The organism is Mesorhizobium sp. CAU 1732 (assembly GCF_039888675.1).
GTDB lineage: Bacteria > Pseudomonadota > Alphaproteobacteria > Rhizobiales > Rhizobiaceae > Aerobium.
The window spans coordinates 1,800,695-1,911,147 of sequence record NZ_JBDQQR010000001.1 but is presented as its reverse complement, the minus strand read 5'-3'; the positions used below and the strand labels follow the sequence as shown (position 1 = coordinate 1,911,147).

The following is a 110,453-nucleotide window of genomic DNA, read 5'->3' as shown; positions in this document are numbered from 1 at the left end:
ACATGATGCGCGACGGCATGAACCTCGAGGGTTTTTCCGGCCTCATGCAGGAGCGCGCATCCGCCATGTTCGACACGCTCGATGCGGACGGCAATGGCGAACTGAGCGCCAAGGAATTCGTCGCAAAAGTCCCCGAGCGCGCCGAACGGGTCTTTGCCCGCATGGACCGCAACGAGGACGGCCTCGTCACAAGCGAGGATCGCCCGCGCGGCGGCAAGCATTGGGGCCAGCACGAACGCGGCGGCAAGGACGCCGCGCCACGCGAGTAGCTGTCTCGCCAGAACACACCCCGTCCGGCCTGCCGGGCGGGGTCAGTCAAATTCTCAATGCTTGCGCGCCTGCACCAGATAGGCGTCGATCTCGGTCTCGCCGAGGAAGCGCGCAGCTTCCAGGCGGTGCAGTCCCTCGACCAGCACATAACGCTTGCCGTCGTGGCGCACCTGGATCGGCGTCTTCATGCCGTTCTCAAGAATGTCTTCGGCGAGCAAGCGCGCCGTCTCCGGGTGCAGGGTCTTGCGGCGCTCGGTCGGAATGTAGATCGAGGCGATCGGGATCTTTTCGATACGAAGCAAACGGCCCTCCCCTTGGGTGCATTCGAGCGATGCAGCGTATCGTGGCGCCGCGCCCGTCGATAGATGCGCGCAGGAGTATTCGGCCTCTGTGCGCTAGTTTCGCGCCATCTGCGAGCCCAGCGTGTTGCGCTCGATCCATTTGTGCCACTGAGCCTCGTTGCCGTGGAAGACGTTGAGGTCGATGTTCTCGCCGACGCCCTTCGACAGGCCGGTGCCGGAATACTGCCAGAACACCCAGTCGCGGCCGGGATAGCGCACCGAGGGGTGCGCGGCGACGGAGCGGAGCCAGAACGGGTAATCCTTGAACGCGCCGGTCAGATTGTCCTCATAGAAATCCGGGGCCGTGTAGATGATCGGGCGCTGGCCGTAATGCGCCTCGAGCTTGTCCATGAAGACCTGCATCTTCTGCTGGACCTGGATGCGCGACGGACGCTTCTTGCAGGCCGACTGACCATTCCATTCGACGTCGATCACCGGCGGCAGAGCGCCTGCTTCCTTCGGCACGTTGCGGATGAACCAGTCCGCCTGCTCGCTCGCGACGCGGCACCAGTAGAAGAAGTGATAAGCGCCGCGCCGGATGCCGGCGGCTTCCGCGCCCTTCCAGTTCTTGTGGAACATCGGATCGAGATGGTCGCCGCCATCCGTCGCTTTGATGAACACGAAATTCGCGCCCTGGCTGCGGAGTTTCGGCCAATCGATGTTTCCCTGCCAGCGCGAGACGTCGACGCCGTGGACCGCGTGGTGGGCCGGCGTGACCTTGCCGAACTTCATCGGATGCGCGTCGCGGAAATTCGGGCTGTAGACTGTGCGGCGGGGGCCGGCCTGCGGCTGAACGTTCTGCGGCCTCACCATCGCGACCTGCTCGATCGCGGCTGCCTTGTTCTCCGTCGGCTCGGCCAGCGCCGTCACGGCGGCCGTGCCCGGATAGCCCGCGGCAGACGCACCGACCGCCGCCTTCGGCACGACCGATCTCATGATCGAACTCGTCGTTTCGTTCGATGTCTTGACGCTTTGCAGCACGTCGACGCTCGAGCCGGTCGAGCAGCCGGCGATCGCGACGGATACGAAAAGAGCGAGGGAAGAACGGAGGAGACGCATGGCGACCTGTACACGATACACAACAGATCGAAGGCGAGTTCTCCCCCCGACCAAAACTCAGGCGCGATCCTTCACGAAAAATGACAATAAATGTTGAACGCGATGTTTACCTTGTTCCAGGGGGATGCGGCAGATCGTCCGGAGCGTCGAGGCACGAGAGAGCTGGCAAGGGCGACAGCGCCTCAATAAAAGCGGAGTTACACCGCAGGCCCGGATTGCATGACCCTTCTCGTCGCCTTTTTCGCTCTCATCATCGAACGCGTCGCCGGATATCCGGACCGGCTCTTCCGTCTGATCGGCCATCCCGTGACGTGGATGGGACGCCTTGTCGCGGCTCTCGACCGCACGCTCAATCGCGAGGGTGACGCCGAGATGCGCCGTCGCCGGATGGGCGTCTGCGCGCTGGTGCTTTTGATCGCGGCGGTCGCCGTTCCGGCCTTCGCCTTGCAGGCGCTTCTCGGTGATGGCGTCTGGCTGGTCGTTCTTGCCCTCCTCGCCACGTCGCTGCTCGCGCAGCGCAGCCTGGGCGAGCATGTCGAGGCGGTGGCCGACGCGCTGGAGCAAGGCGGGTTGCCTGCGGGGCGCAGTGCCGTCTCGCAGATCGTCGGGCGCGATCCCGAGACGCTCGATGAGGCAGGCGTCTGCCGCGCCGCGATCGAGAGCCTCGCGGAAAATTTCTCCGACGGCATCGTGGCGCCGGCTTTCTGGTTGGCGGTCGGCGGGTTGCCGGGAGGCGTGGCCTACAAGGCGATCAACACCGCCGACAGCATGATCGGTCACCGCACACCCCGCCATCAGGCATTTGGCTGGGCGTCGGCCCGGCTTGACGACCTCGTGAACCTGCCCGCCTCCCGGCTCACGGCGCTGCTGATCATCGCGGCCGCTGCATTGACAAGAGACGCGTCGCCTCGCGACGCATGGCAGGCGATGCTGCGGGACGCGAAGCACCACAAATCGCCCAATGCGGGATGGCCGGAAGCCGCGATGGCAGGCGCGCTCGGCCTCGCGCTCGCCGGTCCACGTTCCTATGGCGGCGTCCTGGTGGATGACGTCTTCATGGGCCAGGGCGGGCGCCGGGAGGCGACCGCCGCGGACATCCGCCGGGCGCTCGCGCTCTATCGATCGGCCGATGTGCTGCTCATCGCATTGGCCGGCGTATGCGCGGCGATCTACCTGGCGGTGCGTGGCTAGAACTCGATTCCGGCCTGCGCCTTCACGCCGGCGGCGAAATGGTGCTTGACCTCGCCCATCTCTGTGACGACGTCGGCTGCCTCCATCAGTTCCGGCTTTGCGCTGCGGCCCGTCGCGATCACATGAAGGTCCGCGCGCCGGTTTTTCAGCGTTTCCACCACGTCGGCGATGTCGAGATATTTGTAGCGCAGCGCGATGTTGATTTCGTCCAGCACGATCAGCGACAGGGTCTCGTCGCCGAGCATCTGTTTGACGGTGTCCCACGCCCGGCCTGCCGCCGCCACGTCGCGAGCGAGGTCCTGCGTGTCCCAGGTGAAGCCTTCGCCCATCGTGTGCCAGACCACCTGATCGCCGAATGTCTCGAAGGCGGCGCGTTCCCCCGTCTGCCACGTTCCCTTGATGAACTGGACGATGCCCACGCGCTTGCCGTGGCCGAGCGTGCGCAAGGCGAGCCCGAAGGCGGCGGTGGACTTGCCCTTGCCGGGACCCGTGTTGACGATCAACAATCCCTTCTCGACGGTCTTTTCCGCAATCTTGGCGTCCTGCAGCGCCTTGCGCTTTTCCATCTTGAACTTGTGGCGTTCGGCCTGCTTTTCGTCGATCTCGCGCGTCATTTCACCCTCATCGGAAGTCCGGCGACCATGAAGAGCACGCCGTCTGCCCTTGCCGCCACCATCTGGTTCAATCGGCCGGCGGCGTCGCGGAAGCGCCGTGCCAGTGCGTTGTCGGGCACGATGCCCAGTCCCACCTCATTGGCCACGACGAACCATGGCCCGCGCGGCCTGCCGAGACAATCCGCGAGACGTTGCGATTCCGCGTCCACATCGCGCTCGGCCAGCATGATATTGGTGAGCCACAAGGTAAGACAATCGACCAGCACCGGCTGGCCATCGTCGATCGCATCCAGTGCGCCCACGAGATCGAGCGGTGCGTCGACAGTCCGCCAGCCCTCTTCACGGCGGGCGCGGTGATGCGCGATCCGCTCGCGCATCTCGTCATCGAGCGCCTGCGCGGTCGCCACATAGGTCCACGGCGCCGGGTGGGCGGCGATCAAATCTTCGGCGTGGCGGCTCTTGCCGGAGCGGGCACCGCCCAGAATGAAGGTGAGACTATGCGACATGGCGCGCTTGCGAATCCCGGCTGTTCGGCTGGAACCTAGAGCAAACGCGACCCGCCGCAAATGTTTCGCGCGTTGACAGGGTCTCCTGCCCCGACCTAGACCGATGCGCGAACCAACCGCGCACGGAGCATCGATGCAGCACACACGCCTCCCGTCGGCTTCGTCCCTCCTGACCGACATTTCCGCGTGCGTCGGTTTCTACACGCGCCTGCCGGTCAAGGGTGTCGTCCTGTCCGACTTCGCAGCAGCCCAGTGGGCCGCACCGGTGGCGGGCGCGGTCATCGGCCTTTTGGTCGGCATCGCGCTCTGGTTGATCACCTCGCTAGGTGTGCCACCCGGTGTTTCGGCGGCGCTCGCACTCGCCACAGGCATCGCGCTGACCGGCGGGTTGCATGAGGACGGCCTGGCCGACGTCGCAGACGGTTTTGGCGGCGGGCGAACGCAGGACGACAAACTTGCGATCATGACAGACAGCCGGATCGGCACCTACGGCACGCTCGCGCTCGTCCTCTCATTGCTGACCCGCTGGGCCGCGCTCTCCACCCTGGCCGTGGTCAGCCCCGCAGTCGCCATTCCAGCGCTGATTGCCGCGCATACGGCCTCGCGGGCCTTGATGCCCGGTTTCATGGTCAAGGTGGCATCCGCCCGCCCCTATGGATTGTCCGCCGACATCGGCGCTGTCGAAGGCCGAACGGCCCTTATTGCCCTGGGCATCGGTGCTCTGGCGCTTCTTCTCAACGGGCTCGGCTTTGCCATTGTAACAATCGCCCTGCTCGCACTGCTCTTCTTTGCGCTGCGCCGGCTTGCGCTCGCCCAGATCGGTGGGCAGACGGGCGATGTCCTCGGCTCGCTGCAGCAGGGCGGCGAAATCCTCATCCTGTGCGTCTGCGCAACGTTGCTCGCCTGACGGAGACCTCATGACCCCCGATTCCATCGATGCCATTCGCGCGCTGTGCGCGACGCTTCCTTCCGCCGATGACGCTGCCGCGCAGGCCGCGCGCGCACGGCAGGCCGTCCTGACCAAGCCTCCCGGCAGCCTTGGACGGCTGGAGACGCTCGCGATCTTCATGGCCGGCTGGCAAGGCCGCAGCGTTCCGGCGCTCGACAGGATCGACGTGCTCGTCTTCGCCGGCTCGCACGGCGTGACCGCGCGCGGCGTCTCCGCCTTCCCGGCGGAAGTGACCGCGCAGATGGTCGCCAACTTCGCCGCGGGGGGTGCTGCGATCAACCAGCTTGCCCGGCAGATGGGCGCGACCTTGCGGGTCGTGCCGCTCGACATCGACCGCCCGACCGCCGATTTCACGGTCGAGCCGGCCATGGACGAGATCGCGTTTCTGGAGGCAGTGCGTGCGGGCTTCGATGCTGTCGATCCGGCAGCACATCTCATCTGCACCGGCGAAATGGGCATCGGCAACACGACGGCGGCCGCCGCGCTCTCAGCGGCATTGTTCGGCGACGGCGGCGCCGAATGGGTCGGGCGCGGCACGGGTGTCGATGACGCGGGACTGGTGCGCAAGGCTCAAGCCGTCGATGCCGCACTCGCGCTTCATGGCGAGACGTTGCGCGATCCGATCGAGGCGCTGCGGCGCGTGGGCGGCCGCGAACTCGCAGCCATGTTCGGCGCGACGCTGGCAGCACGGCTGCACCGCATTCCGGTGATGCTGGACGGGTTCGTCTCGACGGCGGCGTCCGCCCCTCTCGCGCGCATCACCGACGGCGGGCTCGATCACGCCATCGCCGGCCATGTGTCGGCCGAGGCGCAGCACCGCAAGCTGCTCGACCGGCTATCGCTGGAGCCCCTCCTCGATCTCGGCATGCGGCTTGGCGAAGGATCGGGTGGCTGCGTCGCGATCGGCATCGTGCGCGCCGCCCTGGCGTGCCATGCGGGCATGGCCACCTTTGCGGAAGCGGGTGTGTCGGACGGCTGAAGCCGAGGTCGCACACAAACAGAAGAGCCCGGCGATGCCGGGCTCCTCGATCATTTTCCGAGACGATCAGAACGCCGGTTCGACGCTGTCGACATTTGCCTTGGTCACCACCGTCAGCGGGATCGGCAGGCGGGCATCGACCTCCTTGCCGTCGAGGATTTCGGCCATGGTGTTGATCGCGAGCATGCCGTCCTCGACCGGCGACTGGACGATCGTGGAATACATCTCGCCCGACTTGATCGATTCGAACGCATCCTTCTGGCCGTTGATGCCGACGATGGGCGGCGTCGGCTTGCCGGCGTTCGCTTCCTTCCACGCGTCGATGAAGCCGCGCGCCATCGTGTCGTCATTGGCGTAGACGCCCTTGATCTGGTCGCCGAAGCGGGTGATCAGGTCGCGGCTGGCGACGAGCGCCTTCTGCTGGTCGAAGTCGGCATTAACGGTGTCCAGCACCTCGATCTTGCTGCCGATTTCCTTGAGGCGATCGACGAACCCGCCGACGCGGCCGATGGTCGTGCCGTTGCCGGCCTGCCCCGCGATCACCACGACGGCACCTTCGCCGCCGAGCGCGTCGTTGAGCGAATCCGCAGCCAGCTCGCCTTCCTCATAGACGTCCGGGCCGGTGAACGACTTGATGAACTCGTTGGCCTGCTCGCTCATCGGCGAGTTGATCAGGATCGACGGGATGTTGGCGCCCTGCGCGCGGGCAAGACCGGGGATGTAGGCCTGGGGATCGAGCGGCCACAGGATGATACCGTCCACATTGCGCGCGATGCAGGTGTTGAGCTGCTCCGTGCCGGTCTGGACGTCGAAATTCTGGCTCAGCGTCAGGACCTCGATACCGAGTTCCTTCGCCCGCGCGGCAAGCGCCTCGTTGGCAGGCGTGGCGTAGGCGTGGGCGTCCGCCGCCGTGACGTAGCAGACGGTCTTCGCCTCGGCCAGACCGACCGACGCGAACAGCGCGGCGGCACAGCTCAGCAATGCACTTTTCCTTGTAACCATCATTTCCTCCTTTGAAGTGGCAAGGTTCAGGCCGTGGCGACTGCCGCGGCGTGTTTACGGGGACGCGCCCGGACCGTTCGGTCCAGGACGACAAGCAGGATGAGCATGAGCCCGGCCACGACCTGCTGGACGTAGGCAGGCACGGACTGGAACTCCATCGCGGTGGTGAGCGAGGCCATGGTCAGGACGCCGCCGAGCGTGCCGAGCGCCGAGCCGCGCCCGCCCTCGAGGCGCGTGCCACCCACCACGACAGCGGCGATCACCATCACGGTCAGGTCCGAACCGAAGACCGGAGAGCCGGTGTTGGTGGCAAGGCTCTGCAACACGCCGGCCACGCCAGCCATCGTGCTGGCGAAGACGAAGCCGAGGAACACGGTGCGGCTGGACGAGATGCCGCTTGCCTCGGCGGCGGTCGCGTTCGAGCCCACGGCGAACAGGTTGCGGCCGGAAACGGTGCGCGTCAGCCAGAGATGCAGGAGCAGGATCGCGGCAAGGAAGAGCGCGCTGCGGACCGTGAAGATGTCGAGATAGATCCGCGCCATCGCGACCGAAAACATGATGTCCGTGCCGCCGACCGGCTGGCTGTTGGTCGCCCAATGCGCGATCGAGCGGAAGATCAGCATGGTCGCCAGCGTGGCGACCAGCGCATTGACCTTGAAGCCGACGGACAGGATGCCGTTGAACACCCCGCAGGCCGTGCCAGCGAGGACGCCGACGATCGCGGCCGGCCAGACGCCGAGGCTCGGTTGCAGCGAGATCGCCACGATGCCGGACAGCGCGAAGACCGCGCCGACCGACAGGTCGATCTGGCCGGCGATCAGGAGAACGGTCAGGCCGATCGCGATGATGCCGATCGTCGACGAGCGATCGAGACCGAGGCTGAGCGTCGTCATGCCGAAGAAACCGGGCACCATCAGCGAGGCGATGATGAGCGTCAGGCCGAGAATGAGGCCGACGCGGTAGCGGACGATCTGCGATAGCATGTGCATCACGCCACTCCCCGCTTGCGAAGCGCGACATCCAGCGCCACCGCGCCGGCGATCAGCAGCCCGAGCACGAAACCCTGGACGGGCGTGCGGACGCCCTGAAGCACCATCACATTGGTGAGGATCTGCACGAAGACCAGACCCGCGATGGCACGCGGCACCGACCCGAACCCGCCCATGATCGACACGCCGCCGACGACGACCGCCGTGATCGCGCTGAATTCGTAGCCGGTTCCGACGAGCGGCCGCGCGCTCTGGAGGGTCAGGCCGAGCAGTCCGCCGCTGAGGCCGGAACAGAGGCCGGTGATGACGAATGCGCCGGCCTTCACGGCGCGGACCGGCACCGCGCTCGCTTCGGCAGCGCTGTAATTGCCGCCCGTCGCGAACGTCCAGCGACCCCAGAAGGAGCGCGACAGGACGAAGTTTCCGATGACCGCGATCACCAGGAAGATCAGGACGATTGCCGGGATGCCGAAAATCCGGCTCTTCACCAGCACGGCGGTTGCCGGATCCGTGCCGTAGACGATGACGCCGCCGACCGCCGCCTGGACGATGCCGAGGACGATCGTACCGACGCCCAGCGTCGCGATGATCGGGTTGATGCCGACATAGCCGACGAGAATGCCGCTCACCAGTCCGCAGAAGCCGGCGAGCGAAACGGCGACGATGAAGGCCGGAACCGGCCCGATCATCGGCTGGAGCGCCAGCGAGAGGATCGCGCCGCAGGCGATCGTGGCGGGAACCGAGAGATCCGCCAGCCCGCCCACGACGAGCACGAAGGTCATGCCGACCACGACGATGCCGACGATGGCCATCGAGGTCATGACGTTGACGAAATTGCCGGTGGTGAAGAAGACCGGGCTGCTCAGCGAGCCATAGAGCACGATGGCGAGGATCGCGAGCGCGAGACCCGCCCGCGACAACAGGTCGACAAGGCGGCTGCCGCGATTGAAACGACCGTTCGTGCCTTCGCTCTGGATCGCCGCCGTCGTATTGGTCATGCCGCTTCCTCGCCCGTGGCCAGTGCCATGATCCGCTCCTCCGTCAAGGCATCGCGGTCGATCGGGCTCGACGCGCGGCCATCACGCATGACGACCACGCGGTCGCACACGCCGAGGACCTCCGGCAGTTCGGACGAGATCATCAGGACCGCCATGCCGCCGGCGACGAGTTCGCCGATGATGCGATGGATTTCGGCCTTCGCGCCGACATCGACGCCCCGCGTGGGTTCATCGAGGATCAGGACGGAGGGGTTGGCGGAGAGCCATCGCGAGATGACCACCTTTTGCTGGTTCCCGCCCGAGAGCAGGTTGATGCGGCGTTCCGGGTCGGGCGGGACGATCGAGAATTCTTTGGCGTATCTGGCGGCGAGCTTGCGATCGGCGCTCATGCTCACGCGGCCGAGGCGCGACAGTCGCCGCAGGACCGGCAGGCTGATGTTCTCGCGCACGGTCATCGCGGGAACGATGCCGTCGCCCTTTCGGTCCTCCGGAACATAGGCGATGCCGGCCTTCACCGCCGCCGACGGCGATGTGATCCTGACCGCCTTGCCATGCACCTCGACGGTGCCTTCGGTCACAGTCGAAAGCCCGAAGATCGCCTTCGCCACCTCGGTCCTGCCGGCGCCGACCAGGCCGGTGAGCCCGAGGATTTCCCCCGCCCTCACATCGAAGCTGACACCTGCGAAGCTGAACCCATCGCTCAGGCCGGAGACCCGCAAGACGGTTTCGCCGATCTTCGAGGGAATTTTGGGAAAGACGTTGGTGACCTCGCGGCCGACCATCAGCCGGATCATCTCCGCAGCGGTGATGCCGCTGGCGGGGCGCGTATCGATCATGGCGCCATCGCGCAGGATCGTCACGTCGTCGGCGATTTCCAGAACTTCCTTGAGCCGGTGGCTGATGTAGATGATCGCGATGCCGGCACCCTTCATCTTGCGAAGGATCCTGAACAGCGCCGCCGCCTCGTGCTCGCTCAGGCTCGATGTCGGCTCGTCCAGCACGATGATGCGGGGGTTCGCGGCATAGGCCTTCGCGATCTCCACGAGCTGCTGCTGACTGATCGAGAGATCGCCAAGCCGCGCTGTCGGATCGATGTCGGCCCCGAGTTCCTTGAGGACGGCATCGGCGTTGCGGATCATCGCGGCGCGGTCGGCCATGCCCCATTTGCGCGGCATGCGGCCGAGATAGACGTTTTCGGCGACGGTCAGGTCGGGAACGAGGTTCAGTTCCTGATGGACCATGCGGATGCCGAGCTTCTGCGCATCCGCCGGCTTGCGCATGCGAGCCTCGACGCCTTCGATCTCGGTGGTGCCGCTGGTCGGAAGATAGGTGCCGCTCAGCACCTTCATCAAAGTCGACTTGCCCGCGCCGTTCTCGCCGACGATCGCATGGACCCGGCCGAAATCGACGGAAAAGTTGACGTTGGAAAGCGCCTTCACACCTGGAAAGGTCTTGCTGATCCCCCGCATGCGCAAAGCGCTCGGCGCAGCCGGCATGCTTTCCTCCCACGTCCAAACACTGGCACCGTCTACGCCGGCGCCTCTCCCATTGCCGGTCTATTACACTAATATAATGCTCCATTCAAGCGATGCGTCGGGACTTTTCCGGCTGCCGTCTGGCGGAAATCGGCCATGGCTGAATGTCGGCGCGGGCTGCGCGTGGCGGTGCCCAACGCCACACGCGAAAAAGCCCGGCGATGGGCATCGCCGGGCTGTCTTGCGTCACATGAGAGGTTGCTCAGTAGGTGGCGCGGCCGCCGGAGAGATCGAACACGGACGCGGTCGTGAAGCTGTTTTCGCGGGAGACGAGCCAGGCGACCATGTTCGCGGCTTCATCGACCTCGAGGAAGCGCGCGCGCGGGATGCGCGACAGCATGTAGTCGATATGCTCCTGCTTCATCTGGTCGAAGATCGGGGTGCGCGCCGCGGCCGGCGTGACGCAGTTCACCGCGATGTCGAAACTCGCCAGCTCCTTGCCGAGCGACTTCGTCATGCCGATCACCGCCGCCTTGGAGGCCGAATAGGCCGAGGCATTCGGATTGCCTTCCTTGCCGGCGACCGAGGCGACATTGACGATGCGGCCATAGTTCTGCGCCTTCATCGAGGGCACGACGGCGCGGTTCACATGGAAGGTGCCGTGCAGATTGATGTCGATGACCCGCTTCCAGTCGTCCAACGGATAGGTGTCGAGCGTATGGTTGGGGCCTGCGATGCCGGCCGAATTGACCAGTATGGACACCGGTCCGAGCGCCTTTTCCGTTTCGGCGTGCGCGGCGACGACGGCGTCCGCGTCGGTGATATCGACCACCACGCTTTCGACCGAACCGCCAAGTTCCTTCTTCGCGGCGTCGAGGCGATCGCCATTGACGTCCCAGAGGCTGAGTTTCGCGCCGGAGGCCAGCACGCGCTTTGCAAACGCCAAGCCCAACCCCTGCGCGCCACCCGTTATGACGGCAATCTGGCCATCGAGATCAATCTTGTTCATACTGAGCCTCCTCTCCAGCAGACCCTGCCTCCGGCTGTACAGAGGGTCGGGCAAGCGACAATAGCGCATTGCTCTTCGCATATTACATTAGTATAACGCAAGCGTGCAATCGGCGCGGCGCAAGCGGTTGACTTGTCCTGCGTCGAAGGCCGATGCCCAGACGATGCACACGCGACCGGCGCAGCGAGGAGTGGTCATGGCTTCAAAATCGTTGGATGCGGGCAGCGACGACAAGCTCGCCGAATTCCTGCGCGGCGCTTCGCTGAATCGCTCGATCCCGTTGCGCGACCAGGTCTACGTGCTGGTGCGCAAGGCGATCGTGACCGGCAAGCTCGCGCCCGGCGCGCCGATCAACGAGATCGAGATCGCGTCCCGCCTTGGCATTTCCCGCACGCCCGTCCGCGAGGCCGTCAAGAAGGTCAGCGACGAGGGCCTCGTGGAGGTCTTTGCGCAGAACGGCACCTTCGTCGCCGACATCAGCCGCAAGCAGGTCGAAGAGGCCTACATCATCCGCATCGCGCTGGAGCTCGAAAGCATCAAGCGCGCCGCGTCCACCATCACCACCGAACAAATCCAGGATCTGGAAGACATCATCAACGCGCAGGAGATCGCGGTGAAGCGCGCGCGGTTCGACGAGGCGATTGCGCGCGACGACGACTTCCACCGCTACATCGCCGAGGTCAACGATCTCACCATGCTCTGGAAGGTGGTGGATATCTCCAAGGCGCAGATGGACCGTTGCCGCCTGCTGTCCTTGCCCTCGCCCGGTGCCGGCCATGAAACCATATCGCAGCACCGCGCCATTCTCGACGCCCTGTCGCGACAGGACCAGCAGGGCTCGATGCAGGCGCTCCAGGCGCATCTGGAAACATCGCTGCAGAACACGCTGTCCTATCTGGACGCGGTCAAGGCGTCGGCGCCGGCCGCCTGACGCGCCACGACACCCCCTACCACCGGAGGAACACCATGAAGGTCACCGAACGACGGACGATCAAGCGGGCCGACATAGACCTGACGGTTTTCGGCCTCGGCTGCGCGTCGTTCGGCGGGCTGTACACGCCGGCCGATGCCTCGGACGCGTTCGCCACGATGCAGGCGGCGTGGGACGCGGGCGTCCGGTATTTCGACGCGGCCCCGATGTATGGCCTCGGACGCGCCGAGCACCTGCTGGGGCATTTCCTGCGCGAACAGGCCGGCGATCGCAGCCAGGCCGTCCTGTCCACCAAGGTCGGGCGGCTGATGACGCGCGCCCGTCCGGGCCGCGAGTTGCCTCCCGAAGCGCCGAAGAACCCGCTCGATCCGGGCTGGCAGAACGGCCTCAACTTCCGCGAGGTGTTCGACTACAGCTATGACGGCATCATGCGCAGCTTCGACGACAGCCAGCAGCGCCTGGGCCTGCCGGAGATCGACTTCCTCTACGTTCACGACATCGGCCGCGTCACGCATGCCGATCTGCACGACCATCACTGGACCGCGCTGACGTCGGGCGGTTTCAGGGCTTTGAGCGAATTGCGCGCCGCAGGCCTGATCAAGGGGTTCGGGCTCGGCGTCAACGAGGCCGAGGCCATATCCGACGCCATGAACGAGGTCGACCTCGACTGCTGCCTGCTCGCCGGCCGCTACACGCTTCTGGACCGCGACGCAGCACCCCTTCTGGACAAGGCGCACGCGCAGGATGTGGCGATCGTCATCGGCGGCGTGTTCAATTCGGGCATTCTGGCGGCCGGTGCCAGCAGTTCGCGCAAGTTCGACTACAAGGACGCACCGGACGACATCGTCCGGGAGGTCGAGCGCCTGTCCGCCATCTGCGCGCGGTTCGACGTCCCGCTGGGGGCGGCTGCCGTACAGTTCCCGATGCGCAACAAGGCCGTTTCGTCGGTGCTGGTCGGTGCGAAAAACCCCGGCAACATCACTGCGAGCGTCGCGTGGTTCGAGCGCGATATCCCGAATGAGCTCTGGGACGCGCTCGACGCGGAATAGCGTTGACGCCGGGGGCGGCGCTACATCGTCGCGCCGACCGACCAGGGTACGAACTCGCTGTCGCCATAGCCGAGCTCTTCCGACTTGGTGCGCTCGCCCGAGGCGACGGCGAGGATTTTCCGAAAAATTTCCTCGCCCTTGTCCTGCAGCGTCGCGCCGTCGAGGACGTCGCCGCAATTCAAATCCATGTCCTCCATCATCTTCTCGTAGATGAGCGAGTTGGAGGCGATCTTGATCGACGGCGTGGGCTTGCAGCCGAACGCCGAGCCCCGCCCGGTCGTAAAGCACAGCACGTTCGCGCCGCCGGCAACCTGCCCCGTTGCCGAGACTGGATCGTAGCCGGGCGTGTCCATGAAGACGAGGCCGTTCGCCGTCACCGGCTCGGCGTAGTGGAAGACGCCCGTGAGGTTGGTCGACCCGCCCTTCGCCGCGGCACCGAGCGACTTTTCCAGAATGGTCGTCAGACCGCCGGCCTTGTTGCCGGGAGACGGATTGTTGTTCATCTCCATATTGTGGCGCGCGGTGTAGTCTTCCCACCAGCGAATGCGCTCGGCCAGCTTCTCGCCGATCGCCGCACTCTCGGCGCGGCGCATCAGCAGATGCTCGGCGCCATAGATTTCCGGCGTTTCGGAGAGGATCGCCGTGCCGCCTTCGGCGACCAGCAGGTCGACCGCGACGCCCAGCGCCGGATTGGCGGTGATGCCCGAATAGCCGTCGGAGCCGCCGCATTGCAGCGCCAGCATGAGCTCGGACGCGGGCGCCTCCGTGCGCGTCACGCCGTTGACGGTCGACAGCATCTCGCGGATCGCCTGAACGCCGGCCTCGACCGTCTTGCGCGTGCCGCCGACCTCCTGGATCGTCAGCGTGCGGAAGGTCGTCTGCTCGGTGACGCCGTAGGACTGCATCCAGCGCGGGATCTGGAACGCCTCGCAGCCCAGGCCGACCATCAGGACGCCGCCGATGTTCGGGTTGGTTGCGTAACCCCATTGCGTGCGCTTCAGGAGGTCGTAGGCCTCGCCACGCGTGTCGATCGCGCACCCCGTGCCGTGCACCAGCGAAATGACGCCGTCGATGTTCGGATAGTCGTCCAGCATGCCGGACCGGTTGATCTCACCGGCGATGAAGCGAGCGGCAGTGGCCGAGCAGTTCACCGAGGTCAGGACGGCGATGTAGTTGCGGGTTCCGAATTTTCCGCTGGCGCGCTTGTAGCCCTGGAAGGTCTTGCGCTTGTCCGGCGCGGAATAGCGCGTGGCCTGCGCGTCGGTGCCGAATTTATAGTCGCGGTCGAAGGCGTGCAGGTAGACATTGTGCTCGTGCACCCATGCGCCGGCCGCGATGTCGTCCTGCGCGAAGCCGATGACCTGGCCGTATTTCACGATCGGTGCATCCTTCGCGATCGGCGCCACCGCCATCTTGTGGCCGCGCGGAATGCGCTGCCCGACAGCCACCGCATGCGCCTGATCGCCGGGATTGAGGCCATCGATCGCCAGAACGATGTTGTCCGCGTCGGTGAGTTTGATGTAGCGCGCCATGAAGTCCGTCCGCCCGTGCGAAAAATCACATCCGGCATCTTGCCAATGTGCGTCAGATAAAAATACTAATATAATGCATCGGCGCGGTCAATGTTCGGATGATCCCGCGCGTCCGCAACACGATGGGGATTTGCGTCCCGCAGGAGCATGAAACATGACGCGCATGGGGCTGTGCATCGGGCTGAAACCGGGCGTGGTGGCGCGCTACAAGGAGCTCCACGCCGCCGTGTGGCCGACGGTGCTGGACGCGATCACCGCCGCCAACATCCGCAACTATTCGATCTTCCTGCGCGAGCCGGAAAACCTGCTCTTCGCCTATTGGGAATATGTCGGCGAGGATTTCGAGCGCGACATGCAGATCATGAAGCAAAGCCCTGCCATGCAGGAATGGTGGACGATCTGCGACCCGCTGCAGCAACCTCTGGAAACGCGCGCCGAAGGCGAGTGGTGGGCCGCGATGGAGCCGGTGTTTCATCATCCGTGAGATGCAAGGGCAGAACCGATACAGAAAGTCGAAACTCGGCACGAAACCGAGTTGAAACTTTCCGACAGCGATTTGCTGAAAGCCTTGAAAATAAATGGCGCGAGTGACGGGGCTCGAACCCGCGACCTCCGGCGTGACAGGCCGGCACTCTAACCGACTGAGCTACACCCGCGCATTGACGCGGTCACCGTGGCGGCGCGTCGTGGGGCGTGAATTAGGCGGTTCTCGATTGGGTGTCAAGTGAATGACGGGGCGTTTTTCAACAATCCCGACAAAGGTTTGCGAGACGCAGGGGAAACCACGCGCCACGTCACGACCGGAGGACGCCGCAATGCGTTTTTCCCTTGCTCATGCCGGCCCACATGATCGGTTTTCCGCTTGCGAATGCGGTCCGAAGCGCTTAAACCTCCGCCCCGGAAGGGCGATTAGCTCAGTTGGTAGAGCGCTTCGTTTACACCGAAGATGTCGGCAGTTCGAGCCTGTCATCGCCCACCAGACTTCCGCCACCTCCTGGCCAGCCTGCGAACATACGCAGGATCGGCTTCTGCGCCGTGAAGCGCAAAGCAGGCATCCGTCAGTCGATTCGACGATCATCCCGCCAATTCCGCGCCCGCAACACCGCTCGAGCACGCGCCGCGCCGGCGGCGCAGCGCGATTCGCAGCCTCACAATGGGTACGGCGCGGGGCCCGTCAGATGAGCTTTGCGCCGGCGAGGTCGCGCATGAGATGGCTGGCGGCATAGGTCCAGGGCGGACATTGCGTCGACAGTTGGACGCGGTTGACGAGGTTTCCGAATTTTTCCGAGGAGATGGTGACCATGTCGCCGATGTGGTGGGTAAAGCCCTTGCCCGCCTCGCCGCGATCCTTCGACGGCGCGAACATCGTGCCGAGATAGAGCGCCACGCCGTCGGGATACTGGTGATGGGTGCCCATGGCAGCGGCGACGAGATCCTCGGGAGAGCGGCTGATCTGCGACATGGAGCTCGAACCGTCCAGGACGAAGCCGTCTTCGCCCTCGACCGTGAGCGCGACCGTTGCCGCCTTCACATCGTCGAGGCCGAAGCCGTCGTCGAACAGACGGATGAACGGACCCAGCGCGGCCGACGCGTTGTTGTCCTTGGCCTTGCCCAGCAAAAGCGCAGAGCGGCCCTCGACGTCGCGCAGATTGACGTCGTTGCCCAACGTCGCGCCGACGATGCGGCCGTCTCCCGACGCGATGACTGCGATCTCAGGCTCCGGATTGTTCCAGGTCGAGACGGGATGAAGGCCGACATCGGCGCCAAATCCGACCGACGCAAGCGGCTGACATTTCGTGAAAATCTCGGCGTCCGGCCCGATGCCGACCTCGAGGTACTGCGACCACACGCCGCGCTCGATCAGGCTCGCCTTGATCGCCATGGCTTCCGGCGAACCGGGCTTCAACTGCGACAGATCGTGGCCGATGTGGTTCGCGATATCGGCGCGGATCGCATCCGCGCGGGACGCGTCTCCCCGCGCCTGCTCCTCGATCACGCGCTCCAGCAGGCTGACGACGAAGGTCACGCCAGATGCCTTGACGGCCTGCAGATCGACCGGCGACAGCAAGGCTGGTCCCGCCTTGGCAGTCGAGCCGGCGAAGCTGTTGGCTGCCACAGCATCGAGATCGCCCAGTTCGCGCCCGCTTGCGGAGGCGACATAGGCGGCCGGATCGTCCATGGCGCAGATGTCGCGCGACGTCGGCGCGTCCTTCGACGTGATGTCGAAGACGGTGCCGTTTCGGACGGTCACGACCAGGGGATGCGCGATGCCGGGGGCCTTCGCCCTCCCCAGGAACGTGCCGTCAGCCGGCAGCCCGATCGAATGGTTCATTTTGTCTCCTCCCTGATGGCGCGGCGTTCTCTTGTTTGCCTCGTCGATTGATACCCGATCAAAACTCCAGGCAAAAGAAAAGCCGGGACAAAGCCCGGCTCTTCAGCAGATTGGCACGTTGCCGCTCAGTTCACGGCGTCCTTGAGGCCCTTGCCGGCCGAGAACTTCGGCACGTTGCGAGCCGGGATCTGGACTTCGGCGCCGGTCTGCGGATTGCGGCCGGTGGATGCCTCGCGCTTGGAAACGGTGAAGTTTCCGAAACCGACGAGACGGATGTCGCCGCCGCTCTTCAGCTCTGCGGTGATGGTGGAGAACACGGCATCGACGGCCGACTGGGCATCGCCCTTGGAGAGCTTTGCGGAGTCAGCAACGGCTGCTACGAGTTCGTTCTTGTTCATTAAGAATTCCTTCCCTGTGAAAGGCCGGTCATTCGACTCAACCGGCAGGATGGGCAGTCTAGAAAATCCGACACTCGGGACCAAGCGGGAAAGTGGTGTCGAGGGGCAGTTTTTCCCGGTTTTCTGCGGTTTTGAAGGCAAAGGCCGGGTGCAAAACCCGGCCTTTGTGATTGCAATCGCGGTTGACCGAACGTCAATGGGCGAGCGTGGTCGCTCCCGCATCGACGGCGGTGGCAGCCGGAGGCTGCGGCGGCTCGACCCATTCGATCGGCTCGGGCATCCGAACCAGCGCATGACGAAGCACTTCTCCGACGCGCGAGACCGGGATGATCTCCATGCCGCTCTTCACGTTCTCCGGGATATCCGCCAGATCCTTGGCGTTTTCTTCCGGAATCAGCACCGTCTTGATGCCGCCGCGAAGCGCTGCAAGCAGCTTTTCCTTCAGGCCGCCGATCGGCAGGACCCTGCCGCGCAGCGTGATCTCGCCCGTCATCGCGACGTCCTTGCGGACGGGAATGCCGGTGAGCACGGACACGATGGCCGTTGCCATGCCGACGCCTGCCGAGGGTCCATCCTTCGGCGTCGCGCCTTCCGGCACGTGCACGTGGATGTCGCGGCGGTCGAACAGCGGCGGCTCGATGCCGAAATCGATGGCCCGCGAGCGGACATAGGATGCCGCCGCCGAGATCGATTCCTTCATCACGTCCTTCAGATTGCCGGTCACCGTCATCTTGCCCTTGCCGGGCATCATGACGCCTTCGATCGTCAGAAGCTCGCCGCCGACCTCGGTCCATGCGAGACCCGTGACGACGCCGACCTGGTCCTCGCCTTCGATCTGGCCGTAGCGGAAACGCGGCACGCCCAGATACTCGTCGAGGTTCTTGTCGGTCACCTTCACCGAACTGACCTTGCTGCGCAGGATTTCCGTCACCGCCTTGCGCCCGAGCTTCATCAGCTCGCGCTCGAGATTACGGACACCGGCCTCACGCGTGTAGGTCTGCACGATCAGGCGCAGCGCCTCGTCCGTGATCGAGAACTCCTTGGGCTGGAGCGCATGGTCGCGAGTGGCCTTCGGCAGCAAATGCCGCTTGGCGATCTCGACCTTCTCGTCCTCGGTGTAGCCGGCGATACGGATGATCTCCATGCGGTCCATCAGGGGCGCAGGGATGTTCAGCGTGTTGGCGGTCGTCACGAACATCACGCTCGACAGGTCGTATTCGACCTCGAGATAGTGATCCATGAACGTCATGTTCTGTTCGGGATCGAGCACCTCGAGCAAAGCCGATGACGGATCGCCGCGGAAATCCATGCCCATCTTGTCGATCTCGTCGAGCAGGAAGAGCGGGTTGGACTTCTTCGCCTTCTTCATCGACTGGATGACCTTGCCGGGCATCGAGCCGATATAGGTGCGGCGGTGACCGCGGATTTCGGCCTCGTCACGCACGCCACCCAAGGCCATGCGGACATATTCACGGCCGGTCGCCTTGGCGATCGACTTGGCGAGCGAGGTCTTGCCCACGCCGGGAGGTCCGACGAGGCACAGGATCGGGCCCTTGAGCTTCTTCTGGCGGCTCTGGACGGCGAGGTACTCGACGATGCGGTCCTTGACCTTGTCGAGACCGAAATGGTCCAGGTCGAGCACGTTCTGCGCGAAGTCGAGGTCCTTCTTGACCTTCGAAGGCTTCTGCCACGGGATCGACAGCATCCAGTCGAGATAGTTGCGCACGACGGTCGCTTCCGCCGACATCGGCGACATGGTACGGAGCTTCTTGAGCTCGGCATCCGCCTTCTCGCGGGCTTCCTTCGAGAGCTTCGTCTTCTTGATGCGCTCTTCCAGCTCGGATGCCTCGTCGCGGCCGTCTTCGCCTTCGCCGAGTTCCTTTTGGATCGCCTTCATCTGCTCGTTCAGATAGTACTCGCGCTGGGTCTTCTCCATCTGGCGCTTGACGCGCGAGCGGATGCGCTTCTCGACCTGAAGGACCGAGATTTCGGCTTCCATGAAGCCCATGGCCTTTTCGAGACGCTCCTTGACGGAAAGCGTACCGAGCATTTCCTGCTTCTCGGCGATCTTGATCGCGAGATGCGAGGCGACCGTGTCGGCGAGCTTCGAATAGTCTTCGATCTGGCTCGCGGCGCCGACGACCTCGGGAGAAATCTTCTTGTTGAGCTTCACGTAGTTTTCGAAGTCGGCGACGACCGAACGCGCAAGCGCTTCGACCTCGACGGCTTCCTCGGTCGGCTCGGCCAGCGTTTCGGCGTGCGCCTCGTGGAACTCGTCGCGTTCGGTGAACGTGCTGATCTTCGCACGCGACGTGCCTTCGACCAGTACCTTCACGGTGCCGTCAGGCAGCTTGAGAAGCTGGAGGACGTTGGCCAGCGTACCGACGTCGAAGATGGCGTCGGCTGCGGGATCGTCATCGGCGGCGTTCATCTGGGTCGCAAGCAGAATCTGCTTGTCGGCGCCCATGACGTCTTCGAGAGCGCGGATCGACTTTTCGCGCCCCACGAACAGCGGGACGATCATGTGGGGGAATACGACGATGTCACGCAGCGGGAGAACTGCGTAGACGCCTGCACCGGTCGGGCGGCTCTTCTTGGTGTCGGACATTCACTTTCCTTCCTGGGCCAAGGCCCAATCTGCGACGCTGAGCGGCCCCTTAGGTCGTGCGGCAGCCTGCTTGTGCGTCCATGGGGCTGGGAAGCCCCGTGAGCCTTACTTGGAGAACCGCGAGCGCCATTTCAAGTGAACGCTTTCTCTCGAATCAGGAGCATAGCGCGGCGTCGGGCACTCGCCAATTCACGCATTCCGACGACAGGAGATGGAGCGCGCGGCACGCCACCTCCGGAAGGGGTAGGCGCGCTCACGCCGCATGCCTGTACAGCAAACAACCGCCGGACATGCCGGCGGCCGCTAAGATGGTCTGCCGCGATGGGATCATGCGCTGGCTGCGCTGCCCTTTTCCTTCTCGGCGTAGATGTAGAGCGGGCGGGCATTGCCGGAGACGACCTCGTCGGAGATCACGACTTCCTGCACGCCTTCCAGAGCGGGAAGCTCGAACATCGTGTCGAGAAGGATCGATTCCAGGATCGAACGCAGGCCACGAGCGCCGGTCTTGCGCTCGATCGCCCGCTTGGCGATCGCCAGAAGCGCGCTCTCGTGGAAGGTCAGTTCGACGTTCTCCATCTCGAACAGGCGCTGGTACTGCTTGACCAGTGCGTTCTTCGGCTCGGTCAGGATCTGGATCAGTGCCGGCTCGTCGAGGTCCTCGAGCGTCGCCAGAATGGGCAGACGGCCGACGAACTCGGGGATCAGGCCGAACTTCAGGAGATCCTCCGGTTCAACCTGACGGAACAGATCACCCGTGCGGCGATCCTCCGGCGAGGCGACAGTCGCCGCGAAGCCGATCGAGGTCTTGCGGCCGCGATCCGAGATGATCCGGTCGAGACCGGCAAACGCACCGCCGCAGATGAACAGGATGTTGGCGGTGTCGACCTGCAGGAATTCCTGCTGCGGATGCTTGCGGCCGCCCTGCGGCGGAACCGAAGCGACCGTGCCTTCCATGATCTTCAGAAGCGCCTGCTGCACGCCCTCGCCCGACACGTCGCGGGTGATCGACGGGTTGTCGGACTTGCGCGAAATCTTGTCGATCTCGTCGATGTAGACGATGCCGCGCTGCGCCCGCTCGACATTGTAGTCGGCCGACTGGAGCAGCTTCAGGATGATGTTCTCGACGTCCTCGCCGACATAGCCGGCTTCGGTCAGCGTCGTCGCATCCGCCATCGTGAACGGCACGTCGATGATGCGTGCGAGCGTCTGGGCGAGCAGCGTCTTGCCGCAGCCCGTCGGGCCGATCAGCAGGATGTTCGACTTCGCCAGTTCGACGTCGTTGTTCTTCGAGGCGTGCGCGAGGCGCTTGTAGTGGTTGTGCACCGCTACCGAGAGCACGCGCTTGGCGTAGGGCTGGCCGATCACGTAATCGTCCAGCACCGCCAGAATTTCCTGCGGGGTGGGAACACCCTCGCGCGACTTCACCATCGAGGTTTTGTTTTCCTCGCGGATGATGTCCATGCACAGCTCGACGCATTCATCGCAGATGAACACGGTCGGCCCTGCAATCAGCTTGCGCACTTCATGCTGGCTCTTGCCGCAGAACGAGCAGTACAGCGTGTTCTTCGAATCGCCGCCTGAGTTGCTGATCTTGCTCATGCTATCCAAGTCCTTTCGGCGCTGCCGGCGCACAGCGATGTGCTGTGCGTGGGCACAAATCTATGGCGGGTATGCGTCCCTGCCAATGCCCATGGCTCAATGAACCCGTCTCGGACGGAATACAAACCGAAAACGGCTGCGACAGATCGCGAATCCCCATCAAAAGCTAAGCCGTCGAAACTCAACAGAGGCTTAACGTATGCTGCCGCCTCGACCGAGGGAACAGCAAAATGTGACCGAAATGGCGCAACGCGGGTCAAAAATGCGTCAGCTTCCAGGTCGGCCGTTGGGATCACGATGCCGTCTGACCCTCGATTGCCTCGCGCGACGAGATCACCTTGTCGATCAGACCAAAATCTTTGGCCTCGTCGGCAGTCATGAAATGGTCGCGGTCGAGCGTCTTTTCGATCGTCTCGTACTCTTTTCCGGTGTGCTTGACGTAGACCTCGTTGAGGCGACGCTTCAGCTTGATGATGTCCTGCGCGTGGCGCTCGATGTCGGATGCCTGACCCGAGAAGCCACCCGATGGCTGGTGGACCATGATGCGCGCGTTCGGCGTCGCGAAGCGCATGTCCTTGTGGCCGGCGCAGAGCAGAAGCGAGCCCATCGAGGCCGCCTGGCCGATGCACAGCGTGGACACCGCCGGCTTGATGAACTGCATCGTGTCGTAGATCGCCATGCCGCTCGTCACCACGCCGCCGGGCGAGTTGATGTAGAGCGAGATTTCCTTCTTCGGGTTCTCGGCCTCGAGGAACAGGAGCTGCGCGCAGACCAGCGTGGCCATGCCATCCTCGACCGGACCGGTGATGAAGATGATGCGCTCCTTGAGAAGGCGCGAGAAGATGTCGTAGGCGCGCTCGCCGCGATTGGTCTGTTCGACGACCATCGGCACGAGATTCATGTAGGTTTCGACCGGATTGTTCATGAAGGTCCCTTTCAGGTGGGATTGGCGCGCCGGACGGCCAGAATCGAGGAGTGTTGTCTTCCCATTAAATAGGATGCCGGCTTCGCCTTGTGCAAGGCCGATGGAGGAGCAGAGTAAACGCGGAACGCCGCTGCGCGCATGCCGCAACGTCAGCTTTCCTCCGCGCGCAGCCACGTTGTGAGTGCCGCGACATCGCCGCTTTCCACCGCCTCGGCGACCCGACGCCCGACGGCGGTGCCGAACTTGTAGCCATGGCCCGAACAGGCCGAGACGACGAGGCACGTGCCGCGCTCCTGTGCATAGAAGCGTTCGTCCGGCGTGAAGGTGTAGGCGCAGGTCACGACCTCCTTCACCTGATACTCGTCGAGGCGCGCGATGGGTGGTGAGAAATGGTTGCGGATCGTCTCGCCCTCGCCCTCCACCGGAACGCGGTTGGCATCGGCGTCGGCATTGCGGGTCTTATGGAGGCCGGTGCCGAATTTGAGGCCGCCATCGCCGGAGCGCGGAATGATGTAGCCGTCCGTAGCCCCGCCGACGTCGAGAATCACCGGCGCAGCATCCCACGCGTCCTTCAGATCGGCCGGTGGTTCGAGATAGACGACGGCGGTGCGCTTCGTATCGAGATCGCCCGCGAGGTCCGGGAACAGCTTCGTTACCCATGCGCCCGCCGTGACGATGACGCGATCGGCCTGTATCCGCTCGCCATCTTCAAGCGTCACGGTGCCTGCCTCGCAATCCACGGCGGCGACACGTGCATGTTCGCGCACGTCGGCATCGTTGGCGCGCAGCCATTCCGCCATCGCCACCGCGATCCGCCGGCAATGCAGCGCCCCGCCTTCCGGCGAGTGGAACGCATAGCGGAACGATCCCGCCTCGAGGAACGGCCATCTGGCCACGGCTTCGCCGGGGCCAAGCAGTTCGAACGGCCAGCCTCCCTCTTCCAGCCCCTTCAGGTAGTCTTCCGCCTCGTCGCCATGCTCACGCGACACGCACATGAAGCCGCGCGCATCGTAATGGCTGGTACCGAGGTCCGACCACAGCTCGTCCCACGCATGGTAGGCTTCCGTGATCGCCTTTCCATAGCCGTTCGCCTGACCGTAGGCGCGGCGGATGATGCGGTGATGATCGCCCGATGCGCCAAGCGGATTGGGAATCGCGCCCTGTTCCAGAAGTGTCACCTGATGTCCGCGCTTCGTCAGCGCCCACGCCGTCGACAGGCCGGAAATCCCGGCCCCAACCACGATTGTCTTCATGCGTCTTGCTCAGCCCCTCAGGCAGTTTCTTCCCTTACCGCAAACCATACGGGCTGGAACGTCCTATGCAAGTCGGGCTATGTGCCAGCATGTCGAACACGCCCGCTCCGCCAGAGTACCTCGCCTACGATTCCGCCACGAAACGCGTCCGGCTCGACCCGCACGACCCGGTTTTCGTGCAGAATCCCTATGATGCGTATGCATTTTTCAATGCCGCCTGCCCGCTCTTCTTCTGGGAGGAGTTCGGACTGTGGTGCCATGCCTCCTTCGACGGCGTGAACCGCACCTTCCGCGACCGACGATTCGGGCGGGAGCGTCCCGGCGGCTACATGGCGCATGTGACGGCGGCGGGCGACCGCAGCCATCTTGTCGATTTCGACCGCGCCGAGACAGGCTCCCTGCTGGAGGTCGAACCGCCCACACATACGCGGCTGCGCACGCTCGTGAACCGCGCCTTCGTCTCACGCCAGGTCGAGCGCCTGCGGCCCCGCGCCGAAGCGCTTGCGCATCGCCTCATCGACGGCTTCGAGGCCGACGGCCAGGTCGACCTCATATCGGCCTTCGCAACGCCCATCCCCGCGACGATCATCGCCGAGATGATGGGCGTCCCGGCGGAGACCGGTCCGCAACTCGTCGCGTGGTCCAACGACATGGTCCGCATGTACATCCACAATCCGACCGAGGCCGTGGCACGGCAGGCCAACGCATCCGCCAAGGCGTTTTCGGAATTCATCCGGCATCACGCCGCGCTTCGACGCAACGATCCCGGCGACGACCTTCTCAGCGTGCTGCTCGCCGCGCGGGAAGACGGCGAAAAACTATCCGAGGACGAACTGGTCTCGTCGGCGATCCTGCTCCTCAATGCCGGGCACGAGGCCACCGTTCACCAGACCGGAAATGCGGTGCGCACGATCCTGCGGCTCGGCGGAGACCCGCGGCGGTTCTTCGACACGGCCGCAAACGCCGCCGCCACGGTGGAGGAATGCCTGCGATTCGACGCGCCGCTGCACATGTTCACGCGCTACGCCTATGAGGAGGTCGAACTCGCGCCCGGCGTCGCTCGGATCGGGCGAACAGGTCGGCCTGCTTCTCGGCGCGGCCAACACCGACGCCAACGCGTTCGAGGCACCGCTCGACTTCAATCCCGCCCGAGCGGACCAGAAGACCGTCTCGTTCGGGGCCGGCATCCATTTCTGCATCGGCGCACCACTGGCGCGGCTGGAGTTGCAGGCGGCGCTGAAAGTGCTGTTCGAGCGGCTGCCCGGGCTCAGGCTGGCGGACGAATCGACCTATCGCGACATCTACCATTTCCACGGACTGGAACGGCTGATTTGTCGGTGGAACTAACCGCTCCATGAGAAGAGATACCAGTAGATCAGGCTATCGAGTGACTTGCGCGATCGACGCTACGATATCCTTGGTGGGCAAGATGAGCCGCCGCTCCATCCCCTTGGTCGGCTGAAACTGGTATTTCGTATAGAAGCGCACCGCGTCGTCATCGATGGCATGCACGATCACCCCACGAAAGGCGACGAGTTGTGCTGCCGATACGACACTCATCAGTGCGTTTCGCAGGAGTGCCGGCCCCAATCCCCTGCCCTGATGCTGTTTCGTCACAGCAAGCCGCGCCAGAACCGCGACTGGCAATTCGGGAGGCGCCTTTGAACCCTTCGAGGAGCGGGAAACGTCATTGCGGTGGATCATGCCCGCGCAAACGGAGTGATAGCCGACGACGTTGAAGCTTTCGTCAGCTATCACGAATGTTCGCGTGTAACCCTGCGCCTGATTGTAGAGCGCCATATCCTTCAGCCAGTCGTCTAGCGCTGGCTTGCCGGACTGAAAGTCTGCCACGATATGCTGTTCAGCGATTGGGACAGGCTTCCTGTATCCCATCAATCGATCCAGGTTACTTGGTTCTCGAACAGTTTGACGAGTTGGTCGCGCGCAACTCCCGGTCCAGCCAGTTTTTCGTTCACCGCATCAAAGACGTCGGACGGAACGCCGATGAACCGCTGGTCCAGCAGTTCCTCCTGCGCCGAATACACCGACGCTTCGGTCATGAATGCGGTGATGCTCTTGCCGCAGACCTCAGCGGCCCGGGCGATAAGATCGTGGGTTTCCGGTTCGATCCTGAGATTGACAGTCTTGGTCTTTTTCAACGCGGACATTGCAGACTCCATCCTTTTCCACGAGTCTAACTGATCGAGCTCGGGAGTGGATAAACTCGCCTCCACATAAGGGAGCGTGTGGGCAATGTAAATACAAATCATGTTGCAAATGCGTCAGAGCCAACCGGCAAAGATGATTCAAAGCCGGATCACGTACTCCTTGCGAGTCGTTTCAACGACTTCCCACGATCCCTTGAAGCCGGGTCTGAGGATGAAGCTATCGCCGGCGCGGACCGTGAGCGCCGCGCCATCGTCCTGCGTGATGATCGAGACGCCGTCGAGGATGCGGCAATACTCCCACTCGTCATATTCGATGCGCCATTTGCCGGGCGTCGCTTCCCAGATTCCGGCATAGACGCCGCCATCCGTTTCCTCGACGTTCCAGGTGCGGAATTTCGGCGAGCCGTCGATCAGCCGGTCGGGCGCCGGAGCGCCCTCTTCCGGCTCGACATCGACGGTCGTCATCGGAATCATCAAAACGTCCGTCATGGATGCGCTCCTGTCGCGGCGGCTCACGCCTTGGCCAGCGCCTGGTCCAGATCGGCGATGATGTCCGCGACATCCTCGATGCCGACCGAGAGGCGGATGACGTCGGCACCCGCGCCCGCCGCCGTCTTCTGCTCGTCGGTGAGCTGGCGATGGGTGGTCGAGGCCGGATGGATGATCAGCGACTTCGTGTCGCCGATATTGGCGACGTGGGAGAACAGCTCGACGCCCTCGACGACCTTGAAACCTGCCTCGAAGCCGCCCTTGAGCCCGAAGGTGAAGACCGAGCCGGACCCGAGCGGCGAGTACTTCTTCGCCAGCGCATTGTTCGGATCGTCGGGCAGGCCGGGATAGGACACCCACGCGACTTTCGGATGTTTCTTGAGCCAGCGCGCGACTTCGAGCGCATTGTCGGAATGGCGCTGCATGCGCAGCGGCAGGGTCTCGAGCCCGGTCGCGATCAGGAAGGCGTTGAAGGGCGAGATGGTCGGGCCGAAATCGCGCAGGCCCAAAACGCGGCAGGCAATCGCGAAGGCGAAATTGCCAAACGTCTCGTGCAGCACGATGCCGCCATATTCGGGCCGCGGCTCCGACAGCATCGGATAGTTGCCGGACTTCGACCAGTCGAAGGTGCCGCCATCGACGATGATGCCGCCCATCGAGTTTCCATGGCCGCCGATGAACTTCGTCAGTGAATGGACGACGATGTCCGCGCCGTGCTCGATCGGGCGCAGCAGATACGGGCTCGCCATCGTGTTGTCGACGATCAGCGGCAGGCCGTGCTTGCGGGCGATCTCGGCGATCTTCTCGATATCGACGAACGAGCCACCCGGATTGGCGAGGCTTTCGATGAAGATCGCGCGGGTCTTGTCGTCGATCTGGCTCTCGAAGGTCGAGAGGTCGCCGGTGTCGCCCCAGCGGACCTCCCAGCCGAAATTCTTGAAGGCATGGCCGAACTGGTTGATCGACCCGCCATACAGCTTCTTCGCGGCGACGAAATTGTCGCCCGGCCGCATCAGCGTGTGGAAGATGAGAAGCTGCGCGCCGTGGCCGGACGACGTCGCCACCGCGGCCGTGCCGCCCTCCAGCGCCGCGACGCGCTCTTCCAGCACCGCCTGCGTCGGGTTCATGATGCGCGTGTAGATGTTGCCGAACGCCTTCAGGCCGAAGAGCGACGCCGCGTGGTCGACATCGTCGAACACATAGGAGGTGGTCTGGTAGATCGGCGTGGCGCGCGCGCCCGTTGCCGGATCCGGCTGGGCGCCAGCGTGAATTGCGAGCGTGTTGAAGCCGGGCGTGCGTTGCGACATGATTTCCTCCTGAACGTCTGCTGTGTCAGGGGCATTGTTCGCAAAGCCCCGCCCGAAAGGCAAAGGCGTTTTTTCCACTCTTTCGGGCGCAACACGGCTCCGGCGGCGGCATCGCCTGAAACCGCGCAATTTCATTCTCGTTTTTTACTTCTGGCGGATACCGAAACTCTGGAAGCCCTTGCGCATCAGGGGCTTCTTCGACGAGATCACGCGGCTGTTGACGCCGTTCCAGCCGATCTCGCCGGCGAGCCGCGCATATTCGATCTTCGGGCAGCGGTTCATCACGACTTGCAGGCCGGCTGCCTCGGCCCTGGCCGCCGCCTCGTCATTGCGCACTGTCAACTGCATCCAGATCACCTTGGGCAGCGGGTCGAGCGCCAGCGCATCGTCCACGATCGGTGGAACGGCTGCCGAGGCGCGGAAGATATCGACCATGTCGATCGGCTCCGGAACGTCGGCCAGCCTCGCATATGTCATCCGGCCGAGGATCTCCCTGCCGGCATGGCCGGGATTGATCGGGAAGACGGTAAATCCCTTGTCGATCAGGTATTTGGTGACGAAAAAGGATGGCCGAACGTCGTTTGCAGACGCGCCGACGATGGCGATCGTCTTCACGCTGTTCAGGATGCCGGCGATGTAGGAATTGTCGTAGGAATCGTGGTTCATTCAGGAAGCGATATGCGCCCTTCCGCGTCGATGGGAAAGTCGGGATTGTAGGCGACCTCCCAGAGATTGCCTTCGGTGTCGTAGAAATAGCCCTGGATGCCGCCCCACAACGCCTTGCCGGCCGGCTTCAGCACACGCCCGCCTGCCCGCTCGGCCATCGCGAGAACCTCGGCCACCTCGCCGGGGGTGCGCGTGTTGTAGGCGAGCGCGACGCCGGGAGACGCCCCCTCGATCTCATGCTCCGCGCCGCCGGGCAGTTTGATCGTGGCGCGACCGGCAGCCTGGCGGTAGCGCGGAAGCCCGGCGTCCTGAGCCAGTTCCTCGCGCGGCCAGAGCGCGAGAATCAAGCCGCCCATCTGGAAGAAGGCGACGCCGTCGGTGAACCTTTTGTGGCGCTCGAGACCCATGGCCTCGTAGAACGCATAGGCCCGATCGAGGTCGTCGACGCCCAGCGTGATGATCGACACGCGCGGTTCCATCTTCATTCCCCGGTCCACTCCGGTTTGCGCTTTTCGATGAAGGCGCCGATGCCCTCTTCCGCGTCGCGCGCCAGCATGTTTTCCACCATGACACTCGCCGTATGCGCGTAGGCGCTGGAAAGGCTCATCTCCGCCTGCTCGTAGAAGGCCTCCTTGCCGATCTTCAGCGTCAAAGGCGATTTCGAAGCAATGGTTTGCGCATATTTGGTGACAATCTGATTCAGATATTCGGGCGGAACGACGCGGTTGACCAGACCAAATTCGCGCGCCGTCGTTGCCTCGATCGTTTCGCCGGTCAGCAGCATCTCCATCGCATGCTTGCGCGAGATGTTGCGCGACAGCGCGACCATGGGCGTGGAACAGAACAGCCCGATATTGACGCCGGGCGTGGCGAACGTCGCCTCGCTCGAAGCGATCGCAAGATCGCAGCTTGCGACGAGCTGGCAGCCGGCGGCCGTCGCCACGCCATCGACCTCCGCGATGACCGGCTGAGGCAGTCGCACGATCGACTGCATGAGCCGCGAACAGACATTCATGGTGAGCTTGAAGAACGCCTTTCCGCGATCCTCATCGGCGCGACGGTCGGTCAATTCCTTCAGATCGTGCCCGGCGCAAAACACCTTGCCCGTTGCTGCAATCACGACCACACGCACTGCCGGGTCGTCGCGGGCTGCATCGAGCGCTTCCTGCAACGCCCCCATCATCTCGACGGACAAGGCGTTGGCCGGGGGACTGTCCAGTGTCAGCCGGAGCACGCCGTTGTCGAGCGCAGACACCAACGGCCCGGCGGCCTCACTTTTTCGCAACGCGACGATATCCGCCATTCAAGTCTCCCGGGCAATGCCGCATGCCATCCATACCAAGCGAGGGAAACTAGCACGCGGCGGCTTGATGAAAAGGCGTGAAATGTCCAAACTCGATTGACGTTTACGCAAACGGAAGCTGCCGTCGGGAGCATCCGCAGGAGGTTGGAGGACCCATGAACCCGCATATCCCGGTCATGAGTGCGGACGAGATCAACGTCCTGCTGAAAAAAATCTACCCGCAACTCAACGAGCACTATGCGGATTATCTCGCCACCGACGTGTTCCCCGGCGGCTGCGTGGTGCGCCTGAATGCCGGCGAGCGGCATCTGCGACCGGGAAACACCGTGTCGGGACCATCGCTGTTCACGCTGGCCGATATCGGCGGCTATGTCTGCGTGCTCTCGCATGCCGGGCCCGACGCCCTGTCGGTCACGACCAATTTGAACATCAACTTCATGCGCAAGGCCGAGCCCGGCCCGATCGACGGCCGCTGCCGCATTCTCAAGCTGGGGCGCAGCCTGATGGTGTTCGATATCGAAATGGTGGCCGGCCCCGACAAACACGTCGTGGCGCACGCCAGTGGAACCTATTCGATTCCGCCCAAGCGCGGCTGACCATCACCGGTCGACCTCGTCCTGTGACGGGATATCCTGCGCAGGGGCCTTTCGAGGGCCAGACACCCGCTTGCGCGCCGGACGCGGCTTGCCGGTCGATCTGCTCCCGGACTTTCCGGACGGCGTCTCGATTACCTGGCCGGCTTCGCCGACATTCAGCGTCAGATGAGGATAGGGAACCTTGATGTCCGCAGCATCGAGCCGCTTCTTGACCAAGCCGTTATAGGCGCGCCCAACCGGCCACTGGTAGCCCGGCAGGGTCTTCACGCGAACGCGAACCGTGACACTGGAATCCGCGAATTCGGTGACGCCATGGACTTCGAGCTCATCGATGATGAAAGGCTCCTGATCCGGGTCTTTTCGCAAATCCTCGAAGGCCAGCTTCAGAATTTCGATGACGTCATCGACGTTTTCCCGATAGGCGACGCGGTATTCGCCGACGTGGAAACCAAAGCCGCGCATGAAGTTCGAGACGGTATCGACCGACGAAAACGGGATCAAATGATAGGTGCCGGACAAATCCCGGATGCCCACAGACCGGACCGTCAGTCGCTCCACGACGCCCGTTATCCCGCCGGCCGACACGACGTCGCCGGTGTTCATGGCGTTCTCAAGCTGGATGAAGACGCCTGTGATGACGTCCTGCACAAGCTTCTGCGCGCCGAAACCGATCGCCAGACCCAGAACGCCGGCACCTGCCAGCAAGGGTCCGATATCCAGGCCGAGTTCGGACAGCGTAATCATCGTCACCACCACGACCAGAGCGATCGTGAATGCGTTGCGAAACAGCGACAGGAGCGTCTTTTCGCGCGCGCTTGCGCCGACCGAATTGCCGTCGAGGCCAAGGTTGAGGCGGTGCTCGATCCATGAGGATATCAGGAGCCACACACCCACGGCTCCGGCGATGATCAGGGTGATCGTCGCAAAGGTGCCCAGAACCCGCATCCCGCTTTCCGAACCCGCCCAGGCAAAGACGTCGAAGACCGACCACGCGTCGATGATGATCGCGAGAACGACCACGGTGATCAGGATGCGCACGAATTTCAGCGTGCCCGGAACGAAGGCGTTCAGCCGCTCTTCCAGCATTGGGAACTGCTGCCGTGTCCGCGATTGAAGCCGGATGCCCATCGCGATACCGCGATCGATGAGCGTCGAGACGAGGCTTCCGAGAAGGAGCGCGCCGATCGACTGCACCGTCGCAGCGAGCATGAAGCCAAGTGCGGCACCTGGCCGGACCACCATGAGGACGATGAAGGCGGTCAAATAGGCTATCGCCAGCAGGTGCCAGGTGCGCGCCAGCGTACCCAGCGCCAACCGTATGAAGCCGACATTGCTTCGCTCGGCCATGGACGCCAACCGCGTGCGCACCGCCTGCCGGTTCTGCCTGATGATCGCAATCGCGGCCGCAAGCGCCAGAGCGTACACAGCGCCGGACAAGAGATGCCCCGCAGCGGCGCCCAGATAGGTCGCGGCGATGGGTGCTGCCACCAGGATGCCGTATCCGACGAAGCCCCCCAGCCGCGACAACCATGCATTCCAATAGGCCGCGTCTTCCGCCTTTACGGGGAGAAGGCGCAATCCATCGTAGCGATTTGCAAACAGGAGCCGGATGACCACCCTGAAGGTCTCGACGACGAGAAAGGCATTCAGGAACAGCGATTGCCGCGTATCCATGCGCCCGCCCTCGCCCAGCACGAACAGCGCGGCGGCATAGCCGATGAGCCAGCCGGCAAGAACGATCGCGAAGTCGACGAGGCCGCAGGACAGCGCCGCGCCGCCGCGCCTCAGCCACAACCGTTTGCCGTCGCCGCGTTCCACCCAGGCAGACGATCGCGCATAAAGACGCGCGGCGATGCTGCGAAGCAGCCAGATCGCGGCGGCCACGATCACGATCACCACGATCAGTTCGAGCAGTGCCGATCCGAACTCCGATGCCGCCTGCGCAGACACCGCGCTTCGATCGAAGGCGGCGACCTGATGGTAGATGCCGGCAATCTCGGCGACCACCCTCTCCGCCGCGTAATGGGTCATGCCGGCAAGCCGCCGCGCGAATGAAACGCTCTCCGGCGCAGGTGTCGGCGTCGTCTCGACGCGTTCGCCGGCAAGTCGGCGCAACTCGTCGATCAGTTCGCTTCGCGTGACATCGTTTTCGAGCAGGTCGGCCAGACCGGAATAGCCCGCCGGCTGTTCTTGCGCCGGCTGTTCTTGAGCCGCTTGGCCAAAGGACGCGGAGAGCGGCGCAAACGCGAACAGGGTGACGAGAACGGTGAGCGTCAAATGGCGAAAAGCGAAAGCTGTCATAAGGCTTGGGGCCCTTGTGCATGTCGGAAAATCGAAGGAGATTTGCCCGCAGCATACGGAGACGAAAGCTGAATTCAACCCGTGCGCGCAGCACAAATAGCCACGCGCAACCTGGGGTGCGCTGACGTCAGGGACACACGCAGGTACGTGCTCAAGCCCTGAGGCTGGTCGCAATCGAATTTTGGACGTCTGAGGCGTTCCGCAGGCCTCGCCGCAGTGCTTTTCATTGCGGTAAAATATTACCACATTCCTAAGCCATTGCATTAGAATGATTTTATCGATTAAGCGGCGATTTCGACTGCTTGACTGCTCTGTGCGTCACACATATAAGCCCACCAGAAGCAGCGGCCCTCGAAAGCCGCCGTTTTCTTGTTGGACGGAAGGCCCAGCCATCCTGCCAACACAAGCAACAAGAAACGCCTTGATTTCCAAGGTCCAAACGAAAGCCAGAAACCATGACAACCTTTTCGCAGAAGCCTGCGGACGTGGTGAAGAAGTGGGTGCTGATCGACGCCGAAGGTCTCGTCGTCGGCCGCCTCGCCTCCATCGTCGCCAACATCCTCCGCGGCAAGAACAAGCCGACCTTCACCCCGCATGTCGATGACGGTGACAATGTCATCATCATCAATGCCGGCAAGATCACGCTCACCGGCAAGAAATACACCGACAAGAAGTATTACTGGCACACCGGCCACCCCGGCGGCATCAAGGAGCGCACCGCGCGCGACATCCTGGAAGGCCGTTTTCCGGAGCGCGTGGTCGAGAAGGCCGTCGAACGCATGATCCCGCGCGGCCCGCTCGGCCGTCGCCAGATGAAGAACCTTCGCGTCTATGCCGGCGCGGATCATCCGCACGAAGCGCAGCAGCCCGTCACGCTCGACGTCGGCGCGCTCAACTCCAAGAACAAGAGGGCCGCATAATGGCTGACCTTTCCTCCCTCGCAGAACTCGGTCAGGCGACCGCCGGCGAGCAGCCGGCAGCGCCCGTGCACGTCCAGAAGCTGGACAAGCAGGGCCGCGCCTATGCCACCGGCAAGCGCAAGGACGCGATCGCACGCGTCTGGGTCAAGCCGGGCTCGGGCAAGATCGTCGTCAACGACAAGGAGTACGACAAGTACTTCGCACGCCCGGTTCTGCAGATGATCCTGCAGCAGCCGATCGTCGCAGCCGCCCGCAACGGCCAGTATGACGTCATCGCGACGGTCATCGGCGGCGGTCTCTCCGGCCAGGCCGGTGCTGTCCGTCACGGCATCTCGAAGGCGCTCACCTATTACGAGCCGACGCTGCGCGGCGTGCTCAAGAAGGGCGGCTTCCTGACGCGCGACAGCCGTACCGTCGAGCGTAAGAAGTACGGCAAGGCCAAGGCCCGCCGCTCGTTCCAGTTCTCGAAGCGCTAAGCGCTGCGAATTCGGACAGACGGAAAAGCGGGCCTTCGGGTCCGCTTTTTTGTTGGGTAGCGTCGAACAGTGGAAAACACTATAATACACTTATGAAACCTGCCGGACAAATGACGCTCACGCTTACCGACGAGCTGGAACAGTTCGTTCGAGACGAAGTGAAGCGCGGCGCGTTCGCGTCGAACAGCGAGTATGTGCGGAACCTCGTTCGCGAACGATATCTGCAGGAGCGGAGCCGCGCCGCACGCATGAAAGCTCTGGACGAAGCGCTGTCGCGTGGCATTGCGGACGCTGAAGCAGGGCGTACCATTCCGATTGACGAAGCTTTTAAGACGATGCGCGAAACGCTTCGACGCGAGGCCGGCACCCGGTCATGAGGGTGGTGATCACGGACGCGGCGTGGAACGATACGATCAATATTGCCCGTCACATCGCCAATGACAGCCTCACGCACGCGGAAACCTTCCTGGACAATATCCATGAGCGCTGCATCGCCTTGGGTGACTTCCCCCAGGCGTATCCGTTTCTCAAGGGCTACGAAGCAAAGGGCATCAGACGCAGAGTCTATGGAAACTACCTGATCTTCTACCGTGTCGGGGCCGATTCTGTGGACGTCCTCCATATTTTTCACGGTGCCAGGGAGATCGATCCGGACCTGTTTGATCCCAAGTGACATCTGGCAGTCGCGGGACTTTTGTATTGCTGCTATATGGCACCGCCCAGGTCGGATTGGGCGACACAGGAAAGACACCGCATGCCATCGAACGCCATCGACCGCGCCTTTACCGCCCGCAAGGCAATGGGCAGCGAGAGCGAGCCGACATATGCCGGCGCGCTGTCCTTCATGCGGCGCAAATTCTCGAAGGATGTGAAGGGTGCCGACGCGGTCGTGTGGGGCATCCCGTTCGATGCGGCCGTCTCCAATCGGCCCGGCGCGCGCTTCGGCCCGCAGGCGATCAGGCGTGCGTCGGCGATTTTCGACGTCGATCCGCAATATCCGTTCAATCTCGATCTGTTCGAAGCCATGTCGGTCATCGACTATGGCGACTGCCTGCTCGACTACGGCAACCACCAGAAGACGCCGGCGACGATCGAGCGTGAAGCCGCGAAGATTCTCAAGCAGGCCGATTTCCTGCTGTCTCTGGGGGGCGATCATTTCGTCACGTGGCCGCTTCTGAAGGCGCATGCCGCGAAGCACGGTCCGCTGGCACTCGTGCAGTTCGACGCGCATCAGGACACATGGTTCGACGATGCGAAACGCATCGACCACGGTTCCTTCGTGGCGCGGGCGGCGCGCGAAGGCATCATCGATCCCGAGCGCTCGATCCAGATCGGCATCCGCACCCATGCGCCCGAGGATTTCGGCATCAAGATCATCTACGGCTACGAGCTGGAGGACATGAAGGCGACCGACATCGCCTATGCGATCCATGAGCGGACCGGCGGCAAGAAAACCTACATCACGTTCGATATCGATTGCCTCGATCCGGCCTTCGCGCCGGGAACAGGCACGCCGGTCGCGGGCGGCCCCTCCTCCGCCAAGATGCTCTCCGTGTTGCGGCAGTTGGGCGGGATCGATCTCGCCGGCGCCGACGTGGTCGAAGTCGCACCCGCCTACGACCATGCCGACATCACGGCGATTGCGGGTGCAACGGTCGCGATGCACTATCTCGGCCTGCTGGCCGAGAACCGCGCACGACGATGACACGATGATTCAAGCGCTTGCCGGATTGATTCCGGCGGACGCCGCAACCATCTGTTTTTACGACACGAACGGACGATATCCATGAAACCGAAAATCTTCATCGACGGCGAACACGGCACCACGGGCCTCCAGATCACGCAGCGGCTCGGCGCGCGCAGCGACCTCGACATGCTGTCGATCCCGCAGGCCGAGCGGCGCAATCCCGACATGCGCAGGCAGATGCTGAACGAGGCCGACATCGCGATCCTGTGCCTTCCCGACGACGCGGCGCGCGAATCCGTGTCGATGCTCGACGGCAACAATTCGACGCGGGTGATCGACACTTCAACCGCGAACCGCGTGAACCCGGACTGGGCCTATGGCTTCGCCGAAATGGATGCGCAGCAGGCCGACCGGATCGCCAATGCGCGCTTCGTCGCCAATCCGGGATGCTATCCGACCGGTGCGATCGGCCTGATCCGTCCTCTGGTGCAGGCAGGGCTTCTGCCATCGGACTATCCGATCAGCGTCAACGCGGTGTCCGGCTACACCGGCGGCGGCAAGCAGATGATCGCGCAGATGGAGGATGCATCAGCGCCCGACCACATCGCCGCGCCGCACTTTCTCTACGGCCTGACACTGACGCACAAGCACGTCGCCGAGTTGCAGCTTCACGGCATGCTGTCGCGCCGGCCGATCTTCTCACCCAGCGTCGGCCGCTTTGCGCAAGGCATGATCGTACAGGTGCCGTTGCATCTGTCCGAGCTCAACGGCGATCTTTCGGTCGGCGACCTGCATGCTGCGCTCGACGCGCATTATGCCGGGCAGGACATCGTCGAAGTGGTGCCGCTCGCGGTCAGTGCGAAACTCGGCCGCCTCGATCCGACCGAACTCAACGACACCAACCGTATGAAGCTCTTCGTCTTCGGGGCCAAGGATACCGGGCAGGCGAACCTCGTCGCGCTGCTCGACAATCTCGGCAAGGGCGCGTCGGGTGCCGCGGTCCAGAATATGGATCTGATGCTGGGCAAGGCGGCCTGAGTGCTCCCTGCCCTGCCGCCGAGATGGCAGATATCCGATCCAGACCTTCTCTCCGACGGTATCGGAGGGAAGGTCTGGAAAGTCACGCTTCCTGACGGACGCATGGCGGCGCTCAAGCAGGCGAGCGTGCTGGCGCAGAAGGAAGTGCCCGGCGGCAACGATTTCCTGCGCTGGATCGACGGCGCGGGCGCGATCCGGCTGCTCGATGAAGACGGCGCGTTGTCGCTGCTCGAATGGGCGGGTGAACGCACGCTGCTTACCCACCTCGAAGACCACGGCGACGATGCAGCGACCGAGATCGCGGCCGATGTGGTCAAGCGACTGCATGCGACGCGGGATGCAGCCCCGCCTGCCACGCTGACCAGCCTGACCGAGAACTTCGCCGGTCTGTTCGCAAAGGCGCAAGCCGACCGCATCGCCCGCGAACATTCACAGTTCGTGGATGCGGCTGAAATTGCGGCGAGGCTGCTGGAGAATCAGAAAGACGTGCGCCCGCTGCATGGCGACATCCACCACGAGAACATCCTGTCGGGCGACCGTGGCTGGCTGGCGATCGACGCGAAGGGCGTGTTGGGCGACCCCGCCTTCGACATCGCCAATCTGTTCTACAATCCGGTGGAGTCCGAATTGCGAACCGACCCCGCACGCGCGGTTTCGATGGCGACGATCCTGTCGCGCGAACTCGCCTGCGACATCGAAAAAGTTCTCGACTACGCGTTCGCGTTTTCCGCGCTGTCAGCGTCCTGGCATCTGGAAGACGGCAACACCGAGGAAGCGCAGCGGAGCCTTGCGGTCGGCCGTGCCGTTCGCGCTGCCGCCGATCAGGTCAGGTCCTGATCGCGGTCGGCAGCGGATAGCTGCCCTTCGTGCCGCGCCAATGCGCGGCGGCAAAACCAAGCAGGATGATCGCCAGCGCGTGATGCGTGATCGCCGGGTGAAGCTGCACGACGGTCAAGAGCGTCACGATGCCGATCACCGCCTGCAACGTCACCAGCCCGAACAGCACGATCGCGCGGTACGCATGCGTCGAGCCCGGCGCTTGCCGCCATGTCACGATGGCGTGCCACAGGGCGGCGGCGAAGATCACGTAAGCGCCGAGACGGTGGACGAACTGCACTGTCTTCGGGTTTTCGAAAAAATTGCGCCACATCGGCTCGAGCAGCAGCAACTGGTCCGGCCAGACGCGCCCGTCCATCAGGGGCCAGGTGTTGAACGTCATGCCGGCGTGAAGGCCGGCCACCAGCGCGCCGAGATAAATCTGGATGAGCACCAGAACCACCATCCAGCCGGCAAGGCGGCGCGTGCGTTCCGGCGCCGGGCCGGCCGTATGCGGGGCCAGCCCCCGCGCTATGAGCATCGTGGCGGTGAAGATCAGGCAGGCGAGAACCAGATGCGTCGCGAGTCGGTACTGGCTCACGGACACCCGCTCCGACAGGCCCGAGGCGACCATCCACCAGCCGATGAAGCCTTGAAGGCCACCCAACGCCAGGAGACCGACGAGCTTCGGCTTCAGATGACGCTCAAGCCGCCCGGTCACCCAGAAGAACGCGAGCGGCAGCGCCACGAGAATGCCGACGCCCCGCGCAAGCACACGATGCGCCCATTCCCACCAGAAGATGACCTTGAACTCCTCAAGGGACATGCCCTTGTTGATCTGCTGGTATTGCGGGATCTGGCGGTATTTCTCCAGTTCCTCCTGCCATTGCGCCTCGCCGATGGGCGGAATGACGCCGTGTATCGGTTTCCATTCGGTGATGGAGAGGCCGGAGCCGGTCAGCCGCGTCGCGCCGCCGACGAGGAAAAGCGCCAGAAGCACGACAAGCACGATATAAAGCCACACACGCACATAGAGGCGGTTGCGGCGCTCGCGCTCGATGGCTTTCAATGGATGAGACGGGGACAGCGCCTGGTCGGCCATAAGGCTCGTTCCTGCGAACGGTTTCGTGCCCGTGTCGTGGATCATCGCCGCCCGCAGCGCAAGCGCACGCCACGCGACACGCCGTCGCGCCTGCCGGCAGAGGTGCGGCAAATGGTTTGCCCGTCGCGCCTATTGGCCTTATGAGACGCTCCAAAGGACGCCAATCATGCCCGTACGTCTCAAGAAGCTGATCGGAACCGTGCTGCTGGTGCTGCTGGTCTCGGTCTATGCGATCTTCGCAACGATCATTGCCGTCGCGCAGTTGGCCGAATCCGGCCCGCTGGTTCACCTCGCCTACTTCCTGTTCACGGGCCTGCTGTGGGTGCTTCCCGCGATGCTCATCATCAAATGGATGGTGAAGGAGCCGCGCTCGCGCGCAGGCTGATCTAAATCGTCACGAACCGCTTGCCGCCGTTCGACAGCGGCGTCGTTATCCCGGACAACAACGTGCGGACATAGCCGACGCGCTGAAAACGGCCGTTGACGGAAATGCGCGGCAGGGCATGCGGTTGTTCGGCGTGGCCGGCCTGGAGCACGCCGTGGCGCGTCGTGACTGCCGAGGCAAAGCCCGCCTGGCGGGCCAGCCGGACCTCACGCTCACCGACGGCAGCCTCGTATCCATATGGAAAGGCAAAGTGGCGCGGACGCGTTCCGGTCTCGTCTGCGATGATGGCCGCCGAGCGGATCATCTCCAGCATCGCCATTTCTTCCGGCAACCGCATCAGATTGTAGTGATGAACGGTGTGTGCCCCAATCGTGGCGAGCGGATGCGCCGACAGCCGGCGGATCTCATCCCAATCCATGAAGCGGCGCGGCGTGCCTCCAAGATCCTCGGCTCCGAGATCACGCAGGAATTGCTGCTGCTCGGCCTCGGGGATTTCACCTGCAATGTGTTCCATCAGCCGGCGCGCCGCGTCACGCTTCAGACGCGGCGTCGAGCAGTCGAGCGTCTGTCTTTCGCCGGAGACAGAGAACTCAAGCCGATCGCGCTGGGCCGCCAGTTCTTCCACGACCTCCCACCATGGCAGGACCTTTCCGCTGGTGAGGCCCGGCGCGACATAGACCGTGAAGGGTGCATTGTGCGTTTCAAGAACCGGCAGTGCCTCGCGCAGATTGTCGAGATAGGCGTCGTCGGCGGTGATCGCGACGAGACGACGGCCCCGTCCGCTGCCCAATTCGTCCAGAAGCTCGTCGAGCGAAACGACCGACGCGCCCGACCGCTTCAAATCCGACAGGAGGCCATCGAGAAAATGAGGAGAGATCGCCAGATGGCTGTTCAGGCCGAGCGGCGATCGAGGCGTTTCAGTGACGCGGTGCAGCATCAGAATCGCGCCCGCGCCGGCGAGAAACGGCGCCGCGATCGAGGAGATTCCCGAGTAGTGCGCGGCCCCTAGAATGGATTTGCGGGCAATTTCACGTGCGTCGATCATTGATTCACCAATTCCAGCTAGGCTCCCCGCGCTGACCGAGACGCATCTGCGGATCGATCATATGCAGAATCTACGGGGGAAGGATTGCGTTATGGTTGACGCCGCAAAAATCAGTGCGAGCACGGTCATGCCGGAGCCCACGCTTTCGAGAAGCGGCGCCGATCGTATCTCGGTCACGGTCACCCCCGCTGACGAGGCGGCATTCGCAAGCTATGAGAGCCTGTGCCGCGACGCGGTGCATGGACCTGCGCAGCACCCGGTGTGGATTCGCGCCTGGGTGCAGGCCACGGGCGCGGATGCCGTCATTGCCACGCTTCACGACAGCGAACGCCCGGTCTGCGCGATCGCGCTCGAAGTGGTGCAGCAAGGCCCGTTCCGGCTGGCGCGCTTCGTCGGCGGCAGCCACGCCAATGGCAATGTCGTGCCGGCACAGCGTGGCCGCGAACCGATCACGGAGGCGCAGGCACGCATTCTGACCAAGGCGATCCACGACGCCAGGCCCGACATCGACGCCCTGGTCCTGGAACGCCAGAACCCGTCGCAGGATGGAACCCTCAATCCGCTGACGAACCTCGCGACGCTTGGCAGCCCGAACGTTTCGCTGGCGGTCGATCTCGCCGGCGGCCTCGATGCCATGCTCGAGCGCCGCAACGGCAAGCGCAAGCGCAAGAAGCTGCGGCTGCAGAAGAACAAGTTCGAGGATGAAGGCGGCTACACGCTCGTCGAGGCGAAAACGACCGCGGAGGTGGATCGCCTGATCGATGCCTTCTTCGCCATGAAGGCCGCTCGTTTTGCCAGCAAGGGCATTCCGAACGTCTTCGGCACGGCGGAGGTCCAGGCGTTCTTCCGCAATCTCTTCCGGGACGCGCTTGCCCATGAGCCCGCGCCCTTCGTGCTGCATGGCGTCGAGGTTTCGGGTGAAATCCGCGCGGTCAACGGCGTCAGCGTCACATCCGACAGCTATGTCTGCGAGTTCGGTGGCATCCGCGACGACATTGGCGGCAGTCCAGGTTTCTTCCTGGACTTCACGACGATCCAACAGGCCTGTGAACTGGGGATGCTGCGCTACGATTTCAGCGTGGGGGACGAAGACTACAAGCGAAGCTGGTGCGACCTCGAGACCTGGCAGTTCGACACCGTCCTGCCTCTGAGCGCGAAGGGCCGCGTGCTGTGCAGTTACCGCCTCGCCCGTTCTCATGCGGTGCGCGCGGTGAAGTCGAACGAGGCGCTATGGGCCTTCGTGAAGCTCCTGCGGATGAAGGTTGCTGGCTCGGGGGGCGCGCCGTCGAAGCCTTCAGGCTCCGACTGAGCGTCAGGCGACAGAACGGCCGGCCGGCGCAGGCGGCATCTCCTGGCCGACAGGGGTCACGCGCAGGACGTTCTCATAGCCATTCTCGGACAGGTTGGCGGTGGTCTGGCCGACCGCCTCATCCTCGGGCTCGATCACGCTGACAAAGATCTCGCTGCCCTCGCCGATGACGCGGCTGATGCCGTCGGCATCGGTCGGGCCGCATTCCACGATCACCATGTCGTAGGCAGTGGTCAACGAACTCATGATGATCGGCAGGCGATCCATGGCGCGCATCGCCTTGGCGGTTTCGGCCGTGCCCATCGGTATCACATGGCAGTCCGAATAGAGATCGCCACGGATGATGTCGGCGAACTGGGCTTCGGAGGCCAGAAGATTGGTGATGCCGGGATAGCGCCCGCTTTCCAGCATGGATGCCGACGCCAAGCCCGAGGAGGTCAGGTCGAGGAAGAGCACGCGCAGGCCTGCATCGGAAACGGCTCGTGCGACCATCACCGACGATGCCGCCGCCTCGTCGCCTTCCGGCGAGACGAAGATCGCCCGGATCGCGCCGGTGGCCACGAGACGCTCCGCCGCCGCGCCGATCGAAAGCTCGTTGCGCTCCGCCATCACCGGCGCAGGCGTGGCTTCATCCGCGATCTCGCGCAGGGCGTCGTCACTATCCAGATCTTCGCCATAGGCGACGAGATCGTGGTCGTTGTGTTCATACGGGGCGGAAGCGGCGCGCAGATCGTCTTCCTCGCCATCACCTTCAAGAGCCGTGACGGGCGGCATCACCACCTGCTCGACCGGTATGAAGGCGCCTTCGGCTGGTCGCATGGCGCGGCCGCTGAACAGTTCGCGCAGAAGGATGATGACGGCGGTGACCAGCAACGCAGCTACGAAGGCGGCAATCGCGATCGGCAGAACTTTTGGGAAATAGGCCTCGAAGGGCACGCTCGCGCGGGAGAAGACGCGCGCATCCACCGGCAGATAGGTGCCGTCGGCACGCGATGCGGCTTCGTTATAGCGGGCAAGATAGGATTCGAGCAGCGCACGTTCTGCCGAGGCCTCGCGCTCCAGTGCGCGAAGCTCGACTTCGTCTTCGCCGGCACGCGCCGACTCGACCTTGAGACGGCTGAGGTCCGTAAGCAACTGCTGCTCGCGCGCCTCGGCCGTCGATGCCTCGCTTTCGAAGCTGCGCAGAACCTTGCCCATCTCGGTGCGCAATTGCGATTCGCTCTCGGCAAGCTGCGCGTTGATCGCGCGGATGCGCGGGTGGTTGCCAAGCAGCGACGTCGCCAGATCGGCGCGATCGGACGTCAGTTGGATCTGGCGTTCGCGCAGACGCTGGACCAGCGGAGCATTGAGCACATCGGCGACCGTGTCGATCGCCGCACCCGACTGAAGCGCGGCGCGGATCGCCTCCGCCCTGCCCTCGGCAGCCGAGCGCGTCGCGCGCACCCGCGTCAACTCGCTGGAGAGTTCGGAAAGCTGCTGCGTCGCAAGAACCGAGTTGTTCTGCCCGACGAACAGATCGCTCTGGCCGCGATAGGCGGCAACGCGCGCCTCGGCCTGGCGAACACGCTGGCGAAGATCGTCGATCTCCGGTTGCAGCCACCGCGTTGCATCGGCGTTCGACAGGCGCTTCGCCTGCTCCTGAAATGAGAGATATGCATCTGCGACTGCTTCGGGGACCGCCGCAGCAAGTTGCGGATCGGAGGAGGAGAAACGCACGTCGATGACGCGCGACCGATCCACACGGTAGACGTTCAGGTTTTCGCGGAGCGCTTTGAGGACACGGTCGTCGCGTGATGCGCGGCTGGGATCGTTGCTCAGGCCCGCCATAACGAGGAAACTGCGCAGCGCGGATGGCTCGGCCGAACCTCCGAATTCCTCGTGCTCCGCCAGATTGAGCTTGCGGGCCACCTCGCGCAGGATGTCGGTCGACGCGATGACCTCGACCTGGCTGGTGATGGCCTCTTCGTCCAAGAGCGGGCGATCGGCATCCGATACCGAACTACTCGCCTCGCGACTTTCGATCAGGATGCGCGTCTCGGCGCGGTACATCGGGGTCGCGAGAGACGCAAGCACGACAGCCGCCACCGTGACGACGATGGCGACGAGCAATATCCGGAACCAGTTCCGCAAAAGGCTGCCGAAAAGGCGCCCCAGATCGACGTCGACGTCGCTGACGGCCGGACGTGCACCAGTCATGTGCGTTCACTCCAACAAACACTGGCTGCACCGTAAAGAAGTATGGTAACCGCCACGTTAAGGAGGCGGTAACGCACCGTTTTTCTTTGCTAATCAAAGGTTAAGACGGCAGGCGGTCCACCGACGATTTCCGCGCGTTCTTTACCCGACATTAACCCTAACAGATCGATAACAAGACCGTTGGCTCCGCGAAGGCTACCGCCGCGGACACTGCAGAAGGTCGTCGTTCGGAATGAAAAGCCAGTTCGCAGCCGCACTGATGCTTGCCGCAGCCGCCACCGTGGTTTCCGGATGTTCGGGCTATCGCCCCGCGCCCCCGGCATTCCATGAAGCCATCGACAAGCCCTATGTCCTCGATGCGGGCGATCGCATTCGGGTCACCGTCTTCGAGCAGGAAACGCTCACCAATACCTATGCGATCGACCAGTCGGGCTACCTCGCGTTCCCGCTCGTGGGGTCCATCGCGGCGCGCGGCTATACGGTTCAGCAGATCGAGGAACAGATCGCGAGCAAGCTGCGCAACGGCTATCTGCGCGACCCCGACGTATCCGTGGAGGTCGATCGCTACAGACCCGTTTTCGTGATGGGCGAAGTGGGCGCGGCAGGCCAGTATTCCTACGTGCCGGGCATGACGGTCCAGAAGGCCGTCGCGGCAGCCGGCGGCTACACGCCGCGCGCCAACCAGGCGAGCGTAGACATTACACGCGACATCAACGGAGAAGTCATGACGGGGCGTGTCGCGACATCCGATCCCATGTTGCCGGGCGACACGATCTACGTCCGCGAACGCTTCTTCTAGACCGAGAGTCCGACCGCTCGTGGCCCCTCGCCTGCGCATCGTCCACTGCTTCCGCTCGCCGGTGGGCGGCATTTTCCGCCACGTGCGTGACCTGGTCACTGCACAGGCGGCGGCGGGACACGAGGTCGGCATCATCTGCGATTCATCCACCGGGGGTGAACTCGAAGACCGTTATTTCGACGAAATCCGCGGATCGCTGGCACTCGGCGTCTCGCGGATCACCATCAGACGCCAGATCGGGCCGGGCGACCTCGCCGCCGGCTGGCGAACGTACAAGCTTATCAAGGCATTGCGGCCGGACGTGCTGCACGGGCACGGCGCCAAGGGTGGCGCGCTTGCCCGTCTGTTCGGCTCATTCCTGCGGGTCTCCAGGTATTGCGTAGCCCGCCTCTATTCCCCGCATGGCGGGGTGCTGCACTACGATGCGGCGACCACGAAGGGTCGCGTGCTTTTCTCGGTCGAGCGCTTGCTGGGGCGCTTTACCGACCATGTGCTTTTCGTGTCGGACTATGAGCGCCGCACCTTCGTTCGCAAGGTCGGCGAACCACGTTCGGCTTCGAGCCTCGTCTATAACGGCCTGAAGGCGAGCGAATTCGAGCCCGTGCAAACCGCCAACGACGCGGCCGACCTTCTCTATATCGGCATGATGCGCGACCTGAAGGGGCCGGACATCTTCATCGACGCGCTCGCCGCCGCATCGCCGCAGCTTGGCCGCGAGCTCACCGCCGTCATGGTCGGGGACGGCGACGACCTGCCTCGCTACAAGCAGCAGGCACTCGCGCTCGGCCTGTCCGGCAGGATCACTTTCCTCGCCCCGATGCCGGCGCGCCAGGCCTTCGCGCTCGCGCGCATCGTCGTTGTTCCGTCGCGTGCCGAGGCGATGCCCTACATCGTGCTCGAAGCGCTCGCCGCGCGCAAAACCATGATCGCAAGCGCGGTCGGCGGCATTCCGGAAGTGTTCGAGGCGGGTTCCCCTGCCCTTGTCGAGCCCACCGTCTCAAGCGTGTCTTCGGCGATGGTCGCAGCGCTGAGCAACGAGGCGGCGTTTGCGGCGCACATGCCATCTCCTGAAGATTTGCGGGCCCGTTTCGGCGCCGACGTCATGGCGGCTGATGTAGAACACGCCTATTTCAGCCACTTGCCCAAGACCGGTTGAATGCAACGTCCCGCGTGAAGGTTTCCTTAGCTGCTTTCTGCTAGGAAATTTCGCGTTCCAGGGATGCGTGCCATGAGCAAGATCGACCCCGCCCACAAATTCACCAGCGAAGCCGTTCGCTCCTATTCGGGTGACGTGAAGCCGGTCGTGCCCGGCACCCAGGAACTCAGCCCGATCGCGCTCCAGATAGCCACCCAATACCGCCGCGACACGATGTCTCCGGTCATGGTGAGTGGCATCATGCGCCTGGTGGAATTCGCGCTGCTGCTCGTGTCGGGCATGGCGCTCTATGCAGCCTATATCGGCATCGATACGTTCATGCTGTGGCACTATCCGCTGCTCATCGTCCTGACGTCGGTCGCCGCAGTCATCATCCTCGAAATTACCGACAACTACCAGATTGCCAACCTCAGGCACCCGATGAAGAGCCTCGGCACGATCATCCTGGTGTGGGGCGGGACGCTGGCGCTGATGACCGCTGCCGGCTTCTTCCTGAAGATTTCGGAGGAGTTTTCGCGCCTGTGGCTCGCGGCCTGGTTCGCGACCGGACTCGGCCTGATCCTCGCGCTTCGCTTCGTCATGTCGCGCCTCGTGCGCCGCTGGGCCCGCAACGGTGTCATGGAACGCCGCGCCGTCATCGTCGGCGGCGGCAAGGGCGCGGAAATACTGATCCGCTCGATCGAACAGCAGCCGCACAACGACATCCGCATCTGCGGCATCTTCGACGACCGCGACGACCGGCGTTCGCCGCCCGTCGTGGCGGGCTATCCGAAGCTCGGAAACGTCAGCGAACTGATCGACTTCGCCCGCATCGCGCGGATCGACATGATGATCGTCTCGCTGCCGCTCACGGCGGAATCGCGCGTTCTGGCCATGCTGAAAAAGCTCTGGGTGCTGCCCGTCGACATCCGGTTGTCGGCGCACTCCAACCAGTTGCGCTTCCGCCCGCGCGCCTATTCCTATATCGGCTCGGTGCCGATGCTCGACATCTTCGACAAGCCGATCAACGACTGGGATTCGGTCGCCAAGCGCGCCTTCGACATCGTTTTCAGCCTGCTCGGCATCATCGCGTTCTCGCCGATCATGATCGCGACGGCGATCGCCATCAAGCTCGACAGCAAGGGGCCGGTTTTCTTCAGGCAGAAGCGCCACGGCTTCAACAACGAGGTCATCGACGTCTACAAGTTCCGCTCGATGTACACGGACCAATGCGATCCGACCGCGCGCAAGGCCGTGACCAAGGGAGACCCGCGCGTCACGCGTGTCGGTCGGTTCATCCGCAAGACCTCGATCGACGAGCTGCCGCAGTTCTTCAACGCCCTGATCGGCAATCTGTCGCTGGTCGGACCGCGTCCTCATGCGGTCACCGCGCAGTCGCATCACCGGCTCTACCACGAAGTCGTGGACGGCTATTTCGCGCGCCACCGCGTGAAGCCCGGTGTCACGGGCTGGGCGCAGATCAACGGATGGCGCGGCGAAATCGACCATGACGACAAGATCCGCATGCGCACGGAATTCGATCTCTATTACATCGAGAACTGGTCGCTCTGGTTCGATTTGAAGATCCTGTTCCTGACGCCGATCCGGCTGCTCAATACGGAAAACGCCTATTGAGCGCGGTCGCGCATACGCTTCCCGCGACACTCGTCCAGGCGAAGGCGATCTCCATCGTCGCTTCGGCGGCGGTGATGTTCGGCGTCTTCCTGTCGGGCTTCGTGATCAACGAACCCGCTCCCTACGAACTCTTCATGGCTGGGCTGATCGCGGTCTGGGCGCTGTTCGGGCTCAGGCTTTCACGCCACGCCGCGCTGCTCCTCGCAATTTTCGTGACCTACAATGTCGGCGGCCTGCTCTCCATGAGCACGATGGGCGACCTCTACCAGACGCCGCTCTATCTGGCGGTGACGCTGTTCCTCGCGTTCAGCGCCGTGTTCTTCGTGGCGATCCTGGAAGCGGACCACACGCGCTACAAGCTGATCTTCATCGGCTGGACGGCCGCCGCCGTGCTGACCGGCATGCTAGGAATTGCGGGCTACTTCCGCCTGTTTCCCGGTGCGGAACTCTTCACGCGCTATGACCGCGCCATGGGCGCGTTCGGCGATCCCAACGTCTTCGGCCCCTATCTCGCGCTGCCGGGCGTCTACATGCTCTACCGGCTCCTGACGGGCAATCCGCTCAAGATGCCGCTCTATGTGGTCGTGTTCACGATCATCGTCGCGGCGATCTTCTTTTCGTTCTCGCGCGGCGCGTGGGGGCTGTTCGGCGCGGCGTCCATCATGCTGACGATGGCGCTTTTTCTGCAAAGCAATAGCGGCCTCTTCCGGCTTCGCGTGGCCATGATGAGCGCGCTCGCGGTCACGCTTCTGATCATGGCGATCGTCGTCCTGCTGCAACTGCCGGGCGTCGGCGAATTCTTCGCCATGCGCGCCCGGCTCGTCCAAGATTACGATGCCGGCGAGATGGGGCGTTTCGCACGGTTCGGCATCGGCCTGCAGATGGCGATGGAAAACCCGCTCGGCATTGGCCCGCTGAATTTCGGCCGCATGCTCGGCGAGGATACGCACAACATCTGGCTCAAGGCGCTGATGGACTATGGCTGGACCGGCTTCGCAGCCTTCGTCACGCTGGTGCTCTGGACAATCGCCGGCGGCTTCCGCATCCTGTTCCGCGACCGCCCGTGGCAACCCTACCTTCTCTGCGCCTATGTCGTGTTTCTCGGCCATCTCGTGCTTGGCACGGTCATCGACATGGACCACTGGCGCCATTTCTATCTGCTGATCGGCCTCATCTGGGGCGCGATGGCATTGGAGGCCCGTTACCAGCGCGGACTTGCGCACACGCGGGCGCGCGCCTGACCGAACACGCGCATCCACCGGATTTCGGCATTTTCCCCTTGCGCGCAAACGCACCAGTCTATAGGGGTTTCGGCGGCTCGGAGCGTAGCGCAGCCCGGTAGCGCACTTGACTGGGGGTCAAGGGGTCGTCGGTTCGAATCCGGCCGCTCCGACCATAAATTCCCCTACCGGAACACGAAAAAGGGCCTGCTTGCAGGCCCTTTCGTTTGTGTGGTTCATCGCCAGAGCTCAGGCCGCGACGCCTTTGGCGGATCGGCGGCGCACGAAGCCGTTCAGGGCCTCCAGCGCACGATCCGTGACACCTTCGATTTCGGCGTCCGCACTCAATTGCGGCTCCTGCTGTGCCAGCTTGCGAAGTTGGCTTGCGGCACGGCGCGCCAGGATGGCGTTGACGGGCGAAGCGAGCGCGCTGCGGCTCAGACGGCCAGACCGGCCGTTCGGATCGCCCCTGCCCTTGCTGAGATTGACCCAGAGCTCGAGCATGCTGGACGGCTTCAACTCATGATGACGCACGTCGAGGTTGAGAGCGCCCGACCAATCCGCCCATTTGGCGTGGTGCCCCGGATTGATCGGCAATGCCGCGACCCAGGGCGTGCGCAGCGCGTCGGCGACGATCGCACCGTGCATCGCCTCGGTGATCAGCAGGCGCGTGCCGCGCAGTTTCGAAATGATCGTCTCGACAGGTTCTGTCGGATCGATCAACTCGATGCCGGCAAGTCGGCAGGCTTCCTTCCACAGGCCGCGATCGAGGCTCTCATAGTGGGGCATGAACGCCACGTCGATCGGCGCTCCGGCAGCCGGCAGTTCATGGGCGCGAAGCAGGATCGCCGAATCGCAGATCGCCTTCTCGGGCGGCAGGCCGACTTTCTCGGCCGTGCGCGGGCCGCGCACGAACACGACGTCCCAGGAGCCGTCCGCGATGTCGGGGGCCTTCTTGTAGCCGGCATAGCCGGACCCCATCACGTATTTGCGCGCGGTCTTCGGGTAGTCGTCCCAGAGGATCGATCCGATGCCGATGAAGAGTTCGCTTTCATCCTCGTCGAGGAAGCCGGCCGGCAAAAGCTTGTCCCACATATAGGCGTTGAGTTCGTCGCCGAAATTGGGGACGTGCCCCTGGAAATAGACGAGTTTCATGGCGAGACCGTCCTTCGTTTTGAGATGAGTGCGAATGCCTGCCGCACGCGCCGATAGGCGAATGCGACCAGCGTCGAGATGTAGATGACGCCCCCGCCGCAGACCTGCAGCGCGAGGCTCTCGATAGTATCGAGTTCCGCCGTGGCGGAGCGGATGGCGAAGACGGCGGCCAGCATGGCGAGGCTGGCGACCGCCGGTGCAACGAAGCTGCGAAGATACCGCTCGACACCCGTCTCCAGAAGCCGGATGCTCATATAGACGGTCGCAGGCCACAGCAGAAACGTCTTGGCCGCGTAGGCGTAGGCGACCACGTCGATGCCGTAGGGATAGGCGGCAAGGATCACCACCGCCGTCGAGACCTGCTGCGCGATCTGGTAGTAGAGCCACCAGGACACCTTGCCCTGGCTGTTGATCAGGGATGACTGCAACAGCCCGATGCAGGTGATCAGGCCGATGACGCAGAACGCCTGAAGCGCGGGCACCGCCTCCTGCCAATGCGCGCCAAAAATCAGCGGAACGACCTCGTCGGCGGTAGCAGCCAACCCTACGAAGATCGGGAACGACAGCGCGCAGGACGCGAAGGTGGCGAAGGTGAAAGCCTCGCGCAGCTTTTCCTTTTCGGCCTGCATCGAGGACAGGACACTGAACGATACCATGCGCAGGGCGCCTGACATCAACTCCGAAAGAAGCTGATGAATCCGCCGCGCAAAGCTGAACAGGCCCAGCGAAGCGGTCCCGAGAAGCGCGCCGACCAGCAATTGGTCGAGATTGATCATCTGCATGATCCGGTTGCCGGACGCGAACATGCCGTAGCGCGCGACCTCGCGAAGCGCCTGGCGATCGAACTCGAATGCGGGACGCCAGCGAACCGACAACACCGAACCGATCCACGCCGCAGCCGCACTCGCGACCTGCGAGATCGCAAGCGCCCACAGGCCGTAGCCGAGATAAAGAAGGACGAGACAGACGACCGCCGCCACCAGCGACGCGACGGTCGTGCGGATCGCGAGCTTGTGGAACGACATGGAGCGTGACAGCAGCGCGTTGGGCACGACGGCCCCCATGTCGAAGATCACCCGCGCACCGACCACCGCGATCAGAAGCTGCAATCCGCCTTCGCCGAAGAGCGTCCCCACGAGCGGAGCTGAGAGGACGAGAATGGCGTAGATGAGCACCGCGCCCGACAGGCAAAGCCAGAACACCGCGTTGAGGTGCCGTGTCTTGATATCCTCTCGCTGGATCAGCGCTTCGCCAAAGCCCGCAAAGCCGAACGCGCTGGCGAGCATGGTGATGCTTGTGGCCAGCGCGACGAGACCGAACTCGGACGGCGAGAGATAGCGCGACGTGATCGCGAACACGACGGCGGCGACGGCCGCCGGCGCGAAGCTGTTGAGCGTAGCCCACAGGATGCCGCGCACGGCTGCCCGTGAGCGGCCGGCGCTCAGGTGAGCGAACTCGGCCCCTCCCGTCTTCTCCTCGATTGCCTCCCTGCGTTCAGGGCGATCAAGCAAATGCGTCGCCTTCCTTCATTGCGGGTGCGATCATTGCAGGTTGCACGCGACAGACTCCGGAAACTGGCAGGCTTCGCCCAACTCTGTGAACGAAACGCGCTCGACTTCCATCGTCAACTTCCGACCGGGGTCGGTGAAAGGCCCCATCCAATCGTTCAGCGTATCGGTTCCCCACAGGCTGAAGAAGATCTTCTGCGGATGCGACGGCAGGGTCGGACCCTCAGCCGTATGGACCAGTTCGCCATTGACGAACCAGCGGATGCGCTCCGGCTCCCAGACGATGGCGTAGTCGTTGAAGTCGCCATCCGTCCCGCCCGGCACATCGACCTTGCCGCCATGGTGAGGCTTGCCGTTCACATAGGTGTTCACCTCGATCCGGGACGTATCCTTCGTCAAGGCTTCGAAATCGATCTCGTCATGCGGCTGATCGTTCTGGGGGCCGATATAGGTGAAGAACGCGGCGTTGATGCCCGAGCCTTCGTCGGTCTTGAAACGCGCTTCGTAGATGCCGTGGCTGAAACGTTCCCTGGTCTGGATTTCGCCGCAGGAAAACTGCCGGTCCTTATAGGGCCTGCCCTCGAAGCCGAGCGTCAGCTTGTTGTCCGCAACGGTGATCTGATTGGACGACCAGGTGCAATTTTGGTGGGCGCCATTCGCCCAGCCATCGGAAACGTACCAGCGGTCACGATTGAACGAACTGAAATCGTCCAGGAAGGATTCGGATGCCGCCCCCTGCGCGGCCGCAGGAGCGGCCTGCAAGACCATAACTGCACCGGCCAGCGACAGCCCGGTCGCCAGAGATGCCGCAGCCCGGAATACCGGTTTGCCCTTAGCCTCACCGCTCGTGTGAAAGGGTCTGCGGCGATCGGTATAAGGCATTTCAGTCTCCATGAATGTGCCGGCATCCCCGGCCGGCGTCAGGCCCACCTCGTGTTGGGGCTTACTGCACGGGCACGCCCGTTGCGTCCGGGAGTGCGCGCGTGACCCGGATCACATCCCCGGGAAGCACTCTCGTGGTCTCGTCGGCCTCGATCTCCTCCGTGTTGCCATCCACGTCGCGAACGAGCGTGTAGGTTACGCGCACCGTCGAGTCCGCTGCACTGCCGCCGGCCGAATATGCCAGTGCCTCGGCCATCAGGCCGCGTTGCGTCGCAAGCTTGAGAACGGTCTCGTTGATCAGCGCTTCGGTCTGCTGGCGTTCGATAGCCAATTCGGAACGTTGCGCATTGGTGATCTCGATCGCCTCCTGCGAGGCCTTGCTGATGTCCTGCTTCGCCCGCAGGATCGCGGTCTCGAAATCGAGCAGCTTGCCTTCCATGTCGGCGATCGAACGCTCGGTGCTCAGGATACGCGTGTTGACGACCAGGCCTTCCTGAGCCAGCGAGCCGAGCCCCTTCAGATCTTCCCGCGCGAGTTCGATCTGGCGGTTCTGCGTCGTGACCTTTTGCTCCAGCGATTTGATTTCGCTTTCCAGAAGCGCCTTGAGATCGTCCAAACCTTCGAGACGCAATGTCGTGGAGCGCTTGCGCGTTTCCATGATCGACGCCTCGTCGGCAAGTATCGCATCAAGCTGAGGATGGTTCTCGTAGCCCTCCGGCGCCGGAATCTCGGTCTCGCCCGCCATCTCCGCATCGATGCGGGCGCGCTTCACGAGGCACCGGATGTGGGCATCGGCAAGGACGTCGTAGCTACCCTTGGACGTCAACAATTCGCGGTTCACGCGTGTCGTATCGTCTTCGCGCCGGTCGCCGCCGGCGACGCTGACCGCCTTGAGAACGGTCATGTTGGGGGTAAACGGATATTCTCCGGGCGTGCGTACATCGCCGGTTATGTAAAACGGGCGGAACGCGGTCAGCTCGACCGAGGCTTCGGGACGGTCGGACAGGCCCAACCGCTGCTGAAGCGCAGACGAAATCTCATCGGCCACCTGAGCCGTCGTCTTGCCGCTCGCTTCCATCTCTCCCGCGAGGGGCAGTGAGATCGTGCCGGCCGGGCCGACGGTGTACTCACCCGTCACGGCAGCCCAGTCGCGGAACTCGCCCTCGACGGTCTGCCATTCGACGATACGGATCATCAGGCGATCCTGCGTGCCCAGCAGATACTCGGCGGCGGTTGCGGATATCGTGCCCGCAGCGATCGCAATCGCCGTTCCCGTAACAACCAGGAAACGGCTTCGTAGCAGTTGCCGCATGAAATCGGCTCCTTTGTCGAGCTGGCGACAGCCCGCCCGCTGTAGCGGGCGAGCTTTGTCGCGGTGTCGGTCAATAACTGCCGCGCGACAGGCACACGGCAGGAACCGTCAGGACGATGATCCTGATGTCCTGCGCCAGCGACCAGTTCTCCACGTATTGCGTGTCGAACTTGACGCGGGTGTCATACGAGACGTCGTTGCGTCCGCTGATCTGCCAGAGGCCAGTCAGCCCTGGGCGAGTCCGCAGATAATGATGAGCGGCATTGCCGTAGTTTTCGAGCTCGTCATGCACGACGGGACGCGGGCCGACGAGGCTCATGTCTCCCAGCAGGATGTTGATGATCTGCGGCAGTTCATCGAGACTGAGTTTACGCAGTACGGCACCGACCCGCGTGACGCGCGGATCATGCTTGAGCTTGCGGGTCGCTTCCCACTCCTCGCGGGCTTCGGGATTGTCTCGCAGGTAATTTGCGAGCGCCTTTTCCGAATCGACCGCCATCGTGCGGAATTTGAGGCAATAGAAATGCCTCCCTCCCCTACCAATCCGACGATGTCCGTAAAAGACCGGCCCTCGATCCGAAAACTTGACCAGGCCGGCCAGCAGCAGGAACAGCGGGCTGATGGCCAGGAGACCCAATGCCGCGCATACGATGTCCAACCCGCGTTTGCTGATACCTCCCAAAGCGGGCGGCATTTCATTCTTTGTCGTCGGCCCCCCCATGCCGATCGACTTGGCGGATAGCTTCATTCCGAACTCCAAGCGTTAGCAGAGGCATCCCCACCATACCAAATCGATGGTGCATCGCAACATAGTAATGGCGATACACGCAGAACTTGTATTGCTGAATTTTTGTACGATTAGCCTCTTTAACTGCTCAATTTTTGTCCATTTTGTGACAATTCGCGACTAATCCACGTATAAATACATTGAATGATCGAGCAGCATTAAAACAACAATGAAATTCTCTGAAACAATTCGTGTTACCAGATGCTTAACTGATAAAAATAAACACTTATTCCTGAGCCTAAAGATGTTTTAATCAACCATTAAACTCTATTATCCTTTCACACCAAAAATGACGCCATTTGACATAGAATGTCCGTTTCTTGCGATGCAACAGAGCGGCCCTCAATCGATTCCCGTCAGCATGCTTGCCCCCCTTGCCTCCAATAATGTATTGTCAATTTGGGAATGGCATGTTGGCGGCCCGTGTCGAAGACAAGGGATACGCAACAATAAGTGGGGCACGAACGTCGAAGCCCCCTGGCGGCTAATCTCGAAGTGGATGGAAACGACACCCTCGGCGGGCAGGCAGAGCACATATGACGCTCTATAAGTTCCTAGCGGGAATGGTATTCGTCACGATCTTCGTGGCGACGTGGTCGTATTTCGATGCGGCATCCGGCTGGATAATCCTGCTTCGCGCCGTCATCTGCGCCGTCATCCTGCAGATCGGCTATTTTCTCGCAGTGGTTGCGATGGTTGCGATGAGCCCTTCCCCGTCGAGTCGCGCAGGGGCTGAACCTCGACAAAATCCCGACCTCGCGCCGATTCGAGGCACGCCCGAGGATGTGCCCGCTCGGCGTGCAACGTCCTAGACAATCGCCCTCCACCGACTGCGTCCATCGACAATCTTGGATTCAATTCGCATACCGACTCGGCTAGTGTGTGCATCACCAACGCATGCAGACACAGGAGTGGCGCAGTGGTCTTCGGCATGGGCTTCAGAACCCGCAACCCTGATCGGGACCGTGATACGGACAGGGAGCGCTTCGATCGCATGTTGTCCGCGATCGAAAGCACGCGTGCTGCCATAGTCGCCGAGCGGGATGGATTGCAGCAGCGCTACAAGGCCGTGTCGAGCGATGCCGGTTTTCTCGACGACGCGATCGGCAATGGCGAGACAAGCCCGGCAAACGCCGCGAAGATCGATCAGATGGCGACGACCATGATCAACTATGAACGTCGCGTCGCCGACCTGTCCCGTCAGATCGAGACGCTCGACGCCTTGATCCGGCACACGGATGACGTTACCGGCAGTCATGTTCCGAAGAAGACCGCGAGGTAGCGCCGGCGGGCGCTTCAGCGGCGCGATGCAGTACCACGCCCGTCTCCCTGCACTCGCGACGCGATGAAATCCTTGAAATCATCTGTGGTCCGGCCGGCCATTCCGATCATCAGGCCGCGCAGCGTCAGTTCCATGCGCTCCCGCGCCTGAAGGTTCGCGCCGTAACCATGCCAGGGCAGCGCCTTCGCGACGCCTTTTGCGCGCGCGGTTTCCGGTGCGGCGAACGCCGGATCGCTCATGAAAGCGCGGCGGTCGGAATCCGCGGCATGATTCCAGGCAACGCGCTGGAGCGTCCGCACCGCCTTCTTGAGATCGAGCTCACGGCGGATGTATCCCGAGCGCAATTCTGCATTTCGCGTGGTCTGTTCTGCATTTTCCGCCCAGACGGCAAGTGGGGCCATCGCGACATAGATGGGCTCGCAAATGGAGAAGGTGCGCATGTATTCCTGAAGCGTCGCCGTGCAGGAGTACCGGATTTCCAGCTTGGATTTCGCAGAGCGGGTCCAGAACAGGCCGCCATTCGAGACACCGATACCGATCATCAGCACCATCCGGAATTTTTCCGCGGAATAGACGCCCTCACGGAACAGGTCGTCGAGGATACCGCTCTCGCCCAGACGCGCCTGCGGCGTTCCGCTCTTATACTCGACCACCTGATTGCGCAGCAGGATCTCGACACCGGTCTTGCGCAGAAGACGAATATTGTCCTCGCAGAACGTCTCGAGGATCGCGTTGTCGTCCTCGACGACGCAGAAATAGTCGGCATCGTTTGGGTTCTCGCTGGAAAAACACTGGTCGATGTTCTTCGACGCGAAATTCTGCGGTTTGTTGTGGGTGTAGATGATCCGGCTGTCGGCAAGCTTCGCGCACACGGCTTCGCCGCTCGCGTCGGGATCGTCGTCATAGACGTTGCACACCCAGTTCGCCCATGTCTGGGCCTGCAACGAGCGCAGGCAGCGTTCCAGCGCTTCGGGCCGCCGGTAGGTGGGCGTGCGGATCTGTACCAATCCGCCGTTTCTTTCGCTCATGACGTATGTCCCTGATAGGCTGGGGATTGTGGCTGATAGGCTGGCCGTCCATTGGACCGGCCTGCGAATGACGAAATCCAGGCCTTCCAGGCCGCATCTGCCTGTATCCCGTAGATCAATGCGCAGATGACGAGGATCGACGTGACGCTGAACTGGAAGAAGACTGCCACCTCCACGAAACTCGCGCCCACCACCATGACCATGAACGAGGCGTAGAAACCGTTCGCGGGCGACGGACTGCGGAACGCCCAGACAAGGTTCAACATAAGTGCAGCCAGCAGGATCGCGATCTGCAGCACCAGCCCGATGATGCCGATCTCGACGCCGTTCGAGATATAGGTGTTGTGGAAGTTGAAGCCGCTACGGGCCTGAATGCCGAAGTCGGCCCACAGCGCCTCGGCCGGGTTGAAGCCCTGTACCCAAAACGCCTGGTAACCAACGCCCAACAATGGATTCTGGCTGATCAGGTGTCGGCCATAATCCCACAGATCGGTCCGGCCGGTCAGCGTCGTGTCCTTTCCGGAATAGTCGAGCAATTCCGAAAAGAGCGCGTCGCCATAGACGTTCAGAAAGATTGCGACGAGAGCGCAGGCCAACGCGCCGAAGCAGGCCAGCACGACACGCTGGACGCGTGACACGCGGCGGCTCACGAAGATCAGCACGGCTACAGCCAATGCCACCAGCATGACGATGATGGCGCCGGTCGATTGTGCCAGGACGAGAAGCGGCCCGGATATGACGAGCCCCCCCACCGCCGCAAGTCGCATCAAGCGCGGCGACGATCTGTCGATCAGCACGGCGAACGACGCCAGGATGAACACCGAAATCACCGCCGCAAACGCGTTTTTGCTGCCGAAGATGCCGACCCAGGCACCGATATCGTCGCGAACCCGACCGAAGAGCAGGCTTCCGACGACGCCAATGCCGTATATGCCGAAGAGATAGCGCATCAGCATGACGGGGGAGATGCGGTTTGCGATCACCACCGCGATCGCCATGGTGATCAAGAGTTGGAGACCATGGCGCAACGTGACCGCAGGAAATTGCGACCAGAGCATCGATGCGAGGCAGTAGGCCGGCAGGATCAGGACGTACCAGTATGTCAGCAGATGGTTCAGGCTGGTGCGCGGGCGCAGGCCGATCAGAGCGAGGCCGCACGCCAGAAAGCCCAATGCAGAAAGAGGGCCGAAGATCGGGTTCAGGATCAGCACCGCAAGCGCGCCGAAAATCAGCACGGCTGCGACGTTGATCGTCAGCCCCCGTGGGCGGGCCTGAAGCTCGGCCTGCAGCGCAGTCATCCACCTGCCCTCGCGCGCTCTTCGATGCGGTCGGCCACTGGCTTCCACGTTTCGGGCACGTCATCGGACGGAATGAAGCCTGCCGCATAGAGCCCTGCCGGTCCGTCGACCAGCAAGCGGGTGCCCTTTCGCCGGCCGATGGTGGCGAGCCTTCGCCATAGCTCTCGCTCTACCCCGACCTCATCGTTGACGCTGCCCGGCGGGCTGTAGAGCGGCACCTGCTCCACCCTGATTTCCGAGACCGCATCGGAGGCCGCTGCGCTCGTCAGAGCCTCGACGCGCTCCGATCGCGGATCGAGATCGGTCAGTATGATCGTTACGGATTTTTCGTCGCCGGTATCCGGCGCGCTCACGCGCGAGCGTTCGAAGCGCGATCGAACCGACGTCACTAAGGAGCCCGCCAGACTTGGGCGGCGCGCCAGGAGTGCAACGACGTTTCCAACATTCCTCGCCTTGAGAGCGGCGACCAGTTTCTCATAGTCGAGACCGCGCTCCAGCCCTCTCATACGAGCAGCAAGCGCGCTCTCGATTTCGGGATCGAGCACGCCATGCCGCTCCTGCAGGCTCTTCTGGCAGGCGATCATGTCGGCCACGGTTTCGACCGACAGACGATGCGAGATCGACTTGTCGTGCCGCCGGTAGAGATAGGTCGGCTCAGGCGTCACCTGAAACCGCAAGCCGCGCAATAGCAGCCGCAGCACGAGATCGTAATCCTCGCCGATGCGCAGCGTCTCGTCGTAGCGCGCACCTGCGAGGCTGGCTGAGCGGATCATCGGCTTGAGGTAGCCGAAGTTCGGAATAGTGCTGCCGTGGATATCGCCGCGAACGTAAAGGCTCGGCGTCAGGCGAAACGGGTTTGTGAAATCATCGCCGTCGAGCAGCAGGCTGGCAGGCGCATGACCCGACGATGCGAAGTGCAGCAGGTCGTCGGCCACGGCATCGGCGTCGAAGCGCTCGGCCGTCGCGAGCAGGCGCTCGAAGCGCTCGGGGTGCAGGATGTCGTCGGAGTCCACGATGGCGATCCAGTCGCCCCGCGCGGCGTCCAGCGCCCGGTTTCGGGCTCGCGCCGGGCCACCATTGCCACCGGCGATGACCAGGCGCACGCGCGGGTCGTGGGTCTCGTACCCTTCGACCAGTTCGCGGCTTTCGTCGGTCGATGCGTCGTCCGAAACGATCAATTCCAGGTCGCTCTGCGTTTGCGCGAGAACCGAATCGATGGCCGTGCGCAGGTAGCGCGCGCCATTGTAATTGGCCATGATCACCGAGATCAGCGGACGCGGGGAAGCTGGAACGTCAAGCATGCGCGCCTCCCGCATCCATGCCACGGCGCTTCTGCGTCGCGACGTCACATACACTTCGCGGTTGCGTGGATGGTGCTTTCACCGAACAATGGCCTGAACGCTCTGCGCTGTTGCCGAGCCAACGCCAACCGGATCGCGACTTTTGTTCCTGCCAAGACTGACGACATCCTCCCGCAAGGAGCAGCGCGCGCGCGTGGCGCTCGATCTGGACAACACCGTCGTCTATGCAATCGGGGACGTGCATGGACGGCTCGACCTTCTGCGCGGGCTCGAGGAAAAGATCGTTGCGGACGGCGCCAGCCATGCCGGCGCGAAGCTGCTCATCATGCTGGGCGACTATGTCGACCGCGGACCCGATTCCGCCGGCGTCATTTCGCACCTGATCAAGCCGCCGCCCGCAGGCTTCGAGCGCATATGCCTTGCGGGCAACCACGACGTGGCGATGCTCGACTATCTCGAAGGCCGGCTGCCGCTCGAAGGCTGGCTTGGCATGGGCGCCGCGCAGACGCTCTATTCCTATGGAATCGACCCCGAGCGCTTGTCCGTCCTCTATCGCAAGCCGGCTGAGATCGACGCGCAGGTGAAGGCCGACATTCCGTCCGCGCATGCGGACTTCCTGCGGTCGCTGCCCGTGATGGTGCAATCCCGCCGATGCGTGTTCGTGCATGCCGGTATTCGTCCCGGAGTCGCGCTCGAAGCGCAGACCGACGACGACCTCATGAATATTCGGCAAGGGTTTCTCGATGCTCCAGAGCCGTTCGACCGCTGGATCGTCCACGGCCACACGCGCGTGAAGTTTCCGCGCGCGAAGGGCAGACGCCTCGGCATCGACACCGGCGCGTTCGCGACCGGCCGCCTGACCGCCCTGCGTGTCATGGGCAGGCGCGGCCATTTGATCTTCTCGTAGGGGGAGACCGTACCGGGACACCGCTCAGCTATCCTCCTTCTCGCGCGTCTCGGTCTCGTCGATGTAGTAGCTCGCGTATCGGCGAAGCAGATGCTCGGAACTGCCGAACGCGCCGTAGCGCGGCAGTTCCGCCAGATTGACCTTGTTCAGGACGACGCCGAGCACTTTGTTGGCGATCCGCGGTTCGCCGGCCAAGGTCGAGCGAACCATCGCGCGCGGCGTACGGCCCCATTCCACCACGACGACAAAGCCGTCGACGGACGGTTCGAACGCTTTTGCATCCACGACAGGACCAAGCGGCGGAAGGTCCACGACGATGTGGTCGAAGTGCTCCTTCGCCTGCTCCATCAGCCTGCGCATGCCGGGCGAGGACAGGAGTTCACTCGTGTGCGAAAACTGTCCACGCATCACCGCAGGCAGGATGGCAAGCTTGGTCTGACGGCTATGCTTTAGGTGTGCACGCCAGTTCTGCGGGTCGACCACGGCTTCCATGATGCCGCTGTCCGACCTGATGCCGAGGTTGCGGGTCAATCCGGGATTGCGCAGATCGGCGTCAATAAGGAGCGTTCGCGCACCGCTGGCCGCGAGGAGCTCCGCGAGATTAGCGGCGATGGTCGACTTTCCTTCCGCGGGAAGGACAGACACCACGCCGATGACCCGGCTGTTCGCGCCTTGCAGGACGATATCGCTGGCGATCTTCGCGTTTCTGAGCGTCTCGGCGAACATCGAGCCCGGCGCATCGATGGCCACCCGCATTCGCGCGCGCCGCTGCTGGATCGCCTTCGACTTGGCCGTTGGGTCGCCTGGCGGTTGTTCGACAAGCGGCGCAGTCGCCTTCTTCGCCTCGCCCTTGCCGATCAGCGGCAGATAGCCGAGGAACTTCATGCCGAGCTGGTCGCGCACGTCCTCGCCAGTCCTGAAGAAGCGTTCGTTGAACTCGCTCAGTGCACCGAACGCCGCCCCCAGCATGCTCCCGAGGATCAGGGAAATTCCCAGTACCATCGACGTGCGCGGGCTGGTCGCCGAATTGGGTTCGACGGCGTCCGAGATCAGGCGCACCTTGGCGATCGGGAAGCTCTGCTGCTGCTGGGTTTCCTCGTAGCGCGTGAGGAAGGTCTGGTAGAGCGAGCTCAACGCGGATGCCTGCTGCTCGAGCTCGCGCAATACCACGCCCTGCTGGTTGGCCTCGGCGCTCTCGCCGCGCGCGTCAGCGATCGTACGGCGCAAAGCAGCCTCGCGCGCCTGCGCAACCTCGAAATCGTTGCGGTAGCTCTCCGTCATCTGCTGGATTTCGGCAAAGATCGTGCGGGTGAGTTCACCCTGTTCGCGCCGCAGAGCGACAGCCTGTGGGTGGTCCTCACCGAAGTTCGACGAAATCTCCTGCTCGCGGCGCGTGACGTTCAGATAGCGCTCCTTGAGCGTCGCGATGGTCGATGTCGGAAGCTGGCCGGAGGTGATGGCGGCATTGCCGACCGCCTCGGACGAACCGGCATCGACGATTGCCTTGTACTGCTGATAGAGCGCCGACGACTTCGCCGTGTCGGCCTGTGCGGTGATCAACTGAGCCGTGAGTTCGCTCAACTGTTGCTCGGTGAGGAGTTGGCCTTCCGATCTCACCAAACCATGTTCGGCCCGGTAGCGCTCGACCTCTACGGCCGCGCGCTGTGAACTGGCACGCAACTCGTCGATCCGCGCGCTGAGCCAGACCGTCGCGCGCTCGGACGCTTCGAAGCTCGCATCGAGCTGGTGCGACAGATAGGCGTCCGCGTAGGCGTTGGTGATCTCGGCCGCCAGTGCAGATTCGTGCGAATTGTAGGCAAGCGCGATCACGAATGTGCGACCGATGCGCTGCGCGTCGATGTTCTTTTGCAGAATCCCGATCGCATATTGACGGTCTCCCGCCGCCTGCATCGCCGCCAGCGTCTCAACGTCGTTATCCGCATTCACGGGCGGCGCATCGGACGACCGGAGATAACCGATCATGCCGCGAACGCTGCCCATGGCCCGACCGACGAGCGACGATGGCGGGTTCATGAAGCTCTGGTTCTGCGTCAGCTTCAGCTTGTCCACCACGGTCCCGGCCAGCCGCGCGGACGTCAGGATCTCGATCTGGCTGAGGACCGCGCCATCCGTCTGCATCGTGAGCGGAATCGTGCTCGTTTCCTCGGTGAGCCTTGTCAGCCCCTCATCGATAAGGACACGGGCAACAGCCGTATAGGTCGGCGGCGTCGTCTGGAGATAGAGCACCCCGAGGAGAAGGCCGATGACGGCGCAGGCCGCGACGACGCGCAGTTGGCGCATCGCCATGCGCAGCAGCCGCTCCACATCGATGAGATCGCTGTTCTGGTCGCCGGACGGATTCGGCGGCATCTTTCCCTCGAACGGGAAATTGGCGTAAGTCATCGGCACTCCAACGCTTTTCAGGAATCGGCCGCGTCACCGCGACCGACCGTAATTCGACGTGCGGCTTTGTTCAGGCCGCCACGGATCGTGTTTCGTGATCGCGCAGCAGATTGCCGACGAGGTCGTGGACTGTGTCGCCCAGGTCGCGGCGCGCGAGCGCGAAAGCAACATTGGCTTCGATGAAGCCTTCCTTCGAGCCGCAATCGAACATGCGCCCCGAAAACGGCTTCGCGTAGAACTTCTGTGAGGCAGAAAGACGGACCATCGCATCGGTGAGCTGGATTTCGCCGCCTGCGCCACGCTCCTGCGTCTCCAGCAATGCGAAAATTTCGGGCTGAAGCACGTAGCGGCCGTTGATGTAGAAATTCGACGGTGCCTTCCCGGCGGCGGGCTTCTCGACCATGCCCGTCACCTCGAAGCCGGTTCCTATCTCCGCGCCGCGGCCGACGATGCCGTATTTGTGCGTCTCGGTGAGGTCGCATTCCTCGACCGCTATGACGTTTCCGCCGCTGACATTGTAGACGTCCATGGCCTCGGCGAGGCAGCCGCGCGCGCCATAGGAGACCATGTCGGGCAGGATGAGCGCGAAGGGCTCGTTGCCGATGACATCGCGCGCGCACCAGACGGCATGGCCGAGCCCGAGCGGGGCCTGCTGGCGCGTGAACGTGGTCTGCCCTGCTCCGGGCAGCAGGCGCTCAAGCGTGCCGTGCTGCTCAGCCTTGCCGCCGCCGCGCAGCGTTTCCATCAGTTCAGGAGCAACGTCGAAATAGTCCTCGATCGCCTGCTTGTTGCGGCCGGTGACGAACACGATGTGCTCGATGCCCGCTTCGAACGCCTCATCGACGGCGTATTGCACGACAGGCCGGTCAACGACTGGCAGCATTTCCTTCGGGATGGACTTGGTCGCCGGAAGAAACCGTGTACCCAGCCCAGCCACCGGAATGACCGCTTTTCTGACCTTGTTCATGAACTGACCTCTCGATTGCGCTTTGGAAATGGTGGATGGCCCCCCACCGTTTCAGGCTGCCGGCCGTGTTTGCGTTTCGGATTTCGCGAGCCCGTACTGGCGCAGTTCGCGCAAACCGGTGAGACCGCCGACGACGCCGACATGCATGATGCCGCGCAGAAAGCTGCGATTGCGACGAACCGGCAGCGGCGCGGTCATGGCAGCGCTCGCGAAGCAATACACCGCCTTGGCAGACGCCTTTGCCACCTCTGCCGGAATTCTGATCGGCCTGGACTTCGCCCGCACCAGGTGCCCGTGCGTCTGGCCGAAGCGAAAGCGACGCCGTAAAAGCCAATCGAAGCGCGACCGCGTGGGAGGAACCACCTCCTCGACCCACGCCTGCGGCGCAAACCCGATCGAGCCACCACGGCTGGTCACCGTGTCGAAGAACTCGGTATCCTCGCCGCCGGACTGCCCGCGCTCCAAGCTGAAGCGAATGCCGGAGACAGCCGCCGATGTCGTGCGCATGAGCACGTTGCACGTGTAGCCCGTGCGGATCGTGCCATCGACCCAGACCGGAAAGGTCGAGTGGAAATCGCCGTCCCGCATCCAATCCGGCGCATCCGGACCGTAAAGGGCTCGCACGGGTCCCAGTATGACATCTGCCTGCTCTTGGTGCATCGTCTCAAGCAATTCGACCAGCCAACGCGACGTGGCGGTCTCGTCGTCGTCTATGAAGGCCACGAACTGGGCCATTGAAAGATCGAGGCAACCGTTGCGGGCGACGGAAATGTTGCGCGCCGGGCAATGCTGGTAGCGAACCGGCAATGACAGCTCCGCTGCGACCTCCTCGACGAGCGCATGTGCGCTCGGATGGTCGTCATTGTCCGCGACGATGATGCCGATTTCATGACCCTCCGGCATCTCCATCGCGGAAAGCGAACGCAGCGTGTCGGCAAGCTCGGCTCGGCGGAAGGTGCAGATGCAGATATCGATGGTGGGCTTTTGGTTCGTCATCAAGCAGAGCGCCTCCGCGGTGCGTTGGTGATCATCTGAAGCCAGAAGCCAAACGACCACGCGAGGTGCATGACCATTGCCGAGACCCCGGCCAGCACCAGACCGGGATTGCCCCGCTTCAACGCCATCGCGCCTGCATAGCCCAGACAGGCGAGCGCCCAGATGACAAGCGGCAGCGAAGCCGACCAGTGGACCACTGCAAGGAGCGCGAAAAGCGCCGTGGGGAAGACCAGCAGCGGCAAGGCCTGGCGCAGCTTGGGAACGCTGCGATGCTTCATCATGTTCCGAGCCCGCCCTTGCCCGTAGGACATGTATTGGCGAAACAGGGCTTGGGGCGTGCTGCGCGGATAATAGATCATGTATGTGCCGCCGCTGAGCCAGATGCGAAACCCGGCGGCCCGCAGCCGGTGATCCAGTTCCGCGTCCTCGTTGTGACTGAAGCTCTCGTCGTAGCCGCCGACCTGTCGAAACGCAGCGATGCGCATCAATGCATGGTGGCCATGGTCGACCCACGCGCCATTCGAGGCATGGCGATGCATGGAGCCGCCGGTGCCGAGACGCGAGTTCTGCGCGGCCGCCGTCGCCTGCTGGAAGAGGCTGCGGCCCTCGGTCTTCATCGAAACGACGACGGAATCCGCATTCGTCTTCACGCCGTCGCGGAGCAATTGCACGCAATAATCAGCCGGATAGCGCCCATGCGCATCGATCCGCAGCAGATAGGTGAAGCCGTCGCCATAACGCTCCACCGCGAGGTTGATCGCGGGGCCCTGGATGCGCTTGGGATTGTGCAGAAGGACGACATCGTCGTGCCGGGCAGCGAACTCCTCAACGATCGCAATGGTGCCGTCGGTGCTGCCGCCATCGGCCACGACGATCTTCGCATCGATGCCGTCGAGCCCCTTGCGGATCTTGCCCAGAAGACCGCCGATATGCACCGCCTCGTTGAGGCAGGGGATGACGATCAGGACGGATGGCAGGTCTTCGTCGCGCATCGTTTCGGCTTCTCTCTTCATGACGCGGCCGCCAGCGGTTGACGATGGGGTGATGCGAGCGCGGCAAGCTTGCCCACGAGCGCACGGCAGTCGGCGAGCCCGTAGGACCAGGTCGCCGGACCACCGGCGAGAAGCCGCTGTTTCATCGCGCCGTAGGACGCCGCATCGACGGCCTCCAACGCTTCGGTCATCGCTGCGACGCTGGCGTCTTCGAGTTCCAGTCCGACGCCGCGCTCACGCGCGAGTTTCGATGTTTCGGTTCCGGCCATGGTGATCGGGACAGCGCCGAACCTGCAACCTTCGTAGAGCCGGTTCGGCAAGAGCCATTTGGAGTTCTGCCCTTCCTCGAAGAAATCGATCGCCCAGGCGAAATGCACGTCGCCATAAATCCGGGCGATGTCCTCGGGATTGCGGTATGCCCCCTCAAAGGTCAGATGGGGCTCGGCGTCGACGAAGCCGTGAAAATCCGGGAATTCCGACAGCGCCGGTCGCCCGCGCAGCACGACCTCGTACCGCCCGGCGTGATGCCGGGTGAACGCCGCAAGCAGTTCGAGCGACCTGCGACAGCGCAAGGCGCCAAACCAGCCGATGCGCCAAGGCCCGTCGGCCGGAAGCGGCGCTGCTGCCGTTTGGCCCTTCTCGAGTTCGAGAAAGCGGTTCTCGACCAGTTCGATCGGTGCCGAAACCTGGCCAAATCGCGTGAAGTAATTCGCGACAAAGGCCGGCGAGCTGGTCATCAACAGGCTGACGCCGCGACCCAGTGCGCGTTCGGATGCACGGAGCGTCGTGCCGACGATATCGTTGCGCAGAACGAGGCGGTGGATATCGAGGCACTCGTACACCACCGGCGCAGTCCATCCGAATACCGACTTCGCCCGACGCGCGATCGTCAACATTTCGAGATTGCGGGCAATGATCACGTCGGGTTCGAGAACCGTTCCGAACAGCCGTTTCGCAGCCAGAGAGGCACGCGCCACCGCCAGCAGCCGCTGGTCGAAGCGTCCGTCCTCGGTTACGCCGAGATCGATCGGGACGACCCCTTCGATCGACGTCACCGGCGCTGCCGTCCGCCTGAATCCCGCCAGCGAAACGGTCGCGCCGCCGGCTTTCAGCATCGTCGTTCGACGCCGGACCGCTGGGTCCGACAGGTCGTGTACGACATAAAGTATGTGCAGCATGTCGCCTGCGGCCATCGTTGCACCTCGCACTGGAGTTCGCTTCTTGTGCGCTGCAGCATTGTTTTGTGCACCGTAGCAATTGTCAATTAACCGCTCCGCCCAGACCGTTCACGAAATGAAAAATTTCGTATCGCGGCACATCCATAGCGCGAGCTCATGAGCCATCGTCGCAACCTTCGGGCGCAGCGAAGCTATCGTCATTTTCAAGTGAAGCGTTGTATTTGGCGCGTTAGCCAAGTCGCTGGAAGTAGGCCCCATTAGATTAGGCGCAGCGTGATCTATCGAAACTTGAGGCTCCAAAACCTGTCGCAATTCGTGATCGGAAAAGGTGAAAGAGGGTCGGAGACCACGCCCGGGGCCGGCCCACAGGACACCCGTCACCGCTTACAATGCGACCATTTAGGGGCACATCGGGCACGTTGCGGCAGACGCATCGACCCGGCATCCGTGCGATTCGACGGACGGCAGCGAAGAAGAAGGAAAGAGCAGTCGCTATCGAACCTGATCGAGCAGCCGCTTGCATTCGAGCAGGTCGAACAGAGCCTCCTGGAGAAGCGCGCGGTTGTCACGCGAGAGACGACCATCGCCACTCTGGACCGGACCGTCTTCCTCGCCCTTGCCGAGACCGAAGAAGCGTCGGCCGGGTTTTACGCGCGGCTGGCCGACCAGCATCTCGTCCTCGGCGCGCGGCTGCATGGCCCTCGCCTCGGCTTCGGCTTCCTGCTGCTTGCGCTGGGTGATCGCTTCGACGGCGGCCATGTCGCCAGAGCCGATCGCGACCAGGAACTGATTTCCATTGTCGCGCAGGAGCTTCTGCACACCCTTGATGGTGTAGCCCTGATCGTAGAGCATGTGGCGGATGCCCTTGATGAGCTCCACGTCCTGCGGCCGGTAATAGCGTCGGCCGCCGCCGCGCTTCATCGGCTTGATCTGGTTGAAGCGGGTTTCCCAGAAGCGCAGCACGTGCTGCGGCAAATCCAGTTGCTCCGCAACCTCGCTGATCGTGCGAAAGGCGTCAGGACTCTTGTCCATTGCAGTCACGCGCTCCAGAATTGCGAATCGTCCAGCATTTCAGCGCTTTGGCGCGCTCTATTCAAGCACGCTTCGGAACTGTGCACAGAGATGTCGTCATGCGGCTGTGCGGCGTCTACTTGCGCGCCTTGCTCTTCATGCCCTGATGCGAGCGCAAAATACGCTGCTTGAGCACGTTCGATGCCTTGAAGGTCATCACGCGGCGCGGAAGAATCGGGACTTCCTCACCGGTCTTGGGATTGCGGCCGATGCGTTCGTTCTTGTCGCGGACATGGAAGGTCGCGAAGGAAGAGAGCTTGACAGTCTCTCCGCGAACGATCGCTTCACAGATCTCGTCCAGAACCATCTCGACAAGCTGCGCGGACTCGGTTCGCGAGAGCCCTACCTTCCGGTAAACGGCCTCGGCCAGATCAGCGCGCGTAAGTGTCGTTCCCCCCATCCGGGCCGTCCAACCATGTCGTCGAAAAAACTGAAAACCTCAATATTTCGCGACGTTAAGGAATTGGCCGGGCCAGGTCAAGAAGCGAACTTCGCAACGTGGTTGCGCGCGCGTTTACCAGCGAAGCAGGATCGCGCCCCAGGTGAAGCCACCGCCCATCGCCTCGAGCAGGACGAGATCGCCTTGTTTGATGCGCCCGTCCTTGACGGCAGTACCAAGCGCCAGCGGAACGGAGGCGGCGGAGGTGTTTCCGTGGAGATTGACGGTGATGACCACCTTTTCCTCGGCGATGCCCAGCTTTCTGGCGGACGCATCGATGATGCGCTTGTTCGCCTGATGCGGCACGAACCAGTCGAGATCGTCCGCAGTGATCCCACTTTGGGCGAAGACGTCCTCCACCACATCGGTGATCATGCCGACCGCGTGCTTGAAGACCTCGCGCCCCTCCATCCTGAGGACGCCGACCGTCCCAGTCGTGGAGGGACCGCCATCGACATAGAGCTTGTCGCGGTGGCTGCCGTCGGAGCGCAGGCTGCACGCGATGATGCCGCGATCGGCCGGTGTGCCCTGGTTTTCCTCGATCTCGAGGATCACGGCGCCGGCGCCATCACCGAACAGGACGCTCGTGGTGCGATCGGTCCAGTCGAGAATGCGCGAAAACGTCTCCGATCCGATGACCAGGGCGCGCTTCCCCAACCCTGCACGCAGATGCGCGTCGGCCGTCGTCACCGCGAAGACGAAACCGGAGCACACGGCCTGAAGATCGAAGGCGAAGCCGTGGTGCATGCCCAGACGCTGCTGGATCTCCACCGCAGTCGCTGGGAACGTATTGTTCGGGGTCGAGGTCGCGAGCACGATGATGTCGATATCGTCAGGCGTCAGCCCCGCGTGGTCGAGCGCGGCGCGCGCGGCGGCTTCGCCAAGCGATGCCGTCGTCTCATCGTCGGCAGCGATGTAGCGCTGTTCGATGCCGGTGCGCTGCACGATCCACTCATCGGTCGTATCGACGAGCGTCTCGAACTCGGCATTCTTCATGATGCGGCGCGGGAGAGCAGTGCCCACGCCGCGCACGACTGATCTGATCATGGTGTGTTAGTCCTCACTCGCGGCGGAATCTTCTTCCATCGCAATGCGTTTTTCGGCGATATGGCCATGGAAGGCCTCGATGTCGCGACGGATGCCGTCGATCAACCGGCTGCGGGCCATGTCGTAGCCAAGCTCGACTGCCGCGGCAAAGCCTTCGTCGTCGGTTCCGCCATGGCTTTTCACGACGATCCCGTTCAGGCCGAGGAACACGCCGCCGTTGATCTTGCGCACGTCCATCTTTTCGCGGAGACGGTTGAACGCGTCACGCGCGAACACGGCGCCGATCTTGGACATCAAGGTACGGCTCATCGCCTCGCGAAGATAACCACCGATCTGTCTTGCGGTTCCTTCCGCCGTCTTCAGCGCGATGTTGCCGGCAAAGCCTTCGGTGACGACGACGTCGACCGATCCCTTGCCGATATCGTCGCCCTCGACGAATCCGTGATAATCCATGGATTTGAGGTTCGCCTCGCGCAACAAGCGCCCGGCTTCCTTGACCTCTTCCTGTCCCTTGACCTCCTCGACGCCAACATTGAGCAGGCCGACGGACGGCCGCTCGATGGCGAAGATGGCGCGGGCCATGGCCGAACCGAGAATCGCAAAGTCGATCAATTGGTGCGCATCGGCCCCGATCGTCGCGCCGACGTCGAGCACGACGCTCTCGCCGCGTGATGTCGGCCAGATGGCTGCGATCGCCGGACGCTCGATGCTGACCATCGTGCGCAGGCAGAATTTGGACATCGCCATGAGCGCGCCGGTATTGCCCGCCGACACGCAAACGTCTGCGTCGTTGGTCTTCACCGCCTCGATGGCTTTCCACATCGATGATTTCCACCGGCCCTGACGAAGCGCCTGGCTCGGCTTGTCATCCATGCGGACAGCGACATCGCAATGCGTGAACTCGCTGACCTCCGCCACGCGCGGGAACTTGGCAAGTTGCGGCCGCACGCGTTCGTCGCGGCCGAAGATATGAAAGCGCACGTCCGGGCGGCGCTCGACAACCTTCTGAAGGCCAGCGATGGTGACTTCGGGACCGTGGTCCCCACCCATTGCGTCAATGGCGATGCGTATCAAGCGGCAATCGTCTTTCTCGTCCCCCGAACCGGGACTGATGTCAAAAAGTCTGGGCGAAAATACCGCTTTTGCGCTGCCGCACAACCGCTTTCGGAGCAGCTATGCGTCAATTCAGAGTTTCTTCCTCAGCGCCGCGAGCTTTTCGTAGAGCGGGCCGCGTGGCTCGTCTTCACCGTTGCCCGCGCCTTCAAGAGCGACACCCGCCTTGCGGGGATATGGATCGATCCCCAGCACGAAGTGCTCTTCGGCGAGTTGGCCCACGTCGATCGAGTCGCCCGAGAAGAGTTCCGGACCGTCCTCGCCTTCCGCGTCGAGCAGAATCTCGCCTTCAGCCGAGGTTTTCGGCAATGTGAGCTTGGATCCTTCGGGGACGAAAATGGCGGAAATCTCCTCGTCCACGCTTGCCTCGAGGGGATCGAGCGTGACAATGCAGTCCTGCACGATCGCAGCCCTCACCCGTCCGACGACCTTGACGCCGCCCTTTTTCCAGGAGGTCACCTCCAACTCGGCGCGAAAACGTTCGACGGCGCGAAGGCCATGTTCCGACGCCAGGGCCGCACGCTGATCGACGTCTGCCTCGATCTTCACCAGCATACCCTTGGTCGGCAACCGCGCGATGCTCACCGGGTACGCAATTGGGCTTACTTTCGATTCGCTCATGACTGCACACCCGGAGTTTTGTCGGCATCGGGATAGGAAATCGCGCCCGACATCAACGCGGCGTCGTCCAACCCGGCAAGATGCGCGGTCGCCTCGAACATATAGGCCGCTAGCGGCTTGGCTTCGCTGCGAGGCTCCTCGGTCGGCCAGATGTTGCGCGACAGGGCTGCGGCCAAGGCTGCCTGATCGCCCGCGGCGAGTGCCGCCGAATAGGATTCGGCACGGCCGTAAAACATCTTCGCGAGCTTCTTCATTCGTTTGGGCACGCCCAGATCGCCTATCCCCAACTCGCGCAGCGAATGCTCGACGTCCTTGAAAAACTCGTCGGTAAGCTTCTGGGCGATGCCGGACATGTCCGCGTGGCCGCGCGAGCGCTCGAGAAACAGGAAGACGTGGACGCTGAGCATTTCAAAGCGCCCAAGCGGCGTGTCAGGTACATTCCACTGCGAATAGAACGGTTCCTGCCGCGCCGCCGCCACGATTCGTTCGTACAGCGCGTCGATCACGTCCTTGTTCGGGCTTCGGCCGAAGCTCATGATGGATTTGAACATGCCGAATGCTTTCCGAACGATGGTTTCGATTTGCGCTGCGGTTGCATCGCCTCGCAAGCTGGTTTACCGCTTTTGCCGCCCGGTGCAAGCCACGGGGCTGTTGGGGATATGAGGGAGTTGATGGTGCAAGCGCGGAATTTCAAGTCGGGTAACGCCCGTCCGGCGACCGCCGTTCTCGTGGCGGTGGGAGCGACGCTCCTTCTTGCCGGCTGCAATGCGGCCAATACGCTCACGCCCAGCGAGACGCTGACGCATGGCTACGTCATCGACCAGGAGACCCTGGACATGGCGCCGGTCGGCTCCAGCCGCGAGCAGGTGCTGCTGGCGCTTGGGACGCCGTCGACCAAGGCGACCTTCGACAACGAGGTTTTCTACTACATTTCGCAGACGCGCGTGCGCCCGGTTGCCTTCATGAATCCGCGCGTCGCCGACCAACGCATTCTGGCCGTCTATTTCGGCGCCGATGGCCGCGTGGCCAACATCGCGAATTACGGCATGCAGGACGGACGGGTCTTCGACTTCGTGACGCGCACCACGCCGACCGGCGGCAAGGACCAGAACTTCATCGGCCAGTTGCTGACCGGCGTCGCCGGTACGCCGCAACTTCCAGGCGCCAATAGCGGCTTCTGACGACACAGGCGGCCTGGCCGTCTGACAAGCCTTCGAGAATGCGAAAAAGCCGCGGGATCGCTCCCGCGGCTTTTCATTTGGCGATGGCTGCGGTCAGTGTGCGAGCACTGCGAGCAGCAGGAGCGCCATGATGTTGGTGATCTTGATGGCGGGGTTCACCGCCGGACCGGCCGTGTCCTTGTAGGGATCGCCGACAGTGTCGCCCGTCACCGAAGCCTTGTGGGCTTCCGAGCCCTTCAGGTGCTTCACGCCGTCCTTGTCGGTGAAACCGTCCTCGAACGACTTCTTGGCGTTGTCCCACGCACCGCCGCCCGAGGTCATCGAGATGGCGACAAAGAGGCCATTGACGATCACGCCCAGGAGCGAGGCGCCAAGTGCCGCGAAGGCGGATGCCTTGGAACCGGAAATCAGCAACACGCCGAAATAGACGACGAGCGGCGCCAACACCGGCAGCAGCGACGGGATGATCATCTCCTTGATCGCCGCCTTGGTCAGCAGATCGACCGCACGTGCATAGTTCGGCTTGGACGTGCCGGCCATGATGCCCGGGTCCTCGCGGAACTGCCTGCGCACCTCTTCCACGATCGCGCCCGCGGCGCGGCCGACGGCCGTCATCGCAATGCCGCCGAAGAGATAGGGGATGAGACCGCCGAAGATCAGGCCGGCGACGACATAGGGGTTCGACAGCGAGAACGAGATCTCACCCATATCCGCGAAGTACGGATATTGGTCGCTGTTGGCGGCGAAATATTCCAGATCGTAGGAATAGGCCGCGAACAGCACCAGCGCACCGAGACCGGCCGAGCCGATCGCGTAGCCCTTGGTGACCGCCTTGGTGGTGTTGCCGACCGCGTCGAGCGCGTCGGTCGAATGACGCACCTCCGGCGGAAGGCCGGCCATTTCGGCAATGCCGCCGGCATTGTCGGTGACCGGACCGAACGCGTCGAGCGCGACGATCATGCCGGCGAGACCCAGCATGGTCGTGACCGCGATCGCGGTTCCGAACAGGCCGGCAAGCTGGAAGGTCGACAGGATGCCGCCGATGATGACGATGGCTGGAAGCGCCGTCGATTCGAGCGAAACCGCCAGACCCTGGATGACGTTCGTGCCATGGCCGGTAACCGACGCCTGCGCGATCGAGTTGACCGGGCGCTTGTCCGTGCCGGTGTAGTACTCGGTGATCACGACGATGAGGCCGGTCACGACGAGGCCGATCAGGCCGCAGGTGAAGAGCGCGGAGCCGGTGATCTCGATGCCGCCAACGGTGCCGATCGAGCCCCAGCCGATGGTCAGCGAGGTGGCGCCTGCCACACCGATCACGGTGAGAAGGCCGGTCACGATGAGGCCCTTGTAGAGCGCGCCCATGATGGAACCGTTGGAACCAAGCTTGACGAAGAACGTGCCGATGATCGAGGTGAGAATGCACGCGCCGCAGATGGCGAGCGGATAGATCATCACCGAGCCGAGCACATCGGTGCCGGCAAAGAAGATCGCACCGAGAACCATCGTGGCGACCACGGTCACCGCATAGGTCTCGAACAGATCGGCCGCCATGCCGGCGCAGTCACCGACATTGTCGCCGACGTTATCGGCAATCGTCGCAGGATTGCGCGGGTCGTCCTCCGGAATTCCCGCTTCCACCTTGCCGACGAGGTCGCCGCCGACGTCCGCACCCTTGGTGAAGATGCCGCCGCCCAGACGCGCGAAGATCGAGATCAGCGAAGCGCCGAAACCGAGCGAGACGAGCGCGTCGATCACGGTGCGGTCGGCGGGCGCGAAGCCCATCGGGCCGATCAGGATGAGGTAATAGACGGAAACGCCCAGGAGCGCGAGGCCAGCCACCAGCATGCCGGTGATGGCGCCTGACTTGAACGCGATGTCCAGGCCCGCGGCAAGGCTGTTGGATGCGGCTTGCGCGGTGCGGACGTTGGCGCGCACGGAGACGTGCATGCCGATGAAGCCTGCAGCGCCCGAAAGCACGGCACCGATCAGGAAGCCGATTGCCGCGATGCCCGACAGGAGCCACCAGGCAAGAATGAAGACGACGACGCCCACGATGGCGATTGTTGTGTACTGGCGAGCCAGGTAGGCCTGCGCACCCTCACGGATGGCGCCGGCAATCTCCTGCATGCGTGCATTGCCCTGATCGGCCGCAAGGACCGATTGCGTCGCCCACAAAGCGTAGACGATGGACAGCACGCCGCAGAGAATGACGACATAAAGCATGGTCATTTTGCGGATTTCCTCACTTGATGGCCCGAAAGAACCCCTCCCCGGGCCGGGATGCGAATAGGCCGGAATCGTGCTTCGACGCCGCCCCTTCACGGCGAGGATGCGAAAGGGTCCGGCGAACGTCAAGGATTTGTTGGGTTTCGCCCTGTCGTGGCCCCATAGCCAACCGCGTCAGGCGAGTTCCGGGTCCGGCAGTTTCACGAAGATGAGGACCGCAAGGATCGTCATGTAGAACTTGAAGGCGGCGTCCTGCCCGTTCCACGTGTCCGACTGCCACATCGCGAACCATTCGCCGCCGATGACCATGAAACCCAGGAACCAGACAAGGAAGCCCATCGTCGCGGCAACCACGACCGGGCTCTTGGCGTCGTTGAATGCCGCTGCCGACAGGTTCCTTGCGTTCCAGAGGCGCAGGCTCGCCCAGAGGAAGAGAGCGCATGTCAGCCCCTCGCCGACGATGATCAGCCAGTAGCCCGCGGTCCACAGAGACGGATTGGTGATTGCGCGGTACATCAGCGCGTTGCCGGGAAACGTCGTATCCATGCTCAAAACATGCTGCACGAACGCGTAATTCGATCCGTAGTCGGTTATGTTGCCGAACGTGACGAGAAATGCGAATGCCGCAAGGCACAGGCACATGACGATCTTCGAGAGACGGCTAGCCATGACAAAACCTCCAATTGTGTCCAGCCCGCCGACGATAAATGAGGAATTCGATCGCGGTCGAGCGGCAGAAGCACGCGACCATAGCGCCACGATCGCGCTGACTGCATCCGCCCGGCGCCACGCCGATCGGCATGCACTGGCGGAACACTTTTCAGAGTTGAGGTTGGGAGCCGAGGTGGCGAACGGCGATCTGGTGTCCATCGAGGCGGCCGACACGCGCCACGACTTCGCGGTCATCCGCCGCAGATGGATCGCGAGAGACGGCGCGAGCGTGTTGGAACTGACGCTCGATCACCCGGCGCGGTAGAGCACTCCTACTTCGCGCGAACCTCGACCGTGCTGCCGCCGGCTGTCTTGCGGCGGCGCAGTTCGACAGGTTTCATGCTCTCGACGAGTGAACTCAGCTTCTTGAAGCCGTGGTTGCGCGGATCGAAGTCGGGCAGTCGCTTGTTGAGCATCTGTCCGACCTCGCCCAGATGCGCCCAGCCCTCGTCGCCCGACAGATCGTCGATTGCCGCCAATATGTCATCGACGGGTATGCGCGCCGGACCGGACGGCGCAGCGTCGGTCACAGGGCCAGCGCCCTTCTCCTCGCGCATCAACAAATCGCAATAGAAGAAGCGATCGCAGGAGCGCACATAGGCCATCGAGGCCTTCTGCTCGCCGAATCCATAGACCGAGACGCCATCTTCGCGGATGCGGCTTGCCAGTGTCGTGAAATCGCTGTCGCTCGATGCGATGCAGAAACCTTCGATCTGGCCGCGATGCAAGAGGTCCATCGCCTCGATCGCGAGCTTCATATCGGTGGCGTTCTTACCGGTCGCCGCAGGCGGAATGTGCACCGGCGACAGCGCATATTCATGCACGAGCGGCTGCCAGGCATTCATCGACGAACTGGCGAAATGGCCGTAGACGCGCTTCACGGTCACCGTTCCGAGCGCCGATGCCTCTCGGATGATGATCGGCAGGAAGTTGGCTCGAACATTATCGGCGTCGATCAGCAGGGCCAGTCGTGCGCGCGGCAATGTTGCGGCGGAAACATCGGGCATGGACAAATCCTTTCCAGTCACAGCGTAACGGGATTGCAGGCAAAACGCGAACAGTTCGGCCGGGTCAGATGGCGTGGAGCGCCTTGCGCTGCGCAAGCATGTAGCCACCAAGCGCCACCGCGCACAGAGCCGTAATCGGGAAGATTATCCAGTTCAGCATGTCCCAGCCCCAGGCGTTGTAGACGACGCCCGACAGGAACGACGCGGCGGCGACCGACCCGAACAGGATAAAGTCGTGGAAGCCCTGGACCTTGCCCTTTTCCGACGGACGGTAGGTTTCGGCCACCATCGCGGTCGCTCCGATGAAACCGAAGTTCCAGCCAAGGCCGAGCAGGATCAGCGCCGACCAGAACTGCCAGAGCGCGATGCCGGACAGCGCGACCAGCGCGCAGGCAATCAGGAGCGCGAGGCCGATGGCCACGATCCGCTCGCGCCCGAACCGCGCGATCAGCCGGCCGGTGAAGAAGCTCGGCGCAAACATCGCCATCACATGCCACGAGATGCCGAGCGTGGCTTCGTCGGGCGAGAAACCGCAGCCGACCATGGCAAGCGGCGCACCCGTCATCACGAAGCTCATGAGCGCATAGGTGCCGACCGCACAGGTCAGTCCGACTGCGAAGAGCGGCTGCCTGATGATCTCGCCCAAAGGCCGCGCGGGCTCGCTCGAGGCATGGGAGTTGGACGCGCCGCCGTCACGGACGCGCAGGAATGCGAGGATCGCAGCGCCCACGGCCGCAAGGCCGATGATCGAGACGAAAGAGCCCGCAAACATGACGGGTGCGAGCATTTCGCGCGTGAAGATGACGATTTGCGGTCCGAGTATCGCGGTCACGATGCCGCCGGCAAGCACGAAGGAGATCGCTCGCGCCTTGAAGGCCGGCGGTGCGTTGTCGGCTGCCGCAAAGCGGAACTGTTGTACGAAGGCGCCGCCGAGGCCGATCACCAGCAGTCCGAACCCGAACAGCCAGAACGACATTTCATAGAGGCCGAGCGTTGCGATCGCGCCGCCGAGAGCGGTTACGCCAGTGCCGATCATGAAGCCGGCGCGCTGGCCCGCTTGCTTGATGATGGCTGCCGCAGGGATCGCGCCCACCGCGACGCCAAGCGTGAACCCCGTAACCGGAAGCGTCGCCAGCGACTTGTCCGCGTCAAGCAGATAGTAGCCGGCGAGCCCGCCGATGGAAAACGAAATGGGCGCCGCAGAGCCGACGATTGCCTGGCAGGCCGCGAAGATGATCGCGGTGCGCCTTGCCTGGCTATCGTCTATCTGGGTCACGCGGCGGGGTCCCTGCCCCGTCCCTCGCCCCGCACGCGGCGTGCGACACGATCCAGCACGGCATTGACCAGCTTTGGCTCGTCATCGGCGTAGAACGCCTTGGCGATATCGACATATTCGGAAACGATGACGGCGACCGGTACGTCCCCGCGCTGCATCAATTCGTAGACGCCCGCGCGCATGATCGCGCGCAAGGTGGAATCGAGACGCGACAGGGGCCAGTCTTCCGTCAAGGATTGGCGGATTACCGGATCGACGGTCGTCTGGTTCTCGACCACGCCTGCGAGGATCGCGCGAAACCACTGCGCGTCGGCCTCACGATATTGCGCGCCGTCGACTTCCTTGCCGAGGCGGAACTGTTCGTATTCAGCGGTGATTTCGAGAATGCCGCTTCCGGCGACGTCCATCTGATAGAGCGCCTGAACGGCCGCGAGACGGGCTGCGCCACGCTTGTTCGCCTGACGCGGGCCTGCCGGGTTGTCTGTGTCCGATTTCGACATCCTGGCTATGCTCCGCCGAAGCGCTTGCGCAGGTCGATCATGGTGAGCGCGGCGCGCGCCGCAAAGCCCCCCTTGTCGCCCTCGTCCCGCTTGGCGCGCGCCCATGCCTGCGCTTCGTTCTCGACCGTCAGGATGCCGTTGCCGATGGCCGCCGGCTCACCAATGGACAGGTCCATCAGCGCGCGGCACGATTCGTTCGCAACGATGTCGAAGTGGTAGGTTTCACCGCGGATGACGCAGCCGAGCGCGACGAATCCGTCATACTCAACGCCGCCTTCTTCCGCCGCGACGAGCGCGAAGGAAATCGCTGCGGGAACTTCGAGCGCGCCGGGAACAGTCACAACATCATAGGATGCGCCGGCCTCGTCGAGCGCTGCCTTTGCGCCGCCGAGAAGTGCATCGGACAGTTCGTCATAGAAGCGCGCCTCCACGATAAGAAGGCGGAGGGATGATGTCTTGGCCATGCGTGTCTCCGGGTTGGCGGTGACTTAGGCCGAACGGCGTATCTAGGCAAGCGCTTGTTGGCATGACGACATTGCACGCGACGCAGGGCTTGCGTCACAAACCCTGTTCTGACGCTTCCTTCAGTCGCGCAGCGTAGCGGGCCATGGTGTCGATCTCGAGATTGACATTATCGCCGGACTGCCGTTCGCCCCAGGTCGTCACGCCCAGCGAATGATGGATGAGCAGGACGTCGAAGCGCGTGCGGTCGACATGGTTGACCGTGAGCGACGTGCCATCGAGCGCGACCGAGCCCTTGGGCGCGATGAACTTCGCCAGTTCGGCAGGCGCCTCCAAAGTGAAGCGCACCGCATCGCCCTCTTCCCGGCGCTCGACGATCTGCGCCATGCCGTCGACATGGCCTGAGACGATATGGCCACCCAGTTCGTCGCCGATCTTCAGCGCGCGCTCCAGATTGATCCGCGAGCCCGGTTGCCAGCCGGATGCCGTCGTCAGGCGCAACGCTTCTTCCCAGGCCTCGACCTCGAACCAGCGCTGGTTCGAACCCTGTTCTGGAAGCGTGACGACCGTCAGGCAGACGCCGGCGCATGCGATCGATGCGCCGATCTCGATCGTCGTGGGGTCGTAGGCCGTCTCGATGCGCAGGCGGACGCCTTCGGCAAGCGGCGAAACCGACGTCACGGTTCCAATGTCGGTGACGATTCCGGTGAACATCAGGACTGCCTCACATATTCGAGATAGCGATCATCGGCAAAACGCGCCTCACGCACGAGCGAAAAGCCGGACGGAATGGTGTCGGCGTCGAGCGGCGAGCGAATACCGTCCGCGCCAATGGAAATTGTGCCCGTGAAGAGCGCGATGCGATCGACCAGGTTTTCTTCGAGGAAGTGCTTTGCCGTTTCCGCACCGCCTTCGACCATCACTGTACCCATGCCCTGCGAAGCCAGATCCTCAAGCAATTCGGGCAAAGCGATGCGGTCTCCGAACGTTTCGGTCGCGAGAAAGCCGACGCCGCTGGCGGCGAGCGCATTTCGTCTCGCCTCATCAAAACCGCCTTCGGCGGCGAGCAGCACCGGCGTCTGGCGCGCCGTTTGGGCCAGCTTGGACGAGAGGGGCAGCCGCAACCTCCGGTCCAGAACGATACGCACGGGCGAACGGTCCTCCATGCCCGGAAGGCGGCAGGTCAGGTCCGGGTCGTCGGCGATCGCAGTGCCGATGCCGATCAGGATCGCATCCGCCTCGGCGCGCATCACGTGGACCTGCCGGCGCGCAACCGGACCGGTAATCGCGACCTGCACTTGGCTCGCCCGTCCGATCATTCCGTCAGCGGAAACGGCAAGCTTCAGAGTCACTTCGGGGCGTTTCTTCGACGACCGAATCAAGTAGCCGGCCATCAGGTCGGCCGCCTCGGCGGCTAAAATATCCTCGACCACCTCGATCCCCGCTTCGCGCAGGATCGCGTAGCCCTTGCCGCATACGCGCGGATCGGGATCGCTGGCTGCACCCACGACACGGGTAATCCCGGCCGTCACCAGCGCATCAGCGCAGGGCGGCGTGCGGCCATGATGGGCGCATGGCTCCAGCGTGACGTAGGCGGTCGCGCCGCGAGCACCCTCGCCCGCCTCGGCAAGTGCCTGTGTCTCGGCATGGGGCCTTCCGCCAATGGCGGTCACGCCACGGCCGATGATGAGCCCGTCCCGGACGATGAGCGTTGCGACGGACGGATTGGTGGCCGTCAGGCCGAGATGACGGCGCGAGAGCCGGATGGCGGCAGCCATGAAGCGGCGGTCGATTTCAGCCTGCACCGCCTCGTCGCGCCCCGCCATCGCCTGCTACTCCTGGTCTTCGTCGCCCCGCAATTCGCCGAGCACGTCGTGAAAATCCTTCGCCTCGCGGAAATTGCGATAGACGGAGGCGAACCGCACATAGGCGACGTCGTCTATCGACTTCAAGGCCTCCATGACGAGACGGCCGATCTCGCCGGCCACGATCTCGGTCTCGCCGGAGCTTTCGAGCTGGCGCACGATGCCGGTCACCGCACGCTCGATGCGGTCGGGATCGACATTGCGCTTGCGAACCGCGATCTCCATCGAGCGCAGCAGCTTGTCGCGGTTGAACGGGACCTTGCGGCCCGATTTCTTCACGACGACGAGGTCACGCAACTGCACCCGTTCGAATGTGGTGAAGCGTCCGCCGCAATCAGGACAGACGCGCCGCCTGCGGATCGCGACCCCGTCCTCGGCGGGACGGGAGTCTTTCACCTGCGTGTCTTCGGACTGGCAATAAGGGCAACGCATCTATCGGTCCCGTCGAATCTGGTTCGCGGGATGATTACCCCAGATAGGGATAGATCGGAAAGCGCTCGCAGAGCGCCTCGACCTTTTTGCGCACCGCCTGCTCGACCGCCGCGTTGCCCTCGTCGGAATTCGCGACCTTGAGACCGTCGAGAACTTCCGCGATCAGCGTGCCGATCTCGCGGAATTCGGCGAGGCCGAAGCCGCGCGTCGTGCCGGCAGGCGTTCCAAGACGCACGCCTGAGGTCACGAACGGCTTTTCAGGGTCGAACGGAATGCCGTTCTTGTTGCAGGTGATGTGGGCGCGTCCGAGCGCGGCCTCGGCGCGCTTGCCGGTTGCGTTCTTGGGACGAAGATCGACCAGCATCAGATGGTTGTCGGTGCCGCCCGACACGATGTCGAGCCCGGTTCCCTGGAGACTGGATGCAAGCGCCTTGGCGTTCGCCGCGACGTCCTGCGCGTAGGTCTTGAACTCGGGACGCAGCGCCTCGCCGAAGGCGACCGCCTTTGCGGCGATCACGTGCATCAGCGGGCCGCCCTGAAGACCGGGGAACACGGCCGAGTTCATCTTCTTGGCAATCGCCTCGTCGTTCGAAAGGATCATGCCGCCGCGCGGGCCGCGCAGCGATTTGTGCGTCGTCGTGGTCACGACATGCGCATGCGGGATCGGCGACGGATGCACGCCACCCGCGACGAGTCCGGCGATGTGCGCCATGTCGACCATCAGATACGCACCGACCGCATCCGCGATCTCGCGGAAACGCTTCCAGTCCCAGATGCGCGAATAGGCCGTGCCGCCGGCGAGGATCAGCTTCGGCTTGGTCTCGTGCGCCTGCTTTTCGATGGCGTCCATGTCGAGGAGGTTGTCGTCCTCGCGCACGCCGTAGGACACGACGTTGAACCACTTGCCGGACATGTTGACCGGCGATCCGTGCGTCAGGTGACCGCCAGAGTTCAGGTCGAGCCCCATGAAGGTGTCGCCCGGCTGCAGGAGCGCCAGGAACACCGCCTGGTTCATCTGGCTGCCGGAATTCGGCTGTACGTTGGCGAAGTTGCAGCCGAAAAGCTGCTTTGCGCGCTCGATCGCGAGTTCTTCGGCGATATCGACGAACTGGCAGCCGCCATAGTAGCGCTTGCCCGGATATCCCTCCGCATATTTGTTGGTCATGATCGAGCCCTGCGCCTCGAGTACGGCGCGGCTGACGATGTTTTCCGAGGCAATCAGCTCGATTTCGTCGCGCTGGCGACCGAGTTCGCTGCGGATGGACTTGAAGATTTCCGGGTCGCGCGATTCGAGCGGCTCGGTGAAGAAGCTGGAGACAGTGGCCGATGCGGCAGGGGCGGTTGCCATGTGTGGTCGGTCCTTCATGCGCTGGGGTCTCGGGATGGCCGGCGCATTAACACACTTATCCCCAGCCTTCCATGTCCGTCCCGCGAAATTCAGCCGCCGCTTTGCGCCACTCCCAAACGAAAGAGGCCGCCCCGAAGGACGGCCTCTGTTTCTCCCGGCAGGTTTCGGCTCAGAGGCCGGAAATCTGAAGCTCGTTAACGCCGTCGAGGCCGTAGACGTCGTTGCGGAAGTGAGCAACGTTGTCACCCGTCGCCCAGGCCGAGATGTAGGTGAAATGCACCGGCGTGGGATTACCGAGCGCCACCGGCACGCTTTCGCCTGTGCGGATCGTCTCCTCGAAGCGCTGACGGTTCCAGCCATCCGTGCCGCGGAGCAGCCAGGTGACCAGGTCCCGCACGTTCTGCACGCGAACGCAGCCGGAGGAATCGAAACGCATCAGATTGTTGAACAGGCTCTGCTGCGGCGTGTCGTGCATGTAGACAGCATGGGAATTCGGGAAATTGATCTTCACCGAAGCCATCGCGTTGATACGGCCCGGATCCTGACGGAAGCGAAGCTTGGCCGCCTCTTCCGTCGACCAGTCGATCGTCAGCGGATCGACCTCGCCGTTGGGGCCGAGGATGCGGATGCTGTTCTCGGTCAGGTAATTCGGGTTTTTGCGCATCAGCGGTATGATGTCGCGGCGGACGATCGACTCAGGCGCATTCCAGTACGGATTGACGATGATCTCGTTGATCTTGGAATCGAGGATCGGCGTCTGGCGATCGATCTTGCCGACGACCGCCGTGTGGCGTGTCACGATACGATTGGCCTCGACCGCCTCGATCTGGGCGGCCGGGATGTTGACCATCACGTAGCGGTTTTCCTGATTGCCGGCGATGGCGCGCAGGCGCTCGAGGTTCGTCTGGAGCTGGCCGAGACGCACATCGGCACCGACATTCATGGCCGCGTAGGTGAATTTTCCGGTCACGCCGTCCGACGGAAGGCCGTGGCGCGTCTGGAAACGCTTGAGGGCGGCGTCGACATAGGTGTCGAAGGCCGGCGAGATGCCCGCGCCCTCCGAGAGATCGCCGGAGAACATCAGCCGCTGACGAAGCGCCTGGACGTCGGGATGGGATACGCCGAGCTGCAGCTTGTTCTGATCGGGAACCCGAGGCCAGCCGCCACGTGCGACGATGTTGGAATACTGGCCCAGCGTCTGCTCGATATGCATGACGGTTTCGGGGCTGAAGATCGGTGTCGTCGATACGACCTGACCCACCTGCGTCGTCGCCCGGGCGTCGAACTGATCGTTCCACTGGCCGCGCTGTGTAGAGTTCAAGATCTCCTCGATCGCGCTTTGCGCGTGCGCGGACTGCGAGATGGCCGCAGCGGCGACTGCGCCTGCTCCGGTAAGGAAGGTACGGCGAGAAGTTTTCATGGGTGATCCCGACACTCGTCTCATCGCGCGGCATTGCCGCTAACCTGCTCACGGATACCGCGAGCGCATAACGCATTATGAGGGTTAACGTTAATTTTCGCCAAACGTCCCTCGTGCCGCATCGTAATGCGAGCGGCAAACCTCGGTTCCATTCCAATATGGCAGGAACGTGACGGTGCCTAGACACGAGCGCGTGAAAGGATCGGCGCAGCGCGCGGACCGCGAGCGACAAAGCCGCTCGCGGTGCGAGAAAACAAGCATTCCGGGCCGCGGCAACGCCCCGCGGAAAAGATCACATGCGATAGGCGATCGTATCATTCCAGAAGCGGTCGAGGCGCTGCAGGGCGCGGTTCATCTGCTGGAACTCTTCCGAGTTGATTCCACCGACCTGCTCGATCGAACCGACATGACGCTCGTAGAGCTTGCCGACGACGTCGGCGACTTCCTGGCCCTTCGGCGTCAGGCTGACACGAACCGAACGGCGGTCGACACGCGAGCGCTGATGGTTGATGAAGCCGAGGTCGACGAGCTTCTTCAGGTTGTAGGAGACGTTCGAGCCGAGATAGTAGCCACGCGAGCGCAGTTCGCCGGCGGTCAGCTCGGCCGAGCCGATGTTGAAGAGAAGCAGCGCCTGGATGGAGTTGATGTCGCTGCGGCCATTGCGGTCGAACTCATCCTTGATCACGTCGAGAAGACGGCGGTGCAGCCGCTCGACGAGCTGGAGCGATTCAAGGTAAAGCGAACGGATTGCGTCCTTGCGGTCGTCAGTCTGTGGGGCGGGCTTGGCCGCCTGTCGCGAAGTCATCATGGTCTAGCCTCTTGTTTAACGCCCGGTGATTGTTTTTCTTCTCACCTTGGCCCGACCTTATCGAATGCACATAAAATTCGACTTAAACCGCAGGCTTAACAAGGGCTTACCGGGGGCGGCCTTTCAAAGAGGCTTAAAAATAGGTTAATCGACCTGTTTACGATTGCGCAGATAGAAGACAATCCGGAACGTGCAGTAGAGCAGAGCGACGATCCCGTGAGAGGTCACGATCTGCCATTTGGTGCCGAAAAGCTCCGGGAATCCGACATACATCACGACCTCGATCGCAGCGCAGATGAACCAGATGACCGGCCCCCAGGACGCGAGCATCCACAGGCCGCTTGCGGCGAAGGGAAAGAGTGCCGCCAGCGTCACAGAGGCGACCTGCCAGTGCACCGGCATCAGATCGAAGCGCCAGTTGGCGCCTTCATAGATGCCTATGAGCCTGACCCAGTACATGACGCCGAACAGGAGGCTGTAGGCGGCGATGCCCCGGTGGAACCACTCATAGATGAGTTCCAGCGTCGTCGCGCGCAGCGGCGTCCTGTCGAAGGCCTGAGGCATGAGGTGAAGGCTCCGCTGGTTCGATTCGGCCACCATAGGTCGGGCGCGCCGCCGGGCAAAGTGGTTCGCAAGCCTGTGCCGCATCGATCCGGCATATTCACACTGGACCGCAAAATAGCGCCAGCCTGACGTGTTGGTGGCGGACGGGCCGGATGGTACAACGCCGCAACATTGGAGCCGACATGGACAGCAAGCGCCGAATCGCCATTTCCACGCCGTCGCGAAGTGTCGACGAGATTACCGGATCGCGTCGCCTGAGACGCATGCGAAAGGCGGATTGGTCGCGCAGGCTGGTTCAGGAGAACCACCTCACCGTCAACGACCTCATCTGGCCGATCTTCCTGATCGACGGCGAAAACCGCCGTGAGGAGGTCGCGGCGATGCCGGGCGTGTTCCGACTAACGGTCGATCTGGCGGTCAAGGAGGCAGAGCGCGCCGCCGCGCTTGGCATCCCTGCCCTCGCGACCTTTCCGAATGTGAATCTTGCGTTGCGCGATCTGACGGGGTCGGAAATCCTCAACCCCGACAATCTCATCAACCGCGCCACGCGGGCAATCAAGCAGGCCGTGCCAGAAATTGGCGTCATCACCGACGGTGCACTCGATCCGTTCACCAGCCATGGCCATGACGGCATCCTGCGCGACGGCATCATCGTCAATGACGAAACGGTCGAACAGGTCGCGGCCGGCGCGGTCCAGCAGGCGGCGGCAGGGGCAGACATCGTCGCGCCATCCGACATGATGGACGGGCGCATCGGCGCGGTACGCGACGCGCTCGACGCCGCCGGTTTCCAGGACGTCGCGATCATGTCCTACGCTACGAAGTTCGCTTCCGCTTTCTACGGCCCTTATCGCGAGGCCATCGGCACGCAGGGCCTGCTCAAGGGCGACAAGAAGACATACTACCTCGACCACGCCAATTCCGACGAGGCGATGCGCGAAATCGAGCAGGACCTCGACGAAGGCGCGGACATGATCATGGTCAAGCCCGGCCTGCCCTATCTCGACATCATCAGGCGCGCGAAGGACGAATTCGCCGTCCCCACTTTCGCCTATCAGGTGTCTGGCGAGTACGCGATGATCGAAGCGGCCGCCGCCAATGGCTGGATCGACGGCGAAAAGGCGATGATGGAGAGCCTGATGGCCTTCAAGCGCGCCGGATGCGACGGCATCCTCACCTATTTCGCGCCGCGCGTCGCGGAAATCCTTCGCGGCTGACCATGCCGTCTCATTCCAGTCTTTGCCAACAGGAACGACATGAACCGGATCGACTACATTTCGAGCCTCTTCACCGGTGCGAGCCAGCGCGACAATTTCCAGCAGATGGAAGCCATGTTCCCTGTCGGGCGCATGAGCGCGGCGCCGGAGCCGTTCCAGTTCGCGGAGGGCGCCAAGATCACGTTGCCCGCAACCTATGTCCATGGCGGCGAGACGCGCAGCGTCGAGGACCTCCTGTCGTCCACAGACACGATGGCCCTGCTGGTCATCGAAGACGGTGCGGTTCGCTACGAGCACTACGCGCCATGGGGAAGCCGCGACACGCGCTGGGTGTCGATGTCGGTCGCCAAGAGTTTCATCTCGGCGGCGGTCGGCATCGCGGTCGATGACGGCTTTATTGGAAGCGTCGAGGAGCCGATCACGGCCTATGTGCCCTCGCTCGCCGGCTCCGCCTATGACGGCGTGCGGATCAAGGACATCCTGCAGATGTCGTCGGGCGCCGGCTGGAACGAGGACTACAGCGATCCGAATTCCGACATCAACCGCTTCGCGTCGATCTTTGCGCAAGGCGGCGCGTTCGATCCCTTTCCCGCAACCTTGAAGCGCGAGCGCGAACCGGGATCCTTCAACCTCTACAACAGCACGGACACGCAGGTTCTGGGCATGCTCCTGGTCGCGGCCACGAAGCGCACCATCGCGGACTATATGCAGGAGAAGCTCTGGCATCCGCTCGGTATGGAGAGCGAAGGCTTCTGGCTGCTCGATTCCGAAGGCATGGAAATGGCGTTTGCCGGGATGAACGCCACGGCGCGCGACTATGCCAAGATCGGAGAGCTATATCGCAAGGGCGGCGTCTGGAACGGCAAGCAGGTCGTTCCGGCACGCTGGGTCGCGGACTCGATCAACCCGGACGGTCCGCACCTCAAGCCGGGCAAGAACGCCCAGTCGGATTCGCTGTTCGGCTACGGCTATCAGTGGTGGCTGATGGAAGGTACCGAAGACGAGTATTCGGCGATCGGCGTGTACAACCAGTTCGTCTACGTCAATCCCGCCCGCAAACTCGTCATCACCAAGCTTTCCGGCAATCCGACATACGGAACGTCAACGGACGAAACGGCCTATCGCGAGCATGAGACTGTCGAAATGTTCCGCGCGATCGCGCGGCAGATCGCAGGCTGACACCCGGATCACTCGACGGCAACGACCTCATAGGTCCATACGCGGAACGATTTCAGCACGTGCGGCCCGAACGAGTTGACCAGCGGAATGTCGGTCGCGTCGCGGCCACGCGCGACGACGATCCTGCCGATGCGCGGAACGTTGTTGCGCGGGTCGAAGGTGCGCCACCGCCCGTCGAGGTAGACCTCGATCCAGGCGCTGAAATCCATCGGGTCGACGACCGGCACGCCGATATCGCCCAGATGGCCGTTCACATAGCGGGCCGGAATGTTCAGGCATCGGCATAGCGCCACAGCCAGATGCGCAAAATCGCGGCAGACGCCGACCCGCTCGTTGAAAGCCTCGTAGGCTGTCCGCGTCGAGCGCGCCTGCTGGTAATCGAAGCGTATATGGCCATGCACGAAGTCGCAGATCGCCTGTACCCTGCCCCAGCCCGGCGCATGATTGCCGAATATGTCCCACGCGGTCTGGCTCAGCTTGTCGGTTTCGCAGTAGCGGCTGCCCATCAGGTAGACGAGGCACTCGTCCGGTAGCTCCGCGACCGGAATCTCGCGCGCGGTCCAGTCTGCCTCTTCCAGTTGGCCACTATCCTCTATCGTGGCGTCACCCCACAGCGTCAGCAGCCCCTGCGGCGCGACGAGCCGGCGGCAGCGATTGCCGAACAGATCGTGATAGGTCGTCGTCGGGACCTCGGGCATGGTGAAGACATTCTCGGGCGCCCGCAGATCCGCCTTGCGATCCTCATGGACGCCGAGCAGGCAGACGAGTGGTGTCGGCTGGGGGCATTCGATCGCGATGTCGTAACCATAGCGGATCAGCATGCAGGCTCTATTTGAAATCAGCGGAGGTGAGGACAAAGAGTGGCCGCCGGCCACGGGCGTATAGATGGCGCGCCGCGTCGCGGATGGTGTCGCGCTGGGCGTCGAAGGCTGCGAGATTCCCGGCTTCGTCACCTGCCGCCAGATCACCGCGCTTGGGAAGCGCGGCACTGTCGATGGAAAACGGTACCTCGAACATTCCATCATGTCCCAGGAACCGCACCTGGTCACGCGTCGCGTCGTAACTGCGGCTGCCATTCGGAAAGGTCAGGGCCATGATATTCCAATCAATAGACCAGGCGGAATTGCCCAGGTCAGAGCAGCTTGTTGTCTTCGACCGTCTGCATCTTGCGGCGTCGGGCGCCATCCGTGTCGTTGCGCCGGTTGCGCGCCGCAGGCGTTTCGGACGCGGGCTTCGGCGGCTTTGGAAGCTCAGGCTTCTCTGGATTTGCCGTGATCGGCGCAGGCGGCTTCGGCTTGTAGGTGATCATGTGTTTTCCTTCGTCAAAGCGCGCCGCGATCCTTCGGATTCGCTTATCGCGCTTGCATGTCGTTTCCCCGAAACCGGTTCCCACTTTCGGGCGACATGCATTGGTGTCGGCGATCCCGCATGATCGATGCCATGAGCGTCGGCGGGACGCATAGAACCCCGATCCGACCGCATCCGGGATAGCGATGCGGTCAGCCGTTCAGGGGCGGCAAGACAGGCTGAGCGCGTCTGCTGCGCTCGTCGCGAATGACGAGCGTCAACGCGCTTACGCGCCCTTCTTTGCCTTGCCGGGATTGGTGGTCGCGGTGGCCTGCTTGATCTGCGAGCCGAAAGGCGTCTCAACCTTCGGAGCGGCCTTTTCCTTCTTGGGTTTGCGCGCTTCCTTGTTGCTGCGCATCTGTCCCTTTGCCATGCCGTTATCTCCTCTTCGATGTGTCGGATGTGTTAGCGGAAAAGCCGTTCGGCCTGCGAAGCAGGAGCCTCGATCGCCTCGAGCGTGTCTTCGGTCGTCACCCGCTCGTGGCGCTCTTCTTCGTTGCGAATGCGATATTGCGGCGAGTTGTCCCGCGCCGGCAAAGTGGCCACGACGCGGAATGTCTCGGCCGGCGACGGGGTTCGTCCCCATGCAGCACGCATCCGGACAGGCTGGCCGACTGAGAATCTGTGAGTAGACATGTTCGTGTAGCTCCTAGTAGCCGCGCATCGATGCGCAGGCGTCAAACGTCAAACTGCGGAATCGCGGATCAGCGAGAATTCGGCATCACGGGCAAGTGCGCCGGCAAGGTCTTGGGGATCGATCGCAACGAGCTGGCTCGTCAGCGCCTTCGACCCGATGGCAGGCAAGTGAATGTATGTCGCGAGCCGACGATAGGCGACACGCGACAGGGCCTCGATCAGCTCTTCATCGTGCTCGATCGTATAATCACCGGGCGGCTGCACGCCTTCGACGCCTGCCAACGAAAAGGCAGCATCGAAATGCGCGATCGAGCGTCGCTCGCTCATCGTGCGCGCCGGACGGTTCGGTGTCTCTTGAGCCGTAAAAACAAAGGCATCGCATGCCTCCAAACGAGAAAGCAGCGCGGTCGTTCATTGCGCGCGCTGCGCTATCGACGATCTGGAGCGAGATGGCGGGTCGAGAACCTCTGACTCCGCGAAAAGCCAAGCATGGCCCGAAAAAGCGATTTCCCGACAGTAGGCTTCAATTGAGGTTTTAGCAAGATAAGCATTGGCCGATCGGCCACGCCCTCAAGACTTGCGGTCGACATAGTGTCGCCAGTCGTGCTCCTCGCGAAACCCGAGCACGTGGCGCGCCTTGCGGTTGGAGAGCGGCGCTTCGCGTTCACCCATCGGGCGCGTCACCGGCGTGCCTGGGCACCAGCGCTTCAGAAACGCCTCCGTCGGCTCGTTCGCCGTGATCGTGTCGTTCACCGCATTGAAGACCTGAAAGCCGAAGCCGTCCTTCTCGATACACAAATGAACGATCTGGGCGAGGTCTCGCGCGTCGATGTAGCTCCATGCATTGCGCTTGCGCGAAAGCGGGTCCGCCAGAAATGCAGGGAACAGGTCGTATTCATGCGGCTCGATCACGTTGCCGATACGCAGCGCGTAGATGTCGCTCCCGAACCGCATCGCGAAGGCGCGCGCGGTCTTCTCGTTGACGACCTTCGACAGGCCATAGGAATCCATCGGATCGACGTCGTAATCCTCGTCCAGCGGGAACTGGTGAAAATCCTTGTCGCCTTCGGCGAAGCAGACGCCATAGGTCGTTTCGCTGGATGCGATGATCACCTTCGCGATGCCGAGCTTCATCGCGGCTTCGATGACGTTGTAGGTGCTATCGACATTGACGCGGAACGTCTCGTTGTCGGGCTTCAGCAACACGCGCGGCACCGCCGCGAAATGCACGACCGCATCCACCTTCGCAGGCCCCTCACCTGTTTCGAACCCACCGAAACCGAAATGCATCGACAGCGCGTTGAAGACCTGTCCGCTGTCGGCCACGTCGGTGACCAGCGTGTTGACGCCGGGACAGTCCAGCGGTGTCAGGTCGAGATTGAGGATGTCATAGCCGCGCTGCTTGAGCCACGGCACGACATGGCGGCCTGCCTTGCCGGACCCACCCGTGAAAACGATCCTCTTTCCCGACATGGTAATTTCCTCCCGTTGCGCCGATGCGCTATCCCCGTCTCATGAGGTTCTAGGCATCGAGGCCGACAATCTTGCAGGCCTCAGCCAAGGTAGGGTAGTTGAACGTCTTGTCGACAAGGAAGTCCACCGTACCGCAAGTATCAATCCGGGATTCGTTTCAATCACTTGAATGGTTCCGTGAAACCGGCGCGACAGCCGCGCACGCTTGAAAAACCGCTTCACGCACCCATTTCTTCGACGTGACCATTGTTATCGAAGGAAAGACATCATCATGAATACACGCATCATCGACGGCGAGATCATCACCTCGCGCCTCGACGACATGCGTGTCTATGAGGGCGTGCGGACACGTCGTGTCATGGCATTCCTGATTGACTACGTGATCATCGCGATCCTGCTGATCCCGTTCGCCGTGATCGTGTTCCTGCTCGGCATCATCACGCTCGGGCTCGGCTGGATGCTGTTCTCAATTCTCGGTCCGGCGGTCGCGCTCGCTTATGTCTGGAACACGCTGGGCGGTCCGAACCAGGCGACCGTTGGTATGCGCATGATGAGCATCCGCCTTGAACGGCTCGACGGACAGCCGACGGACGGCATGCTGGCGATCGTCCATTCGGTGCTGTTCTGGGCGGGCAATGTCGTGCTGACACCGTTCATCTTGCTTGCGACTCTCTTTCTCGAGCGCAAGCGCACCCTGCACGATCTGCTTCTCGGAACGGTCATCACGCGCTCGGATCGCTGATTTCGGTCACGAATTGCTGAAAATGACGCAGCGAAAGCCGGCTTCGGGGCCGGCTTCAATATTTTGCGGTTGACGTTTGGCATGCACATGACAAGCCTAGGCAACGTCAATCGCTTAATCGGTCCATGACGCACCACCCGACCCAATCGCCTCAGTTCTTTCTGACCGCGCCGTCACCCTGCCCTTATGTCGAGGGCCAGTTCGAGCGCAAGGTCTTCACGCATCTCGTCGGTGACAGGGCGCCGGAACTGAACGACCTGCTCACCCAGGGCGGGTTTCGACGGTCGCAGAACATCGCCTACAGGCCAGCATGCGAGACGTGCCGGGCCTGCGTGTCGGTCCGCATCCTCGTCGACGAGTTCGAGCCGTCCAGGAACATGAAGCGGATCAGCGCGCGCAACGCCGATCTGGTGGGTGCGATGCACGATGCAGAACCGTCGACCGAGCAATATTCCCTCTTCCGCACCTATCTCGACGCCCGCCATCGCCGCGGCGGCATGTCGGACATGACGGTTCTGGACTATGCGATGATGGTCGAGGACACCCATGTCGAGACGCGCGTCATCGAGTACCGGCGGCGCGGACCCGACACGTTCCTCACGGGCAAGGGTGAAGGCGAACTGATCGCGGTGGCGCTTTCCGACAAGATGGCCGACGGCCTGTCGATGGTTTATTCGTTCTACAATCCGGAGCTCGAGGATCGCTCGCTCGGGACCTTCATGATCCTGGATCATATCGCGCGTGCGCGGGCTGCTGGACTGCCCCACGTCTATCTCGGCTACTGGGTCAACGGATCGCGCAAGATGGCGTATAAGGTTCGCTTCGGCCCGCAGGAGCACCTTGGTCCGAAGGGCTGGGAGCGTTTCGACCACGAAGCCGTCTGACCGGCCAGGCTTCGCGACTTCCACCAAATGCCACGACACCCGCCTGCCGGAGCGCTTCTCCATGCCTGCCCAGATTTCCGATCACACGAAAGGCGTGATCCTGACCGCGATCGGCGGTCTCGTCCTGACCGTCGACATCCCCCTCATCAAGCTTGCGAATGGCGATGCGTGGTCGATCCTGCTCTTGCGCAGCAGCAGCACCTTCGCCGCGGCGATCGTGATCTGGACGATCTGGCGCATGCTCTCACCCCACGCGCCCGCGCTCCTGCCGGGCAAGGCCGGCATCGCCGTTGCCGGCTTTTACGGATTGGCCTCGATCTCGTTCCTGACGGCCGTCTACCATACCTCGACGGCCAACCTCGTCTTCATCCTCGCCTTCAACACGATGTTCGCGGCACTGCTGTCCTGGATATTCCTGAAAGAGCGCCCCAAGCCGTCGACGCTCATCACGATGGCCGCGATGGTGGTGGGCGTGCTGATCATCGTCGGTGACGGCATTTCCGCCGGCAATGTCTTCGGTGACCTGCTCGCATTCGCGACAGCCTTCTTCATCGCCTCAGCGATCACCGTCTCGCGCTCGACCGGTCGCGACATGGGGTTCACATCGCTCGTGGCGGTGGTTCTGCCCTTGGCGGTCGCGCTGTTCATGGTCGGCCAGACCGGCTTTCGCGTCGACGCGCCATGGTGGATCATCTTCAACGGCGCGATCGTGATACCGATCGCGTTCTACTGCCTCGCCACGGGTCCGCGCTACATTTCCGGTCCCGAGGTCGCGATGTTCTATCTGCTCGAGACGGTCCTCGCGCCGATCTGGGTCTGGATGATTTTCGCCGAAACGCCATCGACGCAAAGCCTCATCGGCGGGACGATCCTGATCGTCGCGCTTGTCTCGCATTCACTGTGGCAATTGCATCAGGGGCGCAGGCGCCGCGCGGCGCTGGCGCCACGTCATCCGGCCTGAACCGGCCTACTCGGCGGCGTCGCGACCGTCGAGATCCTCGGGCGCGTTGGGATCGCCAGGTGCGGTCTCGACGTCGAGTTCGGGAAAGACGACCACGCGCTGGCCGTGAAAATCCGTGCGGACGACGAGCAGTCCCCGTTCCTCGAAATAGGTGAGCATGCGCCGCGCGCGCGACAGGGAGTGCGTTCCGTAGGCCCGCGCGAGTGCCGCGTCGGACGGGCACGGCGCGCCCGATACGGCCGCCTGCGCGACGACGAGGAACACGCCCTGGATGTCATCCGTCAGCGTCGAGGACATGGTGAGCGCCTGCTGCCACGCGTCGCCCGCTGCCAGATCGTCGGCAACGCCCGCACGCGCGATCGCCAGCCTGCGCTTGAACGTCGCGAGATCGAGTGCTGCGCCCGGCACGCGGTGGATGCGGCAGCGTACGAGGAAATCCTGATAGAGCACGGCAACGGTGCGGAACGACGCGTCCGGGTCCTCGATGATCTGGCGCATGACCGATGCCAGAGCGGCGTCACGCTCAGCTTCGTCGATCTCGGGAAAGAGCGAGGCAGGCTCTGCGGCAGACGGATCCGGCCGTGATCGGACAAGCTGGGCCAGGATTTCCGCAGTCGGTGTCGGCGGCGGAGGTGGCGGCGGACGGCGTACCGGCTGGCGAAGCTCGATCGGGTCCATCTTGAAGATCAGTTCGGCGGCATCTTCCGGCGCGGTCTCGGGCAGCGGCATCAGCTTGGGGCTGACCGAGCGTGCCGATGTCTCGACGGGCCCGATCGAGATCGCCAGCGGCCGCCGCGACACGGCGGGGCCGAGCGCCACGAACTTGCCGCGCGCCAGATCGCGAAACTGCTCGGCCTGACGCCGGTCCATGCCCAGAAGGTCCGCCGCGCGCGCCATGTCGATGTCGAGAAATGTGCGGCCCATCAGGAAGTTCGACGCCTCGGCGGCGACGTTCTTCGCCAGCTTGGCGAGACGCTGAGTCGCGATGACGCCGGCAAGCCCGCGCTTGCGGCCACGGCACATCAGATTGGTCATCGCACCGAGCGAGAGCTTGCGCGCTTCGTCGGACACCTCGCCCGCCGCAGCAGGCGCAAAAAGCTGGGCTTCGTCAACGACGACGAGGACCGGATACCAATGGTCGCGCTCGGCATCGAACATGCCGCCCAGAAAAGCGGCGGCCGCCCTCATCTGCTGATCGACGTCCAGTCCTTCGAGATTGAGCACGACCGACACGCGGTGCTGCCGGATACGCCCGGCAATACGCGTCAATTCGGCCTCGGGGCGCGCCGCATCGACGACGACATGGCCGAACTTGTCGGACAGCGTCACGAAATCCCCCTCTGGATCGATGACGCATTGCTGAACCCATGGCGCCGACTGTTCCAGAAGGCGGCGCAGGAGGTGCGATTTGCCGGAGCCGGAATTGCCCTGCACCAGCAGACGCGTGGCGAGCAGCTCTTCCAGATCGACCATCGTCGGCGCGTTGCCCGCGCCCATCCCCATGTCGATGCCGACCTTCATTCACCACTCCGCATTGCCTGGCGCAGCGATAGCATCGAACGACCTGCAATGGGTGGCAGACCGGCAACAATTCACAAGAGGTTGTGGACAACCGGCGCGCCGCTCAGCGCGCTAAGCGCACCACCCGAAGCGACTGGCCGATGCCCGCAAACGCCGCCAGAAGGCTCTCATTGTCGCTCGCGTCGTAATAGTGCTGAGCGTCGGTCGCGCAGCCTTCGAGCATATTCTTGGCAGTGGCGTTCTCGACCATGAAGGCGACGGAGAAGATCTCGATGCCTTGCTGCTTCATATAGGTGCAAATTGCGAGAGTATCTGCGTTGGTCGCCTTGAGCTGACCGCTCTTCGTTTTTTCATCGTTGCTCAAGCTCGCATGCTTTCCGTCGCTCGAATTGAAGCGAAGCGTGTTCTCGCCGTCCGTCATCAGAACGGCGACCTTGCGCGGCTTGGCGTTTGCGGGATCGTAAGCGCCGGCATCAGCGAATGGTTCGCCGGGGTTCAGGACATTCAGGCCCCATGTCAGTCCTGCCGGGATGTAGGTATTGGGTTCGTAGCCGCCAATATTGATGATCATGCCATTGATCGCGGACAGCAGTGCAGCCTTGTCCGACGTCAGCGTTACCAGCGGATTCAAGCACTTCTGGCTGGTGTCCAGATAGCCAGGATAGCGGATCGAGGCATTCTTGTCGTGCAACCGATTATCGCCAGTCATGCGAGAGCCAACACATCCATACCATGTCTTGCCTGTCACGCCGCCTTCGCAGACATTTTCCTCGCGTGTAACCGTGCCCCTCTCCAGGCAATCACCTGAACATGTCGACGCCTTTGGTATACCGTCAGAATATTTGGTACACGGATAGCTCGGTGCATTCCTGATACATTGGTTTTCCCTGGTGACCGTCTTGCGAGTGCATGTCGACGTGACTGCTTTGACGTCAGCCGGCACATCCAGCCACGATGCATTACGATACTTCGTGCCCACATTGACGTAGTCTGCATAAGGCACCAGCCCCATGCGCACCGCGCCGTCCTGCGTCTGGAGCAGTTCATTGACGAGTTTCCTGGCGGCCGTCTTCAATGTGTCGATCTTCGTCACGCCCGACGCGCCTTTGCCCGACATGGACCACGTATTGTCCAAGATCAGCGCGACCTCGACATTGCCCATGACGGCACGTTCGGCCATCGCCGAGGCCGATGTGAGCAGCCGGTCGTAGCCGGCGATGGACATGAAGGTCGCGGGGATTTCCCCGTCGAGCGTGACATCGACCTTGTCGGCGTCCGTTTCGATCGAGGCGATGGTTGCGCGTCGCAGGCGCCCCGGGTCGCGGTTTGCCGCGATGATGTCTTCGGCCATGACGCGCAGCTTGCCTTCGTTCTGCTCCTTGGAGGCTGCGAGCGTCAGCGATGCCGCATCGGCCAGTTCCTGCAGATGGCGCTGTGCGCTGGAATGGCGGGTGTAGTCGATGCTCAACCCCACGCCCAGAATGAGGGGCAGCGACAGCGCGATCGACATCATCGCGAAATTACCGCCCCGGTCCTTCAGGAACCTCGAAAAAATTCTCTTCATCACCCACCCCACTCAGTCGCGTCGTCAGTGTGCACGATGTGCCTAAAAAGCCGGTTTACGGCCGCGTTTTGAACCGCCGTGCCCGCGGCGTCATCGCCGTCGCCAACGCAACGCCGCCTCCAATCATCAGCGCCAACCCCAGCCCTGCGTTCAGAAGGCTGTCCTTCCACGCAACGTCGGTGTCCAGATAGGCAAGAGCGGGCTCGGCCGGGTCGTAGAAAACGGGCAGCGTGCGCCCGGTGACGCGCGCGAACTGAAGCCTGCCGTAAAGCGCCTTCAGGCGTCGATCATGCAGGTCTCCGACATCCGACAGGCCGGCGCGAGTTCCCTCGACGCGTTCGTCGTCCAAGTCGAATGTGTAGAGAACGGAAAGCTGAAGCGTTGGTGCGGCGGAGCCTTCGCCGGGAACTTCGTCGAGCGAGACGGACATCACGGTCGCCGCGGCAACCGGCCAGTTACGCGCGGCGAAATGCGCCGACGCCTCGCCCCACGCGACCTTGTCCAGCATCGCCAGACCGACAGCCAGCAAAAGCAGTCCGAGCGACGCCCCCATCGCTGCCGCAGTCAGTCTCGCGCCGGTGCCTTTGCGGCCCCCGGCGACCGTCATACTCATCATTTCGGCCCCCGCCGATCGCTACCAGGCCTCAAGATGACACATGGCAATTGCGGAACGGGGAAAGAAATCGTTCAAATTTTACGGGTCGTCAGGCGCTACCTGCTTCGGGCACAGGTTCGGTCGCGCCCATGGCATCGCGATGGCGCAGCGGGCGCATGTAGACACGCGCGATCGCGGGCTGCTTGCGCTTGAGCATCTCGCCCAGTTCAAGCGCCGCGGCCTCTATCTCCACGCTGGTCATCTCGTCGCGAAAATCGATGGCGATCGCGACGAGGATTTCCTCCGGCCCCAGATGCATCGACAGGATTTCATCGACCGATACCACGCGGGAATCGCTATTTAGCACGGCGCGCACATCGGCCAGCACCTCGACCGATGCGCTTTCGCCCGTCATCAGGCTCAGCGTCTCGCGCGCCAGGAACGCAGCGACGAAAACCAGAAGCACGCCGATTGCGATCGAGGCGATCGCGTCGAAGATCGGCATGTCGAGAAAGTAGGCGAGCGAGACGCCGATCAGCGCGATCGACAGTCCGCCTAGCGCGGCGGCATCCTCACAGAAGATCGCGAAGATGCCGGGGTCCTTGCTGCCGCGAACCGCCGAGAGCCAGGATCCCTCCGGCTGCTGCGCCCGCAACTCGCGCCACGCCACGCGCAGGGAGAGCGATTCGATAATGAGCGCAGCGCCGAGCACCGCGAAATTCACCCATGCACCCGTCATGGGCTCGTGCTCGCTGAGCCGACGAATGCCTTCGTAGATCGACAGCGCGCCACCCAGCGAGAACACGAGAAGGGCCACGACGAAGCCCCAGAAATAGATTTCCATGCCGTGGCCGAACGGGTGATCCGCAGTCGGCGGCCTTGCGGCCCGGCGAAAGCCGATGAGAAGCAATCCCTGGTTGGAGGTGTCCACCAGCGAGTGGATCGCTTCGGACAGCATGGCGCTCGATCCGGTGAACCATGCCGCCACGAACTTCGTCGCGGCGATGGCCAGATTTCCCGCGAGCGCGGCATAGACGACCGTTCTGGATGCTTGAGACGCCAAAGCCGTGCACCTCCCCTACGCGACGTTTGCGCCGACTGTAGCAGGAGTTTGCAGGCGCGTGGATAGGCCGTTCAGGCCTCGCGTGCAGCGGCGGTGATGATCCTCGCAGTCAGGCCGTGCAGCGCATCGCGATAGCCGTTCCGGGCAGAAGGATTGTTTTCCTGCGAGGTCATCACGACCGTCAGTCCGATCGCCGGCGCGATGTAGAGCATCTGTCCCCCATAACCCCAAGCATAACGCACGCCCTCACCGCCGATCTCACGCAGGAACCAGCCATAGCCGTAGCCGTCGCCGGAAAAGCGCGACGCGGTGCGCGGCGTCCATGATTGCTCGATCCATTCGGCGGAGAGAAGACGCGTCCCATCGGCGATGCCGCCATTGCGATAAAGCTCGCCGAAGGAGAGCAACGATCGCGCGCTCATCGCCATCTGGTTGCCGCCGAGATAGATGCCTTGCGGATCGCGATCCCAGCCGCCGATGCGGAAATTGGCGAGCGGCTCCTCCAGCCACTCCCGCGCCAGCTCGCGGGTCGAGCGGCCGCTCGCACGCGTCAGGATCGCCGAGAGGAGATGCGTGGAGCCGGTAGAATAGAGCATGTCGCCGCCCGGCTCGCCATCGAAAGGCATCGAGAGCGCCTCGCGCACCCAGTTGCGGCTTGCAACCCAACGCCCGTAGTTCGGGCCGGAGGTGCGCCCGAGCCCCGCCTGCATCGACAGGAGATTGCCGATCGTGATGTCGGCGATGCGCGGGTCGGGATTCGCCGGGAGGTCGGCGCGCAGGATCGGCGCGATCTTCTGGTCGACGCCTTCCAGCACGCCCTTGTCGATCGCAATGCCGACAAGGGCGGAAACGACCGACTTGGAAGCCGATTTGATGTTGGTCGGCGCGTCGAGCCCGTTTCCGCGATAACCGCGCTCACCGATGATCTCGCCGTCGCGCGACACGATGACCGTCTTCAACGGATCGAGTTCGGCCGCGTCATCCAGTATCGCGGCGATGGAGCGATCAGCCCCGGCCTCTTGCGCAAAGGCGAAGCGGGGCGCGGCAATCAGCAGCGGGGCGAGGAGAAGCGTGCGTCTTTTCATCGGCCTGACCTAGGCGCGCTTCGTCGCCGAACCAAGGCACTGTGATGCTTTTCCGCTGCTTCTCACGCGCATGTTATCAACGGCCCATGCGGCCGGCCCCTCTGCCGGTCATCAGGGAGCCTAGATCGCCGTGCGGCGATCTATCTCTTTGTTTGAGCGCCGGAATAACCCGAAAACCGGATTCCACTTTTCGGTCCAATGCTCTAAAGGTCCGGCTCCCAACCCGTCAGCGTGTTTTCCCATTCCGGAAACCACTCAAGCAGCGCTGTCTGTATCGATCGGTCGACGCCGGTCAGAATGAAGAGCGCCGCGATGACCACCAGCAGCCCGAAGAAGATTCGGATGCGGTTCGTGTTCCGGTACAATGCGGGAATGCGCAGAACCAGCGCGCGACCGCCGAAGATGACCGCCCCCATCGGCAGAGCCGTGCCGAGCGCGTAGGCCAGCGCCGTCGCGAACGCCCCGCCAGTGACGGCCTGGTTGAGCGCCAGTGAGATGACCGATGCCATGATGGGGCCTACGCATGGCGTCCAGACCAGCCCCAGGCTCGCGCCAAGGACGCTTCCGCCGAGGAACCCACCGCTATCCGGAACCCTGGCTGCGATGGTGGATATCGCCCCGGCGCGCATCTCGAAAGCATGGCCTGCTGCCGGGATAGCGAGGAGAGCGCCACACGCCAGCAAAACCAGCCCACTGAACGTCCGAACGGCATCAGGCGACAGGCCGGCTGACTGGACGAGCATGGTCAGGAAGAGCGTGACGGCGACGAAGCTTGCGGTGAAGCCGAACAGCACGCCCCAGGGACGCCAGCGCCCCTGCTCCACCGTCGCTGCGAGGATCACCGGAAGGAGCGGCAGAACGCAAGGTGACAGGACCGTCACGACCCCAGCGCAGAATGCAAGAAGCAGGGTCATTGCGCGGCGAAGACCGGGCGCTCATTGAGCGCTTCTATGCCGCCTCCATTCCAGATTTGCAGCTTCTCTCCGTCAGAACCTACCTGCACGTAGCTGTTCTGGTAGGTCACGCCATAAGTCGTCTTGAGTTCGATCTCCCTGTCGTAGTCGGCAATCACAAGCGTGATGCCGGGCTGAACCTCGCCCCACCGTCCGCGAAAGTTCACCATCGCTGCCTTACAGGTCGGGCACCACTCGGCATGAAAATAGAGGATCGCCGGACCTTTTGCGGCTAGCGCTTTCAACTGCTCGATCGATTCGAAATTCACCGCGTCGGCAGGCGGTCGAACGCTCTCGCCTGACGCGTTTGCGCTCGCACTCGCGAGAAGCAGACCGGAAAACGCTGCCAGAACCATACGTCTCAGCATGATGAAACTCCGTGATCGCTCACTACCCGACGAGGGTGACAGGCTTTGCAGCCGAGCAAGGTGACTCTTCAAGATTGGGTGTGGATTTCATCCGCGCCGGCGGAACCGCAGGCGGAGTTTTCTTGCCTTGCGACCCCACGTTCCGATCGGTCTCGACGTCGAGGCGATCCGTCTGCCCCTCTTCCGGGACAGTCTTTTGCCCGCCGTCCGCTGCTTTGTCGGAGAGTGGCACCGGTGTCTTGTCGGCCGAGGGATCGTCGTTCTGGCTGGCGAATGCGGGCGAGCACGCCAGCAGGGCAGCGCCGAACAGCAATGTTCTGCGCCTCATCATTCCTGAATTCATATGAATGTGCACTTCTTCAATGGGCGATCGACCGCCCGCTTCCATTCCGGAAAAGCGGCCGGCGGCATTGCGCGCCGCCGGCACTTCGGTCGCGCCTAGATGTTGTCGAAGTTGGCGCCGGCCTTGGGAGTCTTTGGATCCTGAACCCACTCCGTCCAGCTTCCATCGTAAAGACGGATGTTGGTGTAACCGAGGTCCTTCAGCACCGCGAGCGCGTCGGACGCCGCCCAGCCCCAGCCGCATGTGGTAATGATTTCGCTGTCCTTTGCGACCCCTATCTCTTCGAGGCGCGCCACGAGGTCGTCGACCGACTCGTTCAATGTGTTGGCGTCGCTGAACAGGCCGATGGGGATGTTGTAGGACCCCTTGATGTGCCCCTCGTCAAAGCCCTTGGTGCCGCGCGCGTCGAGGACGAACACGCTCTCCTTTTCGCGCCCGAGTGCATTCAGCACGTAATCCTTGTCCACGATGATCGGCTTGGACTTGGTCAGCTTGAGGTCGCTGGCAGGCAACACCGTCGCCTCGGTGCTCAGCTCACCTTGCCAGGACTCGACGCCGCCATTGAGGATGTGGACGCTGTCGAAGCCTGCCTGATCGAGAGAAACGTAGATCTTGCCGGCATAGCGGCCGGATGTCGGGCTGAGCTGCCCGTCATCCTTTTCACCGTATACGATGACGCGATCATCGTACTTCAGGCCCGCAGCGGCAAGGATGGGTTCAAGTTCCTCGAGCGGCTTCGTCTCGCCGATGACGCCGTTTAGGACTGGCGTCTCGACACGCTCGCGCGGAATATTGATCGCGCCCGGGATGTGTCCAGCCGCATAACGATCGGGGGTACGGATGTCGATCAGAACGACGTTGTCGGACTTGCGGAAATCCTCGACGTGGCTGAGATCGACATAGATACCGGCTGAACCGTCGTCTTGCAGAAGTGCCGCAGGTATGCCGGCGTGGGTGGCAAAGCCGGACAGGACGGCGATCGAGGCTGCTGTCGCCAGCATAAGGACCAACTTGTTGGATTTCATCGACAATCTCCACTGATGAGGCAGGTCGCCCGGCGGACAACACCGACGCGACCTAAATACCACTATAGTTATAGACATTATCGAATGATCGAGAAGGAAGACCGTTCTGCGCTGCGGTCTGCGGTGGAAACAAACATGACAGGAACACGGACGACCGAGGCAAAATCTACCGCAGCAGATCCGTGCCGCGCAAGCGAACGTCAGGTCCGGCAGATCGATCGCCCGCCGCGAGCGAGGCCTCATCGCGCGTCGAAATGGCGGTCGCGCTAGAATTTGCCCGTTCTGGGGAATCCCTTCGGCACCATGCGGCCGGCCGACGCCCTCGCCCCGATCCATTCGGTGAGTTCGGCCGCTGTGCGGGTGAAGGTGCGGTCTGCGGAGTCCTGCCATGAGAGGCCGACAGCCATCGCAAAGGATTTGGCGTCGGACACGCCGCCATCCTTGTAGCGCTGGAGGCGCACGCCCTTGCCGCGCGTCATTTCAGGAATGTCTCCCAACGCGAAGACGAGCATCTTGCGGTTCTCGCCAACGATGGCCAGATGATCGCCCGCCACAGGCTGGCAGAGTTTCGCCTCGTCGGGCGACTTCACGTTCATCACCTGCTTGCCCTTGCGGGTGTTGGCGATGACGTCGCTTTCCGGCACGATGAAGCCGTAGCCCTCATGGGAAGCCAGCAGAAGCTTGCGGCCCGGCTCGTGAACGAAGGCGGAAACGATCGCCTGATCATTGTCCATGTCTACGATGATGCGGATCGGCTCACCATGTCCACGACCGCCCGGCAACCTGTCGGCGCCGATCGTGTAGAACTTGCCGCCTGTCGTGAAGACCAGGATCTTGTCGGTGGTCTGCGCGTGGAAGGCGAATTTGAGCGAGTCGCCCTCCTTGAAGGTGAGCGTCGAATTGTCGGTGAGATGGCCCTTCATGGCACGCAGCCAGCCCTTTTCCGAGACGATGACGGTGACGGGCTCGCGCTCGATCATCGCATGCGCGATATGCTCCTCGTCATGCTCGGGGACATCCGCGAACTGGGTGCGGCGACGGCCAAGCTCGGTGTGAGAGCCGAAGCGATCGCGCAGCTTCTCGACCTCCCAGCGGATGGTCTTCCACTGCTTCGCATCGGAGGCGAGCAGCGCCTCGATCTGCGTCTTCTCTGCAGTAAGCGCGTCGAACTCCTTGCGGATTTCGAATTCCTCCAGCTTGCGCAACGCGCGCAGCCGCATGTTGAGGATCGATTCCGCCTGGAGGTCGGTCAGGTCCCAGCGGGCCATCATGACCTCTTTGGGCTCATCCTCCTCGCGGATGATACGGATCACCTCGTCGATGTTGAGATAAGCGACGAGATAGCCGCCCAACACTTCGAGGCGCCGCACTATCTCGCCGTGGCGATGCTTCGAGCGGCGGATCAGAACGTCCTTGCGGTGCTCCAGCCATTCCTGCAGCGCCTGCTTCAGCGAGACGACATTGGGCACCTTTCCGCGCGACAACACGTTCATGTTGAGCGGGAAGCGGGTCTCCAATTCGGTCAGCTTGAACAGCGATTCCATCAGGATCGCGGGATCGACCGAGCGGCTCTTCGGCACCAGCACCAGCCGGATGTCCTCCGCGCTCTCGTCGCGCACGTCCTCGAGCAGCGGCAGGCGACGCGCGATCAGCAGTTCGGCGATCTTCTCGATCAGCCGCGACTTCTGCACGCCATAGGGGATTTCGGTGACGACGACGGTGTAGGTGCCCCTGCCCTGATCCTCGACGGCCCATTTGGAGCGGACGCGGAACGAGCCACGGCCGGTCTTGTAGGCCTCGAGGATCGCGTCGAAATGATCGACGATAACGCCGCCGGTGGGGAAGTCAGGCCCGCGAACCATGTTCTCGTCGGGATCTTCGGCGGGCACACGCGTCATCAAATCCTCGACCGTGGCCGACGGATTGTCGATCAGGTGGAGGGCGGCCTTGCACAGCTCCGCCGCATTGTGCGGCGGGATCGACGTCGCCATGCCGACCGCGATACCGGACGACCCGTTGGCGAGCAGGTTCGGGAACGCGCCCGGAAGAACTGTCGGTTCCTCGTCTTCCTCGTTGTAGGTCGGGCGGAAATCGACCGCATCTTCCGTGATGCCCGCGAGAAGCTCGGTCGCGACCTCGGTCATGCGCGCTTCGGTGTAACGCATCGCAGCCGCGTTATCGCCGTCGATATTGCCGAAATTCCCCTGCCCGTCGACGAGCGGATAGCGCACCGAGAAGGACTGGGCGAGGCGCACGAGCGCATCGTAGATGGACTGGTCGCCATGCGGGTGGAACTTGCCCATCACCTCGCCGACGATACGGGCGCACTTGGCAAACCCCTGGTCGGGGTTCAGGCGCAGCAGGCGCATGGCGTGCATGATGCGACGGTGAACCGGCTTCAGGCCGTCGCGGACGTCCGGCAGAGCGCGGTGCATGATGGTCGACAGCGCATAGGCAAGATAGCGCTCTTCCAGCGCCTTGCGAAGGTCGACGGGCTCGATGTGGTCACCGCTGCCGGAACCGGGCGGAATAAGGTCTTTTCCCATGGGTTTCGGTTAGCTGACAGGTTGATTCGCGGCAAGGGGAGCGGCGGACGAGAAGCCGTCAAGACGCCGTTCACGATGCAGAGATGTGGCTTGCGAGGAGAATTGCCTTTTGGAGCAAAAGCGTCAATCTTGCCGCCGGGTCATTTTCCGGTCCTCATCCTGACCGATGCTGCGGCGGACAAGGCAATCATTCAAAGACCAAGGAAACGCTCTATGAATTCATTACGCAGTTATTTCCAGGCACTTTCCGTGACGTCCATGCTGGTGGCCGCGCCGTTGAGCGCCGCGCATGCACAGACCGTGGATGCCGCACTCGACCGCCTGAAGGCGCTGGTCGAGGATCAGAGCGCCAAGATCGAGTGGACGAGCGCCGATATCAGCGGCTCCGACGCCGTTCTGGTGGATGTAAAGGTCGGTGGCGACGGACAGATGGTGCCGATCGGCAACGTCACCCTGATGGGTATCGAAGAGAGCGATGTCGGTTATCGCGTCGAGTCCATCACGCTCGACCGGTATGCCCAGGATAACGCATCGGGCACGTCGGTTACCGTCGATGGCGTATCGATGACCGGCGTGATTCTCCCGAGCGAGGACGAAGTGGACAATTTCGGCGGCTTCCTCTTCTACGAAACCGCTGATGTCAACGAAGTGCGCGTCAACACCGGCGGATCGGACGTGTTCTCGCTCACCGACATGCGTATCGAAGTCACGGACGCGGCGGCCGGCGAACCGATGGGATTCACCGGCACCGCGGAAGGCTTCACGGCCGATCTGTCCTCGATTCAGGACCCGCAGCAGAAGGCGGTGATCCAGGCGCTGGGCTACGAGAAGATCAGCGGCACCTTCGAATTGGCCGGAAGCTGGAATCCGCAGGATGGGCGCATGGCGTTGTCGCAATACGACCTGACGGTCGCCGATGCGGGAACGCTGGGCTTTTCCTTCGATCTGGGCGGCTATACGCCCGACTTCATCAAATCGTTGCGGGAACTCCAGCAGCAGATGGCCGCGAGGCCGGAAGGCGATAACTCGGCGCAGGGCCTGGCAATGCTCGGCCTGATGCAGCAGCTCACCTTCAACACGGCCGAAATCGCCTTCACCGACGACTCGCTGACCAACAAGGTGCTCGACTTCGTGGCCAAGAGCCAGGGTATGAGGCCGTCCGACATCGCCAACCAGGCCAAGGCCGTGCTGCCCTTCGCGATGGCACAGCTCAACAATCCCGAGTTGACGGCCATGGTCACGCAGGCCGTATCGGCCTTCCTCGACGATCCGAAAAGTCTGCGGATTACCGCCGAACCCGGCAATCCGGTGCCGTTCGCCCTGATCGCCGCCGGCGCAATGAGCGCACCGCAGGAACTCCCCAAGACGCTCGGCGTGACCGTGACGGCCAACGAATAGGCGCGCACGCCGCGGATCCAGAGAGAAAGCCCGGCCGCCGTGCCGGGTTTTTTTTCATTGCAGGACGCGTTTCATCCGGCTGTCATACGTGCGTGGCACATGGCGCGAGAAACACGATGATCGAAACATCCCGCCTCAAACTTCTGATCTGGAACGAGGGGCATCGCGCGCCCTTCGCAGCAATGCATGCCGATCCGCATGTGATGGCCGATCTCGGCGGGCCGATCGATCGCGATGCCAGCGACGAAAAATTCGACCGCTATCACGCCGCCTGGCGCGACCATGGCACCGGGCGCTTCTCCGTCGAGAGCAGCGATGGCCGATTTCTGGGCTATGCCGGCGTGATGCCGCGCATGGATGCTACTCATCCCCTCGGGCCGCATTTCGAAGTGGGCTGGCGGTTCAACGTGTCCGTCTGGGGCAATGGCTACGCCACGGAAAGTACCAAAGCGGCGCTCGATCACGCTCTATCCGTAGCGAAAATCCCGGAAATCCTCTCCTACACCAGCCCGGATAATCTGCGGTCGCAGGCTGTCATGCAGAGGCTTGGCCTGCGCCGCGATCCCTCCCGCGATTTCTCCATCTCGCATCGGGACGGATTGCAGTGGCACGGGCTCGTCTGGGTCATGCCTCACTGAGCACCGGCTCGACCCGCCACGCATCGATGCAGGCTCCCACCACGATGCGCGCGCCCTTGACGAGATCGTCGATCTTCATGGCGCGCGGATTGGAAGGCTCGGCTTCCCGCAGCGGGGGGACGTGGATGAAGCCTGCCATCGCCGGGCGAAGCCCGTCGCAGGCATGCGCGACCGAAAGCGTGAAGACCGTGTTGCAGAGATAGCCGCCGGCATCGTCCGACCACTCGACCGGAAGATCCGCATAGGCGAGACGCTCGGCGATCAGGTCGAGCGGCAGGGTGGATGCAAGCGTTTCAGGCGCGGCGCAAATCTGCTGCGTGGACGGCATCTGGCCCGCCTGGTCGGCACGCGCCGCGGCGTGGCTGTTGCGCGCGGTGCGTTCGAGGCGAAACCCGTCGCATTCCCTTGTGAGCCCGAAATGGATCGCGATGTCCGGGAGGAATTCACGGCCGATCGCGGAAAGCCGGTCTGCGATCGTCGCGTATTCGACGGCAAGCGTCTCGGCGCGGAAGGCCTCCATGGCCGGATCGTCACGAAGATCGTCGCGCAATATGCCCACCAGCGCCTCGGTCGGATTGACCAGCGCGCCGGGAAAGACCGAGAAGCCCGTGACGAGGATGCGTGGCGGACGAACTGTGTTCATCCGCCAGTATCGCCTTGTTTTCCGCGCCCTTGCAATGGGCAGAACAGGCGGGTTTCAGGCTGCCGCCGTCGCCCTCGAACGGGAGACGGATTTGCAGCAGAATTTCGAGAAGGACTACTCGTCCTTCTTCGGCGCGACGGTGCGCAGATGCAGTTCGCGAAGCTGCGCCGGCGTTGCTTCGGATGGCGCGTTCATCAGCAAATCCTGCGCCTGCTGGTTCATCGGGAACATGGTGATCTCGCGCAGGTTCTTCGCGCCCACGAGAAGCATCACGATGCGGTCGATGCCGGCCGCCATGCCGCCATGGGGCGGCGCGCCATACTGGAACGCGCGATAGAGGCCGCCGAAATTGGTCTCGACCGTCTCGCGATCCAGACCGACGATCTCGAACGCCTTGACCATCGTTTCGGGCAGATGGTTGCGGATGCCACCCGATGCGATCTCGAAGCCGTTGCAGACCATGTCGTACTGGAACGCCTTGATCGTCAGCGGGTCCTGCCCCTCAAGCGCTTCCTTGCCGCCCTGCGGCATCGAGAACGGGTTGTGACCGAAATCGACGCGCTTTTCCTCTTCGTTCCATTCGTAGAACGGGAAGTCGATGATCCAGCACAGCTCGAACCGGTCGCGGTCGACGAGGTTCAGTTCCTCGCCGGCGCGGGTGCGCGCAGCGCCTGCAAAGGAGACGAACTTCTTGGGATCGCCGGCAACGAAGAAGCAGGCATCGCCTGACTCCAGGCCGAGTTGCTGGCGGATGGCCTCAGTGCGCTCGTCGCCGATGTTCTTGGCCAGCGGGCCGGCGGCGTCCAGATTCTCGCCCTCGGTGCGCCAGAAGATATAGCCGAGGCCCGGCTGGCCCTCGCCCTGCGCCCAGGAGTTCATGCGGTCACAGAACGCGCGCGATCCGCCGGTCTTCGCCGGAATGGCCCAGACCTGCGCCTTTTCGTCGTTGTCGAGGATGTTCGCGAAGACCTTGAAGCCCGAACCGCGGAAATGGTCGGATACGTCCTGCATCTCGATCGGGTTGCGCAGGTCCGGCTTGTCGGAGCCGTATTTACGCATGGATTCATCGTAGCCGATGCGGCGGAAGCTCTGCGTCACGGGCTTGCCGTTCGCGAAGGCCTCGAAAACCTTGCGCACCACCGGCTCCATCGTCGCCAGCACGTCTTCCTGCTCGACGAAGCTCATTTCGAGGTCGAGCTGGTAGAATTCGCCCGGCAGGCGATCCGCACGCGGGTCCTCGTCGCGGAAGCAGGGCGCGATCTGGAAATAGCGATCGAAGCCCGACATCATGATGAGCTGCTTGTACTGCTGCGGCGCCTGGGGCAGGGCGTAGAACTTGCCGGGATGGATGCGCGACGGCACCAGGAAGTCGCGCGCGCCTTCGGGCGACGAGGCGGTCAGGATCGGCGTCGAGTATTCGGTGAAACCGACACCGGCCATCTGCGCGCGCATCTCGGCGATGATCTTGGTGCGCGTGACGATGTTTTTGTGCAGTGTCTCGCGGCGCAGATCGAGGAAGCGGTACTTCAGCCGAATGTCCTCGGGATAGTCCGGCTCGCCGAAAACCGGCAGCGGCAGTTCCTTCGAGGCCGACAGCACTTCCATCTCACGCGCGAAAACCTCGATCTCACCGGTGGGCAGACCGGCGTTGATCGTCTCGGCCGAGCGGGCTTTCACTTCGCCGTCGACGCGCACGACCCATTCGCCGCGCACCGTCTCGGCAATCTTGAAGGCGGGCGAGTCCGGATCGGCGACGATCTGGGTCAGTCCGTAGTGATCCCGCAGGTCGATGAAGAGCAGGCCGCCATGATCGCGCACGCGATGGACCCAGCCGGAAATGCGGACTGTCTGGCCGACATCGGCCTTGCGAAGCTGTGCGCAGGTGTGGCTGCGATAACGGTGCATGGTCATGAGATATTCCGGGTGTTGTGTGGCGGGCCGGCGCTCTGGAATCCGGCGCGAAATTCGCGCGGAAAAGCGCATGGGAGTGCCGATTTGTCAAGGTAAGCAGGCGGGCAGTGGCGCAGTGCGCTCTAAGGTGCGGCACCCGCCTTGGTCGATCAGCCGCGATCGACCTTCGGCACGAGCTTGTCGATGTTGCCTCCAGAGAGGCAGTTCAACAGTTCCAGGAGCCCGTAATTCTGGTGGAGATAATCGTCGATGACGAGTTCGGCACCACTTGAAGCCTGGCGCATGAACATCTCCGCGTCGCGGATGCTCCCCTCCTGATCCAGCGCCGATACATCACGGAAGCAGGTGTTGTCGCAGAGCCGGAGGAAGATATCCTCCGTTTTCGAGAATTTGCCCGCGGGAAACGCGAATCCCGATGTTGCGGGCGCAACTACCATGCGGTTGCCGTCGTTCTCCTGCGTTACGTTCGCGACCGCACCGGCGGCCAGCGGCAGCTGGATTTCGTCGTCGCGCACAAAATCCAGCAAATCGTCCCTCTGAGCCATGCGCTCATCCGCGCCATGCATGTCCATGACCTGAACGGATTGCACGATCTCCTGGAACAGGGTGCGCGGCGGAAGCTGATCCGCGAACTCGCCGAGCGTGACGCGTGCCTCTTGATATGCGGCAAGCGGCGTGTGGTGCAGGGCGAAGATCATGCGGATCATCGCCACGAGGACATTGTGATGCAGGCCGGCGGCGCCCACGATGAGCGAGACCTTGCCCTGCCTGGACCAATCGAAGTCGAGCTTCGCTTCGTCCCTCCGATCGAAGAAAGACCAGGCGAAGAAGCCGAGTTTCCAAGCTGCTTCCATCTCGCGGCGGAACGCGCCCTGCATCACCTTGCGATGATCCTTGAAGCCGTCGCCGCCCGAAAAGCTGTCGAAGTAGACGACATCGATCCGAAATCTGTCGAGATAAAGCGGCACGCGGCCGTCGGGTGCTATGGTGGCGATATCGAGCAGAGCGTTGTCCATTTCAGCGACAGACGGCGCGAATATCGAGAGCCCCGCGAGCATCCTCGACGCCATCTTGAAGGGATACCGGATCATGGCACCGGCGAAACCCCTCACCCGCATCGTGAAGCCTCTGTTTCATGGCCCAACATGCGTCGCAAACTGCCCGTGGCGCATCGCGCTGGTCCAGCCTATAGAGAATGGACGCGCCCTCCATCGCCTGGTCCAATGCACAGCCTGCGACCGCTTATTCCGATCCTCACGGCCGCCGGCATACTTTTGGCCGGCAACGGCCTGCAGGGCACGTTCATCGCGCTTCGCGGCGCGCAAGAGGGGTTTTCACCAGCAATCATCGGCTTCATGGGCACCGCCTATTTCGGCGGCTTCCTGGTCGGATGCATGGTCATCGTGCGCATGATGCGCGCCGTCGGCCATATACGATGCTTTTCCGCGCTCGCCGCCACGGCGGCAAGCGTCACTTTGGTGATGGCGCTTTTCATCGATCCCGTCGTCTGGTCCGCGGCGCGCTTCGTGTCGGGCTTCTGCTTCGCAGGCCTTTTCACGGTGATGGAAAGTTGGATGAATTCGGGCGTGGCCAATCGGGACAGGGCCCGCGTGCTGTCGATCTATCGCGTGGTCGATCTGGGTGCGGTCACCGGTTCGCAGTTCCTCAT

The 110,453-nt window shown here is 63.0% G+C and carries 113 protein-coding genes, 3 tRNA genes and 1 pseudogene (2 of these 117 running past the window's edge); 37 read left to right on the top strand and 80 right to left on the bottom strand.

What is annotated here, in order from left to right:
- On the top strand, positions 1-269 hold the end of the coding sequence (locus AAFN55_RS09390; RefSeq protein WP_347798583.1) for a hypothetical protein. Its footprint begins 607 nt before the window's first position; the window shows 269 of its 876 coding nt (coding positions 608-876); its start codon lies off the left edge, out of view; it ends in the stop codon at positions 267-269.
- A gap of 54 nt (positions 270-323) precedes the next feature.
- Here AAFN55_RS09390 and AAFN55_RS09385 read toward each other — a convergent pair whose 3' ends face one another.
- Positions 324-572 carry a ParB N-terminal domain-containing protein gene (locus AAFN55_RS09385; RefSeq protein ID WP_347798582.1) on the bottom strand — a complete coding sequence of 83 codons (249 nt, stop codon included), beginning with the start codon at positions 570-572 and terminating at the stop codon, positions 324-326.
- A gap of 93 nt (positions 573-665) precedes the next feature.
- Complete coding sequence (locus AAFN55_RS09380) at positions 666-1,670, bottom strand: GH25 family lysozyme (protein WP_347798581.1); 1,005 nt, start codon at positions 1,668-1,670, stop codon at positions 666-668.
- Positions 1,671-1,889: 219 nt separating this feature from the next.
- On the opposite strand from AAFN55_RS09380, the gene cbiB reads away from it, so the two are divergent.
- Positions 1,890-2,861 carry an adenosylcobinamide-phosphate synthase CbiB gene (gene cbiB, locus AAFN55_RS09375; protein ID WP_347798580.1) on the top strand — a complete coding sequence of 324 codons (972 nt, stop codon included), beginning with the start codon at positions 1,890-1,892 and terminating at the stop codon, positions 2,859-2,861.
- On the opposite strand, the gene cobO is transcribed toward cbiB, so the two are convergent.
- Positions 2,858-3,475: a cob(I)yrinic acid a,c-diamide adenosyltransferase gene (gene cobO / locus AAFN55_RS09370; protein ID WP_347798579.1), complete on the bottom strand. Its 618-nt coding sequence runs from the start codon at positions 3,473-3,475 to the stop codon at positions 2,858-2,860. The genes cbiB and cobO overlap by 4 nt on opposite strands.
- Positions 3,472-3,981 (bottom strand): bifunctional adenosylcobinamide kinase/adenosylcobinamide-phosphate guanylyltransferase, encoded by a 510-nt coding sequence (cobU, locus tag AAFN55_RS09365; RefSeq protein WP_347798578.1) that lies wholly within the window; start codon positions 3,979-3,981, stop codon positions 3,472-3,474. The genes cobO and cobU overlap by 4 nt, the downstream gene beginning before the upstream one ends.
- Before the next feature lie 133 nt (positions 3,982-4,114).
- Between cobU and cobS the strand changes: the two genes are divergently transcribed.
- Together cobS and cobT are read left to right on the top strand one after the other, a co-directional pair.
- Entirely contained in the window at positions 4,115-4,888 is a 774-nt protein-coding gene (gene cobS, locus AAFN55_RS09360) for an adenosylcobinamide-GDP ribazoletransferase (RefSeq protein WP_347798577.1), read from the top strand.
- Positions 4,889-4,898: 10 nt separating this feature from the next.
- Positions 4,899-5,909 (top strand): nicotinate-nucleotide--dimethylbenzimidazole phosphoribosyltransferase, encoded by a 1,011-nt coding sequence (gene cobT / locus AAFN55_RS09355; RefSeq protein WP_347798576.1) that lies wholly within the window; start codon positions 4,899-4,901, stop codon positions 5,907-5,909.
- Between the two features lie 66 nt (positions 5,910-5,975).
- Here the strand turns inward: cobT and AAFN55_RS09350 are convergent, their stop codons facing one another.
- The 5 genes from AAFN55_RS09350 to AAFN55_RS09330 all read right to left on the bottom strand — a co-directional run bounded on the left by AAFN55_RS09350 (position 5,976) and on the right by AAFN55_RS09330 (position 11,382).
- A complete protein-coding gene (locus AAFN55_RS09350) occupies positions 5,976-6,911 on the bottom strand; it encodes a sugar ABC transporter substrate-binding protein (protein WP_347798575.1) in 936 nt (311 codons plus the stop codon).
- Positions 6,912-6,937: 26 nt separating this feature from the next.
- A complete protein-coding gene (locus AAFN55_RS09345) occupies positions 6,938-7,900 on the bottom strand; it encodes an ABC transporter permease (protein ID WP_347798574.1) in 963 nt (320 codons plus the stop codon).
- Positions 7,900-8,898 (bottom strand): ABC transporter permease, encoded by a 999-nt coding sequence (locus AAFN55_RS09340; RefSeq protein WP_347798573.1) that lies wholly within the window; start codon positions 8,896-8,898, stop codon positions 7,900-7,902. The genes AAFN55_RS09345 and AAFN55_RS09340 overlap by 1 nt, the downstream gene beginning before the upstream one ends.
- Positions 8,895-10,394, bottom strand: coding sequence for a sugar ABC transporter ATP-binding protein (locus AAFN55_RS09335; protein ID WP_347798572.1), 1,500 nt, complete (start codon positions 10,392-10,394; stop codon positions 8,895-8,897). The genes AAFN55_RS09340 and AAFN55_RS09335 overlap by 4 nt, the downstream gene beginning before the upstream one ends.
- Positions 10,395-10,635: 241 nt before the next feature.
- Complete coding sequence (locus AAFN55_RS09330; protein ID WP_347798571.1) at positions 10,636-11,382, bottom strand: SDR family NAD(P)-dependent oxidoreductase; 747 nt, start codon at positions 11,380-11,382, stop codon at positions 10,636-10,638.
- A gap of 196 nt (positions 11,383-11,578) precedes the next feature.
- Between AAFN55_RS09330 and AAFN55_RS09325 the strand changes: the two genes are divergently transcribed.
- Together AAFN55_RS09325 and AAFN55_RS09320 are read left to right on the top strand one after the other, a co-directional pair.
- A complete protein-coding gene (locus AAFN55_RS09325) occupies positions 11,579-12,313 on the top strand; it encodes a GntR family transcriptional regulator (protein ID WP_347798570.1) in 735 nt (244 codons plus the stop codon).
- A gap of 35 nt (positions 12,314-12,348) precedes the next feature.
- Positions 12,349-13,362, top strand: coding sequence for an aldo/keto reductase (locus tag AAFN55_RS09320; protein ID WP_347798569.1), 1,014 nt, complete (start codon positions 12,349-12,351; stop codon positions 13,360-13,362).
- Positions 13,363-13,382: 20 nt separating this feature from the next.
- Here AAFN55_RS09320 and AAFN55_RS09315 read toward each other — a convergent pair whose 3' ends face one another.
- Positions 13,383-14,894 (bottom strand): altronate dehydratase family protein, encoded by a 1,512-nt coding sequence (locus AAFN55_RS09315; protein WP_347798568.1) that lies wholly within the window; start codon positions 14,892-14,894, stop codon positions 13,383-13,385.
- A 154-nt stretch (positions 14,895-15,048) separates the two neighbouring features.
- On the opposite strand from AAFN55_RS09315, the gene AAFN55_RS09310 reads away from it, so the two are divergent.
- Complete coding sequence (locus AAFN55_RS09310; RefSeq protein WP_347798567.1) at positions 15,049-15,378, top strand: L-rhamnose mutarotase; 330 nt, start codon at positions 15,049-15,051, stop codon at positions 15,376-15,378.
- A gap of 95 nt (positions 15,379-15,473) precedes the next feature.
- Here AAFN55_RS09310 and AAFN55_RS09305 read toward each other — a convergent pair.
- A tRNA-Asp gene (locus AAFN55_RS09305) sits at positions 15,474-15,550 on the bottom strand.
- A gap of 247 nt (positions 15,551-15,797) precedes the next feature.
- Between AAFN55_RS09305 and AAFN55_RS09300 the strand changes: the two genes are divergently transcribed.
- Positions 15,798-15,873, top strand: a tRNA-Val gene (locus AAFN55_RS09300).
- Positions 15,874-16,068: 195 nt separating this feature from the next.
- On the opposite strand, the gene AAFN55_RS09295 is transcribed toward AAFN55_RS09300, so the two are convergent.
- The 6 genes from AAFN55_RS09295 to AAFN55_RS09270 form a co-directional block, all read right to left on the bottom strand.
- The gene (locus AAFN55_RS09295; protein WP_347798566.1) at positions 16,069-17,226 is read right to left on the bottom strand and encodes a fumarylacetoacetate hydrolase family protein; all 1,158 of its coding nucleotides are present in this window, start codon (positions 17,224-17,226) and stop codon (positions 16,069-16,071) included.
- A 125-nt stretch (positions 17,227-17,351) separates the two neighbouring features.
- Complete coding sequence (gene hupB / locus AAFN55_RS09290) at positions 17,352-17,624, bottom strand: DNA-binding protein HupB (RefSeq protein WP_347798565.1); 273 nt, start codon at positions 17,622-17,624, stop codon at positions 17,352-17,354.
- A gap of 193 nt (positions 17,625-17,817) precedes the next feature.
- The gene (gene lon / locus AAFN55_RS09285; RefSeq protein ID WP_347798564.1) at positions 17,818-20,232 is read right to left on the bottom strand and encodes an endopeptidase La; all 2,415 of its coding nucleotides are present in this window, start codon (positions 20,230-20,232) and stop codon (positions 17,818-17,820) included.
- A 327-nt stretch (positions 20,233-20,559) separates the two neighbouring features.
- Positions 20,560-21,831, bottom strand: coding sequence for an ATP-dependent Clp protease ATP-binding subunit ClpX (gene clpX, locus AAFN55_RS09280; RefSeq protein ID WP_347798563.1), 1,272 nt, complete (start codon positions 21,829-21,831; stop codon positions 20,560-20,562).
- Between the two features lie 292 nt (positions 21,832-22,123).
- The gene (locus tag AAFN55_RS09275) at positions 22,124-22,756 is read right to left on the bottom strand and encodes an ATP-dependent Clp protease proteolytic subunit (protein WP_347798562.1); all 633 of its coding nucleotides are present in this window, start codon (positions 22,754-22,756) and stop codon (positions 22,124-22,126) included.
- Between the two features lie 149 nt (positions 22,757-22,905).
- Positions 22,906-24,009: an FAD-dependent oxidoreductase gene (locus AAFN55_RS09270; protein ID WP_347798561.1), complete on the bottom strand. Its 1,104-nt coding sequence runs from the start codon at positions 24,007-24,009 to the stop codon at positions 22,906-22,908.
- Between the two features lie 89 nt (positions 24,010-24,098).
- Between AAFN55_RS09270 and AAFN55_RS09265 the strand changes: the two are divergent.
- Positions 24,099-25,356: pseudogene (locus AAFN55_RS09265) on the top strand (cytochrome P450).
- Between the two features lie 33 nt (positions 25,357-25,389).
- Here the strand turns inward: AAFN55_RS09265 and AAFN55_RS09260 are convergent.
- The 7 genes from AAFN55_RS09260 to AAFN55_RS09230 all read right to left on the bottom strand — a co-directional run bounded on the left by AAFN55_RS09260 (position 25,390) and on the right by AAFN55_RS09230 (position 29,942).
- Positions 25,390-25,860: a GNAT family N-acetyltransferase gene (locus AAFN55_RS09260; RefSeq protein WP_347798560.1), complete on the bottom strand. Its 471-nt coding sequence runs from the start codon at positions 25,858-25,860 to the stop codon at positions 25,390-25,392.
- 41 nt (positions 25,861-25,901) lie between these two features.
- Positions 25,902-26,177, bottom strand: coding sequence for a DUF1778 domain-containing protein (locus AAFN55_RS09255; RefSeq protein ID WP_347798559.1), 276 nt, complete (start codon positions 26,175-26,177; stop codon positions 25,902-25,904).
- A gap of 138 nt (positions 26,178-26,315) precedes the next feature.
- Positions 26,316-26,666 (bottom strand): cupin domain-containing protein, encoded by a 351-nt coding sequence (locus tag AAFN55_RS09250; RefSeq protein WP_347798558.1) that lies wholly within the window; start codon positions 26,664-26,666, stop codon positions 26,316-26,318.
- Positions 26,667-26,689: 23 nt separating this feature from the next.
- Complete coding sequence (locus AAFN55_RS09245) at positions 26,690-27,973, bottom strand: O-acetylhomoserine aminocarboxypropyltransferase (RefSeq protein ID WP_347798557.1); 1,284 nt, start codon at positions 27,971-27,973, stop codon at positions 26,690-26,692.
- Between the two features lie 144 nt (positions 27,974-28,117).
- Positions 28,118-28,639 (bottom strand): CoA-binding protein, encoded by a 522-nt coding sequence (locus AAFN55_RS09240; protein ID WP_347798556.1) that lies wholly within the window; start codon positions 28,637-28,639, stop codon positions 28,118-28,120.
- Positions 28,636-29,118 carry a VOC family protein gene (locus AAFN55_RS09235; protein ID WP_347800228.1) on the bottom strand — a complete coding sequence of 161 codons (483 nt, stop codon included), beginning with the start codon at positions 29,116-29,118 and terminating at the stop codon, positions 28,636-28,638. Before AAFN55_RS09235 ends, AAFN55_RS09240 begins: the two co-directional genes overlap by 4 nt.
- Positions 29,119-29,120: 2 nt before the next feature.
- The gene (locus AAFN55_RS09230) at positions 29,121-29,942 is read right to left on the bottom strand and encodes an enoyl-CoA hydratase (RefSeq protein WP_347798555.1); all 822 of its coding nucleotides are present in this window, start codon (positions 29,940-29,942) and stop codon (positions 29,121-29,123) included.
- A 155-nt stretch (positions 29,943-30,097) separates the two neighbouring features.
- On the opposite strand from AAFN55_RS09230, the gene AAFN55_RS09225 reads away from it, so the two are divergent.
- A complete protein-coding gene (locus AAFN55_RS09225) occupies positions 30,098-30,538 on the top strand; it encodes a PaaI family thioesterase (protein WP_347798554.1) in 441 nt (146 codons plus the stop codon).
- Positions 30,539-30,541: 3 nt separating this feature from the next.
- Here AAFN55_RS09225 and AAFN55_RS09220 read toward each other — a convergent pair whose 3' ends face one another.
- Positions 30,542-32,839 (bottom strand): mechanosensitive ion channel domain-containing protein, encoded by a 2,298-nt coding sequence (locus AAFN55_RS09220; RefSeq protein WP_347798553.1) that lies wholly within the window; start codon positions 32,837-32,839, stop codon positions 30,542-30,544.
- Between the two features lie 455 nt (positions 32,840-33,294).
- On the opposite strand from AAFN55_RS09220, the gene rplM reads away from it, so the two are divergent.
- From rplM to AAFN55_RS09185, 7 genes are all read left to right on the top strand, one after another.
- A complete protein-coding gene (gene rplM / locus AAFN55_RS09215; RefSeq protein ID WP_347798552.1) occupies positions 33,295-33,759 on the top strand; it encodes a 50S ribosomal protein L13 in 465 nt (154 codons plus the stop codon).
- Positions 33,759-34,235, top strand: coding sequence for a 30S ribosomal protein S9 (gene rpsI / locus AAFN55_RS09210; RefSeq protein WP_347798551.1), 477 nt, complete (start codon positions 33,759-33,761; stop codon positions 34,233-34,235). Before rplM ends, rpsI begins: the two co-directional genes overlap by 1 nt.
- A gap of 110 nt (positions 34,236-34,345) precedes the next feature.
- Entirely contained in the window at positions 34,346-34,612 is a 267-nt protein-coding gene (locus AAFN55_RS09205; RefSeq protein WP_347798550.1) for a type II toxin-antitoxin system ParD family antitoxin, read from the top strand.
- Positions 34,609-34,908 (top strand): type II toxin-antitoxin system RelE/ParE family toxin, encoded by a 300-nt coding sequence (locus AAFN55_RS09200; protein ID WP_347798549.1) that lies wholly within the window; start codon positions 34,609-34,611, stop codon positions 34,906-34,908. Before AAFN55_RS09205 ends, AAFN55_RS09200 begins: the two co-directional genes overlap by 4 nt.
- An 81-nt stretch (positions 34,909-34,989) precedes the next feature.
- A complete protein-coding gene (gene speB / locus AAFN55_RS09195) occupies positions 34,990-35,940 on the top strand; it encodes an agmatinase (RefSeq protein ID WP_347798548.1) in 951 nt (316 codons plus the stop codon).
- An 81-nt stretch (positions 35,941-36,021) separates the two neighbouring features.
- The gene (argC, locus tag AAFN55_RS09190) at positions 36,022-36,960 is read left to right on the top strand and encodes an N-acetyl-gamma-glutamyl-phosphate reductase (RefSeq protein ID WP_347798547.1); all 939 of its coding nucleotides are present in this window, start codon (positions 36,022-36,024) and stop codon (positions 36,958-36,960) included.
- A complete protein-coding gene (locus AAFN55_RS09185) occupies positions 36,961-37,797 on the top strand; it encodes an aminoglycoside phosphotransferase family protein (RefSeq protein WP_347798546.1) in 837 nt (278 codons plus the stop codon).
- On the opposite strand, the gene AAFN55_RS09180 is transcribed toward AAFN55_RS09185, so the two are convergent.
- The gene (locus tag AAFN55_RS09180; protein WP_347798545.1) at positions 37,787-38,878 is read right to left on the bottom strand and encodes a COX15/CtaA family protein; all 1,092 of its coding nucleotides are present in this window, start codon (positions 38,876-38,878) and stop codon (positions 37,787-37,789) included. The genes AAFN55_RS09185 and AAFN55_RS09180 overlap by 11 nt on opposite strands.
- 166 nt (positions 38,879-39,044) lie before the next feature.
- Here AAFN55_RS09180 and AAFN55_RS09175 point away from each other — a divergent pair, with 166 nt between their 5' ends.
- A complete protein-coding gene (locus AAFN55_RS09175; protein ID WP_347798544.1) occupies positions 39,045-39,263 on the top strand; it encodes a DUF2842 domain-containing protein in 219 nt (72 codons plus the stop codon).
- A 1-nt stretch (position 39,264) separates the two neighbouring features.
- Here the strand turns inward: AAFN55_RS09175 and AAFN55_RS09170 are convergent, their stop codons facing one another.
- The gene (locus AAFN55_RS09170; protein ID WP_347798543.1) at positions 39,265-40,308 is read right to left on the bottom strand and encodes a polysaccharide deacetylase family protein; all 1,044 of its coding nucleotides are present in this window, start codon (positions 40,306-40,308) and stop codon (positions 39,265-39,267) included.
- A gap of 91 nt (positions 40,309-40,399) precedes the next feature.
- On the opposite strand from AAFN55_RS09170, the gene AAFN55_RS09165 reads away from it, so the two are divergent.
- On the top strand, positions 40,400-41,617 hold the full coding sequence (locus AAFN55_RS09165) for a GNAT family N-acetyltransferase (RefSeq protein ID WP_347798542.1): 1,218 nt from the start codon (positions 40,400-40,402) through the stop codon (positions 41,615-41,617).
- Positions 41,618-41,620: 3 nt separating this feature from the next.
- On the opposite strand, the gene AAFN55_RS09160 is transcribed toward AAFN55_RS09165, so the two are convergent.
- Entirely contained in the window at positions 41,621-43,813 is a 2,193-nt protein-coding gene (locus AAFN55_RS09160) for an exopolysaccharide transport family protein (RefSeq protein ID WP_347798541.1), read from the bottom strand.
- 232 nt (positions 43,814-44,045) lie between these two features.
- On the opposite strand from AAFN55_RS09160, the gene AAFN55_RS09155 reads away from it, so the two are divergent.
- From AAFN55_RS09155 to AAFN55_RS09135, 5 genes are all read left to right on the top strand, one after another.
- The gene (locus AAFN55_RS09155) at positions 44,046-44,612 is read left to right on the top strand and encodes a polysaccharide biosynthesis/export family protein (RefSeq protein ID WP_347798540.1); all 567 of its coding nucleotides are present in this window, start codon (positions 44,046-44,048) and stop codon (positions 44,610-44,612) included.
- A gap of 19 nt (positions 44,613-44,631) precedes the next feature.
- A complete protein-coding gene (locus AAFN55_RS09150; protein ID WP_347798539.1) occupies positions 44,632-45,768 on the top strand; it encodes a glycosyltransferase family 4 protein in 1,137 nt (378 codons plus the stop codon).
- 72 nt (positions 45,769-45,840) lie between these two features.
- The gene (locus tag AAFN55_RS09145) at positions 45,841-47,382 is read left to right on the top strand and encodes an undecaprenyl-phosphate glucose phosphotransferase (RefSeq protein ID WP_347798538.1); all 1,542 of its coding nucleotides are present in this window, start codon (positions 45,841-45,843) and stop codon (positions 47,380-47,382) included.
- Complete coding sequence (locus AAFN55_RS09140; RefSeq protein WP_347798537.1) at positions 47,379-48,623, top strand: O-antigen ligase family protein; 1,245 nt, start codon at positions 47,379-47,381, stop codon at positions 48,621-48,623. The genes AAFN55_RS09145 and AAFN55_RS09140 overlap by 4 nt, the downstream gene beginning before the upstream one ends.
- A 78-nt stretch (positions 48,624-48,701) precedes the next feature.
- Positions 48,702-48,778, top strand: a tRNA-Pro gene (locus AAFN55_RS09135).
- A gap of 73 nt (positions 48,779-48,851) precedes the next feature.
- Here AAFN55_RS09135 and AAFN55_RS09130 read toward each other — a convergent pair.
- The 5 genes from AAFN55_RS09130 to AAFN55_RS09110 all read right to left on the bottom strand — a co-directional run bounded on the left by AAFN55_RS09130 (position 48,852) and on the right by AAFN55_RS09110 (position 54,207).
- A complete protein-coding gene (locus AAFN55_RS09130) occupies positions 48,852-49,757 on the bottom strand; it encodes a polysaccharide pyruvyl transferase family protein (RefSeq protein ID WP_347798536.1) in 906 nt (301 codons plus the stop codon).
- Positions 49,754-51,268, bottom strand: a complete 1,515-nt coding sequence (locus AAFN55_RS09125) for a lipopolysaccharide biosynthesis protein (RefSeq protein WP_347798535.1) — start codon at positions 51,266-51,268, stop codon at positions 49,754-49,756. The genes AAFN55_RS09130 and AAFN55_RS09125 overlap by 4 nt, the downstream gene beginning before the upstream one ends.
- Before the next feature lie 30 nt (positions 51,269-51,298).
- The gene (locus AAFN55_RS09120) at positions 51,299-52,033 is read right to left on the bottom strand and encodes a family 16 glycosylhydrolase (protein ID WP_347800227.1); all 735 of its coding nucleotides are present in this window, start codon (positions 52,031-52,033) and stop codon (positions 51,299-51,301) included.
- Between the two features lie 175 nt (positions 52,034-52,208).
- Positions 52,209-53,459 carry a polysaccharide biosynthesis/export family protein gene (locus AAFN55_RS09115; protein ID WP_347798534.1) on the bottom strand — a complete coding sequence of 417 codons (1,251 nt, stop codon included), beginning with the start codon at positions 53,457-53,459 and terminating at the stop codon, positions 52,209-52,211.
- A gap of 70 nt (positions 53,460-53,529) precedes the next feature.
- Entirely contained in the window at positions 53,530-54,207 is a 678-nt protein-coding gene (locus AAFN55_RS09110; protein WP_347798533.1) for a sugar transferase, read from the bottom strand.
- 575 nt (positions 54,208-54,782) lie between these two features.
- On the opposite strand from AAFN55_RS09110, the gene AAFN55_RS09105 reads away from it, so the two are divergent.
- Together AAFN55_RS09105 and AAFN55_RS09100 are read left to right on the top strand one after the other, a co-directional pair.
- A complete protein-coding gene (locus tag AAFN55_RS09105; protein WP_347798532.1) occupies positions 54,783-55,058 on the top strand; it encodes an exopolysaccharide production repressor protein in 276 nt (91 codons plus the stop codon).
- 182 nt (positions 55,059-55,240) lie between these two features.
- Positions 55,241-55,528 carry a hypothetical protein gene (locus tag AAFN55_RS09100; RefSeq protein ID WP_347798531.1) on the top strand — a complete coding sequence of 96 codons (288 nt, stop codon included), beginning with the start codon at positions 55,241-55,243 and terminating at the stop codon, positions 55,526-55,528.
- A 14-nt stretch (positions 55,529-55,542) separates the two neighbouring features.
- On the opposite strand, the gene AAFN55_RS09095 is transcribed toward AAFN55_RS09100, so the two are convergent.
- From AAFN55_RS09095 to AAFN55_RS09085, 3 genes are read right to left on the bottom strand one after another with little or no spacing between them, the layout of a single operon-like run.
- Positions 55,543-56,556: a glycosyltransferase family A protein gene (locus AAFN55_RS09095; RefSeq protein ID WP_347798530.1), complete on the bottom strand. Its 1,014-nt coding sequence runs from the start codon at positions 56,554-56,556 to the stop codon at positions 55,543-55,545.
- Positions 56,553-57,854, bottom strand: coding sequence for an O-antigen ligase family protein (locus AAFN55_RS09090; RefSeq protein ID WP_347798529.1), 1,302 nt, complete (start codon positions 57,852-57,854; stop codon positions 56,553-56,555). Before AAFN55_RS09090 ends, AAFN55_RS09095 begins: the two co-directional genes overlap by 4 nt.
- Positions 57,851-59,155, bottom strand: a complete 1,305-nt coding sequence (locus AAFN55_RS09085; protein WP_347798528.1) for a glycosyltransferase family 2 protein — start codon at positions 59,153-59,155, stop codon at positions 57,851-57,853. The genes AAFN55_RS09090 and AAFN55_RS09085 overlap by 4 nt, the downstream gene beginning before the upstream one ends.
- 142 nt (positions 59,156-59,297) lie before the next feature.
- Here AAFN55_RS09085 and AAFN55_RS09080 point away from each other — a divergent pair, with 142 nt between their 5' ends.
- Positions 59,298-60,062, top strand: coding sequence for a metallophosphoesterase family protein (locus AAFN55_RS09080; RefSeq protein WP_347798527.1), 765 nt, complete (start codon positions 59,298-59,300; stop codon positions 60,060-60,062).
- Positions 60,063-60,086: 24 nt separating this feature from the next.
- Here AAFN55_RS09080 and AAFN55_RS09075 read toward each other — a convergent pair whose 3' ends face one another.
- The 11 genes from AAFN55_RS09075 to AAFN55_RS09025 all read right to left on the bottom strand — a co-directional run bounded on the left by AAFN55_RS09075 (position 60,087) and on the right by AAFN55_RS09025 (position 71,440).
- Positions 60,087-62,465: a polysaccharide biosynthesis tyrosine autokinase gene (locus tag AAFN55_RS09075; RefSeq protein WP_347798526.1), complete on the bottom strand. Its 2,379-nt coding sequence runs from the start codon at positions 62,463-62,465 to the stop codon at positions 60,087-60,089.
- Positions 62,466-62,535: 70 nt separating this feature from the next.
- Positions 62,536-63,432: a UTP--glucose-1-phosphate uridylyltransferase gene (locus tag AAFN55_RS09070; RefSeq protein ID WP_347798525.1), complete on the bottom strand. Its 897-nt coding sequence runs from the start codon at positions 63,430-63,432 to the stop codon at positions 62,536-62,538.
- Between the two features lie 51 nt (positions 63,433-63,483).
- Positions 63,484-64,428 (bottom strand): glycosyltransferase, encoded by a 945-nt coding sequence (locus tag AAFN55_RS09065; protein WP_347798524.1) that lies wholly within the window; start codon positions 64,426-64,428, stop codon positions 63,484-63,486.
- Positions 64,428-65,441, bottom strand: a complete 1,014-nt coding sequence (locus AAFN55_RS09060) for a glycosyltransferase family 2 protein (RefSeq protein WP_347798523.1) — start codon at positions 65,439-65,441, stop codon at positions 64,428-64,430. Before AAFN55_RS09060 ends, AAFN55_RS09065 begins: the two co-directional genes overlap by 1 nt.
- Entirely contained in the window at positions 65,438-66,598 is a 1,161-nt protein-coding gene (locus AAFN55_RS09055) for a glycosyl transferase family 1 (protein ID WP_347800226.1), read from the bottom strand. The genes AAFN55_RS09060 and AAFN55_RS09055 overlap by 4 nt, the downstream gene beginning before the upstream one ends.
- Positions 66,599-67,090: 492 nt before the next feature.
- The gene (locus AAFN55_RS09050) at positions 67,091-67,630 is read right to left on the bottom strand and encodes a MerR family transcriptional regulator (protein ID WP_347798522.1); all 540 of its coding nucleotides are present in this window, start codon (positions 67,628-67,630) and stop codon (positions 67,091-67,093) included.
- Between the two features lie 115 nt (positions 67,631-67,745).
- Positions 67,746-68,069: an integration host factor subunit alpha gene (locus tag AAFN55_RS09045; RefSeq protein WP_347798521.1), complete on the bottom strand. Its 324-nt coding sequence runs from the start codon at positions 68,067-68,069 to the stop codon at positions 67,746-67,748.
- Between the two features lie 114 nt (positions 68,070-68,183).
- Positions 68,184-69,155: a beta-ketoacyl-ACP synthase III gene (locus AAFN55_RS09040; RefSeq protein ID WP_347798520.1), complete on the bottom strand. Its 972-nt coding sequence runs from the start codon at positions 69,153-69,155 to the stop codon at positions 68,184-68,186.
- 6 nt (positions 69,156-69,161) lie between these two features.
- Positions 69,162-70,229 (bottom strand): phosphate acyltransferase PlsX, encoded by a 1,068-nt coding sequence (plsX, locus tag AAFN55_RS09035; protein WP_347798519.1) that lies wholly within the window; start codon positions 70,227-70,229, stop codon positions 69,162-69,164.
- Positions 70,230-70,340: 111 nt separating this feature from the next.
- Positions 70,341-70,889 carry a DUF177 domain-containing protein gene (locus AAFN55_RS09030; RefSeq protein WP_347798518.1) on the bottom strand — a complete coding sequence of 183 codons (549 nt, stop codon included), beginning with the start codon at positions 70,887-70,889 and terminating at the stop codon, positions 70,341-70,343.
- Positions 70,886-71,440 (bottom strand): ubiquinol-cytochrome C chaperone family protein, encoded by a 555-nt coding sequence (locus tag AAFN55_RS09025; protein WP_347798517.1) that lies wholly within the window; start codon positions 71,438-71,440, stop codon positions 70,886-70,888. The genes AAFN55_RS09030 and AAFN55_RS09025 overlap by 4 nt, the downstream gene beginning before the upstream one ends.
- Before the next feature lie 120 nt (positions 71,441-71,560).
- Between AAFN55_RS09025 and AAFN55_RS09020 the strand changes: the two genes are divergently transcribed.
- The gene (locus tag AAFN55_RS09020) at positions 71,561-72,070 is read left to right on the top strand and encodes an outer membrane protein assembly factor BamE (RefSeq protein WP_347798516.1); all 510 of its coding nucleotides are present in this window, start codon (positions 71,561-71,563) and stop codon (positions 72,068-72,070) included.
- A gap of 93 nt (positions 72,071-72,163) precedes the next feature.
- Here AAFN55_RS09020 and AAFN55_RS09015 read toward each other — a convergent pair whose 3' ends face one another.
- Positions 72,164-74,302: a sodium-translocating pyrophosphatase gene (locus AAFN55_RS09015; protein WP_347798515.1), complete on the bottom strand. Its 2,139-nt coding sequence runs from the start codon at positions 74,300-74,302 to the stop codon at positions 72,164-72,166.
- Positions 74,303-74,473: 171 nt separating this feature from the next.
- On the bottom strand, positions 74,474-74,968 hold the full coding sequence (locus tag AAFN55_RS09010; RefSeq protein WP_347798514.1) for a DUF2165 domain-containing protein: 495 nt from the start codon (positions 74,966-74,968) through the stop codon (positions 74,474-74,476).
- Here AAFN55_RS09010 and AAFN55_RS09005 point away from each other — a divergent pair.
- Positions 74,940-75,275, top strand: a complete 336-nt coding sequence (locus AAFN55_RS09005; protein ID WP_347798513.1) for a hypothetical protein — start codon at positions 74,940-74,942, stop codon at positions 75,273-75,275. The two genes, AAFN55_RS09010 and AAFN55_RS09005, sit on opposite strands and share 29 nt — an antisense overlap.
- 7 nt (positions 75,276-75,282) lie before the next feature.
- Here the strand turns inward: AAFN55_RS09005 and AAFN55_RS09000 are convergent, their stop codons facing one another.
- The 11 genes from AAFN55_RS09000 to AAFN55_RS08950 form a co-directional block, all read right to left on the bottom strand.
- Positions 75,283-76,017, bottom strand: coding sequence for an NYN domain-containing protein (locus AAFN55_RS09000; RefSeq protein ID WP_347798512.1), 735 nt, complete (start codon positions 76,015-76,017; stop codon positions 75,283-75,285).
- Between the two features lie 64 nt (positions 76,018-76,081).
- A complete protein-coding gene (locus AAFN55_RS08995; RefSeq protein WP_347798511.1) occupies positions 76,082-77,293 on the bottom strand; it encodes an MFS transporter in 1,212 nt (403 codons plus the stop codon).
- Positions 77,290-77,793, bottom strand: coding sequence for a transcription antitermination factor NusB (gene nusB / locus AAFN55_RS08990; RefSeq protein ID WP_347798510.1), 504 nt, complete (start codon positions 77,791-77,793; stop codon positions 77,290-77,292). The genes AAFN55_RS08995 and nusB overlap by 4 nt, the downstream gene beginning before the upstream one ends.
- A gap of 5 nt (positions 77,794-77,798) precedes the next feature.
- Entirely contained in the window at positions 77,799-78,257 is a 459-nt protein-coding gene (locus AAFN55_RS08985; RefSeq protein WP_347798509.1) for a 6,7-dimethyl-8-ribityllumazine synthase, read from the bottom strand.
- Between the two features lie 94 nt (positions 78,258-78,351).
- Positions 78,352-78,969: a riboflavin synthase gene (locus AAFN55_RS08980; protein WP_347798508.1), complete on the bottom strand. Its 618-nt coding sequence runs from the start codon at positions 78,967-78,969 to the stop codon at positions 78,352-78,354.
- Complete coding sequence (gene ribD, locus AAFN55_RS08975) at positions 78,969-80,081, bottom strand: bifunctional diaminohydroxyphosphoribosylaminopyrimidine deaminase/5-amino-6-(5-phosphoribosylamino)uracil reductase RibD (RefSeq protein WP_347798507.1); 1,113 nt, start codon at positions 80,079-80,081, stop codon at positions 78,969-78,971. The genes AAFN55_RS08980 and ribD overlap by 1 nt, the downstream gene beginning before the upstream one ends.
- A gap of 6 nt (positions 80,082-80,087) precedes the next feature.
- Positions 80,088-80,552 (bottom strand): transcriptional regulator NrdR, encoded by a 465-nt coding sequence (gene nrdR, locus AAFN55_RS08970; RefSeq protein ID WP_347798506.1) that lies wholly within the window; start codon positions 80,550-80,552, stop codon positions 80,088-80,090.
- Positions 80,553-80,586: 34 nt separating this feature from the next.
- The gene (gene glyA / locus AAFN55_RS08965; RefSeq protein ID WP_347798505.1) at positions 80,587-81,900 is read right to left on the bottom strand and encodes a serine hydroxymethyltransferase; all 1,314 of its coding nucleotides are present in this window, start codon (positions 81,898-81,900) and stop codon (positions 80,587-80,589) included.
- Between the two features lie 169 nt (positions 81,901-82,069).
- Complete coding sequence (locus AAFN55_RS08960; RefSeq protein ID WP_347798504.1) at positions 82,070-83,320, bottom strand: L,D-transpeptidase family protein; 1,251 nt, start codon at positions 83,318-83,320, stop codon at positions 82,070-82,072.
- Between the two features lie 292 nt (positions 83,321-83,612).
- Entirely contained in the window at positions 83,613-84,128 is a 516-nt protein-coding gene (locus AAFN55_RS08955) for a MarR family winged helix-turn-helix transcriptional regulator (RefSeq protein ID WP_347798503.1), read from the bottom strand.
- Positions 84,129-84,272: 144 nt separating this feature from the next.
- Positions 84,273-84,692: a DUF6163 family protein gene (locus tag AAFN55_RS08950; RefSeq protein ID WP_347798502.1), complete on the bottom strand. Its 420-nt coding sequence runs from the start codon at positions 84,690-84,692 to the stop codon at positions 84,273-84,275.
- A 182-nt stretch (positions 84,693-84,874) separates the two neighbouring features.
- Between AAFN55_RS08950 and hemB the strand changes: the two genes are divergently transcribed.
- Positions 84,875-85,909 (top strand): porphobilinogen synthase, encoded by a 1,035-nt coding sequence (gene hemB / locus AAFN55_RS08945; protein WP_347798501.1) that lies wholly within the window; start codon positions 84,875-84,877, stop codon positions 85,907-85,909.
- A 39-nt stretch (positions 85,910-85,948) separates the two neighbouring features.
- The gene (locus AAFN55_RS08940) at positions 85,949-87,088 is read left to right on the top strand and encodes a serine hydrolase domain-containing protein (RefSeq protein ID WP_347798500.1); all 1,140 of its coding nucleotides are present in this window, start codon (positions 85,949-85,951) and stop codon (positions 87,086-87,088) included.
- 8 nt (positions 87,089-87,096) lie between these two features.
- Here the strand turns inward: AAFN55_RS08940 and AAFN55_RS08935 are convergent, their stop codons facing one another.
- The 7 genes from AAFN55_RS08935 to AAFN55_RS08905 form a co-directional block, all read right to left on the bottom strand.
- Positions 87,097-87,909 (bottom strand): transglutaminase family protein, encoded by an 813-nt coding sequence (locus AAFN55_RS08935; protein ID WP_347798499.1) that lies wholly within the window; start codon positions 87,907-87,909, stop codon positions 87,097-87,099.
- Positions 87,910-87,916: 7 nt separating this feature from the next.
- Positions 87,917-88,183: a DUF1488 domain-containing protein gene (locus AAFN55_RS08930; RefSeq protein WP_347798498.1), complete on the bottom strand. Its 267-nt coding sequence runs from the start codon at positions 88,181-88,183 to the stop codon at positions 87,917-87,919.
- Positions 88,184-88,220: 37 nt separating this feature from the next.
- On the bottom strand, positions 88,221-88,397 hold the full coding sequence (locus AAFN55_RS08925) for a hypothetical protein (RefSeq protein WP_347798497.1): 177 nt from the start codon (positions 88,395-88,397) through the stop codon (positions 88,221-88,223).
- Between the two features lie 264 nt (positions 88,398-88,661).
- Entirely contained in the window at positions 88,662-88,808 is a 147-nt protein-coding gene (locus AAFN55_RS08920; RefSeq protein WP_347798496.1) for a hypothetical protein, read from the bottom strand.
- Between the two features lie 32 nt (positions 88,809-88,840).
- Entirely contained in the window at positions 88,841-89,071 is a 231-nt protein-coding gene (locus tag AAFN55_RS08915) for a hypothetical protein (RefSeq protein ID WP_347798495.1), read from the bottom strand.
- Between the two features lie 48 nt (positions 89,072-89,119).
- A complete protein-coding gene (locus AAFN55_RS08910; protein ID WP_347798494.1) occupies positions 89,120-89,398 on the bottom strand; it encodes a hypothetical protein in 279 nt (92 codons plus the stop codon).
- A 243-nt stretch (positions 89,399-89,641) separates the two neighbouring features.
- Positions 89,642-90,544, bottom strand: coding sequence for an NAD(P)-dependent oxidoreductase (locus tag AAFN55_RS08905; RefSeq protein WP_347798493.1), 903 nt, complete (start codon positions 90,542-90,544; stop codon positions 89,642-89,644).
- A 271-nt stretch (positions 90,545-90,815) separates the two neighbouring features.
- On the opposite strand from AAFN55_RS08905, the gene AAFN55_RS08900 reads away from it, so the two are divergent.
- The 3 genes from AAFN55_RS08900 to AAFN55_RS08890 all read left to right on the top strand — a co-directional run bounded on the left by AAFN55_RS08900 (position 90,816) and on the right by AAFN55_RS08890 (position 93,131).
- Positions 90,816-91,286: an RDD family protein gene (locus AAFN55_RS08900; RefSeq protein WP_347798492.1), complete on the top strand. Its 471-nt coding sequence runs from the start codon at positions 90,816-90,818 to the stop codon at positions 91,284-91,286.
- A 125-nt stretch (positions 91,287-91,411) separates the two neighbouring features.
- Complete coding sequence (locus AAFN55_RS08895; RefSeq protein ID WP_347798491.1) at positions 91,412-92,170, top strand: arginyltransferase; 759 nt, start codon at positions 91,412-91,414, stop codon at positions 92,168-92,170.
- Positions 92,171-92,231: 61 nt separating this feature from the next.
- On the top strand, positions 92,232-93,131 hold the full coding sequence (locus AAFN55_RS08890) for a DMT family transporter (RefSeq protein WP_347798490.1): 900 nt from the start codon (positions 92,232-92,234) through the stop codon (positions 93,129-93,131).
- A gap of 6 nt (positions 93,132-93,137) precedes the next feature.
- Here AAFN55_RS08890 and AAFN55_RS08885 read toward each other — a convergent pair whose 3' ends face one another.
- The 10 genes from AAFN55_RS08885 to parC all read right to left on the bottom strand — a co-directional run bounded on the left by AAFN55_RS08885 (position 93,138) and on the right by parC (position 104,194).
- On the bottom strand, positions 93,138-94,652 hold the full coding sequence (locus tag AAFN55_RS08885; protein ID WP_347798489.1) for an ATP-binding protein: 1,515 nt from the start codon (positions 94,650-94,652) through the stop codon (positions 93,138-93,140).
- Positions 94,653-94,755: 103 nt separating this feature from the next.
- Positions 94,756-96,003, bottom strand: coding sequence for a hypothetical protein (locus AAFN55_RS08880; protein ID WP_347798488.1), 1,248 nt, complete (start codon positions 96,001-96,003; stop codon positions 94,756-94,758).
- Between the two features lie 268 nt (positions 96,004-96,271).
- Entirely contained in the window at positions 96,272-96,832 is a 561-nt protein-coding gene (locus AAFN55_RS08875) for a DUF3592 domain-containing protein (protein ID WP_347798487.1), read from the bottom strand.
- A gap of 88 nt (positions 96,833-96,920) precedes the next feature.
- Positions 96,921-97,874: a cation diffusion facilitator family transporter gene (locus AAFN55_RS08870; RefSeq protein ID WP_347798486.1), complete on the bottom strand. Its 954-nt coding sequence runs from the start codon at positions 97,872-97,874 to the stop codon at positions 96,921-96,923.
- A gap of 71 nt (positions 97,875-97,945) precedes the next feature.
- A complete protein-coding gene (locus AAFN55_RS08865; protein ID WP_347798485.1) occupies positions 97,946-98,959 on the bottom strand; it encodes a serine hydrolase in 1,014 nt (337 codons plus the stop codon).
- Between the two features lie 203 nt (positions 98,960-99,162).
- The gene (locus AAFN55_RS08860) at positions 99,163-99,873 is read right to left on the bottom strand and encodes a cytochrome c biogenesis CcdA family protein (protein WP_347798484.1); all 711 of its coding nucleotides are present in this window, start codon (positions 99,871-99,873) and stop codon (positions 99,163-99,165) included.
- A complete protein-coding gene (locus AAFN55_RS08855) occupies positions 99,870-100,280 on the bottom strand; it encodes a thioredoxin family protein (RefSeq protein ID WP_347798483.1) in 411 nt (136 codons plus the stop codon). Before AAFN55_RS08855 ends, AAFN55_RS08860 begins: the two co-directional genes overlap by 4 nt.
- 22 nt (positions 100,281-100,302) lie before the next feature.
- Positions 100,303-100,707, bottom strand: a complete 405-nt coding sequence (locus AAFN55_RS08850) for a hypothetical protein (RefSeq protein WP_347798482.1) — start codon at positions 100,705-100,707, stop codon at positions 100,303-100,305.
- A gap of 11 nt (positions 100,708-100,718) precedes the next feature.
- A complete protein-coding gene (locus tag AAFN55_RS08845; RefSeq protein WP_347798481.1) occupies positions 100,719-101,648 on the bottom strand; it encodes a rhodanese-like domain-containing protein in 930 nt (309 codons plus the stop codon).
- Between the two features lie 266 nt (positions 101,649-101,914).
- Positions 101,915-104,194, bottom strand: a complete 2,280-nt coding sequence (gene parC / locus AAFN55_RS08840; protein ID WP_347798480.1) for a DNA topoisomerase IV subunit A — start codon at positions 104,192-104,194, stop codon at positions 101,915-101,917.
- Positions 104,195-104,407: 213 nt separating this feature from the next.
- Between parC and AAFN55_RS08835 the strand changes: the two genes are divergently transcribed.
- On the top strand, positions 104,408-105,592 hold the full coding sequence (locus AAFN55_RS08835; RefSeq protein ID WP_347798479.1) for a hypothetical protein: 1,185 nt from the start codon (positions 104,408-104,410) through the stop codon (positions 105,590-105,592).
- A 116-nt stretch (positions 105,593-105,708) separates the two neighbouring features.
- Positions 105,709-106,230 (top strand): GNAT family N-acetyltransferase, encoded by a 522-nt coding sequence (locus AAFN55_RS08830; RefSeq protein WP_347798478.1) that lies wholly within the window; start codon positions 105,709-105,711, stop codon positions 106,228-106,230.
- Here AAFN55_RS08830 and AAFN55_RS08825 read toward each other — a convergent pair.
- The 3 genes from AAFN55_RS08825 to AAFN55_RS08815 form a co-directional block, all read right to left on the bottom strand.
- Positions 106,217-106,873, bottom strand: coding sequence for a hypothetical protein (locus tag AAFN55_RS08825; protein WP_347798477.1), 657 nt, complete (start codon positions 106,871-106,873; stop codon positions 106,217-106,219). The genes AAFN55_RS08830 and AAFN55_RS08825 overlap by 14 nt on opposite strands.
- A gap of 114 nt (positions 106,874-106,987) precedes the next feature.
- Positions 106,988-108,778, bottom strand: a complete 1,791-nt coding sequence (gene aspS / locus AAFN55_RS08820) for an aspartate--tRNA ligase (RefSeq protein ID WP_347800225.1) — start codon at positions 108,776-108,778, stop codon at positions 106,988-106,990.
- 155 nt (positions 108,779-108,933) lie between these two features.
- Complete coding sequence (locus AAFN55_RS08815; RefSeq protein ID WP_347798476.1) at positions 108,934-109,902, bottom strand: hypothetical protein; 969 nt, start codon at positions 109,900-109,902, stop codon at positions 108,934-108,936.
- A gap of 105 nt (positions 109,903-110,007) precedes the next feature.
- Between AAFN55_RS08815 and AAFN55_RS08810 the strand changes: the two genes are divergently transcribed.
- Positions 110,008-110,453 carry the 5' portion of an MFS transporter gene (locus AAFN55_RS08810; protein WP_347798475.1) on the top strand. It continues 796 nt past the right edge of the window, so 446 of the gene's 1,242 nt are visible here — the first part of the coding sequence; its start codon is at positions 110,008-110,010; its stop codon lies beyond the right edge, outside the window.

What these genes read in the sequence shown, in the direction of transcription:
- ribD (WP_347798507.1), bottom strand. Translation starts at nt 80,081, where the DNA reads ATGGCGGGGCGCGACGAGGCGGTGCAGGCTGAAATCGACCGCCGCTTC.
- AAFN55_RS08940 (WP_347798500.1), top strand. Translation starts at nt 85,949, where the DNA reads ATGAACCGGATCGACTACATTTCGAGCCTCTTCACCGGTGCGAGCCAG.
- AAFN55_RS09130 (WP_347798536.1), bottom strand. Translation starts at nt 49,757, where the DNA reads ATGAAACTCGTCTATTTCCAGGGGCACGTCCCCAATTTCGGCGACGAA.
- AAFN55_RS09070 (WP_347798525.1), bottom strand. Translation starts at nt 63,432, where the DNA reads ATGAACAAGGTCAGAAAAGCGGTCATTCCGGTGGCTGGGCTGGGTACA.
- AAFN55_RS08980 (WP_347798508.1), bottom strand. Translation starts at nt 78,969, where the DNA reads ATGTTCACCGGAATCGTCACCGACATTGGAACCGTGACGTCGGTTTCG.
- AAFN55_RS09170 (WP_347798543.1), bottom strand. Translation starts at nt 40,308, where the DNA reads ATGATCGACGCACGTGAAATTGCCCGCAAATCCATTCTAGGGGCCGCG.
- glyA (WP_347798505.1), bottom strand. Translation starts at nt 81,900, where the DNA reads ATGGCAACCGCCCCTGCCGCATCGGCCACTGTCTCCAGCTTCTTCACC.
- AAFN55_RS08860 (WP_347798484.1), bottom strand. Translation starts at nt 99,873, where the DNA reads ATGACCCTGCTTCTTGCATTCTGCGCTGGGGTCGTGACGGTCCTGTCA.
- AAFN55_RS08920 (WP_347798496.1), bottom strand. Translation starts at nt 88,808, where the DNA reads ATGGCAAAGGGACAGATGCGCAGCAACAAGGAAGCGCGCAAACCCAAG.
- AAFN55_RS08880 (WP_347798488.1), bottom strand. Translation starts at nt 96,003, where the DNA reads ATGGCCGAAGACATCATCGCGGCAAACCGCGACCCGGGGCGCCTGCGA.
- AAFN55_RS08830 (WP_347798478.1), top strand. Translation starts at nt 105,709, where the DNA reads ATGATCGAAACATCCCGCCTCAAACTTCTGATCTGGAACGAGGGGCAT.
- AAFN55_RS09240 (WP_347798556.1), bottom strand. Translation starts at nt 28,639, where the DNA reads ATGAACCACGATTCCTACGACAATTCCTACATCGCCGGCATCCTGAAC.
- AAFN55_RS09030 (WP_347798518.1), bottom strand. Translation starts at nt 70,889, where the DNA reads ATGAGCGAATCGAAAGTAAGCCCAATTGCGTACCCGGTGAGCATCGCG.
- AAFN55_RS08895 (WP_347798491.1), top strand. Translation starts at nt 91,412, where the DNA reads ATGACGCACCACCCGACCCAATCGCCTCAGTTCTTTCTGACCGCGCCG.
- AAFN55_RS09155 (WP_347798540.1), top strand. Translation starts at nt 44,046, where the DNA reads ATGAAAAGCCAGTTCGCAGCCGCACTGATGCTTGCCGCAGCCGCCACC.
- AAFN55_RS08960 (WP_347798504.1), bottom strand. Translation starts at nt 83,320, where the DNA reads ATGAAAACTTCTCGCCGTACCTTCCTTACCGGAGCAGGCGCAGTCGCC.
- AAFN55_RS08910 (WP_347798494.1), bottom strand. Translation starts at nt 89,398, where the DNA reads ATGAGCGAGCGACGCTCGATCGCGCATTTCGATGCTGCCTTTTCGTTG.
- speB (WP_347798548.1), top strand. Translation starts at nt 34,990, where the DNA reads ATGCCATCGAACGCCATCGACCGCGCCTTTACCGCCCGCAAGGCAATG.
- AAFN55_RS09060 (WP_347798523.1), bottom strand. Translation starts at nt 65,441, where the DNA reads ATGAAGAGAGAAGCCGAAACGATGCGCGACGAAGACCTGCCATCCGTC.
- rpsI (WP_347798551.1), top strand. Translation starts at nt 33,759, where the DNA reads ATGGCTGACCTTTCCTCCCTCGCAGAACTCGGTCAGGCGACCGCCGGC.
- AAFN55_RS09345 (WP_347798574.1), bottom strand. Translation starts at nt 7,900, where the DNA reads ATGCACATGCTATCGCAGATCGTCCGCTACCGCGTCGGCCTCATTCTC.
- AAFN55_RS09100 (WP_347798531.1), top strand. Translation starts at nt 55,241, where the DNA reads ATGTTGTCCGCGATCGAAAGCACGCGTGCTGCCATAGTCGCCGAGCGG.
- AAFN55_RS09225 (WP_347798554.1), top strand. Translation starts at nt 30,098, where the DNA reads ATGAACCCGCATATCCCGGTCATGAGTGCGGACGAGATCAACGTCCTG.
- AAFN55_RS09065 (WP_347798524.1), bottom strand. Translation starts at nt 64,428, where the DNA reads ATGACGAACCAAAAGCCCACCATCGATATCTGCATCTGCACCTTCCGC.
- AAFN55_RS09175 (WP_347798544.1), top strand. Translation starts at nt 39,045, where the DNA reads ATGCCCGTACGTCTCAAGAAGCTGATCGGAACCGTGCTGCTGGTGCTG.
- AAFN55_RS09110 (WP_347798533.1), bottom strand. Translation starts at nt 54,207, where the DNA reads ATGAAGCTATCCGCCAAGTCGATCGGCATGGGGGGGCCGACGACAAAG.
- AAFN55_RS09090 (WP_347798529.1), bottom strand. Translation starts at nt 57,854, where the DNA reads ATGACTGCGCTGCAGGCCGAGCTTCAGGCCCGCCCACGGGGGCTGACG.
- AAFN55_RS08915 (WP_347798495.1), bottom strand. Translation starts at nt 89,071, where the DNA reads ATGTCTACTCACAGATTCTCAGTCGGCCAGCCTGTCCGGATGCGTGCT.
- AAFN55_RS09005 (WP_347798513.1), top strand. Translation starts at nt 74,940, where the DNA reads ATGACGATCTTCGAGAGACGGCTAGCCATGACAAAACCTCCAATTGTG.
- AAFN55_RS08925 (WP_347798497.1), bottom strand. Translation starts at nt 88,397, where the DNA reads ATGATCACCTACAAGCCGAAGCCGCCTGCGCCGATCACGGCAAATCCA.
- AAFN55_RS09320 (WP_347798569.1), top strand. Translation starts at nt 12,349, where the DNA reads ATGAAGGTCACCGAACGACGGACGATCAAGCGGGCCGACATAGACCTG.
- AAFN55_RS08835 (WP_347798479.1), top strand. Translation starts at nt 104,408, where the DNA reads ATGAATTCATTACGCAGTTATTTCCAGGCACTTTCCGTGACGTCCATG.
- AAFN55_RS09180 (WP_347798545.1), bottom strand. Translation starts at nt 38,878, where the DNA reads ATGGCCGACCAGGCGCTGTCCCCGTCTCATCCATTGAAAGCCATCGAG.
- rplM (WP_347798552.1), top strand. Translation starts at nt 33,295, where the DNA reads ATGACAACCTTTTCGCAGAAGCCTGCGGACGTGGTGAAGAAGTGGGTG.
- AAFN55_RS09235 (WP_347800228.1), bottom strand. Translation starts at nt 29,118, where the DNA reads ATGGAACCGCGCGTGTCGATCATCACGCTGGGCGTCGACGACCTCGAT.
- parC (WP_347798480.1), bottom strand. Translation starts at nt 104,194, where the DNA reads ATGGGAAAAGACCTTATTCCGCCCGGTTCCGGCAGCGGTGACCACATC.
- cbiB (WP_347798580.1), top strand. Translation starts at nt 1,890, where the DNA reads ATGACCCTTCTCGTCGCCTTTTTCGCTCTCATCATCGAACGCGTCGCC.
- AAFN55_RS09350 (WP_347798575.1), bottom strand. Translation starts at nt 6,911, where the DNA reads ATGGTTACAAGGAAAAGTGCATTGCTGAGCTGTGCCGCCGCGCTGTTC.
- AAFN55_RS08935 (WP_347798499.1), bottom strand. Translation starts at nt 87,909, where the DNA reads ATGCTGATCCGCTATGGTTACGACATCGCGATCGAATGCCCCCAGCCG.
- AAFN55_RS09015 (WP_347798515.1), bottom strand. Translation starts at nt 74,302, where the DNA reads ATGACCATGCTTTATGTCGTCATTCTCTGCGGCGTGCTGTCCATCGTC.
- AAFN55_RS09145 (WP_347798538.1), top strand. Translation starts at nt 45,841, where the DNA reads ATGAGCAAGATCGACCCCGCCCACAAATTCACCAGCGAAGCCGTTCGC.
- AAFN55_RS08955 (WP_347798503.1), bottom strand. Translation starts at nt 84,128, where the DNA reads ATGATGACTTCGCGACAGGCGGCCAAGCCCGCCCCACAGACTGACGAC.
- AAFN55_RS09230 (WP_347798555.1), bottom strand. Translation starts at nt 29,942, where the DNA reads ATGGCGGATATCGTCGCGTTGCGAAAAAGTGAGGCCGCCGGGCCGTTG.
- AAFN55_RS08845 (WP_347798481.1), bottom strand. Translation starts at nt 101,648, where the DNA reads ATGAAATCCAACAAGTTGGTCCTTATGCTGGCGACAGCAGCCTCGATC.
- AAFN55_RS09050 (WP_347798522.1), bottom strand. Translation starts at nt 67,630, where the DNA reads ATGGACAAGAGTCCTGACGCCTTTCGCACGATCAGCGAGGTTGCGGAG.
- AAFN55_RS09340 (WP_347798573.1), bottom strand. Translation starts at nt 8,898, where the DNA reads ATGACCAATACGACGGCGGCGATCCAGAGCGAAGGCACGAACGGTCGT.
- AAFN55_RS09020 (WP_347798516.1), top strand. Translation starts at nt 71,561, where the DNA reads ATGGTGCAAGCGCGGAATTTCAAGTCGGGTAACGCCCGTCCGGCGACC.
- AAFN55_RS09250 (WP_347798558.1), bottom strand. Translation starts at nt 26,666, where the DNA reads ATGACGGACGTTTTGATGATTCCGATGACGACCGTCGATGTCGAGCCG.
- AAFN55_RS08900 (WP_347798492.1), top strand. Translation starts at nt 90,816, where the DNA reads ATGAATACACGCATCATCGACGGCGAGATCATCACCTCGCGCCTCGAC.
- AAFN55_RS09095 (WP_347798530.1), bottom strand. Translation starts at nt 56,556, where the DNA reads ATGAGCGAAAGAAACGGCGGATTGGTACAGATCCGCACGCCCACCTAC.
- AAFN55_RS09200 (WP_347798549.1), top strand. Translation starts at nt 34,609, where the DNA reads ATGAGGGTGGTGATCACGGACGCGGCGTGGAACGATACGATCAATATT.
- AAFN55_RS08890 (WP_347798490.1), top strand. Translation starts at nt 92,232, where the DNA reads ATGCCTGCCCAGATTTCCGATCACACGAAAGGCGTGATCCTGACCGCG.
- cobS (WP_347798577.1), top strand. Translation starts at nt 4,115, where the DNA reads ATGCAGCACACACGCCTCCCGTCGGCTTCGTCCCTCCTGACCGACATT.
- AAFN55_RS09295 (WP_347798566.1), bottom strand. Translation starts at nt 17,226, where the DNA reads ATGAACCATTCGATCGGGCTGCCGGCTGACGGCACGTTCCTGGGGAGG.
- AAFN55_RS09045 (WP_347798521.1), bottom strand. Translation starts at nt 68,069, where the DNA reads ATGGGGGGAACGACACTTACGCGCGCTGATCTGGCCGAGGCCGTTTAC.
- AAFN55_RS08950 (WP_347798502.1), bottom strand. Translation starts at nt 84,692, where the DNA reads ATGCCTCAGGCCTTCGACAGGACGCCGCTGCGCGCGACGACGCTGGAA.
- AAFN55_RS09335 (WP_347798572.1), bottom strand. Translation starts at nt 10,394, where the DNA reads ATGCCGGCTGCGCCGAGCGCTTTGCGCATGCGGGGGATCAGCAAGACC.
- lon (WP_347798564.1), bottom strand. Translation starts at nt 20,232, where the DNA reads ATGTCCGACACCAAGAAGAGCCGCCCGACCGGTGCAGGCGTCTACGCA.
- AAFN55_RS09055 (WP_347800226.1), bottom strand. Translation starts at nt 66,598, where the DNA reads ATGCTGCACATACTTTATGTCGTACACGACCTGTCGGACCCAGCGGTC.
- AAFN55_RS08825 (WP_347798477.1), bottom strand. Translation starts at nt 106,873, where the DNA reads ATGAACACAGTTCGTCCGCCACGCATCCTCGTCACGGGCTTCTCGGTC.
- AAFN55_RS08885 (WP_347798489.1), bottom strand. Translation starts at nt 94,652, where the DNA reads ATGAAGGTCGGCATCGACATGGGGATGGGCGCGGGCAACGCGCCGACG.
- AAFN55_RS09330 (WP_347798571.1), bottom strand. Translation starts at nt 11,382, where the DNA reads ATGAACAAGATTGATCTCGATGGCCAGATTGCCGTCATAACGGGTGGC.
- AAFN55_RS09025 (WP_347798517.1), bottom strand. Translation starts at nt 71,440, where the DNA reads ATGTTCAAATCCATCATGAGCTTCGGCCGAAGCCCGAACAAGGACGTG.
- AAFN55_RS09000 (WP_347798512.1), bottom strand. Translation starts at nt 76,017, where the DNA reads ATGCCCGATGTTTCCGCCGCAACATTGCCGCGCGCACGACTGGCCCTG.
- AAFN55_RS08875 (WP_347798487.1), bottom strand. Translation starts at nt 96,832, where the DNA reads ATGATGAGTATGACGGTCGCCGGGGGCCGCAAAGGCACCGGCGCGAGA.
- AAFN55_RS09325 (WP_347798570.1), top strand. Translation starts at nt 11,579, where the DNA reads ATGGCTTCAAAATCGTTGGATGCGGGCAGCGACGACAAGCTCGCCGAA.
- aspS (WP_347800225.1), bottom strand. Translation starts at nt 108,778, where the DNA reads ATGCACCGTTATCGCAGCCACACCTGCGCACAGCTTCGCAAGGCCGAT.
- AAFN55_RS08985 (WP_347798509.1), bottom strand. Translation starts at nt 78,257, where the DNA reads ATGGCCAAGACATCATCCCTCCGCCTTCTTATCGTGGAGGCGCGCTTC.
- clpX (WP_347798563.1), bottom strand. Translation starts at nt 21,831, where the DNA reads ATGAGCAAGATCAGCAACTCAGGCGGCGATTCGAAGAACACGCTGTAC.
- AAFN55_RS09075 (WP_347798526.1), bottom strand. Translation starts at nt 62,465, where the DNA reads ATGACTTACGCCAATTTCCCGTTCGAGGGAAAGATGCCGCCGAATCCG.
- AAFN55_RS09245 (WP_347798557.1), bottom strand. Translation starts at nt 27,973, where the DNA reads ATGTCGCAACGCACGCCCGGCTTCAACACGCTCGCAATTCACGCTGGC.
- hemB (WP_347798501.1), top strand. Translation starts at nt 84,875, where the DNA reads ATGGACAGCAAGCGCCGAATCGCCATTTCCACGCCGTCGCGAAGTGTC.
- AAFN55_RS09115 (WP_347798534.1), bottom strand. Translation starts at nt 53,459, where the DNA reads ATGCGGCAACTGCTACGAAGCCGTTTCCTGGTTGTTACGGGAACGGCG.
- AAFN55_RS08930 (WP_347798498.1), bottom strand. Translation starts at nt 88,183, where the DNA reads ATGGCCCTGACCTTTCCGAATGGCAGCCGCAGTTACGACGCGACGCGT.
- AAFN55_RS09380 (WP_347798581.1), bottom strand. Translation starts at nt 1,670, where the DNA reads ATGCGTCTCCTCCGTTCTTCCCTCGCTCTTTTCGTATCCGTCGCGATC.
- AAFN55_RS09085 (WP_347798528.1), bottom strand. Translation starts at nt 59,155, where the DNA reads ATGCTTGACGTTCCAGCTTCCCCGCGTCCGCTGATCTCGGTGATCATG.
- AAFN55_RS08865 (WP_347798485.1), bottom strand. Translation starts at nt 98,959, where the DNA reads ATGAAAAGACGCACGCTTCTCCTCGCCCCGCTGCTGATTGCCGCGCCC.
- AAFN55_RS09010 (WP_347798514.1), bottom strand. Translation starts at nt 74,968, where the DNA reads ATGGCTAGCCGTCTCTCGAAGATCGTCATGTGCCTGTGCCTTGCGGCA.
- nrdR (WP_347798506.1), bottom strand. Translation starts at nt 80,552, where the DNA reads ATGCGTTGCCCTTATTGCCAGTCCGAAGACACGCAGGTGAAAGACTCC.
- argC (WP_347798547.1), top strand. Translation starts at nt 36,022, where the DNA reads ATGAAACCGAAAATCTTCATCGACGGCGAACACGGCACCACGGGCCTC.
- AAFN55_RS09040 (WP_347798520.1), bottom strand. Translation starts at nt 69,155, where the DNA reads ATGATCAGATCAGTCGTGCGCGGCGTGGGCACTGCTCTCCCGCGCCGC.
- AAFN55_RS09160 (WP_347798541.1), bottom strand. Translation starts at nt 43,813, where the DNA reads ATGACTGGTGCACGTCCGGCCGTCAGCGACGTCGACGTCGATCTGGGG.
- AAFN55_RS08815 (WP_347798476.1), bottom strand. Translation starts at nt 109,902, where the DNA reads ATGCGGGTGAGGGGTTTCGCCGGTGCCATGATCCGGTATCCCTTCAAG.
- AAFN55_RS09120 (WP_347800227.1), bottom strand. Translation starts at nt 52,033, where the DNA reads ATGGTCTTGCAGGCCGCTCCTGCGGCCGCGCAGGGGGCGGCATCCGAA.
- AAFN55_RS08905 (WP_347798493.1), bottom strand. Translation starts at nt 90,544, where the DNA reads ATGTCGGGAAAGAGGATCGTTTTCACGGGTGGGTCCGGCAAGGCAGGC.
- AAFN55_RS09165 (WP_347798542.1), top strand. Translation starts at nt 40,400, where the DNA reads ATGGTTGACGCCGCAAAAATCAGTGCGAGCACGGTCATGCCGGAGCCC.
- AAFN55_RS09220 (WP_347798553.1), bottom strand. Translation starts at nt 32,839, where the DNA reads ATGACAGCTTTCGCTTTTCGCCATTTGACGCTCACCGTTCTCGTCACC.
- AAFN55_RS09275 (WP_347798562.1), bottom strand. Translation starts at nt 22,756, where the DNA reads ATGAACAATCCGGTCGAAACCTACATGAATCTCGTGCCGATGGTCGTC.
- AAFN55_RS09270 (WP_347798561.1), bottom strand. Translation starts at nt 24,009, where the DNA reads ATGAAGACAATCGTGGTTGGGGCCGGGATTTCCGGCCTGTCGACGGCG.
- hupB (WP_347798565.1), bottom strand. Translation starts at nt 17,624, where the DNA reads ATGAACAAGAACGAACTCGTAGCAGCCGTTGCTGACTCCGCAAAGCTC.
- nusB (WP_347798510.1), bottom strand. Translation starts at nt 77,793, where the DNA reads ATGTCGAAATCGGACACAGACAACCCGGCAGGCCCGCGTCAGGCGAAC.
- AAFN55_RS08855 (WP_347798483.1), bottom strand. Translation starts at nt 100,280, where the DNA reads ATGCTGAGACGTATGGTTCTGGCAGCGTTTTCCGGTCTGCTTCTCGCG.
- AAFN55_RS09105 (WP_347798532.1), top strand. Translation starts at nt 54,783, where the DNA reads ATGACGCTCTATAAGTTCCTAGCGGGAATGGTATTCGTCACGATCTTC.
- AAFN55_RS09205 (WP_347798550.1), top strand. Translation starts at nt 34,346, where the DNA reads ATGACGCTCACGCTTACCGACGAGCTGGAACAGTTCGTTCGAGACGAA.
- cobU (WP_347798578.1), bottom strand. Translation starts at nt 3,981, where the DNA reads ATGTCGCATAGTCTCACCTTCATTCTGGGCGGTGCCCGCTCCGGCAAG.
- cobO (WP_347798579.1), bottom strand. Translation starts at nt 3,475, where the DNA reads ATGACGCGCGAGATCGACGAAAAGCAGGCCGAACGCCACAAGTTCAAG.
- cobT (WP_347798576.1), top strand. Translation starts at nt 4,899, where the DNA reads ATGACCCCCGATTCCATCGATGCCATTCGCGCGCTGTGCGCGACGCTT.
- AAFN55_RS09310 (WP_347798567.1), top strand. Translation starts at nt 15,049, where the DNA reads ATGACGCGCATGGGGCTGTGCATCGGGCTGAAACCGGGCGTGGTGGCG.
- AAFN55_RS09315 (WP_347798568.1), bottom strand. Translation starts at nt 14,894, where the DNA reads ATGGCGCGCTACATCAAACTCACCGACGCGGACAACATCGTTCTGGCG.
- AAFN55_RS09255 (WP_347798559.1), bottom strand. Translation starts at nt 26,177, where the DNA reads ATGTCCGCGTTGAAAAAGACCAAGACTGTCAATCTCAGGATCGAACCG.